Origin of the sequence: Variovorax sp. RCC_210, assembly GCF_041355175.1 — a bacterium.
Lineage (GTDB): Bacteria > Pseudomonadota > Gammaproteobacteria > Burkholderiales > Burkholderiaceae_C > Variovorax.
This window is the reverse complement of record NZ_JBFUPJ010000016.1, coordinates 55,424-167,105: the sequence shown is the minus strand read 5'-3', so window position 1 is coordinate 167,105 and position 111,682 is coordinate 55,424. Positions and strand designations below refer to the sequence as shown.

101 protein-coding genes, 1 tRNA gene and 1 riboswitch (2 of these 103 cut by a window edge) are annotated in these 111,682 nt (G+C 68.8%); of the genes, 50 read left to right on the top strand and 52 right to left on the bottom strand.

All coding sequences use genetic code 11. The features are described from left to right. On the top strand, nt 1-1,570 hold the 3' portion of the coding sequence (locus AB6807_RS32655; RefSeq protein WP_371087823.1) for an MFS transporter. Its footprint begins 125 nt before the window's first position; 1,570 of the gene's 1,695 nt are visible here — the last part of the coding sequence; its start codon lies off the left edge, out of view; its stop codon occupies nt 1,568-1,570. Nucleotides 1,571-1,705: 135 nt separating this feature from the next. Then, nucleotides 1,706-1,855 (top strand): hypothetical protein, encoded by a 150-nt coding sequence (locus AB6807_RS32650; protein ID WP_165840324.1) that lies wholly within the window; start codon nt 1,706-1,708, stop codon nt 1,853-1,855. A 315-nt stretch (nt 1,856-2,170) separates the two neighbouring features. On the opposite strand, the gene AB6807_RS32645 is transcribed toward AB6807_RS32650, so the two are convergent. Next, nucleotides 2,171-3,283, bottom strand: a complete 1,113-nt coding sequence (locus AB6807_RS32645) for an ABC transporter substrate-binding protein (RefSeq protein ID WP_371087822.1) — start codon at nt 3,281-3,283, stop codon at nt 2,171-2,173. 205 nt (nt 3,284-3,488) lie between these two features. Here AB6807_RS32645 and uvrA point away from each other — a divergent pair, with 205 nt between their 5' ends. The 4 genes from uvrA (at nt 3,489) to AB6807_RS32625 (ending at nt 12,839) form a co-directional block, all read left to right on the top strand. Next, the gene (gene uvrA / locus AB6807_RS32640) at nt 3,489-9,320 is read left to right on the top strand and encodes an excinuclease ABC subunit UvrA (RefSeq protein ID WP_371087821.1); all 5,832 of its coding nucleotides are present in this window, start codon (nt 3,489-3,491) and stop codon (nt 9,318-9,320) included. A gap of 245 nt (nt 9,321-9,565) precedes the next feature. Beyond that, complete coding sequence (locus AB6807_RS32635; RefSeq protein WP_116909553.1) at nt 9,566-10,615, top strand: ornithine cyclodeaminase; 1,050 nt, start codon at nt 9,566-9,568, stop codon at nt 10,613-10,615. A 43-nt stretch (nt 10,616-10,658) separates the two neighbouring features. Continuing rightward, nucleotides 10,659-11,699, top strand: coding sequence for a histone deacetylase family protein (locus AB6807_RS32630; RefSeq protein ID WP_371087820.1), 1,041 nt, complete (start codon nt 10,659-10,661; stop codon nt 11,697-11,699). 168 nt (nt 11,700-11,867) lie between these two features. Continuing rightward, nucleotides 11,868-12,839, top strand: coding sequence for a tripartite tricarboxylate transporter substrate binding protein (locus AB6807_RS32625; RefSeq protein ID WP_116909551.1), 972 nt, complete (start codon nt 11,868-11,870; stop codon nt 12,837-12,839). A 6-nt stretch (nt 12,840-12,845) separates the two neighbouring features. Here the strand turns inward: AB6807_RS32625 and AB6807_RS32620 are convergent, their stop codons facing one another. Next, nucleotides 12,846-13,916 carry a Fic family protein gene (locus AB6807_RS32620; protein WP_371087819.1) on the bottom strand — a complete coding sequence of 357 codons (1,071 nt, stop codon included), beginning with the start codon at nt 13,914-13,916 and terminating at the stop codon, nt 12,846-12,848. A gap of 107 nt (nt 13,917-14,023) precedes the next feature. Beyond that, the gene (locus AB6807_RS32615) at nt 14,024-14,644 is read right to left on the bottom strand and encodes a TetR/AcrR family transcriptional regulator (RefSeq protein ID WP_371087818.1); all 621 of its coding nucleotides are present in this window, start codon (nt 14,642-14,644) and stop codon (nt 14,024-14,026) included. A gap of 89 nt (nt 14,645-14,733) precedes the next feature. On the opposite strand from AB6807_RS32615, the gene AB6807_RS32610 reads away from it, so the two are divergent. Both AB6807_RS32610 and AB6807_RS32605 read left to right on the top strand, forming a co-directional pair. Further along, nucleotides 14,734-15,999 carry an MFS transporter gene (locus AB6807_RS32610; RefSeq protein ID WP_371087817.1) on the top strand — a complete coding sequence of 422 codons (1,266 nt, stop codon included), beginning with the start codon at nt 14,734-14,736 and terminating at the stop codon, nt 15,997-15,999. Nucleotides 16,000-16,201: 202 nt separating this feature from the next. Beyond that, on the top strand, nt 16,202-17,410 hold the full coding sequence (locus AB6807_RS32605) for a porin (RefSeq protein ID WP_371087816.1): 1,209 nt from the start codon (nt 16,202-16,204) through the stop codon (nt 17,408-17,410). A 148-nt stretch (nt 17,411-17,558) separates the two neighbouring features. Here the strand turns inward: AB6807_RS32605 and AB6807_RS32600 are convergent, their stop codons facing one another. Beyond that, entirely contained in the window at nt 17,559-18,404 is an 846-nt protein-coding gene (locus AB6807_RS32600) for an HAD-IIB family hydrolase (protein WP_371087815.1), read from the bottom strand. Between the two features lie 111 nt (nt 18,405-18,515). Between AB6807_RS32600 and AB6807_RS32595 the strand changes: the two genes are divergently transcribed. From AB6807_RS32595 to AB6807_RS32585, 3 genes are read left to right on the top strand one after another with little or no spacing between them, the layout of a single operon-like run. After that, nucleotides 18,516-19,511, top strand: coding sequence for an ATP-binding cassette domain-containing protein (locus AB6807_RS32595; protein ID WP_371087814.1), 996 nt, complete (start codon nt 18,516-18,518; stop codon nt 19,509-19,511). Between the two features lie 56 nt (nt 19,512-19,567). After that, nucleotides 19,568-20,350 carry an ABC transporter permease gene (locus tag AB6807_RS32590; protein ID WP_371087867.1) on the top strand — a complete coding sequence of 261 codons (783 nt, stop codon included), beginning with the start codon at nt 19,568-19,570 and terminating at the stop codon, nt 20,348-20,350. A gap of 1 nt (nt 20,351) precedes the next feature. After that, nucleotides 20,352-21,155 carry an ABC transporter permease gene (locus AB6807_RS32585; RefSeq protein ID WP_371087813.1) on the top strand — a complete coding sequence of 268 codons (804 nt, stop codon included), beginning with the start codon at nt 20,352-20,354 and terminating at the stop codon, nt 21,153-21,155. 16 nt (nt 21,156-21,171) lie between these two features. On the opposite strand, the gene AB6807_RS32580 is transcribed toward AB6807_RS32585, so the two are convergent. The 4 genes from AB6807_RS32580 to AB6807_RS32565 form a co-directional block, all read right to left on the bottom strand. Continuing rightward, entirely contained in the window at nt 21,172-22,800 is a 1,629-nt protein-coding gene (locus AB6807_RS32580) for a peptide chain release factor 3 (protein WP_371087812.1), read from the bottom strand. 136 nt (nt 22,801-22,936) lie between these two features. Then, nucleotides 22,937-23,857 carry an alpha/beta fold hydrolase gene (locus AB6807_RS32575; protein ID WP_116909542.1) on the bottom strand — a complete coding sequence of 307 codons (921 nt, stop codon included), beginning with the start codon at nt 23,855-23,857 and terminating at the stop codon, nt 22,937-22,939. A gap of 32 nt (nt 23,858-23,889) precedes the next feature. Next, nucleotides 23,890-24,387 (bottom strand): TIGR01841 family phasin, encoded by a 498-nt coding sequence (gene phaP / locus AB6807_RS32570; RefSeq protein ID WP_116909541.1) that lies wholly within the window; start codon nt 24,385-24,387, stop codon nt 23,890-23,892. Nucleotides 24,388-24,627: 240 nt separating this feature from the next. Further along, entirely contained in the window at nt 24,628-25,269 is a 642-nt protein-coding gene (locus AB6807_RS32565) for a hypothetical protein (protein WP_116909540.1), read from the bottom strand. 156 nt (nt 25,270-25,425) lie between these two features. After that, a riboswitch (S-adenosyl-L-homocysteine riboswitch) is annotated at nt 25,426-25,494 on the top strand. Between the two features lie 74 nt (nt 25,495-25,568). Here AB6807_RS32565 and ahcY point away from each other — a divergent pair. From ahcY to AB6807_RS32545, 4 genes are all read left to right on the top strand, one after another. Further along, the gene (gene ahcY / locus AB6807_RS32560; RefSeq protein WP_116909539.1) at nt 25,569-27,008 is read left to right on the top strand and encodes an adenosylhomocysteinase; all 1,440 of its coding nucleotides are present in this window, start codon (nt 25,569-25,571) and stop codon (nt 27,006-27,008) included. 7 nt (nt 27,009-27,015) lie between these two features. Then, complete coding sequence (locus AB6807_RS32555) at nt 27,016-27,882, top strand: TlyA family RNA methyltransferase (protein ID WP_371087811.1); 867 nt, start codon at nt 27,016-27,018, stop codon at nt 27,880-27,882. 10 nt (nt 27,883-27,892) lie between these two features. Next, the gene (gene metF, locus AB6807_RS32550) at nt 27,893-28,717 is read left to right on the top strand and encodes a methylenetetrahydrofolate reductase [NAD(P)H] (protein ID WP_116909537.1); all 825 of its coding nucleotides are present in this window, start codon (nt 27,893-27,895) and stop codon (nt 28,715-28,717) included. 89 nt (nt 28,718-28,806) lie between these two features. Then, nucleotides 28,807-29,418: a septal ring lytic transglycosylase RlpA family protein gene (locus tag AB6807_RS32545; protein ID WP_371087810.1), complete on the top strand. Its 612-nt coding sequence runs from the start codon at nt 28,807-28,809 to the stop codon at nt 29,416-29,418. 16 nt (nt 29,419-29,434) lie between these two features. Here the strand turns inward: AB6807_RS32545 and AB6807_RS32540 are convergent, their stop codons facing one another. Next, nucleotides 29,435-30,388 carry a 23S rRNA (adenine(2030)-N(6))-methyltransferase RlmJ gene (locus AB6807_RS32540; protein ID WP_116909535.1) on the bottom strand — a complete coding sequence of 318 codons (954 nt, stop codon included), beginning with the start codon at nt 30,386-30,388 and terminating at the stop codon, nt 29,435-29,437. 5 nt (nt 30,389-30,393) lie between these two features. Between AB6807_RS32540 and AB6807_RS32535 the strand changes: the two genes are divergently transcribed. The 6 genes from AB6807_RS32535 (at nt 30,394) to mdtD (ending at nt 35,622) form a co-directional block, all read left to right on the top strand. Beyond that, nucleotides 30,394-31,209, top strand: a complete 816-nt coding sequence (locus tag AB6807_RS32535) for a hypothetical protein (RefSeq protein WP_371087809.1) — start codon at nt 30,394-30,396, stop codon at nt 31,207-31,209. Further along, a complete protein-coding gene (locus tag AB6807_RS32530; RefSeq protein ID WP_371087808.1) occupies nt 31,206-32,474 on the top strand; it encodes a S1C family serine protease in 1,269 nt (422 codons plus the stop codon). Before AB6807_RS32535 ends, AB6807_RS32530 begins: the two co-directional genes overlap by 4 nt. Before the next feature lie 188 nt (nt 32,475-32,662). After that, nucleotides 32,663-33,094, top strand: coding sequence for a 50S ribosomal protein L13 (rplM, locus tag AB6807_RS32525; protein ID WP_013543664.1), 432 nt, complete (start codon nt 32,663-32,665; stop codon nt 33,092-33,094). A gap of 12 nt (nt 33,095-33,106) precedes the next feature. Then, on the top strand, nt 33,107-33,499 hold the full coding sequence (gene rpsI, locus AB6807_RS32520) for a 30S ribosomal protein S9 (RefSeq protein ID WP_007827948.1): 393 nt from the start codon (nt 33,107-33,109) through the stop codon (nt 33,497-33,499). A gap of 221 nt (nt 33,500-33,720) precedes the next feature. After that, complete coding sequence (erpA, locus tag AB6807_RS32515; RefSeq protein WP_007827949.1) at nt 33,721-34,086, top strand: iron-sulfur cluster insertion protein ErpA; 366 nt, start codon at nt 33,721-33,723, stop codon at nt 34,084-34,086. Between the two features lie 93 nt (nt 34,087-34,179). Next, on the top strand, nt 34,180-35,622 hold the full coding sequence (mdtD, locus tag AB6807_RS32510) for a multidrug transporter subunit MdtD (protein WP_371087807.1): 1,443 nt from the start codon (nt 34,180-34,182) through the stop codon (nt 35,620-35,622). Between the two features lie 18 nt (nt 35,623-35,640). Here the strand turns inward: mdtD and AB6807_RS32505 are convergent, their stop codons facing one another. Further along, nucleotides 35,641-36,765, bottom strand: coding sequence for an anhydro-N-acetylmuramic acid kinase (locus tag AB6807_RS32505; RefSeq protein ID WP_371087806.1), 1,125 nt, complete (start codon nt 36,763-36,765; stop codon nt 35,641-35,643). A 23-nt stretch (nt 36,766-36,788) separates the two neighbouring features. Then, nucleotides 36,789-38,135 carry a M23 family metallopeptidase gene (locus AB6807_RS32500; RefSeq protein WP_116909532.1) on the bottom strand — a complete coding sequence of 449 codons (1,347 nt, stop codon included), beginning with the start codon at nt 38,133-38,135 and terminating at the stop codon, nt 36,789-36,791. Nucleotides 38,136-38,294: 159 nt separating this feature from the next. Here AB6807_RS32500 and tyrS point away from each other — a divergent pair, with 159 nt between their 5' ends. Next, entirely contained in the window at nt 38,295-39,527 is a 1,233-nt protein-coding gene (gene tyrS, locus AB6807_RS32495; RefSeq protein WP_371087805.1) for a tyrosine--tRNA ligase, read from the top strand. A gap of 27 nt (nt 39,528-39,554) precedes the next feature. Here the strand turns inward: tyrS and AB6807_RS32490 are convergent, their stop codons facing one another. Together AB6807_RS32490 and AB6807_RS32485 are read right to left on the bottom strand one after the other, a co-directional pair. After that, nucleotides 39,555-40,184, bottom strand: coding sequence for an OmpA family protein (locus AB6807_RS32490; protein WP_371087804.1), 630 nt, complete (start codon nt 40,182-40,184; stop codon nt 39,555-39,557). Next, nucleotides 40,181-40,705, bottom strand: a complete 525-nt coding sequence (locus AB6807_RS32485) for a FecR domain-containing protein (RefSeq protein ID WP_371087803.1) — start codon at nt 40,703-40,705, stop codon at nt 40,181-40,183. Before AB6807_RS32485 ends, AB6807_RS32490 begins: the two co-directional genes overlap by 4 nt. Before the next feature lie 154 nt (nt 40,706-40,859). Between AB6807_RS32485 and AB6807_RS32480 the strand changes: the two genes are divergently transcribed. Together AB6807_RS32480 and dtd are read left to right on the top strand one after the other, a co-directional pair. Then, nucleotides 40,860-41,780, top strand: a complete 921-nt coding sequence (locus AB6807_RS32480; RefSeq protein WP_371087802.1) for a cation diffusion facilitator family transporter — start codon at nt 40,860-40,862, stop codon at nt 41,778-41,780. Nucleotides 41,781-41,799: 19 nt separating this feature from the next. Further along, on the top strand, nt 41,800-42,243 hold the full coding sequence (gene dtd / locus AB6807_RS32475; protein ID WP_116909527.1) for a D-aminoacyl-tRNA deacylase: 444 nt from the start codon (nt 41,800-41,802) through the stop codon (nt 42,241-42,243). A 27-nt stretch (nt 42,244-42,270) separates the two neighbouring features. Here dtd and ybeY read toward each other — a convergent pair whose 3' ends face one another. After that, nucleotides 42,271-42,738: an rRNA maturation RNase YbeY gene (gene ybeY / locus AB6807_RS32470; RefSeq protein ID WP_371087801.1), complete on the bottom strand. Its 468-nt coding sequence runs from the start codon at nt 42,736-42,738 to the stop codon at nt 42,271-42,273. Nucleotide 42,739: 1 nt separating this feature from the next. Then, complete coding sequence (locus AB6807_RS32465) at nt 42,740-43,696, bottom strand: PhoH family protein (protein WP_371087800.1); 957 nt, start codon at nt 43,694-43,696, stop codon at nt 42,740-42,742. A gap of 20 nt (nt 43,697-43,716) precedes the next feature. Here AB6807_RS32465 and ruvA point away from each other — a divergent pair, with 20 nt between their 5' ends. Beyond that, on the top strand, nt 43,717-44,289 hold the full coding sequence (ruvA, locus tag AB6807_RS32460; protein WP_116909525.1) for a Holliday junction branch migration protein RuvA: 573 nt from the start codon (nt 43,717-43,719) through the stop codon (nt 44,287-44,289). An 86-nt stretch (nt 44,290-44,375) separates the two neighbouring features. Next, nucleotides 44,376-45,242 carry a hypothetical protein gene (locus AB6807_RS32455; RefSeq protein ID WP_371087799.1) on the top strand — a complete coding sequence of 289 codons (867 nt, stop codon included), beginning with the start codon at nt 44,376-44,378 and terminating at the stop codon, nt 45,240-45,242. Nucleotides 45,243-45,276: 34 nt separating this feature from the next. On the opposite strand, the gene AB6807_RS32450 is transcribed toward AB6807_RS32455, so the two are convergent. The 7 genes from AB6807_RS32450 to AB6807_RS32420 all read right to left on the bottom strand — a co-directional run bounded on the left by AB6807_RS32450 (nt 45,277) and on the right by AB6807_RS32420 (nt 54,738). Then, on the bottom strand, nt 45,277-46,281 hold the full coding sequence (locus AB6807_RS32450; RefSeq protein WP_371087798.1) for a Bug family tripartite tricarboxylate transporter substrate binding protein: 1,005 nt from the start codon (nt 46,279-46,281) through the stop codon (nt 45,277-45,279). Nucleotides 46,282-46,306: 25 nt separating this feature from the next. Beyond that, on the bottom strand, nt 46,307-47,563 hold the full coding sequence (locus AB6807_RS32445) for an alkyl sulfatase dimerization domain-containing protein (RefSeq protein ID WP_371087797.1): 1,257 nt from the start codon (nt 47,561-47,563) through the stop codon (nt 46,307-46,309). Further along, the gene (locus AB6807_RS32440; RefSeq protein WP_371087866.1) at nt 47,560-48,873 is read right to left on the bottom strand and encodes a DUF1254 domain-containing protein; all 1,314 of its coding nucleotides are present in this window, start codon (nt 48,871-48,873) and stop codon (nt 47,560-47,562) included. The genes AB6807_RS32445 and AB6807_RS32440 overlap by 4 nt, the downstream gene beginning before the upstream one ends. A gap of 138 nt (nt 48,874-49,011) precedes the next feature. Then, entirely contained in the window at nt 49,012-50,412 is a 1,401-nt protein-coding gene (locus AB6807_RS32435) for a DUF1254 domain-containing protein (RefSeq protein WP_371087796.1), read from the bottom strand. A gap of 50 nt (nt 50,413-50,462) precedes the next feature. Then, nucleotides 50,463-51,404: a Bug family tripartite tricarboxylate transporter substrate binding protein gene (locus AB6807_RS32430; RefSeq protein ID WP_371087865.1), complete on the bottom strand. Its 942-nt coding sequence runs from the start codon at nt 51,402-51,404 to the stop codon at nt 50,463-50,465. A gap of 53 nt (nt 51,405-51,457) precedes the next feature. Continuing rightward, entirely contained in the window at nt 51,458-53,623 is a 2,166-nt protein-coding gene (locus tag AB6807_RS32425; RefSeq protein WP_371087795.1) for an acetate--CoA ligase family protein, read from the bottom strand. A 53-nt stretch (nt 53,624-53,676) separates the two neighbouring features. Next, complete coding sequence (locus AB6807_RS32420) at nt 53,677-54,738, bottom strand: porin (protein ID WP_371087794.1); 1,062 nt, start codon at nt 54,736-54,738, stop codon at nt 53,677-53,679. A gap of 294 nt (nt 54,739-55,032) precedes the next feature. Between AB6807_RS32420 and AB6807_RS32415 the strand changes: the two genes are divergently transcribed. Beyond that, nucleotides 55,033-55,707: a Crp/Fnr family transcriptional regulator gene (locus tag AB6807_RS32415; RefSeq protein WP_371087793.1), complete on the top strand. Its 675-nt coding sequence runs from the start codon at nt 55,033-55,035 to the stop codon at nt 55,705-55,707. A 31-nt stretch (nt 55,708-55,738) separates the two neighbouring features. Here the strand turns inward: AB6807_RS32415 and AB6807_RS32410 are convergent, their stop codons facing one another. The 7 genes from AB6807_RS32410 to AB6807_RS32380 all read right to left on the bottom strand — a co-directional run bounded on the left by AB6807_RS32410 (nt 55,739) and on the right by AB6807_RS32380 (nt 62,343). Continuing rightward, nucleotides 55,739-56,329, bottom strand: a complete 591-nt coding sequence (locus AB6807_RS32410) for a YdeI family protein (RefSeq protein WP_371087792.1) — start codon at nt 56,327-56,329, stop codon at nt 55,739-55,741. Continuing rightward, nucleotides 56,326-57,282 (bottom strand): phosphatidate cytidylyltransferase, encoded by a 957-nt coding sequence (locus AB6807_RS32405; protein ID WP_116909523.1) that lies wholly within the window; start codon nt 57,280-57,282, stop codon nt 56,326-56,328. The genes AB6807_RS32410 and AB6807_RS32405 overlap by 4 nt, the downstream gene beginning before the upstream one ends. After that, nucleotides 57,279-57,968 carry a lysophospholipid acyltransferase family protein gene (locus tag AB6807_RS32400; protein ID WP_371087864.1) on the bottom strand — a complete coding sequence of 230 codons (690 nt, stop codon included), beginning with the start codon at nt 57,966-57,968 and terminating at the stop codon, nt 57,279-57,281. The genes AB6807_RS32405 and AB6807_RS32400 overlap by 4 nt, the downstream gene beginning before the upstream one ends. 83 nt (nt 57,969-58,051) lie before the next feature. Continuing rightward, nucleotides 58,052-58,492 (bottom strand): hypothetical protein, encoded by a 441-nt coding sequence (locus AB6807_RS32395; protein ID WP_371087791.1) that lies wholly within the window; start codon nt 58,490-58,492, stop codon nt 58,052-58,054. Next, nucleotides 58,485-59,855 (bottom strand): phosphatase PAP2/dual specificity phosphatase family protein, encoded by a 1,371-nt coding sequence (locus AB6807_RS32390; protein WP_371087790.1) that lies wholly within the window; start codon nt 59,853-59,855, stop codon nt 58,485-58,487. Before AB6807_RS32390 ends, AB6807_RS32395 begins: the two co-directional genes overlap by 8 nt. A 31-nt stretch (nt 59,856-59,886) precedes the next feature. After that, nucleotides 59,887-61,653, bottom strand: coding sequence for a bifunctional alpha/beta hydrolase/class I SAM-dependent methyltransferase (locus tag AB6807_RS32385; RefSeq protein WP_116909520.1), 1,767 nt, complete (start codon nt 61,651-61,653; stop codon nt 59,887-59,889). A gap of 45 nt (nt 61,654-61,698) precedes the next feature. Continuing rightward, nucleotides 61,699-62,343: a CDP-alcohol phosphatidyltransferase family protein gene (locus AB6807_RS32380; protein WP_371087789.1), complete on the bottom strand. Its 645-nt coding sequence runs from the start codon at nt 62,341-62,343 to the stop codon at nt 61,699-61,701. A gap of 97 nt (nt 62,344-62,440) precedes the next feature. Here AB6807_RS32380 and ruvB point away from each other — a divergent pair, with 97 nt between their 5' ends. Both ruvB and AB6807_RS32370 read left to right on the top strand, forming a co-directional pair. Beyond that, complete coding sequence (gene ruvB, locus AB6807_RS32375) at nt 62,441-63,505, top strand: Holliday junction branch migration DNA helicase RuvB (RefSeq protein ID WP_116909518.1); 1,065 nt, start codon at nt 62,441-62,443, stop codon at nt 63,503-63,505. A 6-nt stretch (nt 63,506-63,511) separates the two neighbouring features. Then, the gene (locus AB6807_RS32370) at nt 63,512-63,652 is read left to right on the top strand and encodes a hypothetical protein (RefSeq protein ID WP_371087788.1); all 141 of its coding nucleotides are present in this window, start codon (nt 63,512-63,514) and stop codon (nt 63,650-63,652) included. Nucleotides 63,653-63,770: 118 nt separating this feature from the next. Here AB6807_RS32370 and AB6807_RS32365 read toward each other — a convergent pair whose 3' ends face one another. Further along, the gene (locus AB6807_RS32365) at nt 63,771-65,513 is read right to left on the bottom strand and encodes a lysoplasmalogenase family protein (RefSeq protein WP_371087787.1); all 1,743 of its coding nucleotides are present in this window, start codon (nt 65,511-65,513) and stop codon (nt 63,771-63,773) included. 94 nt (nt 65,514-65,607) lie between these two features. Here AB6807_RS32365 and AB6807_RS32360 point away from each other — a divergent pair, with 94 nt between their 5' ends. The 12 genes from AB6807_RS32360 to AB6807_RS32305 all read left to right on the top strand — a co-directional run bounded on the left by AB6807_RS32360 (nt 65,608) and on the right by AB6807_RS32305 (nt 82,204). Next, the gene (locus AB6807_RS32360; RefSeq protein WP_371087786.1) at nt 65,608-66,477 is read left to right on the top strand and encodes a UDP-2,3-diacylglucosamine diphosphatase; all 870 of its coding nucleotides are present in this window, start codon (nt 65,608-65,610) and stop codon (nt 66,475-66,477) included. Between the two features lie 238 nt (nt 66,478-66,715). Next, nucleotides 66,716-69,259 (top strand): type VI secretion system Vgr family protein, encoded by a 2,544-nt coding sequence (locus AB6807_RS32355; protein WP_371087785.1) that lies wholly within the window; start codon nt 66,716-66,718, stop codon nt 69,257-69,259. Then, complete coding sequence (locus tag AB6807_RS32350) at nt 69,256-70,311, top strand: DUF4123 domain-containing protein (RefSeq protein ID WP_371087784.1); 1,056 nt, start codon at nt 69,256-69,258, stop codon at nt 70,309-70,311. The genes AB6807_RS32355 and AB6807_RS32350 overlap by 4 nt, the downstream gene beginning before the upstream one ends. A 5-nt stretch (nt 70,312-70,316) precedes the next feature. Further along, a complete protein-coding gene (locus AB6807_RS32345) occupies nt 70,317-72,998 on the top strand; it encodes a T6SS effector BTH_I2691 family protein (RefSeq protein WP_371087783.1) in 2,682 nt (893 codons plus the stop codon). 10 nt (nt 72,999-73,008) lie between these two features. Continuing rightward, nucleotides 73,009-74,127, top strand: coding sequence for a hypothetical protein (locus AB6807_RS32340; RefSeq protein ID WP_371087782.1), 1,119 nt, complete (start codon nt 73,009-73,011; stop codon nt 74,125-74,127). A gap of 28 nt (nt 74,128-74,155) precedes the next feature. Then, nucleotides 74,156-74,926, top strand: a complete 771-nt coding sequence (gene icmH / locus AB6807_RS32335) for a type IVB secretion system protein IcmH/DotU (RefSeq protein ID WP_371087781.1) — start codon at nt 74,156-74,158, stop codon at nt 74,924-74,926. Beyond that, nucleotides 74,923-75,606, top strand: coding sequence for a pentapeptide repeat-containing protein (locus AB6807_RS32330; protein ID WP_371087780.1), 684 nt, complete (start codon nt 74,923-74,925; stop codon nt 75,604-75,606). The genes icmH and AB6807_RS32330 overlap by 4 nt, the downstream gene beginning before the upstream one ends. 171 nt (nt 75,607-75,777) lie before the next feature. Next, a complete protein-coding gene (locus tag AB6807_RS32325; RefSeq protein ID WP_371087779.1) occupies nt 75,778-76,992 on the top strand; it encodes an acyl-CoA dehydrogenase family protein in 1,215 nt (404 codons plus the stop codon). A 10-nt stretch (nt 76,993-77,002) separates the two neighbouring features. Continuing rightward, a complete protein-coding gene (locus AB6807_RS32320) occupies nt 77,003-78,142 on the top strand; it encodes an acyl-CoA dehydrogenase family protein (protein ID WP_371087778.1) in 1,140 nt (379 codons plus the stop codon). A 150-nt stretch (nt 78,143-78,292) separates the two neighbouring features. After that, complete coding sequence (locus tag AB6807_RS32315; RefSeq protein WP_371087777.1) at nt 78,293-79,405, top strand: CaiB/BaiF CoA transferase family protein; 1,113 nt, start codon at nt 78,293-78,295, stop codon at nt 79,403-79,405. Between the two features lie 40 nt (nt 79,406-79,445). Then, the gene (locus tag AB6807_RS32310) at nt 79,446-81,005 is read left to right on the top strand and encodes a long-chain-fatty-acid--CoA ligase (protein WP_371087776.1); all 1,560 of its coding nucleotides are present in this window, start codon (nt 79,446-79,448) and stop codon (nt 81,003-81,005) included. 50 nt (nt 81,006-81,055) lie between these two features. Next, nucleotides 81,056-82,204 carry an acyl-CoA dehydrogenase family protein gene (locus AB6807_RS32305; RefSeq protein WP_371087775.1) on the top strand — a complete coding sequence of 383 codons (1,149 nt, stop codon included), beginning with the start codon at nt 81,056-81,058 and terminating at the stop codon, nt 82,202-82,204. A gap of 21 nt (nt 82,205-82,225) precedes the next feature. Here the strand turns inward: AB6807_RS32305 and AB6807_RS32300 are convergent, their stop codons facing one another. From AB6807_RS32300 to AB6807_RS32285, 4 genes are all read right to left on the bottom strand, one after another. Continuing rightward, entirely contained in the window at nt 82,226-82,603 is a 378-nt protein-coding gene (locus AB6807_RS32300) for a hypothetical protein (protein ID WP_116909662.1), read from the bottom strand. 109 nt (nt 82,604-82,712) lie between these two features. Then, complete coding sequence (locus tag AB6807_RS32295; protein ID WP_371087774.1) at nt 82,713-83,513, bottom strand: AP2 domain-containing protein; 801 nt, start codon at nt 83,511-83,513, stop codon at nt 82,713-82,715. A gap of 236 nt (nt 83,514-83,749) precedes the next feature. Continuing rightward, on the bottom strand, nt 83,750-84,574 hold the full coding sequence (locus tag AB6807_RS32290; RefSeq protein WP_116909510.1) for an AP2 domain-containing protein: 825 nt from the start codon (nt 84,572-84,574) through the stop codon (nt 83,750-83,752). 268 nt (nt 84,575-84,842) lie between these two features. After that, on the bottom strand, nt 84,843-87,611 hold the full coding sequence (locus tag AB6807_RS32285) for a LuxR C-terminal-related transcriptional regulator (protein ID WP_371087773.1): 2,769 nt from the start codon (nt 87,609-87,611) through the stop codon (nt 84,843-84,845). A 128-nt stretch (nt 87,612-87,739) separates the two neighbouring features. Between AB6807_RS32285 and AB6807_RS32280 the strand changes: the two genes are divergently transcribed. The 3 genes from AB6807_RS32280 to AB6807_RS32270 all read left to right on the top strand — a co-directional run bounded on the left by AB6807_RS32280 (nt 87,740) and on the right by AB6807_RS32270 (nt 91,012). Then, a complete protein-coding gene (locus AB6807_RS32280; protein ID WP_371087772.1) occupies nt 87,740-88,522 on the top strand; it encodes an SDR family NAD(P)-dependent oxidoreductase in 783 nt (260 codons plus the stop codon). Between the two features lie 35 nt (nt 88,523-88,557). After that, the gene (locus AB6807_RS32275; protein ID WP_371087771.1) at nt 88,558-89,736 is read left to right on the top strand and encodes an acetyl-CoA C-acetyltransferase; all 1,179 of its coding nucleotides are present in this window, start codon (nt 88,558-88,560) and stop codon (nt 89,734-89,736) included. Between the two features lie 115 nt (nt 89,737-89,851). Then, nucleotides 89,852-91,012: a diguanylate cyclase gene (locus AB6807_RS32270; protein WP_371087770.1), complete on the top strand. Its 1,161-nt coding sequence runs from the start codon at nt 89,852-89,854 to the stop codon at nt 91,010-91,012. A 39-nt stretch (nt 91,013-91,051) separates the two neighbouring features. Here AB6807_RS32270 and AB6807_RS32265 read toward each other — a convergent pair whose 3' ends face one another. The 4 genes from AB6807_RS32265 to AB6807_RS32250 form a co-directional block, all read right to left on the bottom strand. Further along, entirely contained in the window at nt 91,052-91,402 is a 351-nt protein-coding gene (locus AB6807_RS32265) for a hypothetical protein (RefSeq protein ID WP_371087769.1), read from the bottom strand. 85 nt (nt 91,403-91,487) lie between these two features. Beyond that, nucleotides 91,488-92,390, bottom strand: coding sequence for a DMT family transporter (locus AB6807_RS32260; protein ID WP_371087768.1), 903 nt, complete (start codon nt 92,388-92,390; stop codon nt 91,488-91,490). Between the two features lie 36 nt (nt 92,391-92,426). Beyond that, complete coding sequence (locus tag AB6807_RS32255) at nt 92,427-93,230, bottom strand: helix-turn-helix domain-containing protein (RefSeq protein ID WP_371087767.1); 804 nt, start codon at nt 93,228-93,230, stop codon at nt 92,427-92,429. 92 nt (nt 93,231-93,322) lie between these two features. Further along, a complete protein-coding gene (locus AB6807_RS32250; RefSeq protein WP_371087766.1) occupies nt 93,323-94,117 on the bottom strand; it encodes a phosphodiesterase in 795 nt (264 codons plus the stop codon). Nucleotides 94,118-94,275: 158 nt separating this feature from the next. Between AB6807_RS32250 and AB6807_RS32245 the strand changes: the two genes are divergently transcribed. Together AB6807_RS32245 and AB6807_RS32240 are read left to right on the top strand one after the other, a co-directional pair. Next, nucleotides 94,276-95,916, top strand: coding sequence for a 3-(methylthio)propionyl-CoA ligase (locus AB6807_RS32245; protein WP_371087765.1), 1,641 nt, complete (start codon nt 94,276-94,278; stop codon nt 95,914-95,916). Between the two features lie 507 nt (nt 95,917-96,423). Continuing rightward, nucleotides 96,424-96,807 (top strand): hypothetical protein, encoded by a 384-nt coding sequence (locus tag AB6807_RS32240; RefSeq protein ID WP_371087764.1) that lies wholly within the window; start codon nt 96,424-96,426, stop codon nt 96,805-96,807. Nucleotides 96,808-96,813: 6 nt separating this feature from the next. On the opposite strand, the gene AB6807_RS32235 is transcribed toward AB6807_RS32240, so the two are convergent. The 6 genes from AB6807_RS32235 to AB6807_RS32210 all read right to left on the bottom strand — a co-directional run bounded on the left by AB6807_RS32235 (nt 96,814) and on the right by AB6807_RS32210 (nt 100,291). Beyond that, nucleotides 96,814-97,284, bottom strand: a complete 471-nt coding sequence (locus AB6807_RS32235) for a hypothetical protein (protein ID WP_371087763.1) — start codon at nt 97,282-97,284, stop codon at nt 96,814-96,816. A gap of 340 nt (nt 97,285-97,624) precedes the next feature. After that, nucleotides 97,625-98,107, bottom strand: a complete 483-nt coding sequence (locus AB6807_RS32230; RefSeq protein WP_371087762.1) for a copper chaperone PCu(A)C — start codon at nt 98,105-98,107, stop codon at nt 97,625-97,627. A gap of 46 nt (nt 98,108-98,153) precedes the next feature. Then, nucleotides 98,154-98,780, bottom strand: coding sequence for an SCO family protein (locus AB6807_RS32225; protein ID WP_371087761.1), 627 nt, complete (start codon nt 98,778-98,780; stop codon nt 98,154-98,156). 13 nt (nt 98,781-98,793) lie between these two features. Continuing rightward, a complete protein-coding gene (locus AB6807_RS32220; RefSeq protein WP_371087760.1) occupies nt 98,794-99,624 on the bottom strand; it encodes a DJ-1/PfpI family protein in 831 nt (276 codons plus the stop codon). Nucleotides 99,625-99,736: 112 nt separating this feature from the next. Continuing rightward, nucleotides 99,737-100,132 carry a DUF2946 family protein gene (locus AB6807_RS32215; protein ID WP_371087759.1) on the bottom strand — a complete coding sequence of 132 codons (396 nt, stop codon included), beginning with the start codon at nt 100,130-100,132 and terminating at the stop codon, nt 99,737-99,739. An 82-nt stretch (nt 100,133-100,214) separates the two neighbouring features. After that, nucleotides 100,215-100,291, bottom strand: a tRNA-Met gene (locus AB6807_RS32210). 257 nt (nt 100,292-100,548) lie between these two features. Between AB6807_RS32210 and AB6807_RS32205 the strand changes: the two genes are divergently transcribed. Next, nucleotides 100,549-101,214: a sigma-70 family RNA polymerase sigma factor gene (locus tag AB6807_RS32205; RefSeq protein WP_371087758.1), complete on the top strand. Its 666-nt coding sequence runs from the start codon at nt 100,549-100,551 to the stop codon at nt 101,212-101,214. Next, the gene (locus AB6807_RS32200) at nt 101,211-102,458 is read left to right on the top strand and encodes a hypothetical protein (protein WP_371087757.1); all 1,248 of its coding nucleotides are present in this window, start codon (nt 101,211-101,213) and stop codon (nt 102,456-102,458) included. The genes AB6807_RS32205 and AB6807_RS32200 overlap by 4 nt, the downstream gene beginning before the upstream one ends. A gap of 62 nt (nt 102,459-102,520) precedes the next feature. On the opposite strand, the gene AB6807_RS32195 is transcribed toward AB6807_RS32200, so the two are convergent. Then, nucleotides 102,521-103,300, bottom strand: a complete 780-nt coding sequence (locus AB6807_RS32195; protein ID WP_116909493.1) for an enoyl-CoA hydratase — start codon at nt 103,298-103,300, stop codon at nt 102,521-102,523. Nucleotides 103,301-103,429: 129 nt separating this feature from the next. On the opposite strand from AB6807_RS32195, the gene AB6807_RS32190 reads away from it, so the two are divergent. Then, nucleotides 103,430-104,029, top strand: a complete 600-nt coding sequence (locus AB6807_RS32190) for a DUF2325 domain-containing protein (RefSeq protein ID WP_116909659.1) — start codon at nt 103,430-103,432, stop codon at nt 104,027-104,029. A 27-nt stretch (nt 104,030-104,056) separates the two neighbouring features. Here AB6807_RS32190 and AB6807_RS32185 read toward each other — a convergent pair whose 3' ends face one another. The 3 genes from AB6807_RS32185 to AB6807_RS32175 are packed head-to-tail and all read right to left on the bottom strand — an operon-like array spanning nt 104,057 to nt 107,821. Continuing rightward, nucleotides 104,057-105,922, bottom strand: coding sequence for a M61 family metallopeptidase (locus AB6807_RS32185; protein WP_371087756.1), 1,866 nt, complete (start codon nt 105,920-105,922; stop codon nt 104,057-104,059). Next, entirely contained in the window at nt 105,922-106,644 is a 723-nt protein-coding gene (locus tag AB6807_RS32180; protein ID WP_371087755.1) for a DsbC family protein, read from the bottom strand. The genes AB6807_RS32185 and AB6807_RS32180 overlap by 1 nt, the downstream gene beginning before the upstream one ends. A gap of 40 nt (nt 106,645-106,684) precedes the next feature. After that, nucleotides 106,685-107,821: an FAD-dependent monooxygenase gene (locus AB6807_RS32175; RefSeq protein WP_371087754.1), complete on the bottom strand. Its 1,137-nt coding sequence runs from the start codon at nt 107,819-107,821 to the stop codon at nt 106,685-106,687. A 159-nt stretch (nt 107,822-107,980) separates the two neighbouring features. Between AB6807_RS32175 and AB6807_RS32170 the strand changes: the two genes are divergently transcribed. Beyond that, nucleotides 107,981-108,874, top strand: a complete 894-nt coding sequence (locus tag AB6807_RS32170) for an MOSC domain-containing protein (protein ID WP_371087753.1) — start codon at nt 107,981-107,983, stop codon at nt 108,872-108,874. Between the two features lie 59 nt (nt 108,875-108,933). Here AB6807_RS32170 and rbsD read toward each other — a convergent pair whose 3' ends face one another. The 4 genes in view from rbsD to AB6807_RS32150 are tightly spaced (at most 36 nt apart) and all read right to left on the bottom strand, a layout consistent with a single transcriptional unit that may run on beyond the window. Further along, nucleotides 108,934-109,326: a D-ribose pyranase gene (rbsD, locus tag AB6807_RS32165; protein ID WP_371087752.1), complete on the bottom strand. Its 393-nt coding sequence runs from the start codon at nt 109,324-109,326 to the stop codon at nt 108,934-108,936. Further along, nucleotides 109,323-110,288: a ribokinase gene (gene rbsK, locus AB6807_RS32160; protein WP_371087751.1), complete on the bottom strand. Its 966-nt coding sequence runs from the start codon at nt 110,286-110,288 to the stop codon at nt 109,323-109,325. Before rbsK ends, rbsD begins: the two co-directional genes overlap by 4 nt. Before the next feature lie 11 nt (nt 110,289-110,299). Beyond that, a complete protein-coding gene (locus tag AB6807_RS32155; protein WP_371087750.1) occupies nt 110,300-111,427 on the bottom strand; it encodes a LacI family DNA-binding transcriptional regulator in 1,128 nt (375 codons plus the stop codon). Between the two features lie 36 nt (nt 111,428-111,463). Then, on the bottom strand, nt 111,464-111,682 hold the 3' end of the coding sequence (locus AB6807_RS32150; protein WP_165840322.1) for an ABC transporter permease. It continues 804 nt past the right edge of the window; only the last 219 of its 1,023 coding nucleotides appear in the window; its start codon lies beyond the right edge, outside the window — the gene reads right to left on this strand; its stop codon occupies nt 111,464-111,466.

The following is a 111,682-nucleotide window of genomic DNA, read 5'->3' as shown; positions in this document are numbered from 1 at the left end:
CTACGGCTCGCTCGCCGCGATCATCGCGAAGCAGTTCTTCAGTGGCCTGGATGCGGGCGCGGCCTTCATCTTCGCGCTGCTGGCGTTCGCCGCGGGCTTCCTGGTGCGTCCGTTCGGCGCCATCGTGTTCGGCCGGCTGGGCGACATGATCGGGCGCAAGTACACCTTCCTGGTGACGATCCTGATCATGGGCCTGTCGACCTTCATCGTCGGCCTGCTGCCCAGCTACGCGACCATCGGCGTCGCGGCACCGGTCATTTTGATCGCGCTGCGCATGCTGCAGGGCCTGGCCCTCGGCGGCGAGTACGGCGGTGCCGCCACCTACGTGGCCGAGCATTCGCCGCACGGCAAGCGCGGCGCCTACACCTCGTGGATCCAGACCACCGCCACGCTCGGCCTGTTCCTGAGCCTGCTGGTGATCCTGGGCGTGCGCGAAGGCCTGGGCGAGGCGGTGTTCAACGACTGGGGCTGGCGCATTCCGTTCCTGGTGTCGATCCTGCTGCTGGGCATCTCGGTGTGGATCCGCCTGACGCTGTCGGAGTCGCCCGCCTTCCAGAAGATGAAGGCCGAGGGCAAGACCTCGAAGGCGCCGCTGGCCGAGTCCTTCGGCGAGTGGAAGAACCTGAAGATCGTCATTCTTGCGCTGGTCGGCCTCACGGCGGGCCAGGCGGTGGTGTGGTACTCGGGCCAGTTCTACGCGCTGTTCTTCCTGACGGCGCAACTGAAGGTCGATGCGACCACGGCCAACCTGATGATTGCCGCGGCGCTGCTGCTGGGCACGCCCTTCTTCGTGATCTTCGGCACGCTGTCGGACAAGATCGGCCGCAAGCCCATCATCATGGCCGGCTGCCTGCTGGCCGTGGTCACGTACTTTCCGGTCTTCAAGATGCTGACCGAAGCCGCCAACCCCGACCTGGCCCGCGCACAGGCCACGGCCGGCGTGACGGTCACCGCCGACCCCGCCACCTGCTCGTTCCAGGGCAACCCGGTGGCCCGCGAGATCGACTTCAAGAGCTCGTGCGACATCGCCAAGCGCTACCTCGTGCAGAACTCGGTGAGCTATGAGAACGTGGCCGGCGCGCCGGGCTCCAAGGCCGTGGTGAAGATCGGCGACAAGACGGTGGAAGCACCCATCGGCAATGTCGTGAACCTCAAGTTCGACGAAGGCTCCGCCAAGGAAATCGCCGCCTTCAAGAAGGGCGTGGCCGAAGACCTGAAGATCGCCGGCTACCCGAGCAAGGCCGACCCCGCCAAGATGAACAAGGTGATGACGGTGGTGCTGCTGTTCTGGCTGGTGCTGCTGGTGACCATGGTCTACGGCCCCATCGCGGCGATGCTGGTGGAAATGTTCCCCACGCGCATCCGCTACACCTCCATGAGCCTGCCGTACCACATCGGCAACGGCTGGTTCGGCGGTCTGCTGCCGACCACGGCCTTCGCCATCGTGGCGTCGACCGGCAACATGTACAACGGCCTGTGGTACCCGATCATCATCGCGGGCATCACGCTGGTGATCGGCACGCTGTTCATCCGCGAGACCAAGGACGTGGACATCTACGCCAACGACTGAGCGCGCGTTGAAGAGGAGGGCGCGGGCCCTCCGCTCCACAAAGAGGCTTCATGCCAATCGCATGAGGCCTTTTTCTTGAGCCTTTCAAATCGTTCGTCCGCCCCCTTCATTCATCTTCTTCAGGAGACAGTACCCATGTGGAAAATCGTCGTCGGCTTCGTCATCTTCGCCGCCATCGCGCTGTATGTGATCTCCAAGGCCGGTGACAAGGTCGACATGTCGGGCGAGAAGCACGGGGGAGATTCGGCGACGCACGAGCCGGCGCCTGCGGCGGCGCCGAAGTAGGCCCCGAGCCGTTCACATAGTGGCAACCTTCTATCGGTCGATGCCACGAAAAATGTCACGAAGGCAGCGGCTCGCCTCCAGGGCGAGCGGCGGATTTCAAAAGATCGGCGCCAATGATGCGGGCTCCCTGCCGCGCTACCTGGCTGCTCGACGGCAAGCGCGATTCAGCGCTTGCCGGTCGACACGCGTCGCGCGGGCCGTTCGACCTCGAAGCCGCACCTCATGCCCCATGCAACACCCCGCGATCCACGTGCCCGGATCGCCATCTTCTCCACCGCGCCGCGCCACGCCGCCGGTTCCATCTCAGCGCAGTGTTCAGCGCTTGAACCGCCCGTCGCTGATGATCGACAAGTCAGCGAAGTCGATGCCGCTGTGGTCCTGCGGCGAGTAGCTCACGTCGAGCCCGCCGCCCAGGTCGTAGCCCTTGATGCTTTCCAGCGCCGCGACCATCTTCGAGCGCGTGGGCTTGGGGCCGGCGCGGCGCAGCGCCTCGACCAGCACCTTGGCCGAGGCGAAGCCTTCCAGCGCGGCCGGCGACAGCTCCGCCTGCCCCTTGGCCTGCGCGAGCGCCAGGGCTTCCTTCACCATCGGCTGGCCGATGGCGCGCTCGCTGGGAAACACCTGCGTCACGATCACGCCCTTGCTCGCGTCGCCCAGCTGCTTGATGAAGCCCGACGAGGCGTTGTTCGACAGCGTGACCACCTGCGCCGCGGAACCCGCCGCGCGCAAGGCCTTGATGCCGTCGACCACCGCGACGCCCGAACCGATCCACACCACGGCCTGCGCGTTGGCGTCCTTGATGGCCGGCACGATGACCTTGTAGTCGGGCTTCTCGCGGTCGGCCGGAATGGCCACCGTCGGCTTGGCCTTGCCCTTGGTGAAGCCGGCCATGGCCCCTTCGAGCGCGTCGGCGCCGAACGAATCGGTGACGTACACCACCGCGATGCGCGTGAGGCCGATGGTGAGCAGGTGCTGCACCGCCTTCTCGGCCTCGCGCTGGTAGGTGGCGCGCACGTTGAAGACCTGCTTCTGCAGCGGCTTGTGCAGCACCATGGCGCCGGTCGAGGGGCCGATGAGCGCCACGTCGTACTTCTCGAGCCACGGAATGATGGCCTGCGAATGCGGCGTGCCGCGGCTCATGAACAGCGCGAGCACCTTCTTGTCCTCGATGAGCGCGCGGGCGTTGTCGCCGGCGCGCTTCACGTCGAAGGCGTCGTCCATGCGCACCACCTCGATCTTCTCGCCGTGGATGCCGCCTTGCGCGTTGACCGCATCGATCACCAGCTGCGCGCCGCCGATGGTCTCGTTCACGCTCGCGGCCACCGAACCGGTCATGCCGGCGGTCTGGCCGATCAGGATCTGGGCCGAGGCGCCCCAGGCCGCCAGTGCCAGCAGGGCAGCGGCGCAAAGCGTGCGCGTCTTCATCATGGAAATCTTTCGAAGGAGTGGAAGGGCTTGAAAAACGTTCAGGAAACAGTTGCGAATTCGACGCAAACAAACGTCGCATTTGTTTCTGAAAGTGTCTTTGACGCCATTCGGAGAAACCCCTGCGAAGTGGCCTGCCTTGTGACGCAATGCACAAACCCTTCACGGTCCGCTCCCTAGAATGTTTGCCCCACCCCTCAAGGCATTCATGACACAGGGCTCCATCCGGATTCGCGGCGCACGCCAGCACAATCTCCAGAACCTCGACCTCGACATCCGCACCGGCGAGATGACCGTGGTGACCGGGCCAAGCGGCTCGGGCAAGTCGAGCCTGGTGTTCGACACCCTCTACGCCGAAGGCCAGCGGCGCTACGTGGAAACCTTCTCCGCCTATGCGCGCCAGTTCCTGGACCGCATGGACAAGCCGGCCGTCGACAAGGTGGAGGGCGTGCCGCCCGCCATCGCCATCGACCAGACCAACCCGGTGCGCTCCTCGCGCTCCACGGTCGGCACCATGACCGAGCTGAACGACCACCTGAAGCTGCTGTTCGCACGCGCGGCCAACCTGTTCGACCGCGAAACCGCACTGCCGGTGCGGCACGACTCGCCCGACAGCATTTACGCGCAGATCGTCGAGCGCGCGGCGGCGGCGGGCGATCCGCGGCTGGTGGTCACATTTCCGGTCGAGCTGCCCGCGACCACCACGGCCGACGAAGTGACGCAATGGCTGTCGGCCAGCGGCTTCACGCGCGTGCAGTCCGAGCGCGAGGTGGCCACGCCCACCGGCCCGCGCAAGGTGCTCGACGTGGTGGCCGACCGCTTTCGCGCATCGAGCGCCGAGCGCGCGCGCGTGGTCGAGGCCATCGAGGTGGCGCTCAAGCGCGGCAGCGGGCGCGTCACCGTGCACGCCACGGGCGCCGACGAAGGCGCGCCGACGGACGTGTGGAAGTTCTCCACCGGCCTGCACTGCCCCGAGAGCGACATCCGCTACCCGGACCCGATCCCGTCGATGTTCTCGTTCAACTCGGCAGTGGGTGCCTGCGACAGCTGCCGCGGTTTCGGCCGCGTCATCGGCGTCGACCTGGGCCTGGTGATTCCGAACGACAAGCTCACGCTGCGCGCGGGCGCGATCAAGACCATCCAGACCCCGGCCTGGAAAGAGGCGCAGGACGACCTCATGCGCCACGCCGAGTCCGCGGGCATTCCGCGCGACACGCCGTGGAACAAGCTCACCGAGGAGCAGAAGCACTGGGTGATCGAGGGCACGCCCAACTACAAGGAAGGCAACTGGAACAAGCAGTGGTACGGCGTGCGGCGCTTCTTCGGCTACCTGGAGAGCAAGGCCTACAAGATGCACATCCGCGTGCTCTTGTCGAAGTACCGCAGCTACACGCCGTGCCCGACCTGCAGCGGCGCGCGCCTGAAGCTCGACAGCCTGATCTGGCGCATCGGCAGCAAGGAAGACGCGGACGCGGTGCTGCCGCCCGAAAAGCGCTTCATGCCGACCGGCGCGAAGTGGACGCGGGCGCAGCTGGAGGCCTTGCCGGGGCTGTGCCTGCATGACCTGATGCTGTTGCCTATCGAGCGGTTGAGGAAGTTCTTCGACCGGCAGCTGCCCTCACCCCAACCCTCTCCCGCAAGCGGTAGAGGGGGCAAGACAACGCAGTTGACCGAGGGCTCTGAATTGCTCCCTCTCCCGCTTGCGGGAGAGGGCAGGGGTGAGGGAGAAACCCAGGCCCTGAAGTTGCTCTTCGAAGAAATCACCACCCGCCTGCGCTACCTGCACGACGTCGGCATCGGGTACCTCACGCTCGACCGCCAGAGCCGCACGCTGAGCGGCGGCGAGGTGCAGCGCATCAACCTCACGACGGCGCTCGGCACTTCGCTGGTCAACACGCTGTTCGTGCTCGACGAGCCCAGCATCGGCCTGCATCCGCGCGACATGAACCGCATCACCGAGGCCATGCTGCGCCTGCGCGACGCGGGCAACACGCTGGTGGTGGTCGAGCACGACCCGGCCGTGATGCTCGCGGCCGACCGTGTGATCGACATGGGCCCCGGCCCCGGCATCCGCGGCGGGCAGATCGTGTTCGACGGCACCACCGACCAGCTGCGCGACGCCGACACCCTCACTGGCCAGTACCTCGGCGGGCGCAAGAAGATCGGCATGGGCTTCAAGCGGCTCGTGAGCGAGAACACGCACCGCCTCATCCTCGAAGGCGCGCGCGAGCACAACCTGAAGAACGTCACGGTCGAGTTCCCGCTGGCGCGGCTGGTGTGCGTGACCGGGGTCAGCGGCTCTGGCAAGTCGACGCTCATCCAGGACGTGCTGGCGCCCGCGCTCATGCGCCACTTCGGCAAGGCCACTGAAACCCCCGGCGCGCACGACCGCCTGCTGGGCGCAGACCACCTGGGCGACGTGGTGTTCGTCGACCAGTCGCCCATCGGCAAGACCGCGCGTTCCAACCCCGCGAGCTACGTGGGTGCGTGGGACGCGATTCGCGAGATCTTCGCCACCGCTGCGCTGTCGCGCCAGCGCGGCTACACCGCGAGCAAGTTCAGCTTCAACTCCGGCGACGGGCGCTGCCCGACCTGCGGCGGCTCGGGCTTCGAGCACGTGGAGATGCAGTTCCTGTCCGACGTGTACCTGCGCTGCCCCGACTGCGACGGCAAGCGCTACCGCCCCGAGATTCTCGAAGTGCGCGTGGAGCGCAAGGGCAAGACCTACAACGTGGCCGACGTGCTCGACCTGACGGTGGCCGAGGCCGCCACCGTGTTCGAGGGCGACCGCGACGTGCTGCGCGTGCTGCAGCCCATTTCCGACGTGGGCCTGGACTACGTGAAGCTGGGCCAGCCCGTGCCCACCCTCAGCGGCGGCGAGGCGCAGCGCCTGAAGCTCGCCGGCTTCCTGGCCGAGGCGGCGAAGAACGCCACGTCGAGCAAGCAACTGCTGGCGCGCAAGGGCACGCTCTTCCTGTTCGACGAGCCGACCACCGGGCTGCACTTCGACGACATCGCGCGCCTCATGCGCGCGCTGCGCAAGCTGCTGGACGCGGGGCATTCGCTGATCGTCATCGAGCACAACCTCGACGTCATTCGCGCCAGCGACTGGCTGATCGACCTCGGCCCCGAAGGCGGCGAGGGCGGCGGGCAGGTGGTGGCCGAGGGCACGCCCGAGCAGATGCGCGAGAACCGCGCCTCACTCACCGGCGCCGCGCTGGCCGACTACGAGCTGGCCATCGGCCCCGACGCCTACAAGGTGGCCGAGCGCGCCGCGCGCCGCTACATCGCCAACGCCAAGACGGCGCCGGGCGCCAACGCCATCGAGATCGTCAACGCGCGCGAGCACAACCTGAAGAACCTCAGCGTGGACATTCCGCGCGGCAAGTTCAGCGTGGTGACGGGCGTGAGCGGCTCGGGGAAGTCGACGCTGGCCTTCGACATCCTGTTCAACGAAGGGCAGCGGCGCTACCTCGAATCGCTCAACGCGTACGCGCGCAGCATCGTGCAGCCGGCGGGCCGGCCCGAGGTCGATGCGGTGTACGGCATTCCGCCGACCGTGGCCATCGAGCAGCGGCTGTCGCGCGGCGGCCGCAAGAGCACCGTGGGCACCACCACCGAGGTGTGGCACTTCCTGCGGCTGCTGTACGTGAAGCTGGGCATCCAGCACTGCATTCACGACGGCGCCGCCGTGCAGCCGCAGACGCCCGACAGCATCGCCGCGCAGCTGATGCGCAACTTCAAGGGCCAGCACATCGGCCTGCTCGCGCCGCTGGTCAGCAACCGCAAGGGCGTGTACACCGAGCTGGCCGACTGGGCGCGCCCGCGCGGCTTCACCCACCTGCGCGTGGACGGCGACTTCCTGCCGACCACCGGTTTTCCGCGCATCGACCGCTTCAAGGAGCACAGCATCGAGCTGCCCGTGGCCAGCCTCGACGTATTGCCCTCGAAGGAAACCGAGCTGCGCGCGGCGCTGACCAAGGCGCTGGAGCACGGCAAGGGCGTGGTGCATGTGCTGAGCGACCTCGACGGCCTGCGCGCGGCCATGATGGCCGGCGTGTCCGCCGTGGGCATCGGCCGCGTCAACGTGTTTTCCACGCTGCGCGCCTGCCCGGTGTGCAGCACCAGCTACGCCGAGCTCGACCCGCGCCTGTTCAGCTACAACAGCAAGCACGGCTGGTGCCCCGACTGCGTGGGCACGGGCGTGAAGCTCAGCAAGGACCAGCGCAAGGTGTTCGACGACTCCGTGCGCGACGACGACAACAAGGGCCGCGAACAGACCTTCGCCGAACCCGAGATCGAGGACCTGGCCGACACCGCCTGCCCGACCTGCCAGGGCACGCGCCTGAACGCCACGGCCCGCGCCGTGAGCTTCGGCGCATCGCCGGCCGACGGGCTGAGCGGCATCGGCATCACCGAGCTCGCGCGCATGAGCGTGACCGAGGTGCGCCAGTGGTTCGAAGGGCTGTCGCTGTCGGGCCGCGAGGCGGAGATCGCGCGCGACCTGGTGCCGGAAATCAAGAGCCGGCTCGAGTTCCTCGAAGAAGTGGGCCTGGGCTACCTCACGCTCGACCGCGGCGCGCCCACGCTCAGCGGCGGCGAGGCGCAGCGCATTCGCCTGGCGGCACAGCTCGGCAGCAACCTGCAGGGCGTGTGCTACGTGCTCGACGAGCCGACCATCGGCCTGCATGCGCGCGACAACCAGATCCTGTTGAACGCGCTGCACAAGCTCGGTGAAAAGGGCAACACGCTGGTGGTGGTGGAGCACGACGAAGACACGATCCGCCGCGCCGACCACATCATCGACATCGGCCCGAGCGCGGGCAAGCGCGGCGGCCGGCTGGTGGCCGAAGGCTCGGTGGCCGACATCCAGAATGCCGGCGATTCGCAGACCGGGCGCTACCTGCGCGATGCCATCAGGCATCCGCTGCAGGCGCGCCGGCTGGTGCCCTCGCCCGACCCCAAGGCCGAGGACAACGGCGAATGGCTGACCGTGCACGGCGCCAACCTGCACAACCTGCAGGACGTGACCGCCACGCTGCCGCTGCACCGCCTGGTGGTGGTCACCGGCGTGAGCGGCTCGGGCAAGTCGACGCTCGCGCGCGACGTGCTGCTGGCCAACGTGCAGGCCGTCGTCATCCAGCGCATGACCAAGGCGGGCCGCGACGCCGATGCCGCCGGCAAGCGCCCAGCCTGGGCCGGCTGCGGCAGTGTCGATGGCTACGAGGTGATCGACCGCGTGCTCGAGGTCGACCAGACCCCGATCGGCAAGACGCCGCGCAGCTGCCCGGCCACCTACATCGGGTTCTGGGACACCATCCGCAAGCTGTTCGCCGACACGCTGGAGGCCAAGGCGCGGGGCTACGGCCCGGCGCGCTTCAGCTTCAACACCGGCGAAGGCCGCTGCCCGGGCTGCGAAGGCGCGGGCGTGCGCACCATCGAGATGAGCTTCCTGCCCGACGTGAAGGTGCCTTGCGAGGTGTGCCACGGCGCGCGCTTCAACCCCGAGACGCTGGCCGTGAGCTGGCGCGGCAAGAGCATCGGCGACGTGCTGAAGATGGAGGTCGACGAGGCTGTCGAGTTCTTCGCGAGCATGCCCAACATCGCGCACCCGCTGCAGCTGCTGAAGGACGTGGGGCTCGGCTACCTCACGCTGGGGCAGCCGTCGCCCACGCTGTCGGGCGGCGAGGCGCAGCGCATCAAGCTGGTGACCGAGCTCAGCAAGGTGCGCGACGACATCACCCGCCGCGGCCAGAAGGCGCCGCACACGCTGTACGTGCTCGACGAGCCGACCGTGGGCCTGCACATGGCCGACGTCGAGAAGCTGATCCACGTGCTGCACCGGCTGGTGAACGGCGGCCACAGCGTGGTGGTGATCGAGCACGACCTCGATGTGATCGCCGAAGCCGACTGGGTGCTCGACCTCGGGCCCGAAGGCGGGAACGCCGGCGGGCGCATCGTGGCGGCGGCACCGCCGGAAGAGGTGGTTCGGCTGGGCACGCACACGGGCGTGGCGCTGGCGCCTGTGCTGGCGAGATAGAGCTCGCCCACAGGCTTCGCGCACTGCGTGTCGCTTCGCCAACCCCCTGCCGGGGGGCGACACCAGCGGCCCGGCAAAGCCGGTTCCGCGGTGTTCTGCGATGTTCTGCGAAGGGACTCGCCATGCGCTGCAAGCGGGCGCACAATGGCTCGAACCCTTGGCGCAGGCGCATCCTGACTCAGCCATGGTGGAGTGACATGTGAGGGGATGAAGCGCCGCGGCGGGGCTACGCAAGGAGCCATGTCATGACCCGCTTCATCGATGTCCACAGCCTGGTTCGCCTGGTCGACGAGACCGGCGTTCCCCAATTTCTCGAGGCGCTGGCCGACGCGCTGCGCGACGACTTCCTGCGATGGCGCGAGTTCGACAAGAAGGCGCGCGTGGCCAGCCACTCGCACCTGGGCGTGATCGAGCTGATGCCCGTGGCCGACGACGGCGCCTATGCCTTCAAGTACGTCAACGGCCATCCGCACAACACGCAGGTCGGGCTTCCCACCGTGATGGCCTTCGGCGTGCTGGCCGAGGTGGACACGGGCTACCCCGTGCTGCTGTCGGAGCTCACGCTCACCACCGCCTTGCGCACCGCCGCCACCTCGGCCATGGCCGCCAAGGCATTGGCGCGGCCCGATTCGCGCAGCCTCGCGTTGATCGGCAACGGCTCGCAAAGCGAGTTCCAGGCGCTGGCCTTTCACGCGCTGCTGGGCATCGAGGAAGTGCGCGTGTTCGACACCGACCCGCACGCCACCGACAAGCTGGTGCGCCACCTCTCGGCCTGCACGCCGCTGGACATCGTGCGCGCGCGCTCCGTGGCCGAGGCCGTGCGCGGCGCGGACATCGTCACCACCATCACCGCCTACCAGGGCCACGCCGCCGTGCTCACGCCCGGAATGATCGAGCCCGGCATGCACATCAACGCCGTGGGCGGCGACTCCCCCGGCAAGACCGAGCTGCACCCCGGCGTGCTGCCGCTGGCGCGCGTGTTCGTCGAGTACGAGCCGCAGACCCGCGTGGAGGGCGAGATCCAGCAGGCGGCGGCCGACTTTCCGGTGCACGAGCTGTGGCGCGTGCTGCTCGGTGAAGTGCCGGGGCGCGAGAGCGCGCAGCAGGTCACGCTGTTCGATTCGGTCGGCTTCGCGCTGGAGGACTACACGGCGCTGCGCTACATCCAGCGCGTGGCGACCGAGCGCGGCATCGGCCAGCAGATTGCGCTGGTGCCGGAGCTCGACGACCCCAAGGACCTGTTCGGCCTCACGGCCTCCGGCAGGCGCCGGGCGGTGCTGCGGCGTGCGGCATGATCGGCGGCTTCATCACCGCCTGCCGCCGCCGCCGCGTTGCCTCATGCTCACCATCTACAACGACCAGCACGTTCTTCACCAGGGCAAAGTCGAGATGTTCCGCGGCGAACTCGTGCCGTGCTTCGAGGTGCCGGCGCGCGTCGACCACGTGAAGCACGAGCTGGAGCGCCGAGCGCTCGGCCCGCTGCAATTGCCCGATGCCTTCGACGATGCGCTGCTGGCCAGGGTGCATGCGCCGCGCTACCTGGACTTCATCGCGCATGCCTGGGACGAGTGGGTGGCGCTGGACCCGGCCAACGCGACGCGCGACGCGCTGCCTTCGTACTGGCCCACGCGCGGCATGCGCACCGACGTGTTGCCGAAGAGCTTTCCGGCGCGCATGGGGTTGTTCTCTTTCGACGCGGGCACGCCGCTGATGGCCGGCAGCTGGGCGGCGGCGCGGCACGGCGCGGCCTGCGCATGGACGGCGGCGCAGCGCGTGGCTGGCGGCGAGCGCGCGGCCTTCGCGCTGACGCGCCCGCCGGGGCATCACGCCGGGGCCGACTTCTTCGGCGGCTACTGCTTCGTCAACAACGCGGCTGTCGCGGCGCAGGCGCTGCGCGACGCGGGCGTGGAGCGCGTGGCCGTGCTCGATGTGGACTACCACCACGGCAATGGCACGCAGGCCATCTTCTACGGGCGCGACGACGTTCACTTCGCCAGCCTGCACGGCGACCCGCTGACCGACTACCCGTACTACCTGGGCCACGCCGACGAGCGCGGCGAGGGCCGGGGCGAAGGCTTCAACCACAACCTGCCGCTGCCGCGCGGCACCGGCTTCGCCGCCTGGCGCGCGGCGCTGAAGACCGCGCTGGCGCGCATCGCCGAGGTGAAGGCTGGCGCGCTGGTGGTGTCGCTCGGCGTCGACACCTTCGAGGGCGACCCAATTTCCGGCTTCAAGTTGAAGAGCGACGACTACCTGCGCATGGGCGAAGACCTGGCGCGCGCCGGCTTGCCGACCGTGTTCGTGTTCGAGGGCGGCTATGCGGTGGCCGAGGTGGGGGTCAACGCGGTCAACGTGCTGGAAGGGTTTGCGCAGGCGTAGCTGGGTAGCTTGCCGACTGATGGCCGGGGCAGGCGGGCGAGTGACGCGCAGGCGACTCGGATCGCCGGAATGGCCTTGTTTCAGCCGGGCAATCAGGGCCGCCCCGATTGCCTTTGCCGACCCGGCAAGGCCCAATCGGCGCTTCTTTTAGTCAGGATCCAGTCAGCCATGCTGCGCCGCTCTTCTTTCCTCTGTGCCGCCACGCTTGCCGCGTGCGGTCTCGTTTCCCCGCTGGCGGCTTTCGCTCAAGCTTTTCCCGCCAAGCCCATCAAGCTGGTCATCGCCTTCCCGGCCGGCGGCCCGACCGACATCACCATGCGCCAGCTCGCGGACAACGCGAGCAAGATCCTCGGCCAGCCCGTGATCATCGACAACAAGCCCGGCGCCGGCGGCACGCTGCCCGCGCAGGCGCTGCAGACCTCGCAGCCCGACGGCTACACCGTCGCGCAGATCCCGCTGGGCGTGTTCCGCCTGGGCTACACCACCAAGATCAACTGGGACCCGCTGAAGGACATCACGTACGTGCTGAACGTCACCGGCTATGCCTTCGGCATCGTGGTGCCGGCCAACAGCCCCTTCAAGACCTGGGCCGACTTCGTCGCCTACGCCAAGGCCAACCCCGGCAAGCTGACCTACGGTTCCACCGGCAACCTCACCAGCCCGCACCTGACGACCGAGATCGTCGCGCAGAAGGCCGGCATCGAGCTGCAGCACGTGCCCTACAAGGGCAGCGCCGACCTGATGCTCGCGGTGGTCAGCGGCCAGCTGATGGCGGCCGCCGACAGCACCGGCTTCGCGCCGCAGGTCGAGGCCGGCAAGCTGCGCGTGCTGAACACCTGGGGCGAGAAGCGCCTGGCCAAGTTCCCTGACGCGCCGACGCTGAAGGAACTGGGCTACGACGTGGTGCAGAACTCGCCCTTCGGCATCGGCGCCCCCAAGGGCACGCCGCCCGAGGTGGTGAAGAAGCTGCACGACGCGTTCAAGCAGGCGATGGAAGAGCCGAGCTACGTGGCCTCGCTGGGGCGCTACGACATGCTGCCGAACTACATGAGCTCGGCGACGTACACCAAGTTCGCGCAGGACACGGTGGTGAAGGAGAAGGTGGTGATCGAGAAGCTGGGGTTGGCGAAGGAGAAGTGAGGCGGTTTACTTCGTCCCTTGCAGGATGGGCGCGAGCGCAACGTTGATGTAGTAGTTGCCGCGCCCGATCTTCTGCTTCTGCACGAAGCCGCCTTCGACCAGCGCATCGAGGTATTTGGTTGCTGTGATGCGCGAGACCTGCAGGTCTCGCTGCACGAATTCAATCTTCGTGTACGGGTGCATGAAGAGGTTGTTTATCAGGTCCTGGCTATAGAACCTGTAGCCTTCGCGAATGCGGTGCTTGTAGTCGAACAACGCCGACTTGATGGCGTTGATCGTTTCGATGGTCTGGCCCGCGGTCGTCTCCACGGCTTCGAGCAGGTACAGCACCCATTCCTCCCACGTGTCGTTGTCGCGCACCGATTGCAGCAGCCGGTAGTAGTCGGCCTTCGTCCGCACGATGTGACTGCTCAGGTAGAGCACCGGAATGTCGAGCAGCCGCTCTTTCACCAGGTAGAGCACATTGATGATCCGGCCGGTGCGGCCGTTGCCGTCGTAGAACGGATGGATGCTCTCGAATTGATGATGGATAAGCGCCATCTTGATCAGCGGGTCGACGGCAAACAGATCGGCCTCATTGGTGAAGCGTTCCAACGCACGCATCAGCGCCACGATCTCACCGGGATCTTGCGGGGGTGTGTAAACGGTGCGACCTGCGCCATCCCTGAGCGCAGTCCCGGGCAATTTCCGGAAGCCGGCGTTGTTTCTCTCCAGTTCGGACTGAATCCGAACGATGTGGTTGGACGTGATCAAGCCGCTGTCACGCACTTGATCGAAGCCCACGCGCAACGCTTGCCGATATCGCAGAACCTCCTTGGCTGCTGCGTTGGCAAAAGCCTCTGGCAGCACATCGTCCTTGAACAACTCGTCATGCGTTGTGACGATGTTCTCGATTTCGGAACTGTCCTTGGCTTCCTGGAGGCCCAGGGTGTTGATCAGGATCTCTTGATTCGGTATGGCTGCCGCAATCCCCTTGAGTTCCGCCAGCTGGCGGCTCGCGCTTGCAAGCTTCTTCAGAATTGCCGGCGTGTCGAAGCGGGCGGGGTCGAGCCGATCAAGCGGAGGAAGGGTGTGCATAGCAAATTAAAGATTTCTATACATGGTAGGGCTGACATGCATAGAAAACTCGAATTTCTATACACGTCCTCTTTGATATGTCTAGAAAGGCTTGAAAACTGCACAGGTCAGCGGCCCAACGCAGCAATCGCAAACAACTCCTCCACCAACCGCCCCGCCAACTCCCCCTTCACCGGCTCCCCCCCGAACACCAGCCGGAACACGATGGGCGCGATCAGGTGGTCGATCACCTGCTGCGCTTCCGGTGCCCGCTCCCCGCGGGCGCGCGCCTGTTCCACCATCGCCAGTGCTTCCTTGCGGCGGTTGCGCAGGCAATCGGTGTCCGCATCGCCGGTGGCCAGCGCGGCCGCGGCCTTCAGCAGCGAGGTGTTGCATGGCTTGGCCAGGTGTTCGATGAGTTCGCGCGCCCAGGCTTCCAGGTCCACGCGGAGCGCGCCGGTGTTCGGCAGCGGCCGGTTCGGGTCGAGTCGGTGCGTGGCGGTTTCCGCCAGCAGGCCCTGCAGGTCGCCCCAGCGCCGGTAGATGCTGGAGGCGCTCACGCCTGCGCGCTCGGCCACGGCCGGCACGGTGACCCGCTCGCGCCCCTGCTCGGCCACGAGTTCTTCCAGCGCGGTGCGCACCAGCGCCTGCACCTGCGCGCTGCGGCCGCCGGGGCGCTTGCTGGGGGCGCCCGGAAGGGGGGCGTTGGAAGTGACTGTGGAACCCGGAGAAATGACGACGTCGTTCATGTTTCGGACTTTAACGCAAAGATATTTGCTTTAGCTTCTTCTCAAGTCTAGAATCGCAAAAGCAAAAAAAGTTGCATTAAGGATCCGACATGCCCTCCACCTGCCCCGACCTCGCCGCCAGCACCGCCGCCCTGGCTGCTCGCGCCAAGCCAAGGCGCGTGCCTGCGAACGTGGCCTTCGTGTTGCTCGCGACGGTGCTGTTCGCCTTTTTCTTCGCGGCCAGCGCGCCGTCGCCGCTGTTCGTGGTGTTCCAGCACGCCTGGCATTTCTCGTCGTCGATGCTGACAGTGGCCTTCGCGATCTACGCGATTGCGTTGCTGCTGTCGCTCCTGGTCGCCGGCTCGCTGTCGGACCACATCGGGCGCCGCCCGGTGGTGCTGGCGGCGCTGGTGCTGCAGGCGGTGGCTATGGGCCTTTTCCTCTTGGCGAACGACATCGGCGGGCTGATCGTCGCGCGGGTGGTGCAGGGCGTGGCCACGGGCATCGCGAGCGGGGCGCTGAGCGCGGCGGTGGTCGAGGCGGCGCCGGCCTCGCGCAAGCGGCTGGGCGCGCTCATCACCAGCGTGTCGCCGCTGGCCGGCCTGGCGGTGGGGGCGCTGCTGACAGGCATCGCCGTGAAGTTCTCCGTGCAGCCGGTGCTGTGGGTGTTCGGCGGCCTGGCCCTGGTGTTCGCGGCGGGTGCGGTGGTGGTGCTGTGGATGCCCGAAACGGTCACGCCGCGCGCGGGCGCGCTGGCCTCGTTGGTGCCGCGCGTGTCCATTCCCGTGAAGGCGCGGGTCGAGTTCGTGCGCGGCCTGCCGGTGTTCATCGCGGTGTGGGCGCTGGGCGGGCTGTTCCTGTCGCTGGCGCCCTCGCTGATGCTGCATGTGTTCGGCGTCGACAACGGCGTGGTCAACGGGCTGACGGTGGCGGTGCTCTCGGGCATGGGCGCCATCGCGCCGACGCTGCTCGGCCGCTTCGCGGCGCCGCGCCCGGCCGTGTTCGGCATGGCGAGCATGGTGATCGGGCTGGCGCTGCTGCTGGCGTCGCTGGCCACGCGCTCGCTGGCGCTGTTCTTCGTGGGCACGGCGGTGGCGGGCATCGGCTTCGGCGGTGCGTTCTCTGCGCTGGTGCAAGCGCTGGCGCCGCTGGCGCAGTCGCACGAGCGCGGCGAGCTGTTTGCGGCGATCTTCGTGGTGAGCTACCTGGCGTTCAGCCTGCCCGCGATGCTCGCGGGCTTCCTGGTCGCGCCGCTGGGCTTGCTGAACACCGCCCAAGGCTATGCCGCGGTGCTGTTGCTGATCGCGGCCTTCGGCACCTGGCGGCAGGCCGCGGCGCTGGCCGGCAAGGGGCGCGCGTCGTCGGTCAGCGAGTAGTCAGCCTTGTGTGGTTAAGCGCCTGCCACAGAAACGCGCAGGCAGTCAAACCTAAGTCCCTTCGCGAAATTAGGTGTTAACCCTATGTAATTCGTACGTCTTCACTCGAAACAAGACTTGGGGCATCCCGAGGCAGCAAGGCCCGGGCTTTGACAGTCGCGCCGCAGGCCGGCGCGGCAATTCCCCTTTCTTGGAGTGACGAATGAAAAAATCCCTGCTTGTTCTGGCTGCCCTGGCGGCCTGCGGTGCCGCGTCGGCGCAATCGACCGTGACCCTGTTCGGCGTGGTCGATGCTGCCGTGCGCAACGTATCGAACAAGAGCGTGTCGACGAACGTGTTCGGCCCCGGCTACAGCGTGAAAGCCAGCCGCACCGAACTGGCCAACTCGGGCCTGAGCTCCAGCCGCCTCGGTTTCCGCGGCGTGGAAGACCTGGGCGGCGGCCTGTCGGCCAGCTTCTGGCTCGAAGCCCCGATCACCAACGACGACGGCGCCACCGGCATCTCCAGCTTCAGCCGCCGCTCCACCGTGAGCCTGGCCGGCAGTTTCGGCGAGATTCGCCTGGGCCGCGACAAGACGACCACGGTGCTGAACGAAGAGCAGTTCGACCCCTTCGCCGACACCGGCATCGGCGGCTCGCTGATCATCGACGCCAACGAGACCAGCGTCTCGGGCACCGGCTACGGCAGCAACAGCACCTACAAGCGCGCCGGCAACATGGTGCAGTACTACCTGCCGCGCAACCTGGGCGGCTTCTACGGCAACGTGGGCTACGCGCTGCACGAGAACACCCGCACCTCGGCCAGCTTCGCCACGGCCGCCTCCACCGACACCGGCCGCCACATCGGCGGGCGCATCGGCTACGCGGCCGGCCCGCTCGACGTGGCCGCCAGCTACGCGCAGAACGACACCAGCTTCACGACCGGCACCGGTGCCGCCGCCGTGGCGCGTCCGGGCAAGGTCAAGACCTTCAACCTCGGCGCGACCTACGACTTCGGCGTGGCCAAGCTGTTCGGCGAGTACTCGCGTTCGAAGGACCAGCGCGACCCGCTCAACCCCTTCACCGTGGTGCCCGACGTGGACCTCACCGGCTACCTGATCGGCGTGATGGTGCCGATCGGCCCGGGCCAGATCCGCGCTTCGTACTCGCAGGTCAAGTACGACTTCAACCGCGTGCCGACGCTGTTCGGCGTCAACCCCGCCGACCCCAAGGCGAACAAGCTGGCGGTGGGCTACGTGCACAACCTGTCGAAGCGCACGGCGCTCTACGCCACGGTGGCGCGCGTGAGCAACAAGAACGGCGCGGGCCTCACGATCGGCGCCGGCCCGTCGTTCAGCACCACGTTCAACGGCACGGCGCTGCAGGCCAAGTCGTCGATGGGCTACGAGTTCGGCATTCGCCACGCCTTCTAAGGCGCGGCCCGGTCTTCACTGTTTCTCCAAGGTCCTTCACCGGTCCTTTTCAGCCCGCCTCGTGCGGGCTTTTTTTTGCCTGCGTGTTGTTTCTTTGCCTCGGTGCATCACGCATTCAGCGGCAATTCAACGTCCGTTCGACGCCGGTTCAGGTCCGTTCGCGAACAGCCAGCACCGCGCGCGCCGCTTCAGCGAACCCGGTGCCGCGCTCGCCCTGCGTCACATAGCGCGGCAGGTGCTCCAGCTGCGGCACGAAGCGCGCCACGTTCGCCACGCCAATGCTGTGCGCGAAGCTGCGGAACATCAGCTGGTCGTTGGTGGAGTCGCCCACGTAGGCCCAGCGGTCCATCTCGTCGTCCAGCGCGCGGCCCCACAGCTCGCGCACGATCCAGCGCGCGCCCTCGAGCTTGTCGTTGTCGCCGTACCAGCCGTTGATGTGGATGCTGCTCACCGTGGCGTGCATGCCTTCGCCGCGCATCAGCGCCACCACCTGCGCGACGGTGGCGTCGCTCAGCTGCACGAACTCGCTGTGGTCGATGGCGATGTCGGTCTCGCGCCCCGGCGAGTCGGTGGCGCGCGCGGCGCCCGGAATCTCGCGCTCGATGCGCGCCAGCACGGCCTGCATGCGCGCGAAGTTGGTGGCGCGCGTGGCGGCGTCCTGCTGGTAGCGCTTCTCGACCTGGCCGTCGGCCGTGGGCAGCAGCGCCACAGCGCCGTTCTCCGCCACGATGGCATCGACCGGCCAGCTGTTGACGAAGGGCAGGCTCCAGCCCACCGGCCGCCCGGTGATCGCCACCACCGACAGCCCCGCGGCCTTGAGGTCGGCCAGCGCCTGCAACGCGTCGGGCGTGATCGCGCCTTCGTGCGTCAGCGTGTCGTCGATGTCGGTGAACACGCCGACGAGCGCGCCGCGCGCGGCGGCCTCCCATCGGGCCAGCGGCAGCAGGTGGTGGGGGGAGGAGGGCAGCGAAGAAGACAAGGGCGAAGCTGGCATGGCAAGGAATCCGTGGGGAGCCGCGAATCGTACCGGCGCATTCGTGTAGCATCCCGCCCCCCGTCACCCACCCCGCGCCACAGGGGGCCGGTGCGGCGCCTGACTGATTCCATGCCACACATCCTCGTCGACCAACTCCTCAAGACCTACCGCATCTCCGAGCGCGACCCCGGCGTGATGGGCGCGCTGCGCGGGCTCGTGCAGCGCCGCCATCGCACGGTGGAGGCGCTGTCGGGCGTGTCGTTTTCGCTGGAGCGCGGCGAGCTGCTGGGCTTCATCGGGCCGAACGGCGCGGGCAAGTCGACCACCATCAAGATCCTCGCGGGCATCCTGCGGCCCGACGGCGGGCGCGTGGAAGTCGACGGGCGCGACCCCTTCGCCGACCGCGAGCGCCACGTGGCGCGCATCGGCGTGGTCTTCGGCCAGCGCACGCAGCTGTGGTGGGACCTGCCGGTGGGCGACGGCTTCGACCTGCTGCGCGACATCTACCGGGTGGACCCGGTGCGCTACGGCCGCACGCGCGACGAGCTGGTCGCGCTGCTGCACCTGGAGCGCGTGCTCGACCAGCCGGTGCGCCAGCTGTCGCTGGGCCAGCGCATGCGCGCGGAGATCGCGGCGGCGCTGCTGCACGAGCCCGACATCGTGTTCCTCGACGAGCCGACCATCGGCCTGGATGCGCCCTCGAAACTGGCCGTGCGCGACTTCGTGCGCCGCGCCAACCGCGAGCGCGGCACCACCGTGCTGCTGACCACGCACGACATGCACGACATCGAGGCGCTGGCGCGGCGCGTGATCATCATCGGCCACGGCCGCGTGCTGGCCGACAGCCCGGTCGAGGCGCTGCGCGCGCAGGTGATGGCCGAGCGCAGGCTGGTGGTCGACTTTGCACCGCACGCGCAACTGCCCCTGCAGGTGGACGGCGCCCGCGTGCACTCGCGCGACGGCCAGACGCTGGTGCTCGACTTCGACCCGGCCGTGACCGCCGCGCCCGCGCTCATCGCGCGCATCGCGGGCGCGCACGCGGTGGAAGACATCCGCCTGGAAGGCCTGGCGATCGAGGCCGTCATCGCGCGCTTCTATGCCATGCACGGAGCCGGCGAAGCGTGACGCCGCACGACCTCGCCCGCCCTTACGTCGCGGCCTTCGCGTCGCGCTTCCTGCAGATGCTGCAGTACCGCACCGCCGCGCTCGCGGGCTTTGCCACGCAGTGCTGGTGGGGCGGCATCAAGGTGATGGTGTTCGCGGCCTTCTACGGCGGCACGGCCATCGCGGGCGCGAGCGCGTCGATGTCGCTCCCGCAGGCCATCACCTACACCTGGCTCGCCCAGGGGCTGCTCGTGCTGTTGCCCTGGCTGGGCGACCCGGAAGTGGCGCAGGCCGTGCGCACCGGCTCCGTGGCGTACGACCGGCTGCGCCCGGTGGACGCCTACGCGCTGTGGTTCGCACGCAGCGCCGGCTGGATCGCCGCGCGCGTGCTGCCCCGCGTGGCGCTGATGGCGGCTTTCGCCGCGGTCGCGTTGCCGCTGGCGGGCTTGAACGAATGGGCGTGGCAGCTCCCGGCGAATGCCGCCGCGGGGCTCGCCTTCGTGCTGTCGACGCTGCTCGCGCTGCTGTTGTCGGCCTCGATGGTGATGCTGCTCAATGTGGCGGCCACGGCGGCGCTGAACGAGCGCGGCATCAGCGCGGTGGCGACGCCGGTGGTCATCGTGTTCTCGGGCAACCTGCTGCCGCTCGCCCTGCTGCCGGACGGCTGGCAGACCGCGTTGCTGCTGCAGCCGCTGGCCGGGCTGATGGACATTCCGGCGCGGCTGTATTTCGGCCAGCTGAGCGGCTGGCACGCGGTGGGCGGGCTGGGCCTGCAGTGCTTCTGGACCGTGGTGCTGGTCGCGGCGGGGCGTTTCGCGATGGGTCGCACGATGCGCAGTCTTCAGATCCAGGGGGGCTGACATGGGCACCCTCCCTCTCTTCTTCCGGCTGGTCAGGGCCTCCCTTGGCGCCCAGGCCCGCTACCCCGCTTCGGCGCTGATGCTGACGGTCGGCCAGTTCCTGGGCACCGGCATCGAGGTGGTCGCCGTGTGGGCGCTGTTCCATCGCTTCGGCGAGGTGCAGGGCTGGCGCATCGGCGAGGTCGCGCTGTTCTATGGCCTGGTGAACTGCATGTTCGCGCTGGCCGACGCCATGGGCCGCGGCTTCGACGTGCTGGGCACCGAGTTTTTGCGCACCGGCGCCTTCGACCGCCTGCTGCTGCGCCCGCGCCCGCTCGCGCTGCAGTTGATGGGCAACGACTTCCGCATCAGCCGCGCGGGACGGCTGCTGCAGGGCGTGGCGGTGATGGCGTTCGGCACGGTGCAGGCGGGCGTGGCGTGGACGCCGGGCGCCGTGACCGTCGCGCTGTTCGCGCTGGCGGGCGGCGTAGCGCTGTTCCTGGGCATTCTGGTGCTGCAGGGCACGCTGTCGTTCTGGACCGTCGAAAGCCTGGAGGTCGCGAACGTGCTGACCTACGGCGGCGTGCAGGCGGCGCAGTACCCGCTGGCGCTCTATGCGCGGTGGTTTCGCCGCGTGCTGACCTTCGTGGTGCCGCTGGCCTGCGTGGCCTATTACCCGGTGCTGGCGATCCTGGAAAAGGCCGACCCGCTGGGGGCGCCCGCATGGGTGGGCTGGGTGTCGCCGCTCGCGGGCTTCGTGTTTCTCGCGGCGGCGTTCGGGGCGTGGCGCTTCGGGCTGCGCCACTACGCATCGACGGGGAGCTGAGCCCCGCCGGCCTGCGTCAGCCTGCGTTCTGCAGCGCCAGCCCCGCGTGCTCGCGCAGCGGGTGGAAGTGGATCTTCGGGAACCGCTCCTGCGCCAGCCGCACGTCGTACGGCGAGGTGCACAGGAAGGCCAGCGTGTCGGCCGCGTCCTTGGCCATGCGCACCGGGTAGGCGTTGACGAACTCGCGCAGCTCGGCCGGGGTGTCGGCCGTGATCCAGCGCGCGCCGGTGTACTGGCAGCCTTCGAGCCGCACGTCGGCGTCGTACTCGGCCTTCAGGCGGTGCTGCACCACTTCGAACTGCAGCTGGCCGACCGCGCCCAGCAGCATCGGCCCGCCGACCTCGGGGCGGAACACCTGGATGGCACCTTCCTCGCCCAGCTGGGCCAGGCCCTGCTGCAGCTGCTTGGTGCGCAGCGGGTTCTTCAGGATCACCGTCATGAACAGCTCCGGCGCGAAGAAGGGCAGGCCGGTGAACTGCAGGCTCGCGCCGTCGGTGATGGTGTCGCCGAGCTGCACGCCACCGTGCGTGGTGAAGCCCACGATGTCGCCCGCGTAGGCCTCTTCCACCGCCTCGCGGCGCTGGCTCATGAAGGTCACCACGCTGGTGGGGTGCAGCTCCTTCGAGGTGCGCTGCACCTTCAGCTTCATGCCCGGCGTGTACTTGCCCGAGGCCATGCGCACGAAGGCGATGCGGTCGCGGTGGTTGGCGTCCATGTTGGCCTGCACCTTGAAGACCACGCCCGCGAAGTCCTTGTCCTCGGGCTGGATCTCCTTCACCACCGGCTGGCGGTTGACCACCGTGGTGCTGGTGCGCGACTGCGGCGAGGGCGCCAGGTCGACCAGCGCGTCGAGCACTTCCATCACGCCGAAGTTGTTCACGCCCGAGCCGAAGAACACCGGCGTCTGCTTGCCCGCCAGGAAGGCCTCGCGGTCCCAGGTGGGCGAGGCGCCGGTGGCCAGTTCCATGCTGTCCATGGCGCTGTCGAAGTCGGCGCCGAAGCGCTTGGTGAGCGTTTCGCGCTCGCTCAGCGGAATGGTCTCGAAGTCGTGCGGCAGCCGCTCGCTGCCCGACTCGAACACCGTCATGGCCTGCGTGCGCAGGTTCATGATCCCGCGGAAGCTCTTGCCCTGGCCCACGGGCCAGGTCATGGGCACGCAGGGCATGCCGAGCTCGCGCTCCACTTCGTCCAGGATGTCCAGCGGCTCGCGCACTTCGCGGTCCATCTTGTTCACGAAGGTGATGATGGGCGTGTCGCGCTGGCGGCAGACCTCGATGAGCCGGCGCGTCTGCGCTTCCACGCCGTTGGCCGCGTCGATCACCATCAGGGCCGAGTCGACGGCGGTGAGCACGCGGTAGGTGTCCTCGGAGAAGTCCTTGTGGCCGGGCGTGTCGAGCAGGTTGATGACGTGGTCGCGGTACAGCATCTGCATGACCGACGAGGCCACCGAGATGCCGCGCTGCTTTTCGATTTCCATCCAGTCGGAGGTGGCGTGACGCGAGGCCTTGCGCGCCTTCACCGAGCCGGCGATCTGGATCGCGCCGGAGAAAAGCAGCAGCTTCTCGGTCAGCGTGGTCTTGCCGGCGTCAGGGTGGGAAATGATCGCGAAGGTGCGACGGCGGCGGGTTTCGGCGAGAAAAGACAAGGTGGGCAATCTGCGGGGGGAATGCCGCGATTTTAGGAGGGCGCGAATTTCCGCCTGCCGCGGCGAGGCAAAGCGGCCTGTTCATGTCGACGTCATGTCCGCCGTGGCCTCAGGCGGTTCCTGCGGTTCCGGCGGGTCAGCTGTCCAGGTGAGGCGCGGTGTGCGCCGCGATGGCATCGACGATCTGCGGCCACATGGCCACCGGCAGCGCATGCCCCATGCGCGGAATGCGCAGCAGCTTCGCCCCCGCGATCGCGTCGGCCACGTCCACCCCGCAGGCCACCGGCACCAGCGGGTCGGCCTCGCCGTGGATCACCAGCGTGGGCACCTGCACGCCGCGCAGCGCGGGTTTGCGGTTGCCCGAGGCCAGGATGGCCGCGAGCTGGCGCGCCACGCCGGGCGGGTTGAGCCCGCGCAGGAACACGAGCTGCGCGCGCTCGGTGTCGCGCGCCTCGTCCAGCGGAAAGGCCGAAGGCCCGCGCAGCACGCGCCACACCTTGGCGTAGTGCGGCAGGTACGCCTCGAAGGTGGTCGGGGAGGGCGAGAACAGCACCGCCATCGCCTCGGGCGTGGGCGGCGGCAGGGTCGGGTCGCCGGTGGTCGACATGATGCTGGTGAACGACAGCATCCGGTGCGCATGGTGAATGCACATCTCCTGCCCGATGGCGCCCCCCATCGACGCGCCCACGATGTGCGCGCGCGCGATGCCCAGCGCGTCGAGCAGGCCGACGCAGTCGCCGGCCATGTCGCGCAGCGTGTAGGGCGCGTGCAGCATGCGCCCCGCCATGGCCTGCTGCATCAGCAGCTGGATGTCGGGCACGCCGAGCTCGGTCAGGTAGCTCGAGTGGCCGATGTCGCGGTTGTCGAAGCGGATCACGCGGTGGCCGCCGGCTTCGGCGAGCAGGGCGCAGAAGTCGTCGTCCCACGCGACCATCTGCGCGCCCAGGCCCATCACCAGCAGCAGCGGCGACGCATCGGGGTCGCCGAAGCTGTCCCAGGCAAGCTCGATGCCGTGCACGCGCGTGCGCTGCTCGACGCGGGGCGGGGCTGCGGCCATGGCGTGTCCTCGGTGGGTGTCTGCGGTGCGCCTTACTTGCGCTGCAGCAGCTTGGTCACTTCGTCCACGTTCGACTGGATGCGCTGGCGCACCACGTCGAAGGCGTCGGCCTGCGACTTGGCCGCGAGGTTGGCCAGCTCCTTGATGTCGTCGATGGCGCGCTGGAACGACTGGCGGCCGAGCTCGTCGAGCTTGGCGAGGTTTTCCTTCGGGTCCTTGCCGGGCATGCCCTTGGCGGCGCTCTGCCATTCGGTGATGGCGTGCTTGATCATCTCGGTCTGCCGCTGCACCACGGTCTGCAGGCCCTGGTAGGACTTTTCGTTGGCTTCCATCAGCGCCTGCAGGTCCTTGCGGCCGCTGTCCAGCAGCTTGCCGGCACCGCCCGTCAGGTTGAGGTTCTGCAGCCGGTCGGCCATGCCCTTCAGCGGATTGAGCATGTCCGCGGCGTTCGGCATCGCCTGCTTTGCACCGGCGGTGCTGTCGCTGCTGGAGGTGGTCTTCTTGGCGGCGGCTTTCTTGGCAGTGGCCATGGTGCGAAATCTCCTGTTTGGACGGATGAACGGACTGGACGGATAGGACGGATAAAACGGATGGATGGCGCGGGCCCGGCCCGCAGGCCGAAGTCCCTCGCCACAAGTCCCTCGCCACGATACGCCGCGCAGGCACGCCGCACGTTGCCGCCGCGGCAAAAATGCGTGCGGGATTTCCCTTGGGTGTCCGGGTCCTCGAGGCGTTGGTCGGCGGGCCCTGCTTGCGGCCCGCCCGCCCGCTCACATCGGCGGTGCGAAGCCGTTGCGACCGGCCGTGACGCGCAGCGCCGTGGGCGTGCCGTTCTTTTCCTGCGCGTTGACCATGACCTTGGCGCCGGGCACCAGCAGGGCCTCGGTGCCGGGGCGGAAGGTGACCACCGGCGCGTCGGGCGGCACGATGACGGTCTTTTCGCCGCCCTTGTACGTCAGGCGCAGCTGCTGGCCGCCATGCACGGACTTGGGGGCGGCCGCCAGGTCGGCGACGGTGGCGTTGGTCATGGTGCTGTCGGGCAGCAGGTCCCAGGGGCGGTGGCCTTCGCCGGTGCCGCGCGCGGCCTCGGGGAACACCACCACCTCGATGGCCTTCTGCGTGCCGTCGGCCTGCGGCATGGCGGCGGTGCCGATGAAGCTGCCGCGCTTGATGTCGGACAGCTTGATGCGATAGACCTCCGACACCGGCATGTCGGCCGGCCGCGCGAGGCTGACCACCTCGCCGCCGCGGTCCTGCACCACGAGCGTCTTGGCATCGACGCGCACGATGGTGCCGCGGATGCGGACCTGCTCGGCGTTCTGGGCCGAGGCGAGAACCGGCGCGCCGAGAGCGGCGACGAGCGCGGCGGAGGCCAGCAGGGCCGAGGGGAGTCTGGAGAGCGTGAGCGACATGGGGCGGGGCTTTCTTGGGGTGGGTGCGAGGGGCGGGGAAGGTGGGGGTGAGAGGGCGGGGTGCGGGCCAATGTACGCCTGTGCGCGAGAACGCGCTTTCCGTGATGTGGGATACCCGAGCGATTGGCGCGCCCCGGCGCCGCGTCTACAATCCGCCGTTCCGAGGAGCGTTGCAGCGCCATCAGGCGTGAGGCTCGGACCACATCGCAACCACGCTCACCCGCTGTTCTCGCGGTGAGTCAATTTTCCGTAAGACCCCCGTACGCAGTGGCATCTTTCAAACCAGTTTTGGAGTTCTCATGAGCGCTGTTCTCAAGCCCCACCCCGTTTCGACCGCCGACCAGGCGATTGCCGACCTGTCCCTCGCTGCCTGGGGCCGCAAGGAAATCCGCATCGCGGAAACCGAAATGCCCGGCCTGATGGCCATCCGTGAAGAGTTCTCGAAGGGCCAGGCGCTCAAGGGCGCGCGCATCACGGGCTCGCTGCACATGACGATCCAGACGGCCGTGCTGATCGAGACGCTGCAAGCCCTGGGCGCCGAAGTGCGCTGGGCCTCCTGCAACATCTTCTCCACGCAGGACCACGCCGCCGCCGCCATCGCCGAAAAGGGCACGCCGGTGTTCGCCATCAAGGGCGAGTCGCTGAAGGACTACTGGGACTACACCCACGCCATCTTCGACTTCGGCCCCAAGGGTTCGAAGGGCGAAGGCCCGAACATGATCCTGGACGACGGCGGCGACGCCACGCTGCTGATGCACCTGGGCCAGCGCGCCGAGAAGGACCTGGGCGTGCTCGCCAACCCGACGAGCGAAGAAGAACGCATCCTGTACGCCGCCATCAAGGCCAAGCTGGCCGTGGACAGCACCTGGTACACCCGCAAGTCGGCGGAGATCATCGGCGTGACCGAGGAAACGACCACCGGCGTGCACCGCCTGAACGAAATGTCGGCCAAGGGCACGCTGCTGTTCCGCGCCATCAACGTGAACGACTCGGTCACCAAGAGCAAGTTCGACAACCTGTACGGCTGCCGCGAGTCGCTGGTGGACGGCATCAAGCGCGCGACCGACGTGATGATCGCCGGCAAGGTGGCCTGCGTGGCCGGCTACGGCGACGTGGGCAAGGGCTCGGCCCAGGCCCTGCGCGCGCTGTCGGCGCAGGTGTGGGTCACTGAAATCGACCCCATCAACGCCCTGCAGGCCGCCATGGAAGGCTACAAGGTCGTGACCATGGAGTACGCCGCCGACAAGGCCGACATCTTCGTGACCACCACCGGCAACAAGGACGTCATCACGCACGACACCATGGCCAAGATGAAGGACCAGGCCATCGTCTGCAACATCGGCCACTTCGACAACGAGATCGACGTCGCGTCGATCGAGAAGTACGAGTGGGAAGAAATCAAGCCGCAGGTCGACCACATCACCTTCCCGGACGGCAAGAAGATCATCCTGCTGGCCAAGGGCCGCCTGGTGAACCTGGGCTGCGGCACGGGCCACCCGAGCTTCGTGATGTCGTCGTCGTTCGCCAACCAGACCATCGCCCAGATCGAGCTGTTCACCAAGCCCGACGCCTACCAGGCCGGCAAGGTCTACGTGCTGCCCAAGCACCTGGACGAGAAGGTCGCGCGCCTGCACCTGAAGAAGGTCGGCGCCATGCTCACCGAGCTGACCGACACGCAGGCCGCCTACATCGGCGTGGACAAGAACGGCCCTTACAAGCCCGACTCGTACCGCTACTGATCAGCGCATGCGCGCCGATCAACTGTTGGTGGAGCGCGGCATGGCCGCCTCCCGTTCGCAAGCCGTGCGGCTCATTGCCGGCGGCTTGCGCTGGCGCGACGCGGGCACGAGCGACGCGTGGCGCTCGGTCGTGAAGAACAAGGACGACGTGCCCGAGTCGGCCGAGCTCGAGCTGGCAGACGCGGCCGAGGCCCGGTACGTGTCGCGCGGCGGGCTCAAGCTCGAGGGCGCGCTGGGCGTCACCGGGCTCGATGTCGCGGGCAAGCTGTGCCTCGACGTGGGCCAGTCCACCGGCGGCTTCACCGACTGCCTGCTGCAGCGCGGTGCCGCGAAGGTGGTGGGCGTCGATGTCGGCCACGGGCAGCTGCATGCGCGACTGCGCGAGGACGAGCGCGTGGTGGCCATTGAGGGGGTCAATGCGCGCGCGCTGTCGGCTGACGATCTGCGGGAAGACGCAGCCGAGGACGCCGAGCAGGAGGGCGAGGCGCCCGAAACAGCTGAAGCAGGCGAAGCAGCTGAAGCAGCTGAAGATGGGGAACCTTCGGCCCCGCGCTTCGACCTCATCGTGGGCGACCTGTCGTTCATCTCGCTCACGCTGGTGCTGCCGGCGGTGGTCCAGTTCCTGGCCGACGACGGCCAGCTGCTGATGCTGGTCAAGCCGCAGTTCGAGCTGCAGCCCGGCCAGGTCGGCAAGGGCGGCATCGTGCGCGACGAGTCGATGTACGCCGTGGTCGAGAAGCGGCTGCACGACGCCTGCGCGGCGCTCGAGCTGCGCGTGCTGCGCTGGTTCGACAGCCCGATCGCCGGGGGCGACGGCAACCGCGAGTTTTTCATTCACGCCGTCCGTGTTGCCAAGGCGAGCGACGGTTCCTAAGGAGACGCAGGTGCGCCTTCCGCTGAGTTTCGAATTCTTCCCGACCAAGACGCCCGAAGGCGCGGTCAAGCTGCGCGCCGCGCGCCAGCAGCTGTATGTGCGCAAGCCGCAGTTCTGCTCGGTCACCTACGGCGCGGGCGGCTCCACGCACCAGGGCACCTTCGGTGCGGTGCAGGAGATATTGGCCGAGGGTGTCGATGCGGCAAGCCATTTTTCGTGCATTGGCGCCACCCGCGCCACGGTGCGCGAGCAGCTCGCCGAGCTCAAGGGCATGGGCGTGAAGCGCCTGGTGGCCCTGCGCGGCGACCTGCCGAGCGGCTACGGCATTGGCGGGGAGTTCCAGTACGCGAGCGATCTCGTGGCCTTCATCCGTGAGGAGACCGGCCGCGACTTCCACATCGAGGTGGCCTGCTACCCCGAGATCCATCCGCAGGCGCGTTCGCCCGAAGCCGACCTGCAGGCCTTTGCCGCCAAGGTGAAGGCCGGCGCCGATTCGGCGATCACGCAGTACTTCTTCACGCCCGAGGCCTACTTTCGCTTTGTCGACGAGGCGCGCAAGCTGGGCATAGACACCCCGATCGTGCCAGGCATCATGCCGATCACGAGTTCGACGCAGCTCATGCGCTTCTCCGACGCCTGCGGCGCCGAGATTCCGCGCTGGGTGCGCCTGCGGCTGCAGGCCTTCGGCGACGACATCGCGTCGATCAAGGCCTTCGGCCTGGACGTGGTGACCGAGCTGTGCGCGCGGCTGCGCGACGGCGGTGCCCCGGCGCTGCACTTCTACACGATGAACCAGTCGGCGGCCACGCTGGCTGTGCTGGAGCGCCTGGATTGAGAGGGCGCGCGGCAGGCGCGACATGGTCGCTGCGCGGGGCGCTGCATTTTGTCGCCGTCGCGGCGAGTTGCGCCCTGGTCGGCTGCGCCATGCCGCCGGCCACGGACGCCGAGGGCGGCAGCCTGCGGCCGCTGCCGCGGGCCATCGCGGTGCCGCCGGGTGCCGCGCCGCGCTCCAGCGTGCCGTCGGTGCGCTATGACCTCGCGGTGTCGGGTGCCGCCGAACTGACGCCGGACGACGGCGTGCCCGGCGACGACGGGCCGCGCGACATCTTCGAGCGCGGCGGGGCGTCGTGGTACGGCATCCAGTTTCACCAGCGCAAGACCGCCAGCGGCGAGCGCTTCGACATGACCGCCATGACGGCGGCCCACAAGACCCTGCCCTTCAACACGCGCGTGTGCGTGCGCAGCCTGGTCAACGGCAGCGAGGTGCTGGTGCGCATCAACGACCGCGGTCCCTACGCGCTGGGCCGCGTGATCGACCTGAGCCGCGCGGCGGCCGATCGCATCGGGCTGACCGGCCTGGGCATCAAGCAGGTGGCGCTGACCGTGGTGGACCACGACGGCATGCGCTGCGGCGGCTTGCCGGTGGAGGCGGGTGACGCCCAGGCGCCGGTGGCGGCGGCCGAGCCACAGCAGCGCGCGCGGGTGCAGGTTCCGGCGCGGCGCAAGGTGATCGTGCCGCCGCGCCGTCGCAAGTAAGGGAAAAACTGCCGGCTCAGCCGCCCGATTCGAGCGAGAAGGCGGCGTTGCGGTCCTGCCCCAGGCGTTCCACCAGCTGCGGTAGTGCTTCGGCGAGCAGCGGCTTCAGCGTGTAGGGCGGGTTGATCAGGAACATGCCGCTGGCCGGCAGGCCCGGGCGCTGCGTTTCGCCCGAGGCGGCGTCCTTCGTGATCTTGCTCGACTTGACCGTGAGCGTGGCGTGCAGCCACGACTTGCCGGCCTTGGTCGCCATCGTCTTCAGGCGGCGCGGCAGGTCGTGCGCCTCGGGGCGCGGAATGATCGGATACCAGACGGCGTAGGTGCCCGTGGCGAAGCGCTTGAGCGCCTCGGCCGCGAAGTCGAGCACGCGGCCGTAGTCGGTCTTCATCTCGTAGCTCGGGTCCATCAGCACCAGCGCGCGGCGCGAGGGCGGCGGCAGGAACTTGGTGGCGCTGCCGAACCCGTCTTCGTTGAGCACGGCGATCTGCCGGCCCGCCTCGAGCTGGGCGATGTTGGCGCCGAGCGTGCGCGAATCGGTCGGGTGCAGCTCGAACAGCTTGAGCTTGTCGTGGTCGCGCAGCAGGTGCTGCACGATGAAGGGCGAGCCGGGGTAGACGCGGGCGCCGCCGTTGGGGTTGAAGTCCTTGATCACGCCCAGGTAGCGGGCGATGGCTTCGGCGACGGGTGCTTCTTCGGTGGGCGCTACCTTCTTGGCCGCGGACTTCGCGGCCGGGGCTGGCGTTGCGGGCTCTTTCTTGTTCGAAAGAAGGCGCAGGATGCCTTCGGCAGCCTCGCCGCTGGTGCCTGCGTAGTCGCCGTCCAGGCGGTACAGGCCGGCGCCGGCGTGGGTGTCGACGACCGTCAGGGCTGCCTCTTTTTCAAGCAGGTGATCGAGCGTGGCAATCAGCACCGTGTGCTTGAGCACGTCGGCGTGGTTGCCGGCATGGAAGGCGTGGCGGTAACTGAACATGAGGAATGGGCCTGAAGAAGGGGATGGACGGCGCTAGACTCTCGCGCCGAAACATCGATTTACAAAAAAAGAGGGCGCTGATGCGAGGAGCTGGATGGCGATTTTGGGGCCTGTGCATCGGCGCGGGTGTTCTGTCTATTTTGACCGGGTGCGCGTCGGTCACGCACGGCACCACGCAAAGCGTGAAGATCGAGACCCTCACGCCCGAAGGAAAGACGATCAACGGCGCCAGGTGCGCGGTGACCAACGACCGCAATGACGCGGCCGTGCGCTCGGGCGACAGTTTTCCTGTTCGCCGCTCGGGCGCCAACCTCATGATCGAGTGCACCCAGCCCGGCCAGCTGCCGGCCACCGGCCAGGCCTTTTCGCGCGTCAACGCGGGCATGGTCGGAAACATCATGATCGGCGGGGCGCTCGGCGCGGTGATCGATTCCAGCACCGGCGCAGGCTTCAACTACCCGAGCTGGATGCGGCTGGTTTTCGGCGAGGTGCGCAATTTCGACCGCAGCGCCCAGAACGGCGACGAGCCGACGGACGGCGTGCGGATCGGCAAGACGGAGGTCGCGACTGTGGCGCCTTCCGCGCCCTCGGCGCCCTCCGCGCCGCCGGCGCCGAAGGCCGTGGCGGCGAAGCGGGCCGAAGAGGCGCCGGCCCAGGCTCCTGTTCCCGCGCCCGTGGCCGCACCTGCCCTTGTCCCTTTGCCGGCCCCGGTTGCGGTCCCCGCGCCGCCGCCCGTCGCCAGGGCCGAGCCGCCGCAGCCCCGGTCCGACGCGCGCGTGTCGATGGACGACCTGCGCGGCTTGCTGCCGGCCAAGCCGTGACGCGACTGATGAACGCGTCGTCGCTGCGCGCGGCCCTGGTGTTCCTGGCGGCGTCGGCCGCCGCAGGCGCGGCATCCGCGCTGGAGCCCGATGTGCTGTTTCGTAGGGTGGCGGGCAGCGTCTGGACCATTCGCACCTTCGACGCCCAGGAGCGCCCCTTGCGCGCGGGCAGCGCGGTGGTCATCGCGCCGGGCCGCCTGGTCACCAACTGCCATGTGCTGGCCAAGGCCAGTGGCTTCGTGGTCAGGCAGGACAACGTGACCTACGGCGCCACGCTCGAGTTTCCGGACCCTGCGCGCGACCTGTGCCAGATCAAGGTGGCCAACTTCAACGCCGCGCCGGTGGCGCTGGCGCCCGCCGGCAGCGCGCGCGTGGGGCAGCGGGTGTATGCCATCGGCAATCCGCGCGGGCTGGAGAACACCCTCAGCGAAGGCATCCTGTCGGGCCTGCGCGGCGGAGACGGCGAGGCCCGGCTGCTGCAGACCACGACGGCCATCTCGGCCGGCTCCAGCGGCGGCGGCCTGTTCGATGAGGAAGGGCGCTTGCTCGGCATCACGAGTTTTGCCGCGCGCGACGGCGGCAACCTGAATTTCGCGGTGCCGGCCGAGTTCCTTTCCGAACTGCCGGCGCGGGCCCAGTCCGCGCTCGAAGCCCGCGCACGGGAGCCCGCAGGCAACGACGGTAGGGCGGCAAATGTGGGCAACGCCGGCGGCGCCCTGACCGAGCCCTTGCGCGCCGGCGACACGCTCGAATACCTGCGCACCGACAAGCTCACGGGCGGCCGCTCAACGGTGATCTACCGCGTGGACCGCGTCGTGGGCGACGAGGTCACCTTCAACGGCGGCGGCAAGGTCGAGCGGCTCGATGGACAGGTGGTTTCCGTCACTGCGCCGGCCGGCGGCCTGTTCGATCTGGCCTCGCCGCCCGGCGGCTGGGCGCGTGCCAACCTGCTGCCCGGCATGCGCTGGCAGGCCGACTACACGCCGGCCTTCGGCGAACGGCAGCGGCACGAGCTGATCGCGACCGTGGGGCAGGAGCAGTCGATGCGGGTGGACGGCACCGAGCTTCAGGTGCTGCGCATCGGGTACGAGGGGTGGATCTACGCCTCCAGCGCGAGCGCGCCACTGTCCGGCGCCACCTCGCGCTTCCAGGCCGCCGCCTGGTACAGCCCCGAACTGCACCGCGTGGTGCGCTTCGAGGGGGCGTACCAGCGGGGAATGTCCTCGACCAACGAGAGCCTCGAGCTGGTCCGCATCCTGCGTTGAAACGCGGGACATTGGCCAATCGGCCGATTCTTCATATAATCGCGGGCTTCGCAGCGTTTTTGTAGCCCCGCGGCGAAGTCTCCCGATCCGTCCTGCGGCACGGGGGTCACCCACCTAAGAGATTCCCACCAGAGGAACGCCGACCGTGGAAAAGGGCTCGCCAAACCCTCTTTTCAAGAGAAAAACTCATGACCAAAACGTTCAGCGCCAAGCCCGCTGACGTGACGCACGAGTGGTTTGTGATTGACGCGACCGACAAGGTCCTCGGACGAGTAGCCAGCGAAGTTGCTCTCCGTTTGCGCGGCAAACACAAGGCCATTTACACGCCTCACGTCGATACCGGTGACTTCATCGTCATCATCAACGCCGCGCAACTGCGCGTCACCGGCGCCAAGTCGATCGACAAGGTGTACTACCGTCACTCGGGCTACCCGGGCGGCATCAGTGCCACCAACTTCCGCGACATGCAATCCAAGTTCCCGGGCCGTGCCCTGGAAAAGGCCGTCAAGGGCATGCTGCCCAAGGGTCCGCTTGGCTACGCGATGATCAAGAAACTCAAGGTCTACGGTGGCGCAGAGCACCCGCATACCGCCCAACAGCCCAAAGTGCTGGAACTGTAAGGAGCCTTGAGAATGATTGGTGAATGGAACAATGGCACCGGCCGTCGCAAATCCAGCGTCGCCCGTGTGTTTCTGAAAAAAGGCACCGGCAAGATCACGGTCAACGGCAAGGACATCCAAGAGTTCTTCGGCCGTGAGACCTCGATCATGATCGCCAAGCAACCCCTCGCGCTGACCAACAACCTCGAAGCTTTCGACGTGATGGTCAACGTGAACGGCGGTGGCGAATCGGGTCAAGCCGGCGCCACGCGCCACGGCATCACCCGTGCGCTGATCGACTACGACGCCACGCTCAAGCCCGTGCTGAGCCAAGCCGGCTTCGTGACGCGCGATGCGCGTGAAGTCGAACGTAAGAAGGTCGGTCTGCACTCCGCCCGTCGTCGCAAGCAGTTCAGCAAGCGCTGATCTGTTCACTGCGAACAAGAAGCCGCCTTCGGGCGGCTTTTTCGTTGCAGAAGCATCGAAAACATCCCTCACGCCGGCTTTTTGCCGGCGGAGTCTTGGGCTCGGTGCATCCAACCCCACTTGCGTTGGGGTGCACGCCACACCCGACTGCCGAAATTGCGGCATTGCAGTAGCATTGGTTCCATTGGCCGCTTGTTCGGCCTCCAAGGAGTGATTCCCCCATGAGCGCCGTAGCCGAAAACATCCAGACCCAGATGCCAGAGCCCATTGTCTTCACCGACAGTGCGGCAGCCAAGGTGGCCGACCTGATCGCCGAAGAAGGCAACCCCGACCTCAAGCTGCGCGTGTTCGTGCAGGGTGGCGGCTGCTCCGGCTTCCAGTACGGCTTCACCTTCGACGAAATCACGAACGAAGACGACACCACCATGACCAAGAACGGTGTGTCGCTGTTGATCGATGCCATGAGCTACCAGTACCTGGTCGGCGCCGAGATCGACTACAAGGAAGACCTGCAAGGCGCCCAGTTCGTCATCAAGAACCCCAACGCCACCAGCACCTGCGGCTGCGGATCGAGCTTCTCGGCCTGATGCCCGGATGCTGCTGACCCAGCTTCCCCAGAAAGCCGCCTTCGGGCGGCTTTTTCGTTCCCGTTTCCGTTCTTGCTTCCGTCCCGCATGCCCATGACCTCCCAGGCCGACGACGCCAACCGTTCCGTTGCCCCCGTCCGCAAGAGCCTGCTGTGGCTCGTCGCCGTCGGCTTCTTCATGCAGACGCTGGACGCCACCATCATCAACACGGCGCTGCCGGCGATGGCCGCGAGCCTGGGCGAAAGCCCGCTGCGCATGCAGTCGGTGGTGGTGGCCTACGCGCTCACCATGGCGATGCTGATCCCCGCCTCGGGCTGGATCGCCGACCGCTTCGGCACCCGGCGCATCTTCTTCTGCGCCATCGTGCTGTTCGCCGCCGGCTCGGTGCTGTGCGCGCTGTCGCACGGGCTGGGGCAACTGGTGGCCGCGCGGGTGGTGCAGGGGCTGGGCGGCGCGCTGCTGCTGCCGGTGGGGCGCCTGGCGCTGCTGCGCACGGTGCCGCGCGGGGAGTTCCTGCAGGCGATGAGCTTCGTGGCCATTCCCGGTCTCATCGGCCCCCTGCTGGGCCCTACGCTGGGCGGCTGGCTGGTGCAGTACGCCTCGTGGCACTGGATCTTCCTGATCAACGTGCCCGTCGGCCTGCTCGGCTGCCTGGCCACGCTCAAGTACATGCCCGACCTGCGCGGCGTGACGCAGAAGCGGTTCGACAGCGTCGGCTACGCCATGCTGGCCTTCGGCATGGTGGCGATCTCGCTGGCGCTGGACGGCGTCTCGGAACTGGGCCTGCGCCAGGGTGGCGTGATGGTCGTGCTGATCTTCGGTTTCGCCAGCATCGTCGCCTACTGGCTGCGCGCCTCGCGCACGCCCGAGCCGCTGTTCGCACCCTCGCTCTTCCATGTGCAGACGCTCAGCATCGGGCTCATCGGCAACCTGTTTTCGCGGCTGGGCAGCAGCTGCATGCCGTTCCTGGTGCCGCTCCTGCTGCAGGTGTCGATGGGCTACTCGCCGGTGCGCGCCGGACTGATGATGCTGCCCATCGCGCTGGCCGGCATGGCCATGAAGCGCTTCGCCACGCCGCTCATCACGCGCCATGGCTACCGCCGCGTGCTGGTGGTCAACACGATCCTCGTGGGCTGCACGATGGCCAGCTTCGGCCTCACGGCGCCGGGCCAGCCGATGGCGCTGCACGTGCTGCAGCTGCTGGCCTTCGGCGCGGTGAATTCGCTGCAGTTCACCGCCATGAACACCATCACGCTGAAGGACCTGGACGGCAGCATGGCCAGCAGCGGCAACAGCCTGCTGTCGATGGTGCAGATGCTGGCCATGAGCCTGGGCGTGGCCGCAGCGGGCGCCGTGCTGGCGGGCTACAACGGCATCTTCGGCACCGACTCGCCGGCGCACACGCTGGACGCGTTCCAGGCGACCTTCGCCAGCATGGGGCTCATCACGGTAGCTTCGGCGCTGATCTTCTGGCACCTGCCGTCGCAGGCGCGGGCGGCGCACCCGGCGCAGCCGGAAGTCTCCGGCCAGGGCTGATCCGGCCGCGGTGCGGGCTCAGGCGGGGTAGATCGCGCCCAGCACCCGCGCGCCGCGCGCGCCGGTCACGCTGGCGAGGTTGCCCGCCTCGCGCCGCACCGTGGCGCGCGCCAGCCATGCAAAAGCAGCGGCTTCGACCTGCTGGGGCGGCAGGCCGTGCTCGGTCGACGCCACCACTTCCACGCCCGGCAGCAGCGCGCGCAGGCGGCCGAGCAGGTGGTCGTTCAGCGCGCCGCCGCCGCAGACGATCAGCAGCCTGCTGTCTTTTCCGTGGCTGCGCACGTCGGCGGCGCAGGCGCGCGCGGTCAGCTCGGTCAGCGTCGCCTGCACGTCCGCGGGGTCCATCGCCGTGGTGCCGAGCTGGGCGGCGAGCCAGGTCGGGTTGAACAGGTCGCGCCCGGTGCTCTTGGGTGGCGCCTTGGCGAAGTACGCGTCGGCCAGCAGCAGGTCGAGCAGTTCGGGCAGCACGCGGCCGGTGGCGGCCCATTGGCCGCCGCGGTCGAAGGGCTGGCCCTGGTAGGTCTGGCACCAGTGGTCCATCAGCGCGTTGCCGGGGCCGCAATCGAAGCCGAGCACCAGGGCGCCCTCGGGCGCGTTGGTGGGCGGCAGCAGGCTCAGGTTCGAAATGCCGCCGATGTTCAGCACCGCGACGGTTTCGTCCGCGCGGGCGAACAGCGCGCGGTGAAAGGCCGGCACCAGCGGCGCGCCCTGGCCGCCGGCGGCGAGGTCGCGGCTGCGAAAGTCGCCGACCACGTCGATGCCGGTCAGTTCCGCCAGAAGGGAGGGGTTGTTGAGCTGCAGCGTGTAGCCGACCTCGTCGAACTCCAGCGGCCGGTGGCGCACCGTCTGGCCGTGCGCGCCAATGGCGGCGATGGCCCCGGCGGCGATGCCGCTGTCCGCCAGCAGCTGGTGCACGACGCCGGCATAGGCCCGGGCCAGCCCGTTGCCGGCGAGGGCCGCGCGGTGCAGTTCGTTGTCGCCGGGGGTGTTCAGCGCCATGAGTTCCGCGCGCAGTGCCACGGGAAACTCGGCCGTGGCGTAGGCCTGCACCGCGATGCGTCCGCCGGAGAAGTCGGCAAGCACGCCGTCCACGCCGTCGAGCGAGGTGCCCGACATCAGGCCGATGAAAAGGTCGGCGGCCATCCGTGGATCGGTGCCGAAAAAGCTCAGTCGGCGCTGGCCTGGACGACGGAGAAGGCCGCCGCCAGTTCGGTGCGCGCGCCCACGGCGATGCGCTCGAACGCCGGGCGCAGGGCCGCGGTGATCGGGGCGCCGCCTTCTTGCGCGATGGACGCCGGGTCCTGGTAGACGCCGGCCACGCGGAATTCGAAGTGCAGGTGCGGGCCGGTGGCCCAGCCGGTCGAACCCACCGCGCCGATGGCCTGGCCCTGGCTGATGCTCTGGCCGGCCTTGACGTCGATGCGGCTCAAGTGCGCATACGCCGTCTGCTGGTTGTTGCGGTGGTTGATGATGACGATGTTGCCGTAGCCGTTCTGCGTGCCGGCGAAGTCGACCGTGCCGTCGCCCACCGAACGCACCGAGGTGCCCGTGGGCGCCGCGTAGTCGATGCCGTTGTGCTGGCGCCAGCTGTTCAGGATCGGGTGCATGCGCATCGCGAAGCCGCTGGACACGCGCGAGAACTCGACCGGCGTCGCCAGGTAGGCCTTGCGCAGGCTGTCGCCGTTCGGGCGGTAGTAGCTGCCCTTCTGGTTGGCGCCCGGGGGCTGGAACCAGACGGCCTGGTGCAGCTTGCCGTTGTTCTCGAACTCGGCCGACAGCACGCGGCCGCTGCGCAGCGACTGGCCGTCGGCTTCGAAGGTCTCGTACACCACGGCGAAGCGGTCGCCCTTGCGCAGGGCGCGCACGTCGACGTCGCCCGCGAAGATGTCGGCCAGCTGGCTCGCCACGGCGTCGGGAATGCGCGAATCGTCGGTGGCCGCGAACAGCGAGGTGCGGATGGTGCCGCTTGCCAGGCGGGTGCCGGGGGTGAGGGCGTCGCGCTCGGTCACGCCGGCGAAGCCGGTGGGCGTGCGCTCGATCACGAAGCGCTTGAAGTTGCCGTCGCCGTCGGGAATCCAGCGGGCGCTGAGCTTCTTGAGCTGGTTTTCCTGGGTGGCCTCGGCCGTCACGGTGCGACCGGCGCGCGAGAACAGGGCGTTGCGGGCTTCGGCGTTGCCGCGCACGTAGGCGGTGGCGGCAGGGTCGGAAATGCCCAGGCGCTTCAGCAGGGCCTCGGCCGTGTCGCTGGAACGCGTGACGTCGGTGCGGAACAGCGTGAAGCTGAAGTTTTCCAGGGACGCGCTCTGCTCGGCGAACGACACGGGTGCCGTGGCTTCGAGAATCTGCTTCACCGGGAGGTCGGACGCGTCCGGACCGAGCGAGGCCACCGCCAGGGTGCCGGCGCTCAGCAGGGCCGCCGCGATGATCGCGGTGATCTGCTTGGGGTACGTCCGGAATGTATAGGCCACGCGAGAAGCAAGAAGCTCCTCGGCGGCAAGAATGCCGTTGATCAAACTTTGAATTCCAGCTCAGGTTCTGCAAATCCGTGCTGCAAGGCCCAGTACGTTCAGGGCGGCAGCAGACGGTGCGGAAGAAGCGCCGCTTAGAATTCGGCGCTTGAAAAGTCGGGCTGAGTATAGCTTCGGCACCCCCAAAGTCAGCTAAAAAAGCCCATGAACGCCGAATCTGTTACATCCAAGACCCTCTCAAATAGTGTAGGACGCGCGCTCGAAATATCCCTCCGGGGCGCTGACGAACTGCTGCCGCAGGACGAGTGGGTGCGCAAGCTGCAGCGCTCGGAAGCCACCGGAACGCCGCTGCGCATCAAGCTGGGCCTGGATCCGACGGCACCCGACATCCACATCGGCCATACGGTGGTGCTCAACAAGATGCGCCAGTTGCAAGACCTGGGCCACCGGGTGATCTTCCTGATCGGCGACTTCACCACCACCATCGGCGACCCCTCCGGCCGCAACAGCACCCGCCCGCCGCTCACGCGTGAGCAGATCGAGGCCAACGCCCAGACTTACTACAAGCAGGCCAGCCTGGTGCTGGATCCCGAGAAGACCGAGATTCGCTACAACTCCGAGTGGAGCGACCCGCTGGGCGCCCGCGGCATGATCCAGCTGGCCGCCAAGTACACGGTGGCCCGCATGATGGAGCGCGACGACTTCAACAAGCGTTTCAAGGCCGGCCAGTCGATTTCGGTGCACGAGTTCCTGTACCCGCTGATGCAGGGTTACGACTCGGTGGCGCTCAAGAGCGACCTGGAACTGGGCGGTACCGACCAGAAGTTCAACCTGCTGGTCGGTCGCCACCTCCAGCAGGAATACGGCCAGGAACCGCAGTGCATCCTCACCATGCCGCTGCTGGAAGGGCTCGACGGCGTCGAGAAGATGTCCAAGAGCAAGAACAACTACATCGGCATCAGCGAAGACGCCAACACCATGTTCGCCAAGGTGCTGTCGATTTCCGACGACCTGATGTGGCGCTGGTACACGCTGCTGAGCTTCCAGTCGATGGAGCAGATCGCGGCGCTGAAGGCCGAGATCGAGGGCGGCCGCAACCCGAAGGACGCGAAGGTCGCGCTGGCCAAGGAAATCACCGCCCGCTTCCACAGCGCGGCGGCCGCCGAAACGGCGGAGCAGGACTTCATCAACCGCAGCAAGGGTGGCGTGCCGGACGAGATTCCCGAGGTGTCGCTGTCGGGCGCGCCACTGGGCATCGGCCAGCTGCTGAAGCAGGCCAACCTGGCGTCGTCGTCGGGCGAGGGCAATCGGCTGATCGACGGCGGCGGCGTGCGGGTCGACTCGGCGGTCGTCAGCGACAAGGGCCTGAAGTTGCCCGCCGGCACCTATGTCGTGCAGGTCGGCAAGCGCAAGTTCGCGCGCGTGACCCTTAGCTGAGCTGAGCTGATCGGCACGGCCGACCGGTCAGCGCACCTCGATGGTGACGCGCCGGTTGCGGGGCTCGTCCACCTCGTCGGCGGTCGGCACGGCGAGCTCGCGTTCGCCGCGGCCCACGGCCTCGATGCGCTTGGCCGGGAACTGCCGCTCGATAAAGAGCTGCGCCACTTCCTGCGCCCGGCGGCGCGACAGCACGTCGTTCTGCTCGCCGTTGCCCTTGGTGTCGGTGTGGCCTGTCACCACGATGTCGCTGCCGCTGCGCGCCAGCGCCGCGGCCATCGCTTCGCTCATGATCTGTTGCGAGGCCGCCGTCAGCGTGGTGCCGCCGAGCTCGAAATACACCGTGTAGCGCTGCGGCGGGGGCGGGCGCATGTCGAACAGCGCCTTGTTCTCGGCCTGCACCTTGGCTGCATCGGCCTGGTCGACCACCGGCGCGCCGCTGGCGCCGACCGCCGCCGTGGCGCGCTGGTAGGGCTTGGAAAGCAGCTCTTCGCCGTCCTTGGAACGCACGACCACGGCGGAGGCCGTGCCGTCGGCCTGGGGCAGTAGCACCACCCGGGTGCCGGGCGTGGAGCAGGCCGCGAGCAGCGTGGCCACCAGGGCGGCCGTGAGCAGGGAGGCGTGGCGAGTCAGCGTCTTGTTGGTTGCCTTCTTCATGGCTGGGCGTCCGCCTGCACGATGAAGTCGGTGCCCCGGATGCCGATGGTGGCCGTTTGCGTCTCGACCCGCACCGCGTCGGGGTTCGACTTGCCGATCAGGCCCGTGATCATGCGCATCGAGCCGCGCAGCAGCGACAGCAGCATGCCGCCTTCGTGCGTGGTGCCGTCGAAGTGGAATTCCTTCAGGTCCAGCCGCGACGAGGGGCCGACCACCAGCGTGGTGTCGTCGCGCAGCACCACGGAGGCGGAAGAGTCGGGGCCGGTCACGATGCGGTCGACCGCGCCGAGCGCATCGCCCGGGCTGGCGGCGCGCGTGTCGCCGGAACCGCTGAGCAGTTGCACGCTGCCGCGCACGGACTTCACGAAGCCTGCCTGCAGGTCGGCCTTGGCGGCCGGCGGGGTGGCGGCGGCTGCGGACATGGGGGCGGCGGGTGTGGCCGGTGGTGTCTGCGCCTGGGCCAGGCCGGCCGCGCCCACAATGGCAAGGCCGCACAGGGCGCTCACGAGGTTTTTCATCATCTGGATCTGGTTCTCTGCGAAGAATGTTTCGCAATCGTCAGAAATATTAAGGCGAACGCGTTACATATGGTCACCGCGCCGATAATTCAGCGGGTTCTTGCGGCCTTTTACCGCTTTTGGCGTTGCCGTTTGCCCTATTTATCACGGAATTCGCATGACGTTTACCCCTAAGGCGCTGCTTCGTGTTTCGGTAGCGGTGGCGTTGCTAACAATTCTGCTCAAGGGCTACGCGGGCTACATCACCAACTCGATGGGCCTGATCTCGGACGCCATGGAGTCCTTCGTGAACCTGGCGAGCGCCATGTTCGCGCTCGCCATGGTGACCATTGCCGAGCGCCCCGCCGACGACGACCACCCCTACGGTCACCACAAGGCCGAGTATTTTTCCTCGGGGTTCGAAGGCATCCTGATCGTGGGCGCCGCCATCGCGATCCTGTGGGTGTCCGTGCAGCGCCTGCTGTCGCCGCAGCCGCTCGAGCAGGTGGGCTGGGGCCTGGCGCTGTCGGTGGTGAGCTCGGGCTTCAACGCCGCGCTGGCCGTCGTGCTGTTCCGCGCGGCCCGCGTGCACCGCTCGATCGCGCTGGAGGCCGACGGCCGCCATCTCATGACCGACGTCTGGACCTCCGCCGCGGTGGTCGTCGGGATCGTCGGCGTGCAGCTCAGCGGCTGGTTGTGGCTCGACCCGCTGCTGGCCATCGGCGTGGCGCTGAACATCGTGCGCGAGGGCGTGAAGCTGGTGTGGCGCTCGTCGCAGGGCCTGATGGACGAGGCCCTCGACCCCGAAACGCTGGCCACCGTGCGCGCCACGATCGACACCTTCGTCGCCCGCCGGCCCGACGTCGGTCCGCGGCTGCGCTTCGACGACATGGTGACCCGCAGCGCCGGCCAGCGCCGCTTCGCCGACCTGCACATGCACGTGCCCGGCGACTGGACCCTGCAGCGCGCCGCCGACCTGCGCAACCAACTCGAGCAGGCGCTGATGGACGCCGTGCCCGGCCTGCGCGTCACCATCCAGCTGCTGCCCCTGACCATGGAAGCCCGCGCCACCCAGGCCGGCGAGCACAACCCTCTTTGAAGAACAAATTGAAGAACGAATGAAAGCCGTACTCCAACGCGTCGCCAACGCGCGCGTCGACATTGCCGGGCGCACCGTGGGCGCCATCGACGCCGGCCTGCTCGTGCTGCTGTGCGCCGAGCGCGGCGACACCGATGCGCTGGCCGACCGCATGCTCGCCAAGCTGCTCAAGCTGCGCATCTTTTCCGACGAGGCCGGCAAGATGAACCGCAGCGTGCAGGACATCGGCGGCGGCCTGCTGGTGGTGAGCCAGTTCACATTGGCTGCCGACGTGAGCGGCGGCAACCGCCCCAGCTTCACCCAGGCCGCGCCGCCCGACGAAGGGCGCCGGCTCTATGACTACTTCGTGGCGCAGGCGCGCGCCGCGCACCCGGTGGTGGCCACGGGCGAGTTCGGTGCCGACATGCAGGTGCACCTGCTGAACGACGGGCCCGTCACCATTCCGCTGCAGATGACGGCGTAGCCGCCGGCGCGTGCGTCCGCCCGCGAGCTATGCGCCGTACGGGCTGCGAATGCCCATCTCCGCGAGGATCTCGACCTCGTAGGCTTCCATCTCGTCGGCGTCGGCCTCGCTGGTCTCGTGGTCCCAGCCCTGCGCATGCAGCGTGCCGTGCACCAGCAGGTGCGCGTAGTGGTGGGCCAGGGTCTTGCGGTTTTCCTTCGCCTCGCGCGCGACCACGGGCGCGCACAGCACCAGGTCGGCCATCACGAGCGGGCTCTGCGCGTAGTCGAAGGTGAGCACGTTGGTGGCGTAGTCCTTGCCGCGAAATTCGCGGTTCAGGCGCTGGCCTTCTTCGGCATCGACGATGCGCACGGTGATCTCGCCGTCGATGTCCAGCGCATGGCGAATCCAGCGCGTCACGCTGTGGCGCGGCAGCGCGATGCGGTGCCGCTCCACGCCCTTGAAACGGCCGAACTGCAGCGACAGCGACAGCGCCGGGAGCTTGGAGGCCGCCATCTCAGTGCCCTCCGGCCCGCTTGCGCTGCCCGTCGTAGGCATCGACGATCTTCGCCACCAGCGGGTGGCGCACCACGTCGGCGCTGGTGAAGTGCGTCATGGCAATGCCGGGCACGCGCTTGAGCACGCGTTCGGCGTCGATGAGGCCGCTCAGCTGCTGCTTGGGCAGGTCGATCTGGCTCACGTCGCCCGTCACCACCGCGCGCGCGCCGAAGCCGATGCGCGTGAGGAACATCTTCATCTGCTCGGGCGTGGTGTTCTGCGCTTCGTCGAGGATCACGAAGGCGTTGTTCAGCGTGCGCCCGCGCATGAAGGCCAGCGGCGCGATTTCGAGCGCGTTGCGCTCGAAGGCCTTCTGCACCTTCTCGTAGCCCATCAGGTCGTACAGCGCGTCGTACAGCGGGCGCAGGTAGGGGTCGACCTTCTGCGTGAGGTCGCCGGGCAAGAAGCCCAGCCGCTCGCCCGCTTCCACCGCCGGGCGCGTCAGCACGATGCGCTGCACCGCCGCGCGCTCCAGCGCATCGACCGCGCAGGCCACCGCGAGGTACGTCTTGCCGGTGCCCGCCGGGCCGATGCCGAAGGTGATGTCGTGCTTGGCGATGTTGTCCAGGTAGGTCGCCTGCGTGGGCGTGCGCGCGCGCAGGTCGGCGCGGCGCGTGACCAGCATGGCCGCGTCTTCGTCGCCTTCGACCATGGAGCCGTCGCCGGCCAGCGTGAGCTGCACCACGGCCGGGTCGATGGGGCGCTGGGCGATCTCGTAGAGCGCCTGCAGCACGTCCATGGCGCGCTGCGCCGTGGCCTTGGGGCCGTCGACCTTGAACTGTTCGTGGCGGTGGGCGATCTTCACGCCCAGGGCTTCCTCGATGCGGCGCAGGTGCGCGTCCAGCGGGCCGCACAGGTGGCCCAGGCGCGAGTTGTTCAGGGGGGTAAAGGTGTGTCGCAGAATCACGCCGGACATTTCAAGGAAAAAGGGCACCCATGATAGGCAAACTGACCGGCACCCTCGCCGAACGCAACCCACCGCAGGTGGTGGTCGACTGCAACGGGGTCGGCTACGAGGTCGACGTGCCCATGAGCACGTTCTACAACCTGCCCAACGTCGGCGCGAAGGTGTCGCTGCTCACGCACTTCGTCGTGCGCGAGGACGCGCAGATTCTTTATGGCTTCGGCAGCGCCGAGGAGCGCGCGGCCTTCCGCCAGCTCATCAAGATCACCGGCGTGGGCCCGCGCACCGCGCTGGGCTTGCTGTCGGGCATGAGCGTGGGCGAGCTGTCGCAGGCCATCACCACGCAGGAGCTGGGCCGGCTGGTGAAGATTCCCGGCATCGGCAAGAAGACCGCGGAGCGGCTGCTGCTGGAGCTCAAGGGCAAGCTGGGCGCCGACATCGGCCTGCCCACGCACGCCGCCTCCGACGCGCAGGCCGACATCCTGCAGGCGCTGATCGCGCTGGGCTACAGCGACAAGGAAGCCGCGCTCGCGCTGAAGGCGCTGCCGAAGGACGCGAGCGTGAGCGACGGCATCAAGATGGCGTTGAAGTCGCTGGCGAAGTGAGCCAGCGAAGCGGATCGAGGGTGCCGCGGGTGTCACGGGTGCCACGGGCATCTCGGGCATCTCGGGCATCTCGGGCGTGGTCGCGCGTGCAGGCGCTGCGCCACGAGTCGGTGCGCAGCGACGAGCTGCTGCTGGGCGCCGCCCTGGCCGGCTGCGTGCCGATCCTGCTGGTGTACGGGTGCGCCGGCCTCGTCTACGGCAACCTGCCGATGTTCACGCCCGTCGGCCTCGTCGACATGCCCGGCGCCTGCGCATGGCTCACGTCGGCGTTGGCCTTCGCGCTGGCGATCCTCACCACCGACTGGCTGGTGCGCGGCGAGCTGTCCCTGGCGCCGCCGAAGGTCGCGGTCACGGTGGTGAAGCAGGTGTGGCGCCCGGGAACCTTTCCGTCGCCATCGCTGCCGCCGCCCGTCATCGCGCAACCCCGCTCGTCGGCGCTGCGCATCGGCTGCCTGCTGGTGGCGGCCGTGGCCTGTGCCTCCGCGCTGGTGGGCCGCGCCACGCTCGCGCTGGGCTGGCAGGCATTCGCGCGGCCCGGCGGCCTCGCGCCGCAGGCCGAGTGGCCGCTCTTTCCGCTGCAATGGGCCTGGCCCTGGCTGTTGCCGCTGGCCCGCCGCCCGGTCGTGCTCGGGCTGCTCGGCGCGGGCGCGGTGCTGCTGGTGGCCGCCTACCTGATGAACTGGCGCAAGGTGCGCGGCGCGTGGTTTCCGTTCCTCACCGTGCTGCCGATGTTGATGGCGCTGAACTTTCTGGGTGACGCGGGCTTCGATTTCGCCGCCGCGCGGGGCCTGGGCGGCCTGAACGAGCCCGAACTGGCCAGCGCGCTGGCGCAGCAGCCGGGCCGCTACAACGTCTTCAACTTTCTCAGCCTCTGGGGGGCCATCGGCTTCGGCACGGTCGGGCTGATCCTGGGCTTCTGGTTCGGTCGCTCGCGCGTCATGGACGAAGACTGAGGGCTAGTTCGGGCCTGCTCGGGCCTGTTCGGACTTACTCCGGCGTGAGCCCGATGTCCTTCACCAGCGCCCCCCAGTCATGCAGGTCCTTGCGGATCGTCTCGCCGAACTGCTCGGGCGTGTTCTGCGGCAGGTCGGTGAAGTTCAGCTCGCGCAGGCGCTGCACCACCGCCGGATCCTTCAGCGCCTGGTTCACCGCTTCGTTGAGTTTCCTCACGACGGCCGGCGGCGTCTTCGTGGGCGCCAGCAGGCCGTACCAGGCGTAGGTGGTGAAGGGGTAGCCGACCTCGGTCATGGTCGGCACGTCGGGCAGCATCGGAATGCGCGAAGGGCCGCTGTTGGCCAGCGCCTTCAGGCGCCCTGCGCGCACGATCTCCACCGTGGAGGACATGTCGGCGAAGGCCGCGTCCACCTGGCCGCCCAGCAGGTCCTGCACGCAGGGGCCGCTGCCCTTGTAGGGCACGTGCGTCATCACCAGGCCGGCCTGCTTCTTCAGGCTTTCCATCGCCAGGTGCCCGCCCGATCCGTTGCCCCAGGAGCAGTAGCTCAGCTTGTCGGGCCGCGCCTTGGCGTAGGCGACGAACTCCTTCAGTGTCTTCACCGGCAGGTCGTTGCGCACCAGCAGCAGGTTGCCGCCGCGCCCGATCTGCGCCACCGGCGCAAAGTCCTTCACCGGGTCGTAGGGCAGCTTCCTGTACAGGCTCGGGTTCACCACCATGGCGGCGGCGTAGGTGAACAGCAGCCGGTAGCCGTCGGGCGTGCCGCGTGCCACCAGGTCGGTGCCGAGGATGCCGTTGGCGCCCGGCCGGTTGTCGACGATGAAGGTCTGCTTCAGCCGCTTGCCGAGCGCGTCGGCGATCAGCCGCGCGATGGTGTCGGTACCGCCCGCGGCGGCCGTGGGCACCACCAGCGTCACCGGCTTGTCGGGCCAGGCGTCAGGCCCCTGTGCGTGGCCCGCGGTGGCCGCCAGCGCAACCAGGGCGCCGCAGGCCAGCGTGCGCAGCCGGGGCACGGGGTGCGGGAGAAATCGGGTTGTCATGGTCTTGTGTCTCCTGCGAATCGAATCATTGAATACCGAAGCGCGACTGCGTGCCCTGCTCGATCATGTCCGCGCTCACGCGGTACAGGTTGCGCGACACGTAGCTGGGCACCTGCAGCGCGCGCTGGCGCAGCCACTCGGCCTTGAGCGAACGCGCCTCCGCGATCTCCGTGGCTTCCCCGCTCGCTGTGGCCAGCAGGTCGATCACGTGCAGCGCCAGCTGCCAGTGGCCGTCCCGCGCCAGCGCGCGGGCCTGCGCGATCACGCCGCGCTTGTCGGTGATGGCGTCGGCCACGGCGCGGCCGATGTCCTCGGGCGGCGCGGGGTGCAGCGAGGTCGGGTTGCGGTCCCACCAGCCGTTCTCCGAGCGGTAGATGTCGCGCACGATGTAGCCCGGGTCGCCGTAGGTGGGCTTCATCCATTCGACGCCGAACAGTTCATCGGGAAAGCGGATGCGCGCCAGCGTCTCGCGCTCGTTGAACCCCTCGTTCATGAGCCGCACGACTTCGGCGCGCAGCCAGCGCAGCGCGCGGGCGGTGTGCATGAGCACGTGCCGCACCTGCTCCTCGCCTTCGAGCGTGGCACCGAACTCGCGCACCGCCTTGCGCGCGCCGAGCGCCGCGAGGGCCTCGAGCGTGTCGGCCCAGCGCACCGTGTCGCGCATCGTGCGAAAGGGCGTGCCGATGTTGGGAATCGAGTCGATCAGCGCCGCGCCGCCGTAGAGCACGCGCTGCGCCGGGCTCCACAGCGCGAGGGCGTCGTCGGTTTCCGAAGGTGCCCAGCGCAACTCGATGCGGCGCTCGCCGTGGCCGATCTGCAGCCGGTCGTCGAAGGTCTCGGTCGGCGCGTGCATGGCGAGCCGGCGGTCGAAGAAGCCCGCGGGCCGGTTGAACTGGATCTCGGCCATGCGGTGCTGCAGCGCCTCGGTCTCGCGATAGCGGGCATAGCGCCGCGGCACGTTGCGGTGCGCGATGACGCGCGGCGGCGCATCGCCGCGCTGCGCCGCATGCGCGAGCCACATCGGCACGCCGGCGTTGTAGCCCACATGGCCGTGGCTGTAGCACAGCGCATGCAGGGGCGCGTCGCTGAGCGCGCGCACCGCCTCGATCATTCCCTGCGTCACCGGGCCGCCCGGGCCGGCATCGACGACCACGAGCCCGACGTCCGTCTCGGCCACGAAGGACTGGCCCTGCCCGCGCAGGATGTGCAGGCCCGGCGCGACCGTCTCGGTGCCGCTGCCCACGATGAGGAAGGGCTTCTCCTGTTCCGCGGCGGTGTTCATGCAGCCTCCCCGGCGCGCACCAAAGCCGGCAGCATGTAGCGGCCGTCCAGCATCTCGGCGCGCGGCAAGTAGGCGCGCAGGCAAAGATAGAAATCGCCTTCGGGCGCGGGCAGCCAGTTCGCCTGCGCGGCCTCGCTCTCGTTCTCGGGTCGCGCGTGCTGGATGTGCAGCGTGAGCCCACCGTCGGCGTCGTGCTTCAGCCCCGGCGTGCGGTCGCCGATGGCGTAGCGGTCGATGGGGTTGCCGACCAGCATGTAGTCGCGGCTGTCGTACATCGTGAGCGACCAGAAGGCGTCGACCGGCGGCAGGGCGCCGGGTGCGAAGCGCAGCGTGTAGCGGTGGCTGCCGTGCAGCGCGCGGCCCGCCGCGTCGCGCCACGCCAGCGGATAGGTCGCCTCGCGGCTTTCGAGCATGCCGATGTACTTGAGCGCCACCAGCGCGCGCGCCAGGTGGTCGTCGCCGAAGCTGCCCTCCACCAGCGGCATCTGCACCCAGCCGCTGGCGGTGGTGGCGCCCGACTGCGCGTTGCGAAGCCGCGGCAGCACGGCGTCGAGCGCGTGTTGCAGCCGGGCGCGTTGCGTGTCGTCCAGCGCGTCGGCATCCGACCCGAGCCCGAGCGCCGCGAAGCGCGCGAGCAGGTCGGCGTCGCGCGCGGGCGGCGGGTTCTCGCGCAGCGCGCGGTTCACCTGCGCTGCGAAATGGTCCGCCGTCAGCGGGGCCTTCGCGTCGCTGGCCAAGTCGAAGCCTGGGTCGAATTGCTTCGGTGCCGACGGCCTGCCGGCCTGCGAGTCGCCCAGCGTGCGAACCCGGAAGCCCTCTTGCAGCGCGTTCACCGCCGGCACGTCCAGCGGCCCGTCGACCAGGATGCGCCCGATCACCCACAGCCAGCGCGTGGGCGCCACGATGTGCGCGCCGGCCTCGTCGAAGGCGGCCGGCAACGTGCCCCGCCAGCCCGGCGGCGTGACGATGAAAGAGCGCGCGGCCGTGCCCGTGAGCCGCTGGCCGATGTGCGCGAAGGGGTTCGTATAGAAGTCGAGCAGGCCCAGCACGTAGTAGCGGCCGGCCGTGTCGGGCACGTCGATCACCAGCGGGCCGTCGCCCAGGTCGAGCCAGGCGTTGGTGTAGAGCGTGTCGTTGTTCGGGGTCACGACGCGGCTCTTGCCGGCGCCCAGCAGCTGGCGCGCGTGCGTGAACACGTTGCACCAGCGCAGGGGACTGGGTGCCTCGACGGCGGTGTTGTCCGTGGCGGCGCGGGCAGCGGCGCCGCCGACGATGCGCTTCGGCGAGGTGGCCGCGCGCATGCGGGCCATCTCGTAGAGGGGGTAGGCGTAGAGCACGGCCTGTTCGGCCAGCTCGGCGCCGATATCAGCGCTGGTATCAGCGCTGGTATCGGCGATGGTATTGGCGATGGTATTGGCGACGGTGGTCTCGATCGTTGCCTGCATGGCTCAGCGCTCCTCGACCTGCAGCGCAGGAACGCGCCAGCTCTGCACGCCTTCGCGCGGGTGGTACATGCGCAGGATCAGGTAGAAGCGACCGGCCGGCGCGGGCAGCCAGTTGGCGGCATCCACCGGCCTGGCGTGGCCCAGCACCAGCTCCAGGCTGCCGTCGGCGCCGCGCTTCAGGCCAGGCGTGCGGTCGCCGATGGCATGGCGGCGCAGCGCGTTGGGGTACAGGAAGCGGTCGCTGTCGTACAGCGTCACCGACCAGAAGGCGTCGGCCGGCGGCATGTCGTCGGCCTCGAAGCGCATCGTGTAGCGGTGCTGGCCGTCCAGCGGTTCCTGGCGGGCGTCGTGGTGCGCCGCGGCGTACACCGCCTCGCTGGTGGCCAGCGCGCCCAGGCCCAGGTAGGCGGTGCGCGCGCGGCCCAGGAACTCGCTGCCGTAGCGTCCGGTGGCGGGCGCCATCGACCAGGGCCTGGGCCGGCGGTTGCGTCCCACGGCGCCTACCAACTGCACGCCTTCGGCAAAGCCTTCGACCAGGCCTTCGCGCACAGGCTCGTCCAGTGCATCCCACGAGAACGCGGCGTCCGGCCGCAGCCCGGCCTGTCCGAACCAGGCCACCAGGCCGCGGTCTTCCACGCGGCCCGGCGCCTCGGCGAGTGCACGGCACATGTTGGTGAAGAAGCGCGGCGCCACCTGCGCGGCCGGCTCGCCGTGCTCGAAGGCCGCCGCCATGGCGTCCACGGGCGGACCGGCCCAGTGTTCGACGGCACCGGGGCGTCCGTGCAACGCGGTGCCCGGCGCGGGCGCCAGCTTGATCTCGGACTGCAGCGCGCGCGCGGCCGGCCAGTCGCCTTCGTCGCCGACCAGGATGCGCCCGATGAGCCACACCAGGTCGGTCGGGCAGCGCACCACGCGGTGGCCCGCGAGCGGCTCCGGCACCGTGCCGCCGGGGCCCACGAGCACCACCGTCTCGCCTTCGGGGTTGCAGTTGCGCGGCCCCAGGTTCTCGAAGTTCTCGGTGTAGGCGTCGTACAGCGGCAGCACGAAGTAGCGGCCCGGGTGCCGCGTCGCCGCGGGCACCGTCAGCAGCATCGGCCCGGCCGCCAGGTGAACCCAGGCGATGGTGTAGAGCAGGTCGTTGGCGGGCGTTACCACGTCGCGGTCTTCGTCGGTGGAGGGGCGCGGCGCGTGGTGCAGCGTGTTCAACGGCGCGCGCACGTCCGAGCCGTGCGAGGCGCCGGCGCGGCGCTCGGCTTGCGGCGCGGTCTGCAGGGCGCAGGTGCGATAAGTCTCGGTGAGTGGGTAGCCGTAGACGAAGGCGGCCAGGCCGATCGACCGGGCGAGCGACTTGCGCGCGCGCGCGACGGGGTCGGCGATGGCGGGACGGGATTCGGGAGCGTTCATTGCAGAAAAACCTCTTGGCTGGAATGCATGGAAAAAGCGGATGCGGGCGCTCAATCGAGCTTCACGCCCGTGGCCTGCGTGAGCCGCAGCGTCACGGGAAGGAAGGCCTTGTAGGCCGCGGTGGCCTCGGCCGGCAGGTTGCCGAGCGGCTCGGCGCCCAGTTCCTCGATGCGCCGGGTGACCTCGGGTTGATGGATCACCGCGCTCACCTCGCGACCGAGCCGCTCGACCACCACGTCGGGTGTCTTCGCCGGCGCCATCAGCGAGGTCGGCCCGGTGAGCGCGTACACCTCGTCGGTGTAGCCCTGCTCGGCGAAGGTCGGCACGTCGGGCAGCGCCTTGGCGCGACGCGGGCCGGCGACCGCAAGCGCGCGCAGCTTGCCGGCCGCGATGTACGGCTGCAGCGTGGTGACGGAGCCCACGGTCATGTGAATGACGCCGCCGATCAGGTCCACCGCCATCGGGCTCTCGCCCTTGTAGGGCACGTGCAGCGTGCGCAGGCCGTAGCTGCGGTCCATGTACACCTGCACCTGGTGCGGCTGCGTGCCCGGCCCCCACGAGCCCATCGCGTAGGTGCCGGGCGCGGCCTTCACGGCGGCGATCAGGCCCTTGAAGTCCTTGGCCGGCACCGAGGGGTGCACCGCGAGCACGGTGCGCGTGGTGGCGATGTCCGACACCATGCGCAGGTCGGTGCGCGGGTCGTACGGCAGCTTGCTGTAGAGCACCATGTTCGCCGTCACGGGGCCGGGCACCGTCAGCAGCAGCGTGTAGCCGTCGGGCGCGCTCTTGGCGACGTAGTCGGTGCCGATGATGCCGCCCGCGCCGCTGCGGTTCTCCACCACCACCGGCTGGCCCAGGCGCTTCGACAGCCCCTCGGCCACGATGCGCGCGAGGATGTCGGTGGAGCCGCCCGCCTGGTACTGCACGACGATGCGCAGCGGCTTCGACGGAAAGGGCGCCTGCGCCCAGGCACCGCCGGCCGTGAAGGCCATGGCGCTGACCACCGCGCCGGCCAGCCCGAGCTTGCGAAGCTGTGTCGATGCCGTCATGCGGTGGTCCCCCGTGGGTCGTTCATGGCGCGCCCGACCACCAGCGCGTCGACCGCCACGCAGCCGCCGTCGACCTTCGGCCGCGCGATCAGCGGATTGATCTCGGCGCTGTCCAGCGAATCGCCGGCGCGCAGCGCGAAATCGGCGAGCGCGCACAAGGCATCGGCAATCGATTCGAGGTCGACCGGCGCACGGCCGCGCGCCCCTTCGAGGATCGCGAACGCGCGCAGCCCGCGCACCATGGCCAGCGCGTCGTCGCGCGCAATGGGCAGCGCGCGCAGCGACACGTCGCGCAGCGTCTCCACGTGGATGCCGCCCAGGCCGAACATCAGCACGGGCCCGAACACCGGGTCGCGGTGCACGCCCGCGATGCACTCGACGCCGCCGGACAGCATGCGCGCCACCAGCGCCCCGCCGAGCCGCGCATCGGGCCGCGCGGTGAGCGCGTGGTCGCGCGTGCGCTCGAAGGCCGCGCGCGCCTGCGCCGCGCCGCGCAGCCCGAGCGCGACGCCGCCGACGTCCGATTTGTGCGGAATGTCCGCGCTCACGATCTTCACCACCACCGCGTCGCCGAGGGCTTCGGCGGCGGCCGCGGCCTCGTCGGCGCTGTGCACCACGCGGTGCGCGACCACGGGCACGCCCGCCTCGGCAAGCAGCGCGAGCGCATCGGGCTCGGACATCGTGCCGGGCGGGAGCGTCAGCTGGTCCGATGATCGGTTCGACGGTGGGTTCGGCGGTGGCGTGGAGCCGGTCGAACCCGCCGTGCCATGTTTCAGCCCCGCCAACGCGGCGATCGTGCGGATGCCGTCCGACGGATCGGCGAACACCAGGCAACGCATGGCCTCGAGCTCGGCGCGGCGCTCCGGCGCCAGCAGCGTGCTGATCGCCAGCAGCGTGTCGGGGTAGGCCGCGCGCAGCGAACTCACGAGCCCGCGCAGCACGGGCCAGAACGCGTCCGACGCGCCCGCCGCCGCCAGGAAGCTCATCCACGAACCGAAGCCGCGGTCGTCGAGCATCACGCGGGCGCTGCGCTCCAGCAGGCTCAGGTCGTTGGTGACCTGGCCGGTGATGTCCACCGGGTTGCGCGGCGCCGCGAAGGGCACCCAGCCGCGCAGCGTGGCCTGCGCGGCCTCGCTCAACGGCTGCACATCCAGGCCCTGCGCGGAGGCCTCGTCGGCCATCAGCGCGCCCACGCCGCCCGAGAGCGTGAAGAGGCCGATGGAGCGGTCGCGCGGGCGGCCCGGGCCTGCCACGGCCGCGCTGTGCGCGAGGTCGAAGAACTCGGTGAGGTTGCGCGCGCGCAGCACGCCGTGCTGCCGGAACACCGCGTCGTACACCGCGTCGTCGCCTGCCAGCGCGGCCGTGTGCGAGGCGGCGGCTTCGGCGCCCAGCGCCGTGCGGCCGACCTTGACCATCACCACCGGCTTGCCATTGGCCTGCGCCAGCGCCAGGGCCGCGCGCAGGCGCGGGCCGTCGCGGCAGCCTTCCATGTAGCCCATGATCACGTCGGTGGCCGGGTCTTGCGCGAGCCAGGCCAGGCAGTCCGAGAACTGCACGTCGGCCTCGTTGCCGGTGGTGGCCCACAGCGACAGGCCGACGCCGCGCGCGCGTGCCATCGAGTACGCATACGCGCCGAACGCACCCGACTGGCTCACCAGCCCGATGCGCCCCGCCGCCACGCGGCCCACGCCGGGCGCGGGCGAGAAGGTGGCGTACACGTTGCGCGCGATGTTCATGAAGCCCAGGCAGTTGGGGCCCACCAGTCGCACCCCGGCCGCGCGCGCCTTGTCGCCGAGCCGCGCTTGCGCGGCAACGCCTTCGGCGCCGATTTCCGCGAAGCCCGAAGAGAACAGCACCACGCCCTTCACCCGCGCGGCGATGGCGTCGTCCAGCGCGCTGTCGACCAGCGCCGCGGGCACCGCGAGGATGGCCAGGTCCACCGGCTCGCCGATGGCGCGCAGGCTGGGCCAGGCCGGCAGGTCCTGGATGCGGTCGGCGTTGGGGTTGACCGGGTAGAGCGCGCCGTCGAAGCCGAAGCGGCGCTGGTAGTCGACCGGAATGCCGCCGATCTTCTGCGGGCTGGAAGAAGCGCCGACCACCGCGATGGAACGCGGCGCGAACAGGGCCGAGAGCGATTCGGCCTGGGAGGTGAAGAAGTCCATGGGGCGTGATGAAGCTGGATGAAGCTGGATGAAATGGAATGGAGCAGGGGAGGTCAGAAGTTGTGGCGAATGCCGGCCGCCATGACGCGCACGCCGTTGCCGCTGTCGGGCACGACCGCCACGGTTGCGAGCGTGGCCGAGGCGCCGTGCCGGTTGAGCAGGCGCAGCCAGCGCGCGTACAGCACGGTGCGCTTGCTCAGGTAGTAGTCGTAGCCCAGCGTCCAGCCGAGCTGCGAACGCCCGGTGTCGTCCACCTTGCGCTGCGTGGCCTCGAACATCAGGTTCGACACCGGCGTCACGTTGTAGGTCAGGCCCAGGCTCGCGAGCTTCGCCGCGGGCACCTTGGGCAGGCTCGAGGTGTTGCGCACGTAGTTGGCATAGAGCTGCAGCCCGATGCCCGGCAGCTCGTACGCGCCGCTCAGCGACTGGTAGGTGCTGGTGGCGGGCTCGGCCACGGGCGCGGCGGCCGAGCCGGAGCGCGCGCGCTGGAACGCATAGGCCACGTAGTAGGGCTTGCGCGCCCAGCCCACGCTGCCGCCCAGGAAGTTGCCGCTCTGGTGGCTGGGCGCGCTGGCTTCGCCCGGCGCGTAGGCGATGTCCGCGAAGAAGTCGCTGCTGGCCGGCGTGCGGTAGCGCACCATGTTGCTGGCGCGGGCCGCGAAGGGCGTGAGCCCCGGCTGCGCGTCGGTGGCGGCCACCAGGTTGATCGGCGAGAACACCGAGTTGATGCCGTACGGGTCGGCCTTGAACAGCGCGTAGAACATGGGCGTGTACATGCGGCCCGCGTCGATCTGCCCCCACGGCCCCGAGAGGCCGACGAAGGACTGCCGGCTGAACGACATGGCCGGCCCGGGCAGCGTGCCGTTGCCGGTGTCGGGCGCGAAGCCGCTCTCTAGCGTGAAGTGCGCGCCGAGCCCGCCGCCGAGGTCTTCCGCGCCGCGAAAGCCCAGGCGCGAGGCGGTCTGCCCGCCGTCTTCGAGCCGCCTGGACGAGGCGCCGCCCGACTTGACAAATGCCATGTACAGGTCGACGGTGCCGTAGATGGTCACGCTGCTCTGCGCCAACGCGATCGAGGAGGCCGCCAGCGCAAGGCCGGCGGCGGCTGTCTTCTTCATGTCGTCTTGTCTCCGGTGGGGCTTGCCGCGTGCGGGTGCATGCGGTTGCCGCTTGTGTGCCTCGCGTGCTTGTCGAGGTCCGGTCCTTACGATAGAAACGACGGCCCCCCGAATCTGTCAACGCATTGACAGATTCACGATCACCACGGCAGGGAGAACCCGCTGACCCGACCACCGCCCAAGTCCACCTCCTCCATCGGCAGGGATGCCGAGGAGAACGCCGCGCTGCTCGAGCGCGCGCTGCGCTGGAACGAGCTGTTCTCGCGCTGGCCCGACGCGCGCCGCACGGAGCTCATGAAGTCCGCGCGCCTGGAGCGCTACGGCCGGCGCACGCAGGTGCTGGCGCACGACCGCCACCGGCGCGAGCTGCTGGTGGTGGTGTCGGGGTGCCTGGAGATCAGCAGCATGAGCTCGGGCGGGCGCAAGTACGTCAACGCCCTGCTGGGGCCGGGGCAGGTGGCGCCGCTGGTGCGCCTGCTGGAAGAGGTGCCGCTGGCCTACGACTACCACGCGCATGAAGACTCGGTGATCGTCCACCTGCCCTGCGACGCCGTGATCGCGGTGCTGGACGCCGAGCCCGTGCTGTGGCGCGACGTGGCCAAGCTCGGCCTGCAGCGCCAGCGGCTGAGCATCGTGCTGCTGCAGAACCAGATGCTCAACTCGGTCCACGGGCGCGTGGCCGCCACGCTGATGAGCCTGGTGCACTTCTATGGGGGGCAGGGCCAGGGCCCTGACAGCGCCACGAGCGCCACAAACGCCACAAACGCCTTAAGGCCGGAAGAGGGCGAGGCCATCGGCCCGCTGGTGCGCCTGTCGCAGACCGACCTGGCGGCCATGCTCGGGCTGTCGCGCCAGACCATCAACAAGGAACTCGGGCGCCTGGTGGAAGAGGGCGCCATCGACATGCGCTACAAGCGCATCCGCATCGTCGATGCCGAGCGGCTGGCGCGCATTGCCGCGGGGACCTGAAGCAGCCCGGGGGCTCGGGCGCCCGGATCGCTCAGGAGTAGATCTTTTCGCCCCTGGCCAGCATCTCGACGAACTTCTCGATGCGCCGCGCGCGGGTCTCGGGCTTCTTCGCGCCCTGCGTGCGGAACAGCACGGCGTAGCGGTTCTGCGCGTTCAGCGTGGCGAAGAACCTGGCGGCCGGCGGGTTGGCGTCCAGCGCGGCCTGCAAATCCGCCGGCACGGTGGCCACGCGGGCGCCTTCGTAGGCCGCGTCCCAGCGGCCGTCGGCCTTGGCGCGCTCCACCTCCGCCAGGCCGGCCGGCTGCATGCGGCCTTCGTCGATGAGCCGGAGCGCCTTGTCGCGGTTGATCTGCGACCAGGTGCTGCGCGCGGTGCGCGGTGTGAAGCGCTGGAGAAAGTAGGTGTCGTCGTCGCTCTTGCGCTGCCCGTCGATCCAGCCGTGGCACAGCGCCTCTTCCAGCGCCTGCGGGTGGTCGATGGAGGCCACGCCGGAGCCCTTCTTCGCCATGCGCAGCCACACGCCTGCGGCGCTGGCGTGGTGCTTCTTCAGCCAGCGCTTCCACGCGGCGGCGTTGCCGCACTCGACGGGCTCGTCGTGCACCACGCGCGCCGCCTGGGTCACGGCACCCACCAATAGCGCAGCGCGTGGAAGTAGATGGGCGCCGCGAAGATCACCGAGTCGAGCCGGTCGAGCATGCCGCCGTGGCCTTCGATCATCGAACCCCAGTCCTTCACGCCGCGGTCGCGCTTGATGGCCGACATCACCAGGCCGCCGAAGAAGCCCATGAGGCAGATGGTGAGCGCCATCAGCGCGGCCTGCCACGGGTTGAAAGGCGTGGCCCAGTACAGCGCGGCGCCCAGCGCGGTGGCGCTCGCCACGCCGCCGACCAGGCCTTCCCAGGTCTTGGAAGGGGACAGCTCGGGTGCCACCTTGCGCTTGCCGAAGAGCTTGCCCCACACGTACTGCAGCACGTCGCTGCCCTGCACCACGATCACCAGGAACGCGATGAGCAGCAGGTTGCGGCCCTCGAAGCCCGGAATCTGCAGCGTGAGCAGCGCCGGCACGTGGCTGATGCAGAACACGCACACCATCAGCCCCCACTGGATCTTGGAGGTGCGCTCCAGAAAGCGCTGCGTGTCGCCGCCCACGGCCGCCAGAATCGGAAGGATGAGAAAGGCGTACACCGGGATGTAGATCGAATACAGCCCGTACCAGTCGATCCAGATCAGGAAGTACTGGCCCGGCAGCGCCACGAAGAACGCCAGCGCGATGGCCCCGTGGTCGCCGCGCCGCGTGTAGGCCAGGCTGATGAACTCGCGCAGCGCGTAGAACGAGATCAAATAGAACAGCACGATCACGCCGCCCTTGCCGAAGGCGAAGGCCAGCCCGATGACCGCCACCATCACCCACCACGCGTTCACGCGCGCGTTGAGGTTGTCGATGACCGAGTGCGGCTGGCCGTGCGCCACGCGCCACTTCAGCACCGCGCCGATGGCCGAGGCCAGCACCAGCACGCCGAAGACGCCGCCGAAGAGCTTGAAGGTGGTCCAGGCGAAGGGAGAGAGCTCGATCACGATGCCGCTCCGGGGTTGCTGCCGCTGGCGTGGTTGCCGTTCTGCTCGATGCGGTCGTACTCCGGCCGCAGGTCGAGCATGGCCTGGCGCGCGCGCGCCAGGAACGACACCTTGTCTTCCTCGGCCGCCAGCACGATCGGCGTGCCGAAGCGCACCGTGCAGGCCAGCGGAATCGGCACCAGCACGCCCTTGGGCAGCACGCGCTTCAGGTTCTCGATCCACACCGGCACCAGCCGCACGTGCGGGCAGGCGCGCGCCAGGTGGAACAGGCCGCTCTTCAGCGGCAGCAGGATGTCGTCGCCGGTGTTACGCGTGCCCTCGGGGAACATGATGAGCGAGTCGCCGCCCTCCAGCGCCTCCTTCATCTGGTCGACAGGGTTGCCGCCCTGGCCGGAGCCGTCGCGGCGGATCATGAGCGCGTTGAACACGTCCTTGCCGATGAAGTTGCGCAGCTTGGAGGCCTCCCAGTAGTCCTGCCCCGCGACCGGCCGCGTGAGCGCACGCAGGTCGGGCGGCAGCGTGGCCCACAGCAGCACGAAGTCGCCGTGGCTGGTGTGGTTGGCGAAGTACAGCGTCTGCTCGGCCTTGGGACTGGTGCCCGACCAGATGGCGCGCACGCCGGTCAGCAGCCCGGCCGCGCCGATGATGAGCTTGCCCGCCACGATGGCGAGGCCGCGCCGCAGCACGGTGCTGCCGGGTTGGCCGGCCGCACCGCTGCTCGAGTGGCTGTTCGCGTGGCCGTTCTCGTCGTTGTTCTTGTTGTCGTTGGTCAAGAGAGGTCCTGTGTCATCAATGCAAGGAGAAACATGGCGCTCTGGCAGGCGACCACGATGGCGTGGCGCTGCAGCAGTTGGCGGGTGCCCTGCACGCGGTCGGCGAGCGGTCGGCTGGCAGGCTGCGCGTCGGCGGGGCGCAGCCCGAGGGCCGACAGCGCCTGGTCGAGCGCGCCCAGCGAGGCGACCGTGTTGCGCGCGAGGCCGTCGAACAGCGCCTCGTCGAAGCGCAGGCGAAACGCGAAGTAGCGCTCCAGCGCGCCGAGGATCACGACCGCGCCGAAGCCCATGGCCGCGGTGCTGGAGAGCGAGCGCAGCGTCAGCGCGAGCACCAGCGCGGCGATGCAGGTAAGCGCGAAGCCCCACAGGGCCAGCAGCGCGGCGGCGCGCAGCAGGCCGGCCAGCGCGACGCAGGTGGCGCGGTCGTTGTCAGTCATGGCGCGGGACCTCCGAAACATGCGAACGAGGCGAATGAGGCTTCAACGGTTCCAGCGACGCGCGCCATGCGCCGCGCAGCACGATCTGCGGGCGCGCTTGCCGCACCGCCGCTTCGGCCTGCGCCACGCCGCCGGCCGTGCCGTAGCGGCCCAGCCAGGCGATGGTCGCCGCCGCGCTGCGCGAGAAGCCGAGCGCGCAGCAGACCCACACCGGCGCGCCTTGCGCACCGCGGCGCTGGCCTTCGATGACGGCCGCGGCGCGCTGCAGCCGCACGGTGGGCGGCACCGTCAGGTCGAGCAGCGGCACGCAGCGCGCATGCGGCACGCCGGGCAGCTGCAGTTCGGCGCACAGGCTGACGAGCCGGGGCTGGCCGGCGGCCCGCCATTCGGCGTGCGTCGGCCGGCGGCCCAGCCGCAGGCCGGGCACCACCTCGACCGAGGCCGGCAGCTTGCGCGTCCACAGCCAGGCGTTGACGGCCGCGCCGAGCCGGTAGGGCGCGAACAGCCAGCGCGCGGCCCAGCCCATGCGGCCGTGGCCGTTCATCTGGAAACCGCGCGCGCCGAAGCCCGCGTAGTTGAGCGCCACCAGCGCGAGCGAGGCCGCCGGCCAGCACAGCCACAGCGCGACGCCGCCGCCAAGCAGCGCGGCGGCAAGCAACAGCAGCGCACCGAGCGCGTAGAACCCCGCCAGCTTCCAGCGCTGTGCGTCATGCGTGCGCTGCCACGCGCGCGGCATCGACACCACGCGCTCCAGCGGCCACAGCCACACGCAGAAGATGCCGAGCAGCGCGCCGGTCGGAATGTCGATGAAGTGGTGCTGCCACGTCGTCAGCACCGACGCGCAGATCGCGAAGGCCCACACATGCAGCACCAGCCGCGCCCAGAGCAGCTTCGGCCCCTGCAGGAACTGCCGGTACCAGTCCCACAGGATCACCGCCAGCGCGATGTGCAGCGACGGCGCCTGGTTGAAGGGCTGGTCGAAACCGCGCAGCGCGTTGAACAGGAAGGCCGGCGCGCCTTCGACAGGCGGCTGCCCGAAGCTGAAGTGCAGCGGCCACGCGATGAAGCAGCTGCACGCGATCAGCGTGGCCGTCACCAGCCGCAGCGCGTGCCGGTCGAGCGTGTGCTCGCTGCGCGCCAGGAACAGCGAGAGCGCGTAGAAGACGTTGATGGTCCAGTACGGAAAGATGGTCCACGGCCAGAACGGCACATGGCGCTCCCAGCCGAAGGCCATCGACGGCACGTTCGCGCGCGTGGTGGCCCACCAGTTGGCGAAGCCGTAGGTCGAATAGAACAGCGGCCCGAGCAGCACCAGCCACAGGGCGGCGCGCTTCCACGGTCGGCGTGCCAGCCACGCGGTCATTGCAAGGCCCCGGTGGTGGCCGCGGCGGCGCTCATTGCCCGGTGCGCACCGCCAGCGACACCGTGAAGATGCCCCACTCGTCGACCCGCTGGTCGATCTTGCGGAAGCCCGCTTCTTCCACCAGCTGGTCCATCTCGTACTGGGTGCGGCGGCGCATCACCCAGGCCTCGCCCTGGCGGTGGCTGGTGAGGGCGCGCGCGATCATTTCCAGCTGCGGGTGCCACGGCTGCCCGGTGTAGACGAGGTAGCCGCGGTCTTCCACCGCGTCGCCTACGCCCGCGAGCGAGCGGCGCACCATCTCGTTGTCGGGAAACAGCTCGTACAGGCCCGACACCACGGCCAGCGTGGGCCGCGGCGTGACGCTGGCCAGGCTGATGCGGTCGAAGGCGTCGGCCTGTACGAACTGCGCGACGTCTTCCAGGCCCTTTTCTGCGATGAGCGCGCGGCCGTCGCGCACGTTGATGTCGCTGTAGTCGCGCAGCAGGATGGAGCTGGCCTTCACCGGGCTGGCCTGCACCGCGTCGAGCACGTAGCGGCCGTGGCCGGCGGCGATGTCCATCACGCGCACCTCGCGGTGCATTTCCGCGAGCCGCTCCATGGCGATGCGCAGCAGTTCTTCCACATGGATCTTGCGCTGCCGAATGCCGCGCCAGCCGATGGAGTTCAGGTAGGTGTTGTCGATGGAGCGGCCCAGCGCCGAGCTGCCCTTGGGCTGGTTGCGGTACACGTAGTCGAGCGTGCTGCCGGAGTCGAAGCCGGTGTCGTGGCCCAGCTTGATGCCCTCGGACATGGTGCCGCCCAGCTTCAGGCTGGCCCGGGTGACGGCCCAGTACGCGCCGCGCGGCGACAGGGGCGACAGCGGCTCGGCCAGCGCGCGCGACTCGTCGGCCGTGTCGCCGCTCAGGTGCGCCTCGCGGCGGTCGACCGGCACGGCCGGCTCGTCGAAGCGCTGCAGGATGAACTCGCGGATCTGCGCGACGGCTGGCGCGCGGTCTTTCTCGCCGAGCGTGTCGTGGAAGAAGCCCGGCAGCTCGGTCTTGGTCTTCACCGCGCTGCCCAGGCGCTCGAAGAAGCGGTGCTGCGGCTTGTGGTGCACCACCCAGTCGGCGCCCGAGATGAGCAGCTGCACCGGCAGCGTGATCGCGTTGGCGTCGGCCACCACGCGGTCGGCGGCCTCGTACAGACCCAGCAGGATGTTGACCGCGATGGGCCGCGAGATGAGCGGATCGCTCTCGTAGCTGGCGATGCGCGCCGGGTCGTGCGTGAGGAACTTGGCCTTCACGTAGCTGTTGACGAAGAACAGGCCGCGCAGCTTGTGCATCAGCCCCAGCCCGGCGCGCGCGAACGGCACGTACAGCTTCACCTTGAAGGCCGGCGAGGCCAGCGTGAGGCCGCGCACCTTGGGCGCGTAGTCGTGCGCCCAGGTGGCGATCAGCACGGCGCCCACGCTCTGCGCGACCACGTGCATGTCCTGCTCGGGCACGCCGTGCGCGGCGGTGATGTGCTGCACGAAGGTCTGCACGTCGCGCACCGAGGTGCCGAAGCTCGGGCTGTAGCCGCGCTGGCCGGGCGAGCGGCCGTGGCCGCGGGCGTCCCAGGCGTAGAAGTCGAAGTCGGGCAGGTCCAGCTCGTCGACCAGGTGCGCCATGCGCGCACCGTGTTCGTGGCCGCGGTGGAACAGCAGGATGGCGCCGCGCCGTTGCGCACCCGTGGCCGGCCAGCGGCGGTAGAACAGCGATTCGCCGTCGTGCGTCTGGAACTGCAGTTCTTCGGGAACGCGTTGCGTGATGTCTGTCATTGAATCCCTGTGAGTCTTTTATTGGTGTGTTCGAAAGTCGTCGGCTCAGCGCGGCGGGGCGGACGCGAGGGGCGCGGCCTCGGTCTTTGCGTCAGCCTCCTCGAGCGCGCGGCGAATGCGGTTGACCGTGGTCCAGGCCACCAGCACGGCCAGCAGCGGCATCAGCCAGGCCGTCCAGCCCGGCAGCGGCCAGCCCAGCGCCACGTACAGCCCGAGCGCGCCGAACACGAAGGCCCGGTCGCTCTTGCCCAGCGGGCCGTCGTAGCGGCGCGAGGCGCCCACCGTCGGGCCCAGCGCGCCGGCAAACTCGCTCAGGCCCGCCAGCACGATCACCGTGCCGACCCAGAAGCCGCTGAACGGCGTCACCAGCGCAAAGGGCAGGTACAGCGCCGCGTCGGAGACCACGTCGGTCAGTTCGTTGAGGAAGGCGCCCAGCCTGCTCTGCTGGTGGTGCTCGCGTGCCAGCATGCCGTCGATGGCGTTGAAGGCCATGCGCAGGAACATCCACAGCGGGACCAGCGCGAAGGCCGCCAGCGAGGGGGCCGAGAAGAAAAGCCAGAGCCCGAGGGCGACCGAGACCACGCAGGCCGCCAGCGTCACCTGGTTGGCGGTGACGCCCATGCCATGCAGGCGGACCACCAGCGGGCGCAGCAGGCCCTGGAAACGCGGCTTCAGTTCGTAGATCGACACGTGCTGGCTTCCCCTCGTTTGTTATATGGCCACATGCATGGCCGAAGCATTCTGCCAGTGTGGCAGGCACTAAACTCGTAGTCGAAACACCCCTTCCATGACCATCCAGACCGACGATTTCGCGCCCGCCCCCCAACGCGTGGTGTCCGCCGCCCCCGCTTCGCCCAACGAAGAGGCGATCGAGCGGGCCCTTCGCCCCAAGCTGCTCGACGAGTACGTCGGCCAGGCCAAGGTGCGCGAACAGCTCGAGATCTTCATCGGCGCCGCGCGCAAGCGCAAGGAAGCCCTGGACCACGTGCTGCTTTTCGGGCCGCCCGGCCTGGGCAAGACCACGCTGTCGCACATCATCGCGGCCGAGCTGGGCGTCAACCTGCGCCAGACCTCGGGCCCGGTGCTCGAGAAGCCGAAGGACCTGGCGGCGCTCTTGACCAACCTGGAGCCCAACGACGTGCTCTTCATCGACGAGATCCACCGGCTGAGCCCGGTCGTCGAAGAAATCCTGTACCCCGCGCTGGAGGACTACCAGATCGACATCATGATCGGCGAGGGCCCCGCGGCGCGCAGCATCAAGCTCGACCTGCAGCCCTTCACGCTGGTGGGCGCCACCACCCGCGCCGGCATGCTGACCAACCCGCTGCGCGACCGCTTCGGCATCGTGGCGCGGCTGGAGTTCTACACGCCCGAAGAGCTGGCGCTCATCGTCACCCGCAGCGCGCGCCTGCTGAAGGTGGAAACCGACGAGACCGGCGGCTTCGAAATCGCCCGCCGCTCGCGCGGCACGCCCCGCATCGCCAACCGCCTGCTGCGCCGCGTGCGCGACTACGCCGAGGTGAAGGGCAACGGCCGCATCACCGAAGACATCGCGCACAAGGCGCTGGCCATGCTCGACGTCGACCCGCAGGGCTTCGACCTGATGGACCGCAAGCTGCTCGAGGCCGTCATCCACCGCTTCGACGGCGGCCCGGTGGGGCTGGACAACGTGGCCGCCAGCATCGGCGAAGAGCGCGACACCATCGAGGACGTGATCGAGCCCTATCTCATCCAGCAGGGCTACCTGCAGCGCACGCCCCGCGGGCGCATCGCCACGCTGGCGGCCTACCGCCACCTGGGCGTGGTGCCGCCTTCCGGCCGCGCCGAGGGGCCGGACCTTTTCGGCGCCTGAGCCCCGATGCACGCCCATGAGCTGGGTGCCTGGAAGCACGACCACCAGTTCGGCGCCGACACCGCGTCCGCCGAGCGCAGCACGCGCCTGGTGATGTGGATCACCGCCGTGATGAGGGTGGTGGAAACGCAGCGCTGCGTCGACTAGGGCATTGCTCCTTCCCCCTCTGGGGGAAGGCTGGGATGGGGGCAGGCAGAGCGCCCGATGGATAAGCCGCTTGCCCCCACCCCGGCCCTCCCCCAGCAGGGGAGGGAGAAATCCGGACTCAACCCGCCTTGCGCGCGTGCCGCACGATCAATACCTGCGCCGCGTAGTACGTCCCCAGCACCCACAGCGACGCCAGCGGCAGCGGCGACACGAACCGGTTCGTCGCCAGCAGCGCGTCGCTCAGCATGAAGAAGCACGCGCCCACCGCCACCCACGCGGCCCCCGCGTCCCTGCCGCGCAGCACCGCGGCCCGCCCGATGGCCTGCGCCGCCATGCACGCGATCACGAGCACATACACCCCGACCGGAATCCGCAAGGCCACGGGCAACCCGCCGTGCCAGAGAAACGCGTACATCCCCACGCCGATCAGCAGCGTCGTCGCCAGCGCCCCGCGCCGCGGAAACAGCCCCACGCCGATGCGGAACAGCGCGATGTACGCCAGGTGCGCCAGCAGAAAGCACACCAGCCCCGGCACGAACAGCTTCGCCGAACCCATCAGCAGCACGTCGCCGGCGAGCGAGGCCACCAGCCCGGTCAGCAGCAACCCGTCGAAGGCATGCACACCACCGTGCGCCACCGCGCGCCGCGCGGCGAAGAAGATGGCGATGAGCAACGCCAGCGGCTTGCACACGTGGTGCAGCTCCGCAAGGCCCAGCGCCGCGCTCGCCGTGGCCAGCGCCGCCGCCTCGACCAGCAGCACCTCGGTGACCGACAGCCGCCCTTGCAGCACGCCGCCGATGGCCCACAGCGACGCCGTCAGCGCGGCCAGCCACACGGCCGCCTGCGCAAGCGGCACTGTGTCGGAGAACCACAGGAACACCGCCACGCCCGCAAGCAGCAGCACGAACTGCACGCCCGCGAACCACTGCACGCCGGCGGACACCGCGGGCTCGTAGCGCGTGACCCGTGCGATGTCGAAGGCCGGCTTCGGAAAGCGCGCCGCCACGTCCGCCGGCCGCCAGCCCGGCGGCTTGAACCACACGCGCAGCTTGTCGGCCCAGCTGCGCGCGTGCCATGAATCTTTCGCCAGCGCCCAGTACACCTCGGCGTTGGCCCACAGCGGGTCCCAGCTGCGCAGCTCGCCGCGCGTGCCGTACACGCAGCGCTCGTCCTCTTCGCGGAAGGTGCCGAAGAGACGGTCCCACACGATCAGCACGCCGCCGTAGTTGCGGTCCAGGTAGCGGTCGTTCACCGCGTGGTGCACCCGGTGGTTCGACGGCGAGCAGAACCAGCGGTCGAACCAGCCCAGCTTGCCCACCTGCTCGGTGTGCACCCAGAACTGGTAGAGCAGGTCGATGAGCGCCACCACGCCGAACACCAGCGGCGGCACGCCCGCCACCGCCATCGGCAGGTAGAAGAGCCAGCCGAACAGCGCGCCGCTCGACGTTTGCCGCAGCGCCGTCGACAGGTTGTAGTGCTGGCTCTGGTGGTGCACCACGTGCGCCGCCCACAGCACCGCCGACTCGTGCCCCATGCGGTGCAGCCAGTAGTAGCAGAAGTCGTAGAACACCAGCGCCAGCAGCCAGCCGTACCACGTGGTCCAGAACTCGCGCGCGGCCTCCTGCGGAAAGAGCGCCACCGCCGAATACACCGCCGTGTAGATGCCGATGCGCAGCAGCCCCGTGAGCACCGCGCTGATCTGGCTCAGCATGCCCAGGCCGATGCTGTTCACCGCGTCGGCCAGCCGGTAGGTGTCTTGCCCGGTGCCGCGGCGCGCCCGCACGCGGCCCACCGCGAACTCGATCGCTATCAGAAGAAAGAACACAGGGGTCGCAAGAACGATGATCTGGCCAGGGCGCATCGCGGGATTGTGGCGTTGCCCGCCGGCCACGCGTCACCGGGATGTCACGGGTATGCCATCGCGCGGTCATGCGGCAGTGGGAGCCTACCCGTCCATGCAACGCGACGACGCTTTCCTTCGCGCATGGCGCGACACCGCGACCCGGGCCCTGGAGCCGGACGACGAAGACCGCGTGCGCGAGCCGCTGCGCTTTCGCACCCTGTGGATCTCCGACCTGCACCTGGGCACGCCCGGCTGCCAGGCGCGGGCGCTGCTCGACTTCCTGAAGCACACCGAGTGCGAGACGCTGTTTTTGGTCGGCGACATCATCGACGGCTGGCAGCTCAAGCGGCACTGGTACTGGCCGCAGGCGCACAACGACGTGATCCAGAAGCTGCTGCGCAAGGCGCGCAAGGGCACGCGCGTGATCTTCATTCCGGGCAACCACGACGAGTTCGCGCGCAAGTACCTGCACCACAACTTCGGCGGCATCGACGTGGCCGAGGAATGGATCCACGAGACCGCCGACGGGCGCAAGCTGTGGATCATTCACGGCGACCTGTTCGACGGCGTGATCCAGTGCGCCAAGTGGTTGGCCTACGTGGGCGATTCGCTCTACGAATTCACGCTCAAGCTCAACCGCCATCTGAACTCGCTGCGCGCGCGCATGGGCTTGCCGTACTGGTCGCTGTCGAAGTACCTGAAGGGCAAGGTCAAGCGCGCCGTGAGCTACGTGGGCGACTTCGAGGCCGCCGTGGCCCGCGAGGCACGCAACCGCGGCGCGCAGGGCGTGGTGTGCGGGCACATCCACCACGCGGAGATGCGCGACATCGACGGCATTCTGTACTGCAACGACGGCGACTGGGTGGAAAGCCTGACGGCGCTGGCCGAGCATGCGGACGGCACGCTGGAGATCATCGACTGGGCGCAGCACATGCCGGTGCCGGCGAAGACGGCGGCGCAGCGCGAGGCTGTCGCGGTCTGAGGGCGGGAAGAGCTGGGGGACTTGGGAGCGCTGGGAGAGCCGCGAGACGCGGCGGCTGGACAGCCCGACGCCGCCCAACACGACGCCGCGTGGGGGAGCATCTGCAACGCTCCTCGTGAATTTTTCGCACTCGTCCGGACCGATTCCTGGTCGGCGTGTCGCTTGACCATTGTTTGCAAATGTCCGCACCCCCCGTGCGTGAGACTGCGCCGATTGCCATTCAACAGGTCTATCGCGCGTGCCCCAAACCCTCACTGTCAGCAGCACAGCCATTCCCACGATCCTGGGGCGCCCCGCACTCGAACCGGTGCGTTTGTCTGGCCGGGAGGGCTTGAACGGCCTGTTCGAATACGAGCTCGTTCTCAAGACCCCCGACGCGCTGAACCTCGGTGCGAGCGACGCTGCTGATTTCGACCTCGACGCATTCGTCGGCCAGGAGCTCACCTGCACGATCGAGCTGGACGGTGCCGGGCAGCTCGTGGAAGGTATCCAAGGCCCGGTGCACAGCGGCATCGGCGCAGGCGAGCGACAAATCAGCGGCATCGTCGCCGAAGCCGTCATGGAAGGCGAAGCGGGGCGCCACGTTGTCTACCGTCTCGTCGTGCGGCCCTGGCTGCACCTGGCAACGCTCAATTGCGACTGCAAGGTCTACCAGGACCAGACCGTTGTCGACACGCTCGATCAGTTGCTGGCCAACTACTCTTTTCCCGTGGAAAAGCGGCTGTACGACGCCTATCCGATTCGTGACTACGGCGTGCAGTGGAACGAAAGCGACTTCGAGTTCTTCGAGCGGCTGTGCCAGGAGTACGGCATCAGCTACCACTTCGAGCACAGCGACGGCGCGCACCGGTTGGTACTGTCGGACGCGATGGCGGCCTATCGGGCATGCCCCAGCGCCGCATACGCGAACGTCGAATTCCATACGCCCGGCTACAAGACCGATGCCGAGTACATCCATCGATTCAGCGTTCACAACCAGCTCACCAGCGGCGCGTACGTCACCCGGGACTACGACTACACGCGCAGCAAAGCGCAGTTGATCGGCAAGCACAGCGCGCCGCGTCCCACGAACCAGGCCCAGGGTGAGGTCTACCAGTACCACGCGAGCGTGGGCGGCAGCCATTTCGTGCAGCCCGAGGCGGGAACCACCGGCGCCAACGACCCGTCGACCGAGGCTCGCGCCTTCGCCCGGCTGCGCATGCAACAGCTGCGCACCCACGGTGCCCGCGCACAGGGTGCGGGCCACCTGCGAGGGATGGTGCCGGGTTGCACCTTCCGCCTGCAACGGCATCCGCGTGAGGCTGCGAATGGCGAATACCTGATCCTGCACACCGCCTTCGTCATCGAAAACGCCGGGCAAGACAGCCAGTCGAAGAATGCGGGCCCCGGCCGTTCGCAGAACTGGAAGGTGACCGTGGATTTCATCGCGCATCCGATCAATGAAGAATTGCGCCCCGCGCTCACTCGGCCCAAGCCCAAGACCGGCGGCCCGCAGAACGCGGTGGTGGTCGGCCCCGCCGACCAGAACATCTGGACCGACGAATACGGCCGCATCAAGGTCCAGTTCCCCTGGGATCGGAACGGGCAGCTCAACCAGAACAGCTCCTGCAAGGTGCGTGTGAGCGCGGCGTGGGCCGGCAACCAGCTGGGCGCGATGCATGTCCCGCGCATCGGCCAGGAGGTCGTCATCGAGTTCTTCGGCGGCGACCCCGATCTGCCGATTTGCACGGGTCGTGTGTACAACCAGATGAACCTGCCGCCGTTCAAGCTGCCCGAGCAGGCCGCGCTCTCGGGCTTTCGTTCGCGCGAACTCGTCGGCGGCGGCGGCAACAGCGCCGCGGGGCGCAGCAACCAGCTGGTTCTGGACGACACGGCTGGAAAAATCCAGGCCCAACTCAAGAGCGATCACCAGTGCAGTTCGTTGAGCCTGGGTGCCATCGCCCGTGTCGAAGACAACGCCGGACGCAAGGACTCGCGCGGCCAGGGCTACGAGCTGCGCACCGATGGCCACGGCGTCATGCGCGCAGCGGACGGCATGCTCATCACCACCGAGGCGCGCATGGATGCCGCGGGGCACGCCAAGGACCTGGGCGACGCACTGCCGCGCCTCACGCTGGCCCGCGACCTGATCGAGGGGCAATCGGACGCGGCCCGCACCAGCAAGGCCCAGACCAAGGACGACCAGGCCGCGGTGGCCAAGGCCCTGAAGAAGCAGAACGACGCCATCAAAGGCAGCGGCGGCAATCCGCAGGAAGGCCGGTTTCCGGAGCTGGCGGACCCGCACCTGGTGCTCGCCAGCCCGAGCGGCATCGCCCTTACCTCGGGCGGCGCCACGCACATTGCCAGCGTGGCGCACACACAGATCACCAGCTCCGCGCACACCAGCATCAACAGCGGCGGCAGCCTGATCGCGGTCGCGCTGGAGGCGTTCAAGGTCTATACCATGCAAAGCGGCATGGAAGTGATCGCGGCCCAGGCCGACATCGAGATCAAGGCGCTCCAGAACTCCATCCGGATGCTCGCCAAAGACAAGATCGAACTGACCGCTGACATCATCAACATCACGGCCAAGACCCGGCTGACCATCAACGGCGGCGGCAGCTACGGCGTGTACAGCGCCGGCAGCATCACCAAGGGCACCACCGGCAAGTACACCAACCACGCGGTGGTCCACAGCCATGTGCCTGCGGATTCCAGAGCCCCCGAGAAGGTGAGCGGTGATGGTTGCGGCACCAAGGAAAAGGCGGCCGACAACGGCGGCAACTCGGTACCGCGCCGATGAACGACGACATCGCCGAAGCAGGGAGCGCGGCCAACAGCGAAGAACTGGTCGACGCGTTGATCCGGTCCTGGCGCGCATTGAATGCGCCCACATCCATTGGACTCGACGAACCGGCTCCCCAGCGTCAACGTGCCTATCTGCTCTTCAACCGCTGGCAAGACAACCCGCTGGCGCAAGAGCTGAACCAGCAGTTTGCCCAATGGGCGCGTGATCGCGTCAGCGTGCCCGACAGCTACTTCGAGCATCGAGAAGACGGCGCGCCCTTCTTGCTGGAGTTGCCAGAGGAACTGGCCGTGCCCACTTCCGGCTCCAGGAACGGGGACCTGCTTGCATGGTTGGCGCATTGTGTGAGGTTCGCAGCAGGGCAGATGGAAGAGCGGCTCACGACGCAGGACTTCTGCGGTGTGGTCATCAGCGCCACATCGGAGCGGGCCATCGCACGGCATTGGGTCGGCCTCGGCCATCAGCAGGCGCCTTTCACGGAAGACAGCCTGCTGTTTCGCTATCAGGACCCGCGCGTCATGCAGCGCGTATGGCCCACCCTGAGCCCGGCACAGCAGAGCCGGTGGCTCGGCCCCGTGGGGCAGTGGTGGTCGTTGGCACAGCCATGGGGCCCGTTCAGCGACTTGCACCCACCTGCGCAGTGGTTTTGCGCCAAGGTCCCCGTGCTGTCGCACGGCGCCGTATCAGGCGGTTCTCCGCGCAACCTGTTCGAGCCGGATCAGTGGTTCGTCTCGGGCATCTCGCCGCAGGCCAACCAGATCTGGCGCAGCTACGCCGAGCACCACATTCCGCGCGCGGCCCAGCCTGACCCCGACAGCCTGCTGCAAATGCTGGCCGACGCCGAACGCATGAAGCTCGACGACCTCGACCTTGAAGACTATGTCTGGATCACCTGGATGCATGCACCCAAGGACGGCCCCGCGCGCGCCATCGACTGGCGCCTGCCGCACCTTGCACCGACCTTGAGCTGGATCCAGGACCAACGGCAGGATCAACCCCATGCCCGCTTCTCCAGTCTGTTTGCCAAAGCCACCCAACCTCCACGCTGAACCCGATGGCCCATACAACCCGCTGCCCGCAGTGCTCCCAGACCGGGCTGCCGATTCTCTTCACGCGCTATGCCGCTGCGTACAGCTCGACGACTGCCGGCATGGCTGCACTGGACTCGTTGAAGCTCTCTGCACCGTTGCAGGCGACACCCGGCAACGTGCGCATGCAGACCGCCAAATACAACCTTCGCATGTTGCGCGCGGGCTATTTGTACATTCGGCTGGAGTCGCTGTGCAGGCTGCCCGAATGGCTGGGATTCGTCGTGCATCCGCACGGCTACCTCACCCGGATCGATATCCACCACCCGGAGAAGACCACTGCCGAACCTGCGTGCAGGCCGAACGAATGGGGCGCCAACAGGAGCCTGGTGTGGATCAAGGATGCGGTCAACGTCAGCGGGCTGCAGTTCATGTTCCATCCCGATCCGATAGACCACGCGCACCTCAAGGGCGTGATCGACAAGGACCCGGGCAAATACATGCAGAGCTTCGACGTGGCCAGCTGGTTCAAGGGCGTGAAAGCAGGGCCGGACACCGTCGTACCCGGTGCGGACATGAGCAGCTGGAACGTGGCCGAGTTCAAGGCGCTGAAGGAAGAGACATTGCGCAATGCGCTGGAGCCGCAGTTGTACGGCCTGATGGGCAGCAACGCCATGGAGCGCGGGTGGGGCGACTATGAGAGCAAGCGGTTCGTGGAGACGGACCACTACCTCGTCACAGGTGAACACGCCGAAAAAATCACGGTCGAGGAGATCTCGGCGGTGAAGCAACTCGACTACGCAGGTGCGCATGGCAAGCGGCTGGAAGGCATCGCGGAATTGCTGGCCGGCAATGGCGGCGCCATCGTTGCTTGTGAAGATGCGATCGGCATTGCGCAGGAGCTCGGGCATCTGCAGGCGGAGGCGCAAACCATCTACGCCCACTGGCAGGCATCCAGCGCGAACGGGCATCACAAGGACGTAAGCAACGAATGGGTGTTCCAGGCGGCCATTGGTGCGCGGAGCGTGATGGCACTCGCGCAACAAGGTGCCATCGCGCGAGTTGAGCGGGGCTTCGCGCAATCCGCACGCGTTCATCCACCGTTGCCGCAAGACCCTGCGGAAGCAGCCAAAGAGCGTGCGCGCCGCGCTGCCGCGCGCGCGGCTAACCACCAGCGCGAACTGAACAACGCGCACTCCGCCGTGCAGGCGGCTTGCAAGCAACTGCTTGATCAAGTGGCGACGCGTGACATCCTGCAGGAGCAGACGGCGTGGCAAGGGACGGCAGAAGAACAGGTGGCCGCGCTGGGGGGCGATCAGAGCCACTGGCTGTCCAGTGATGTATTGCTAACGGCCCTGGGCCGCTTCAGCAAGCAGGATGCCAAGATCAACAAGCCCGGGGGCGGCACCGCGTTGAGCCTACATCTTGCCCAATGCATGGCGGGCATGGAAACCCATGACGCAGGGCGCAAGGCATTGCAGTCCATGAAGCCCTGGGAGAACAACCTGTTGTCGCGCCTGATATGTTTCAACAGCGCCACCCTTCAGGCGACCTACAAGGATCTTGAAGCCGTCAAGCCTCCCGCAGCGAGAGCGCCCGAAGCCGAGCCGGAGGCGTCGATGGCCGACGCGTTGGCGACGAATCTCAAATTGTTTGCCGGGCGCCTGGTCTTGGGCGACAAGGCGCTGAGCTTCATCGAACAAGCGAGCAAGGCTGACGCGCCCGCCATGCTGCGCAAGTCGGCCTGGGCCGGCCATGTGTTCTCGCTGCTGTCCGCTCGCGCAATGACCGGTATCAACGGCTTGCCCGCATCGCAACAGGAGGCTCGGATGGTCCAGCACCTGGCCTTGGCCGGCATGAGCACTCTGGGGAGCACTGTGGAAAAAGCAGTGGCACAACTCCAGACCGATGTTGCGGACAACACCAAGCGCATTGCGCTGCGGGCCAAGAAGCTGGAATCCATCGCCAACCCGGTAACGCGCGCCGGCAAGGCGGAGGCACTGGAACGCGCACGCAACGCCGCTCCCGGTACACGCGCCGCGATGCTGGGTGCATTGATGGACCTGGGCAGCGCAGTTATCAAGGGCAGCCAGTTCGGCACCAAGCTCGACAAGCGCAGCGCCTTCGATCTCACTGGCCAGCTGCTGCAAGGTATCGGCAGCCTGTATGACTGGCGTGCCAAGGTGTACGAAGAAACCCTCTTCAAGGGCGTGAGGGGCTATGACGTCTACACCTACCCGGCCCTGGTCGAAGGGCTGGACGGCGTCAACGCGCTTCAACTCAGGAGGCTGCGGCTGGCGGCGTTCAAGTTCATGGGCCCGGCGGCGGCATTTTCTGTGGTGTTGGATGCGATTGATGCCGTGAAATCGAGAGACAGGGGCCAAACATGGCTATCACGAGCCCAGGCTGCATCCGTCATTGGAACCATTTTCACTATCGCAAGCACCGGTGCAGGCGTCATTGCTGTAGGCATGGGGGCCGGTGCAGCGCTGTGGTGCAGCGTGGCCGTTATTTTGGGCCTGCTGGGTGCCGTGCTGGCGGTCGGGAGCGCGATCTTCGTATTGCTCCTGAGCGAGGACAAGTGGCTCACTTGGCTGCGCGACATTCCTCTTAACAAGCAGCGGAAAGGCCGGAAACCAGTACACGAAAACTTGCAAGACACGCTGCAAGAATTGGCCAATGCCAAGAGTGAACTGCGACTCGCTTGAGGAAGTATCCATGTTTATCCGCGAAGAGGGTTATGCCCGCCTGCACAGATCGGCTGCGGCCAAGAGTCGTGCGCACATCAATCTGGATGGGCAAAAACAGTGGCCGACCGATCGCTCAGGTGCAAGTGGAGTCACTATGCCCAACGGCAGCGCCTTTGCGCAGAACGAGGCGTATCTGGAGCTGTGCAATCCGGGATGGAGTTTGCAATGGCGCGCTGGCATTGGGAATCTTTATGTGATCTTGCCGGCGTTGTTTGTCATTTGGTTTTGGTATGGGATGACCATCCATCCGGTTCTATTTGGACGGTTGATTTTCTTTTGGCATCCCTTTTCCGATTTTGATGTCGGCGATCTGATTTTCGGATGGGTTCTAGGTTTTCCTCTGGCCTTAGCTTCCACCCTCCTGATTTACATGTGGCTTTTCAGGATGGGCATGCGCACCTGCTTCTTCACCTTCGCGCGAGGTCGCATTCGCTTCAACCGACTTACGCGCAAGGTCTACGTGCTGCGCCCCGGGTACTGCGGTGGCAACGTGGTTCTCGAGTGGGAGCGACTGGTCGCACTGTTCGACCCGCAAAGCACCAACCGCTGGGACAAGCAGGACGTGGCGATGCTCGCGCTGTACCACTCCCCTTTCGACGCAACCGACCCCACGGCCAAAGGCGAGGACTGCCTGTTCGTAGGCTCCGCCGTCACCGGCCCACAAGGCGCGGCTCACTTGTGGGAATACATCCGCCAGTACATGGAAACAGGCCCGACCATCGACCGCATTCCTCCCGATGCGCCAGCCAACTTCAAGGGCGTCGCGCGCTATCTGCATCCGGACTACACCACCTATTGCGGTCTGCCCAGCAGTCACCAGTACAGGCAGGAGTGCCGACCCGGTTTCATGGAGACCTTCTTTCACATGAGCAGCCAGATGACTTGCAGCTGGCCGCGCTTTCCGAAGGAATGGCAGAGCGACAGCGGCATGGGTGAACCCGACGACAGGCCAGTGCAAACAGGTGCCGTGATGACAGCCTTGGTCTATCGCGCCCAGGGTCGACTGAGCAAGGCCGACGAGGTGGAATTGATGGAGCGCTACGGCACTGCCGAAGCTTTGGCTGAAGCGCGTGCGCGGACGAATTGAGTTTTCACTGCGGACGACAAAGATTGCCATGCCCCTTCGCGAAGATTTCACCCTCGCCGCTCACAACCACTTCGAGCAACTCGCCCAGCGCCTGGTCGCTGCAGCCAATCCCGAGGCTCGGCCCCAGCCTCTGCTCGCAAGCCAGCAACCCCTGGCGCGCTTGTCTCCTCAGCCCGACCGTTTGGTTGCCGTCCGGGCTTCCCGCGTCCTTTTGATCGAAGCGGCCCGGCCGCTGTTGCTGGCCTTGGTCCGCCTGCCTGAACGGCGAGGCGCTGCGCAAGCCGATGCTGTGCACAGCGACCTGGCGGATCAGGTCCCGGCCTTCCAATCCGTGTGTACGGATGCCCTTGTTCGGCAGGAGTACATCACTGGTGCCAGCTATGTGCTTTGCACTGCCCTGGACGAAAAAACAGCGGGCTTGCCACCCTATGTCACTGGTCGTGCAGAAGAGCCGGGCATCCGGGGTCAACGGCAACTTGCAGTGCGATTCCATGGTGACGGGAGAGGCGGCCAGAACGTTTTTCTTTTCATGGCCAGTCTGCTCAAGAATCCACCCGAGCACATCGACTTGCTCGAATTGCTGCTGATCGTCGTCGCACTCGGTTTCGAAGGCATGTACCGCAATGCCAGCAACGGCAAACGCGCGCTCGATGAAATTCGCCATGCCGTCTTCGAGGCCGTGCGTTCTTGCCGGGGCGAGGCAGTGCCCGCGGCGCATTGGAGCCTGATCGAAAACCTGCTGTGGGGACGCGTCAAACCCGGTGAACTTGCCGACGCACAAGAGGAGATGTTTCGATGAGCGCCAACCAGATCATCAAGGACCACGACAAGTGGCGCAAAGGCGCGGGCGGCGCAAAGGCCGGTCTGTCGGGCGAGAGCGATGGCGACAGCTACGCCGGTCTTGATCTCGACCTGATCACCATCGCGTCGAGCCGCTTCGACGGCAGCAGCTTCTCGTCCGTCACCTTCAAGAACGCGAACTGGTCATCGAGCCATTTCGCCGGGGTGCGCTTCACCGGCTGTGACATGGCGAAGCTGAGCATCACCGGCTGCACCTTCACCAACTGCACGTTCAGCCATTGCGACATGCAAGGCTTGACGATGACGAAGTGCAAGCTCGAAGGAAGCAACTACGACAACTGCACCATGAACGACTCGCACATGTCCGATTGCACCGGCGGCGGTGGCGGCGGCATGAGCGACTGCGACATGAGCGGGGCCACCATGTCGGGCTGCACCTTCACCGGTGCAACCCTGGCCGGCGCCGTGTATGCCGGTGCGCAATGGACCGACTGCAAGTTCCTGGGCTGCACCTGGAAGAACCTGGGCTTCGACAACTGCCAGTGGACCGGGCTCGACATCCTCGACTGCCACTGCGACGGCATCAAGGGCAACGGCGTCAAGGGCGAGAAAGTGACTTACCACGGCAGCTTCTTCGAGAACTCGGAATTCCGGGACAGCGCCATCAACGCTGGGTAGGCCGCGAGCCGCCAAGAACACAAGACCCACGCCCAGGCAAAGATCGCGCCCCTTCAAGCCGGGCACCCGCAAACCCTGTCGCACCCGCGACCCCATTCGTCCGATCCGACGATGCCGCCGCGCCCCGGCGGCATCACACTCGCCCGGTGTATTCCTCAGCGAGACAACACCATGGCCTGGGCACTCACGGCGGCGGAGACCGCATTCCGCGACGAGGTTCGCGACTTCCTGGCGCGTGAGCTGACGCCCGAGCTGCGCGCCGCGGGCCGGCGCTGCTCGGGCATCTTCAGCGACCACGAGCACGGCAACCGCTGGCACCGCATCCTTGCCGCGCGCGGCTGGAGCGTGCCCCAATGGCCGGCCGAGCACGGCGGCACCGGCTGGACGCCGATGCAGCACTACCTGTTCGCCAGCGAGCTCGCCGCCGCCGACGCACCCCCGCGCGCGCCCATGGGCCCGGGCATGGTCGCGCCAGTGATCATCGCCTTCGGCACCGAGGCGCAGAAGCGCGCCTGGCTGCCCGGCATCCGCTCGGGGGAGGACTACTGGTGCCAGGGCTACTCGGAGCCGCAGTCGGGCTCCGACCTGGCCTCGCTGCAATGCAGGGCGGTGCGCGACGGCGACAGCTACGTGCTCAACGGCACCAAGATCTGGACCACCCACGCGCAGTACGCCAACAAGATGTTCTGCCTGGTGCGCACCACCTCGGGCGGCAAGCCGCAGCAGGGCATCAGCTTCCTGTGCTTCGACCTGCCGGCGCCGGGCGTCACCATCCGCCCGATCATCAGCATCTCGGGCGACCACGAGCTCAACCAGGTGTTCTTCGACGACGTGCGCGTGCCCGCCGACGGGCTCATCGGCGAAGAGAACCAGGGCTGGACCATCGCCAAGTACCTGCTGCAGCACGAGCGCGGCGGCGCCTGGGCACCGATGCTGCGCGCGCGGCTGCGCAGGTTGCAGGCGGCGGCCGATGCCGCTTTCGCCGCGGCGGCGTCCGACGTGCACGACGCGCACTACGCTCATGAAGCCGATGACATGGCGCTGCGCCTGGCCGATGCCGAATGCGCCATCGACGCCATCGAGGCGACCGAGCTGCAATCGCTGCGCGCCCAGGCCCGCGGCGAGCCGCCGGGCATGCGCCCCTCGATGGGCAAGGTGCTGGGCTCCGAGCTGCGCCAGCGGCTGACCGAGCTGGGCGTGGAAATCGCCGCGCACTACGCCGCCGCCGACCTGCCGCTGGACGACGGGCTGCAGGGCGAGCTGGCGATTCCCGAAGAGGCCGTGTTCTCCATGTCGGCCTACCTGAACGACCGCGCCGCCTCCATCTACGCGGGCTCCAACGAAGTGCAGCGCAACATCATCGCCAGCAGCCTGCTGGCGAACTGAGGTCCCCGCCATGAGCCTCCTCACCGAACAAGACGACACCCTCGCGATGCTGCGCGACAGCCTGGCGCGCTACCTCGACGACCGCCACGGCTTCGAGCAGCGGCTGCATGCGCTGCGCCATGCCGACGACGCACCGCCACCCTTCTGGCAGGGCCTGGCGAGCGAACTCGACCTGCTGGGCGCGGCCTTGCCCGAGGCGCAGGGCGGCCTCGGCGGCGGCATGCCGGCGCACCTGGCGCTGATGGAAACGCTGGGCGGCGCACTGGCGGCCGAGCCCTACCTGACGACGATGATCATCGGCGCGGGCCTGCTGCAGCGCCACCCCGGCGCGCAGGCCGATGCGCTGCTCGCGCAAGTCGTCGCCGGCCGGGCCGTGCTGGCCTTCGCGCACACCGAGCCGCAGAGCCGGCACGACCGCGCCGACGTGCAGGCCGAACTCGTGCGCGAAGGCAAAGGCGAAGGTGAAGGCTTCGTGCTGAGCGGTCGCAAATCGGTCGTGTACGCCGCACCGTGGGCCAGCCACCTGGTCGTGAGCGCGCGCAGCCCTGCCGGCCTGTCGCTGCTCGTGGTGCCGAAGGACACGCCCGGCGTGCGCCTGCGCGCCTACGCCACGCGCGACGGCGGCCGCGCCGCCGACATCGCCTTCGACCACGTACGCCTGCCCGCCGAGGCCCTGCTGGGCGCGGAAGGCGGCGCGCTGCCGCAGATCGAGCAGGCGCACGACGAAGCCACGCTCGCCATTTGCGCCGAGGCCGTCGGTGTCATGCGCCGTCTGATGCGCGACACGCTGGACTACGTGCGCCAGCGCAAGCAGTTCGGCGTGCCGATCTCCAGCTTCCAGGTGCTGCAGCATCGCCTGGCCGACATGCACATGGCGCTGGAGCTGGCCGCCGCGCTCACCGCCAGCGTGGGCGAAGGCATCGATACCGCATCGCCCCGCGAGCGCGCACGCGCCGTGTCGTCGGCCAAGGTGGCGGTCGCCAAGGCCTGCCGGGCGGTGGGGCAGGGCGCGGTGCAACTGCACGGCGGCATGGGCATGACCGAGGAGCTGGCGGTGGGCCACTACGTGCGCCGCGCCACGCTCATCGAGGGGCAGTTCGGCTCTGCGGCGTGGCACCTGCGGCGGGTGGCGCGGCTTCGGGCGGACTGACGAGCGAACGCCTGGGTCGCTGCATTCGTCGCATTCTTCGCATTCTTCGCATTCTTCGCATTCGTCGCTTCCGACGATGCACCCCCGGCGCCCCCGCGCCAAGATGACTCCCCACGGTGGCCGCCCGTTGCGGCGCCCAAGGAGACACACATGCCAGGTCCGTTGCAGGGGTTGCGGGTGATCGAGATGGCGGGCATCGGCCCCGGGCCGTTCTGCGCGATGCTGTTCGCCGACATGGGCGCGGAGGTGGTCCGCATCGAGCGCCCCGGCACGCGCACCGCGCCGCACGACATCCTGGCGCGCGGGCGCAGCACGCTGCAGGTCGACCTGCGCGCCGCCGGCGCCGCGCAGTCGGTGCTCGACGCCGTCGCGCGCGCCGACGTGCTCATCGAAGGCTTTCGCCCCGGCGTCATGGAGCGCCTGGGCCTGGGCCCGGCCGAATGCCACGCGCGCAACCCGCGCCTGGTGTACGGCCGCATGACGGGCTGGGGCCAGCACGGCCCGCTCGCGCACGCGGCGGGCCATGACATCAACTACATCGCCATCAGCGGCGCGCTGCATGCCATCGGCCGCGCGGGCGAGCCGCCGGTGCCGCCGCTGAACTACGTGGGCGACTTCGGCGGCGGCGCCATGCTGCTGGCCTTCGGCATCCTCGCGGCGCTGCACGAGGCGAAGCAGTCGGGCCAGGGGCAGGTGGTCGATGCGGCCATGACCGACGGCGCGGCGCTGCTGTCTTCCATGATGTACGGCTTCAAGTCGGCGGGCCAGTGGAGCAACCAGCGCGGCGAGAACATGCTCGACGGCGGCGCGCACTTCTACGACACCTACGCCTGTGCAGACGGCAAGTACGTGGCCGTGGGCGCCATCGAGCCGCAGTTCTACGCGCTCATGCGCGAGCGCTGCGGCATTGCCGACGACACCGCCTTCGATGCGCAGATGGACGCCGACCGCTGGCCGCTGCTGAAGCTGCGCATGGCCGACGTGTTCCGCACCCGCACGCGCGACGAATGGTGCGTGCTGCTGGAAGGCAGTGACGCCTGCTTCGCGCCCGTGCTCGACTGGGACGAAGCCCCCGAGCACCCGCACAACGTGGCGCGCGGCACCTTCGCCACCGTGGGCGGCGTGGTGCAGCCCGCGCCCGCGCCACGCTTCAGCCGCACCGCGCCCGTGGTGCCGCCGGCCACGGCGCGCGACGACGCGGCGACCGTGCTGCAGCGCTGGGGCGTGGCGGCGCCCGCCGTGGCGCCGCAAGGCGCGGCCTGAGCGCAACACCTCGACAAAAAAAAGACGGAGACCCCACCCCATGTTCCTCACCCAAGCCCTGCACAAGGGCCGCCGCGAAAAGGCCCGCGCCACCGCCATCGTCTGCGGCGACACGCGGCTCGACTACCGCGCCTTCACCGAGCGCGTGGCGCGCCTGGGCGCCGCGCTGAAGCAGCTCGGCATGGCGCGCGGAGACCGGGTCGGCATGTTGAGCCTCAACTCGCACCGCTTCGCCGAGTACTTCTTCGGCACCTGGTGGGGCGGCGGCGTCATCAACCCCGTGAACATCCGCTGGAACCCGAAGGAGGTCGCGTACTCGCTGGACGACTGCGACACCCGCATCCTGCTGGTGGACGACCTGTTCGCGCCCATGGTGCCGGCGCTGCGCGGGTTGTCGAAGTCGCTGCGCACGGTGGTGTATTGCGGCAACGGCCCGGTGCCCGAGGGCATGGCCGGCTACGAGGCCTTGCTGGCCGCCACCGACCCCATCGACGACGCGGAGCACAGTGGCGACGAGCTCGCCGCCATCATGTACACGGGCGGCACCACCGGCCAGCCCAAGGGCGTGATGCTCACGCACGGCAGCCTGTGCATCAACGCGCTGGGCACGGTGGCCGCGCTGCCGCGCGACACGCAGGACGCCGTGGCCATCGTCGCCGCACCCATGTTCCATGTGGCCGGCTGCGGCATCGCTCTGCAGAGCGTGCTGCGGCTGGTGCCCATGCACGTGCTTCCCATGTTCGACGAGCTGGCGGTGCTGCAAACGTTGCAGTCGGCCCGCGTGACCGAGATGTTCCTGGTGCCCACCATGATCAAGCGCGTGGTCGAGCACCCGCGCTTCGCGGAGTTCGACCTGTCGGCGCTGCGGCTGCTGTCCTACGGCGCGGCGCCCATCGACGCGGCGCTGCTCGACCAGGCCATGCGCGCCTTTCCCGGCACCGCTTTCGCGCAGGTGTACGGCATGACGGAGCTGTCGCCCGTGGTCACCGCGCTGCCGCCGCACTGCCATCTGCCCGGCCCCGACCGCGAGCGCCTGCTGCGCTCGGCCGGCACGCCCATCGCCATTGCCGAGGTGCGCATCGTCGACGGCGAGGACAACGAGCTGCCACCCGGCCAGGTCGGCGAGATCGTCGCGCGCGGCCCGATGGTCATGAAGGGCTACTGGAACAAGCCGCAGGAAACCGAGGCCGCGCTGCGCGGCGGCTGGATGCACACCGGCGACGGCGGCCGCATGGACGAGGACGGCTTCGTCTACGTGGTCGACCGCATGAAGGACATGATCGTCAGCGGCGGAGAGAACGTGTACTCGGCCGAGGTCGAGAACGCCATCGCGCAATTGCCGCAGGTGCTGATGTCCGCGGTGATCGGCGTGCCCGACGACACGTGGGGCGAGCGCGTGCATGCGGTGATCGTGCGGCGCGAGGGCATGGCGCTGGAGGCGGAGCAGGTCATTGCGCACTGTCGCGACTTCATCGCCAGCTACAAGTGCCCGCGCAGCGTGGAGTTTCGCGATGCGCTGCCGCTGTCGGCCGCGGGCAAGCTGCAGAAGTTCCAGCTGCGCGAGCCCTTCTGGGCGGGCCGCGAGCGCCGCGTGGGCTGAGCCGCCTTCATCGAATTTCTTTTTCCGAAAATACAAGCAAGGACGACAACATGGCCCTCGATTTCCGCCGCTCCTGGAGCGACGAAGACCTCGATCTGTACCGCGACAACGTGGTGCGCTTCATCGAGACCGAGATGGTTCCCACCGACGAGGCGGCACGCAAGCGCGGCCATGTGGGCCACGAGATCTGGCGCAAGGCCGGCTCGCTCGGCCTGCTGTGCGCCGACATCCCCGAAGAGTTCGGCGGCGGTGGCGGCGACTTTCGCCACGAGGCCGTGTTCTACGAAGAGGCCGCGCGCCGCGGGCTGAACGGCATGAGCACCTCGGTGCATTCCATCGTGGCGCACTACTTTCTCAACCACGGCACCGACGCGCAGAAGCGCCGCTACCTGCCGCTGCTGGCGCGCGGCGACATGGTCGGCGCCATTGCCATGACCGAGCCCGGCGCGGGCTCCGACCTGCAGGGCGTGCGCACCCGCGCCGAGAAGGCCGAAGGGGGCTACCGCATCAACGGCTCCAAGACCTTCATCACCAACGGCTTCCTGGCCGGCGTGGTGCTGGTGGTGTGCAAGACCGACCCGGCGCAGGGCGCCAAGGGCACGTCCATCCTCATCGTGGAGACCGAGGGCTGCCAGGGCTTTCGGGTGGGCCGCGTGCTCGACAAGATCGGCATGAAGGCGCAGGACACCTCCGAGCTGTTCTTCGACGACGTGCGCGTGGGCGAAGACGCGCTGCTCGGCGGCATCGAGGGCCAGGGCTTCTTCCAGCTCATGAGCGACCTGCCCTACGAGCGCACCATCATCGGCCTGAGCGCGGTGGCCACCATGGAAGGCGCCTACGCGGCCACGCTCGACTACGTGCGCGACCGCAAGGCCTTCGGCAAGCCGGTGGCCGACTTCCAGAACACCAAGTTCAAGCTGGCCGAGATCGCCACGCAGATCAAGGTGGGCCGCGCCTTCATCGACCGCTGCGTCGAAGACCTGGTGGCCGGCAAGCTCGACACCGCCACCGCGTCGATGGCCAAGCTGTGGGGCTCGGAAACGCAGGGCCGCGTGCTGGACGAGTGCCTGCAGCTGTTCGGCGGCTACGGCTTCATGAGCGAGTACATGGTGGCGCGCATGTACGCCGACGCGCGGGTGCAGCGCATCTACGGCGGCACCAACGAGATCATGAAAGAGGTGATTTCGCGGGCGCTGTGACCTTGTTGGGGGCGGCGCGTGTCAGGACAGCCGGCGGATCGCCGCGCGCGCAATCTCCCGGTGCGGGTACGAGGGCGACAGGCCGATGAACTGCGTGTACTTCTCGCGCGCGGCCTCGGTGTGGCCCGCGTCTTCCAGCGCCAGTGCCTCGATGGTGAACTGCGTGAACAGCCGGTTGGCCTCGTTCTCGCGCGCCGAGCCGGCGAGCGACTTGGGCTGGAGCTCGGGCGCCTCGACAAAGATCTGGCGCTGCACCTCGATCACCTCGATCAGCGCGCGGCCGATGCGCTGGATGTTGTCGTCCACCGGGTCGAGGTCGACCGTGCGGACTTCCGTCGCGGCCTGGTCGAGCAGGTGGGAGGCCACGCGCAGCAATTGATGAAGGGATTTGTAGGTCATGCAGAAGCTGTCGCCGTAGGGCGGGCGGAGAAATGAAATCTTGCGGACCATGGCGGCTGCCACCGGGCTTCGCTGTTTCGGCAAAGCCGCGGTGGGGGCATGGCCATGGTCAGTGGCCGCGCGAGGCGGTTCGGGGTTTGCGCGGGGTGCGCAGTTCGTGCGCTTCGTGGGAGGTGTGCGAGTTATGCGATTCGGGTTGTTTGCGCGCCTTGCCCGGCTTGCCCGATCCTGAAGCATCGGCCCCGTCGGCTTTGGCCTTCTCGGCCAGCTGCCGCTGCCGCTCGGCAATGGCCATGTCCTTGGCCAGGTCGTGGCCGTGGTCCTTCACCGAAAACGCCTTGCTCACGCTGCCCCGGGCCGTGCTGTACGTGATGGCCAGCCAGTAGCCCGGGTGCCGCGGGTTGGGCGCCTTGAAGTGCACGCCGCTCACGCCGCTGGTGTTGTTGCGCCGGGTGATCTCCGACTTCGATCGCTTGGCCTCGCGCTGGCCCGGCGCATGCGCCGACAGCCCCATGCGGATCGCCTCTTCGGCCGGGTGCGGCCGCGCCAGCCCCGTCATGCGCTCGAGCTGCTGCGCGCGCTCGCGCAGGGCCAGCGTTCGCGCCGCCTTGCCCAGCCCTTCGACCGGAAAGTCGGCGCGCAGGATCTCGTCCTTGCCGATGTAGGTCTTGGCCAGCCAGCCGCGCACCCGGCCGCCGGGCGCCAGGCGGTGGAACACCCCCGGCACGCCGGTGCTGTTGGTGCTGTTCGCGCGGGGCTTCTCGGCCCGTGCGCGCCGGCTGACCGGCGGCTTGCTGCGCACGATGTGGTCGCGCCAGTCTTGCGCCTGCAGCAGGGCTTGCTCTTCGCCGCCGTAGCTGGCCTTGCCGAACTGCTTGTAGTGGCGCTCGCCGTTGCGCACCAGGGACACTTCGAAACCCCACGGCCTCGTGCAGATGCCATACATGGCTGCGGAATTTGGAACACCTTTGGGCATGTTCGACGTGCTGCGTTTGTGTCCGGCGGCGCTGCCGCCGGATGCAATGGGCTCCCCATTTCGCTCGAGGCTCATGGGCACCCGTTTCTCGCAGCCATTTTGGCCCAAGACGCGTGTCGTTCCTGCCGCTGCCACCGTCATTGCCACTGTCGCGCCGTGGCCCGCCACTCTCACTGCGTCTGCCTTGCTCCGGTGGCGGCGGCCGCGCCGTGCAGGCGGTGTTCCTTGTCCTTGCGGAAGGGAATGGTCAGCGCGTCGCCGGTGGCGCGGGTGTACAGCAGCTTCTGCTCGAGCTGGCGCTCGCGCTCCTCGATGGCCAGCTGCTTGGCCTGCTCGGGGCCGTGGTCCTTGATGGAGAAGGCCTTGCTCACGCTGCCCTTGCCGGCCGTGTAGGTAATGGCCAGCCAGTAGCCCGGGTGCCCGACGTTGGGCGCCTTGAAGTGCACGCCGCTCACGCCGCTGGAGTTGGTGCTGCGCTTGATCTCCGACTTGGAGCGCTTGGGCGACAGCTCGGCGTCGTGCGACACCGCGGGCGCGGTGCGGATCATTTCTTCGGCCGGGTGCAGCTTGGCCAGCCCCGCCATGCGTTCGAGCTGGCGCTGGCGCTCCTCGATGGCCAGCGCCTGCGCGGCGTCGCCCACCGTGTTCACCGGAAAGTCGGTGCGCAGTATTTCTTCCTGCCCCAGGTAGGTCTTGGCGACCCAGGCGCGCACCTTGCCGCTGGACGCGACCTGCGCGAACACGCCCGACACGCCCGTGGTGTTGTTGACGCGAAGCTTCTCGGCCCGCGTGCGCCGCGGCACCGGCGGCACGCTGCGCACGACGCCGTCGCGCCAGTCCTGCGCCTGCAGCAGGGCCTGCTCCTCGCTGCCGTAGCTGGCACGGCCGAACTGCTTGAAGTAGCGGTTGCCGTTGCGCACGATGGACACCTCGAACCCCCACGAGCGGGGGTAGATGCCATACATCGCGGCCGGGTTGGGGATTCCTTTGGGCATGCTGGCTTCCGCTCGACGGCGCTCTCTGTTTTTCAGTTGGCTCCCTGCCCGGTTCGTCTGTGCTCGCACCGGGCGCATCGCTCTTCCGGCGCCGTGTGCCCGAGGGCTATCGCGGCTGTTGGAAGTCTCTGATCTCTTGGGGAGATGCTAGGGATTGCGGGGGGTGGGCGGTATCACCGGAATCCGTAGTCATGACAGGTCGGTGGTGTGCTGCACTGCGGCATGGCGCGAGGGATCGCGCGCGAAATTTGTGCTGCGAAGCCGGCGTCTAGCGAATGACCCCGAGCTTGCGCGCGATGGCCACCGCTTGCGTCCTGCTCTTCGCATCCAGCTTCATGTTGATGTTGCGCAGGTGCGTGCGCACCGTGCTGTCCGACACGAACAGCTTCTCGGCCATCGCGCTGTTCGAGTAGCCCTCGGCCAGCAGCTGCAGCACGCGGATTTCCTTGCGCGTGAGCGGCTCCTGCATCGCGTCGCCCGCCGGTGCATCGACCTCGCCGGCCGACGCGGGCATCGGCCCCACGGCCTGCAGCAGGCGCTGCAGGTAGTCCGCCAGTATCGGATCGCTGGTGCCACCTGTGGCGCCACGTGAACCGTCGTGCTGCGCCGCCGCATACCGGTGCACCAGCGTGGCCACCGCGGCCCCCTCGTCCACGATCAGCCGCATGAACCCTTCCTGGCTCGCGGTCTGCAGCACCTCGCCGATCTCGTCGAGCGCCGCGGGCGCATCGCCGATGCGCTGCAGCGCCAGCGCACGCAGCACCTTCAGCGACAGCGCGCGCCGGTTGCGCGCGGAGGCCAGGGCGGCGTGCAGCTCGGCGTCGACCGTGGCCAGCGCGGCGCGCGCGTCGCCGAAGGCGATGTCCCAGCGCGCCCTGGCCAGCGCGAGGTAGTCGAGGTCGTGCGCCGGCAGGCGCTGGCGCCGCTCGCGTTCCCACAGCGCCGGGTCTTCGGCGCGCAGCAGCTCGTCGTGCGACGCGGGGCCGTTGCCCTGCAGCAGCAGCATGCGCGAGCGCTCCAGCTTGGCGCCGGCCACCACGCGCGGCAGCTGGCGATGGTGGCCCAGGTATTCGAGCTCGGTCAGGGCCTGGAAGGCGGCGTCGATGTCGCCCGCGTGGAAGGCCAGGCGCGAGCGCATCGTGTGGCTCAGGATCATGTGGTCGGGCAGCCCCACGTCGCGCGCCAGCGGCAGGTACACGTTGAGCAGGTGCTCGGCCTGCACGAGCTGGTTGGTCTCGTACACCGCGCCCGCGTACAGCACGCCGGCCCAGGCGTTGCCGTGGCTGTGGTTGTACGAGACGCCGTGCGTCGAATCGACTGCCATGCGCAGCCGCGCGGTGGCCTGCCGCAGCCGGCCTTCCTGCAGGTCGAACAGGCCCGCCAGCGACTCGGTGTACATGCGGTTGAAGGCGCTGTTGCCCTGCTCGCGCCGCGCCACCTCGAGCATGCGGCGCGCCTCGTGCGGGTCGCCGCGCACTGCCAGGATGTGGGCCATGGCGTTGAGCAGCACGCTGTCGGCAAAGGCCAGCCCGGTGGGCAGCCGCGCCAGGCTCAGGCGGCCGGCCTCGTAGGCCTCGTCGTGCCGGTCCTGCATGGCCAGCAGCAGCGGCACCAGCGTGTGGGCGCTGGCGCGCACCTCGGCGATGGGGCTGTCGAGGCAGCCCGACGCGTCGAGCTGGCGCATGGCGTCCCACGGCCCGTGCGTGAAGCAGGTGGCCCACAGCGCGATGGGCTGCAGGAACGGGTGCGCGCGCAGCTGGTGCTCCGGAATGGCCGAGAACCAGCGCGCCAGCATGCGCATGCGGCCCTGTTCGAGGAACTGCGCCGCGTAGCTGTCGAGCAGCGTCAGCGCATAGGGATGGTCGCCGCCTTCGATGGCATGGTCGATGGCGGGCACCGGCCGACCGTGCGACTCGTACCAGCCCGAGGCCGCCAGGTGCAACCGCTCGATTTCGCCGGGCTGCTCGCGCGCGAGCTGCGCGCGCAGGAAGTCGGCGAACAGGCTGTGGTAGCGCCAGGCATCGCTGTCGGCATTGCTGGCATTGCCGGAACTGCTGGCACTGTTGGCATCCGTGCCGCCCACGCGCGTGACGAACAGGTTCGACGCCGCCAGCCGCTCCAGGATGGCCGCGCAGTCCACGCGCGGGCACAGCGCCTGGCACACCGACGCATCGAGCTGGCGAAGGATGCTGGTGCGCAGCAGAAACTCGCGAATCTCCGGCGGCTGGTGCGCGAGCACGTCTTCGGCCAGGTAGTCGGCCACGGCGCGGTCGGAGCCCGAGAAGCGTTCGACAAAACCGGTCTCGGTGCCGTGCCGCTCCAGCGCCATCGACGCGAGCCAGATGGCCGCCACCCAGCCCTCGGTCTTGCGGTGCAGCTGCGCGAGCATGTCCAGCGGCAACGCGCCTTCGGCGTGGGGCCGGCGCAGGCTGAAGAAGGCGCTGGTTTCTTCCAGGCTGAAGCGCAGCCGGTCGGTGTCTATTTCCAGTAGCTGGCCGCGCGCGCGCAGGCGCCCCAGGCCCAGGTCCGGCAGGCTGCGCGAGCCGATCACGATCTGCCCGCCACGCGGCAGGTGCTCGACCATCTCGCGCACCAGGCCCAGCACCGCCGGCTCCTGCACGCGCTCGAAGTCGTCGAGGAACAGCGTGAAGGGCGAGTCGTGCGCGGCCAGCGCGGCCACCGCATCGAAGGGGCCGTGGGGACCGTGATGGCCGCGGTGGCCGTCGTCACCCTCCACGCCCAGCCGCTGCACCGCCTCCGCCAGGCAGGCCAGGAAGCGCGACACGTCGTTGTCGGCCAGGTCGAGCGTGAGCCACGCGGTGGCAACGCCCTGCGCCTCCCTGCGCTCGCGCATCTGCGCCATCGCGGTGGTCTTGCCGAACCCGGCCGGCGCGCGCACCAGCACCAGCTTCACGGCCGCGGCGGCCATGCCGTCGCCGATGGCGGTGCGCGGCACCTGCGTGGCAACGAAAGCGGGCGGGTTGAGCTTGGTCTCGAGGATGCGGGGAACGGCGGGGGAGGGTGTGGCTTGCTGCATGCGGGGCGGCTGAAATCCCGTCGTTTCCGACGATGCGGGCGACCGATTCTGCTTCCTAAACTGGCCCCGGACAAATCGCCCCGGACACCTCCCGGACGCCTCCAGGACAACTCAAGGACACCCTCCACATGCAACTCGATTCCAGCATTGCCGCCGTCGTCACCGGCGGTGCCTCCGGCCTGGGCGCCGCCACGGCGCGCCGGCTCGCCAGCCACGGCGTGAAGGTCGCGCTGTTCGACCTGAATTCGGAGCAGGGCGAGGCCCTGGCCAGGGAGCTGGGCGGCGTGTTCTGCAAGGTCGACGTCACGTCCGACGAGCAGGTGGATGCCGCTTTCGCCAAGGCGCGCGCCGCCCACGGGCAGGAGCGCGTGCTGGTCAACTGCGCGGGCACCGGCAACGCGGTGAAGACCGCGAGCCGCGACAAGGCCACGGGCGAGATCAAGCACTTTCCGCTCGCCAACTTCGACCGCATCATCCAGATCAACCTGGTGGGCACCTTTCGCTGCATCGCCAAGTCGGCCGCCGGCATGCTCACGCTCGACATGCTGCAGGACGGCGAGCGCGGCGCCATCGTCAACACCGCGTCCGTCGCCGCGCAGGACGGGCAGATGGGCCAGGCCGCCTACACCGCGTCGAAGGCCGGCATCGTCGGCATGACGCTGCCCATTGCGCGCGACCTCATGGCCGAAGGCATTCGCGTGAACACCATCCTGCCGGGCATCTTCGACACGCCGCTGCTGCAGGGCGCGCCCGACAACGTGAAGGCCGCGCTGGCCGCGTCTGTGCCCTTTCCCAAGCGGCTGGGCAACCCGGCTGAGTACGCGACGCTGGCGGAGCTGATGATCACCAACGGCTACTTCAACGGCGAGAGCGTGCGGCTCGACGGGGCCATTCGCATGGCGCCGCGCTGAGCCGTTTCCTCGAATCCGCATACCAAGGAGAACCCATGCCCGAAGCATTCATCGTCGCCGCCGCGCGCACCGCCGGCGGCCGCCGCAACGGCCGCCTTGCCGGCTGGCACCCGGCCGACCTTGCCGCGCAGGTGCTCGACGCGCTGGTGCAGCGCGCCGACGCCGACCCCGCGCTCATCGAAGACGTCATCATGGGCTGCGTCGGCCAGGCCGGCGAGCAGGCGTCGAACATCGCGCGCAACGCGGTGCTGGCGTCGAGGCTGCCCGAGTCGGTGCCGGCCACTTCGGTCGACCGGCAGTGCGGCTCGTCGCAGCAGGCGCTGCACTTCGCGGCGCAGGCCGTGATGTCGGGCAGCATGGACATCGTGATCGCCGCCGGCGTGGAAAGCATGACGCGCGTGCCCATGGGCACGCCCACCACGCTGGCGCTGAAGAACGGCCTGGGCTTCTACGTGAGCCCGCAGATCGCGCGCCGCTACCCCGACGTGCAGTTCAGCCAGTTCACCGGCGCGGAGATGATCGCGAAGAACTACGGCATCGAGAAAGAAGCCCTCGACCGCTACGCGCTCGAAAGCCACCGGCGCGCCATCGCCGCCACGCAGGCCGGCCTGTTCGAACGCGAGATCGTGCCGGTGCAGGTGCGCATGGCCGACGGCACCGAGCCCGGCGAGCTGCACACCGCCGACGAAGGCATCCGCTACGACGCCACGCTGGAGAGCATCGCGGGCGTGAAGCTCATCGCCGAAGGCGGTCGCTGCACCGCCGCCACGGCCAGCCAGATCTGCGACGGCGCCAGCGGCGTGCTGGTGGTGAACGAGCGCGGCCTGAAGGCGCTGGGCGTGAAGCCGCTCGCGCGCATCCACCACATGAGCGTGATGGGGCACGACCCGGTCATCATGCTGGAGGCGCCGCTGCCCGCCACGCAACGCGCGCTGAAGAAGGCCGGCATGAACATTGCCGACATCGACCTGTACGAAGTGAACGAGGCCTTCGCGCCCGTGCCCATCGCGTGGCTGCAGGCGCTGGACGCCGACCCGGCGCGGCTCAACGTGAACGGCGGCGCCATCGCGCTGGGCCATCCGCTGGGGGCCTCGGGCACCAAGCTGATGACCACGCTGGTCCACGCGCTCGGCCAGCGCGGCAAGCGCTACGGCCTGCAGACCATGTGCGAAGGCGGCGGCATGGCCAACGTGACCATCGTCGAAAGGCTCTGAGGGCCAGCAGGTTCAGGGGCCAGGGGGCGAGGGGGCTCGGGGGCCGGTGCCACGGCCGGCCACTGAAACCGGGGTTGCGCGATCCGGATTGGCAAAGCCAACATAATCAGCCCCCATGGGCGCCTTGCCATCCATTCTCGATCCCCGCTCCATCATCGTGCTGGCCGGCATCATGGGCCTGATGATGGCCCTCGTGGTGTTCTTCATGCGCCGCAGCTACCCGCCCAGCATTCGCGGGCTCGGCGAGTGGGCGCTGGCGCCGCTGGTGGCCTTCGTGAGCACCATGCTCTTCGCGGGGCGCGACTTCGCCCCCGACTTCATCACGATAGTTGTCGCCAACTTCGTGCTGTTCCAGGCCTGCATCCTCTACTACGCGGGCAGCCAGAAGTTCTTGCTCGGGCGCAGCGACACGCGCGGCTGGACGGTGCTCAACGGCTTCCTGGCGCTGGCCATGTTCTGGTTCAGCGCCATCAAGCCCGACTTCCAGGCGCGGCTGCTGCTGGTCACGCTGGCGGTGTCGGCGCTGTTCTTCTTTCATGCGCTGCTGTACATGCGCCACAAGGGCCTGGTGTTCGGCCAGCGGCTCATGACCGGCCTGCTGCTCGTGCAGTCGCTGGTGGCCGCGCTGCGCTTCGTGTCGGCGGTGGCGGGCATGGCCGGCAGCACGCTCATGGACGCCAGCTGGATCCAGTCGCTGTACATCAGCATGTACTCGTTCACCGTGCTGCTGCTGTCCATCTCCGTCATCCTGATGGCGACAGACCGCGTGCACACCGAGTTCGAGTACCTCGCCTCGCGCGACCCGCTCACCGGCGCGCTCAACCGCCGCGCGCTGCTCGACGCGTGCAGCGACGCCTTCGCCTCGGGGCGCCGGCGCGTGGCCTTGCTGATGCTCGACCTGGACCACTTCAAGCAGGTGAACGACCGCTTCGGCCACCTGATGGGCGACGCCGTGCTGCGCGAGGCCGTGGGCCGCATGCAGCGCGCGCTGGGCGATGCGGGCGTGCTCGGGCGCTACGGCGGCGAGGAGTTCGTGGTGCTGCTGCCCGACGCCAACAAGGCCGAGGCCATGGCGGTGGCGGCGCGCATCAAGCAGGCCATCGACGAGCCCTTCGCGGCCGATTCGCCGATGGCCGTGGTCGGCTCCATGGCGGTGAGCATCGGCGTGGCCGCCAACGAGGACGGCAGGCGCGTGGACGACGTGCTGGCCCGCGCCGACGCCGCGCTGTACCGCGCGAAGGCGATGGGGCGCGACCAGGTGATGGCGGCCGCCTGAGCCGCGCAAGCGTGTGCTGCCGGCGCGGCGATCGCGGCCTCAGCCGAGGTCGGTCCAGTCGCAGCGCAGCCGGCGTTGCGCGCCGGCATGGGTCAGCGTGCCCCGCGTCTTCGACACATTCAGCGTGAGCTTGCGCGCCGGGCTTTCCAGCGAAGTGGCCGTGATGCGCATGAGCTGGCGCCTGGGGTCGACGAAGCGGTGGCGCAAGGCGAAGCGCTCGGACGCGGGTTGTGCGCCGTCGGTGCGCGCGATGACCAGCTCGGTCAGCTCGCCGGTGGACAGGCGGAACTGCACCTCGGCTGAATAAGGGCGGCCTTCGCATTGCATGCTGCCGTTGGCGAGGGCGGGCAAGGTGATGAGCGCGGCTGCGAATACAAACAGCTTCTTCATGGGCCAGTGTCTCCGTGGCGATGCGCCGCATTCTGCCCGCGCAACCGAAGCGCTAGCCGATGCCGCAGTTGCCGCGCCGTTCAGCTCAGCTCGAACTCAACACCCGCCTGGCATTCACGCGCACCACACCGCTCGCCAGCACGATCCCCGGAACGACCAGTGCCAGTGCGAGCAGCACCGCGCCGGTGACCGGCTCGTTCATCCAGCAGGCCGCGCCCAGCGTCGTCAGCACGGGCACCGCCGCCGCCGACAGCGATGCGCGCGCCGCGCCCAGCCGCGCGACCGCGACCATGTAGACGACCAGCCCCAGCAGGCCCGCGACCACGCCTTGCGCCGTGGCCTGCAGCGCCACGTCGGCCCACGGCGCGGTGAGCAGGCGCGGCGCGCCGGTGAACGCGAGCACCGGCAACAGCAGCAGCGCCGACCACCCGTTCACGAAGGCCGCGCCCTGCCACGGCGTGAGCGCGCAATGCGCGAACGCGAGCGAGTGCACGGCCCACAGCATGGCCGCGGCCAGAAAGAGCAGGTCGCCGCGCCAGTCGAGCGAGCCGCCGCGAAAGCTGCTCGCCGCGAACAGCGCCATGCCGAGCGCGATGCAGCACAGGCCCGCCAGGCGCAGGCCGTTCACCTTCTGCCCCTTGTGGAGCCACGCGCCGATGGCCGTGAACAGCGGCAGGCTGCCGGCCATGAAGATGCCCATGTGGCTCGCGGGCGCCCATTGCGCGCCGGCCAGCACCAGCAGCCCGAAGGGCAGGCCGCCGCCGGCGACCAGCAGCACGCGCGCGAGGCGCGAGGCGCCCGGTGCGATGCGTCGCTTGCCGAACCACAGGGGCGCCAGCAGCAGCGCGGGGATGCCGTAGCGCATCAACGCCAGCTCCATGGGCCCGAGCGTGGTGGTGACGCCGTGGCGGGAAACGAGTTGCCAGGCGCTGCCGACGAGCGCGGCGGCGGCCGCGGCGAGCAGGCCGGTGCAGAGGTTGCGGTGCATGGCGGCGAGTCTGGCGACCGCGCCGCGTGGCGGCTATCAAATTCGTGCGGCCGGCGTACCGAGTGCGTGGCGTGCCTCGCCCAGCGTGACGCCCGTTTCGCGCCGGAACACCGCGCCCAGGTGGCTCTGGCTGCAGTAGCCGAGGTCGTGCGCGATGCCCGCGAGGTCGGCGTCGCCCTCGGCCAGCCGCTCCATGGCCGCGGCGAGCCGCAGGTGCTGGCGGTACTGGTGCAGGCTGAGCCCGGTCTGCTCGCGGAAGCTGCGCGCCAGGTGGAAGGGCGAGCGCGAGACGGCATCGGCCACTTCGTGCAACGACAGTCGCGCCTCGCGGTCGGCGGTCTCCGCGAGCAGCCGCTTCGCGCGCGCGACGGCGCCTTTCAGCGGTGCCTGTGGGCGCGACGTGCCGAGCTGCGCGACCAGCGAGGCGATGGTGGCTGCATCGCTCCCCTTGTTTTCTTCGCTCGTGTCGCCCGCGCGAAGCCGCCGCTGCGCCACGTGCACGCGGTACAGCGCGCGCGGCGACAGCAGGCAGAACAGGGGCGCCGCGTCTGCGCGGGGCACCGCGTGTCGGCTGACCACCATGCTGTGGCGCACGCCGCGCGCGGCCAGGCGCAGCTGGTAGACCATGGCCTCGCCGAAGTGCATGGCGGTGAGCCCGTCGACCAGCCAGGTGCTGTCGCCCGAACGCACGTCGAGCAGCGCGCGCCCGGTCGGAAAGACGATGCGGCGCGTCGCCAGGGTGTAGGGCGCGCTCCAGTCGGCGCCCGTGTGCGCATGGGCGCGCACGTGCTCCACGGTGAACTCGTGGCCGGCGTAGAGGAGGGTGCGTTCCTGCGGCATGGGGGCATGTGGCGTGGGGCGTGGGGCGGTGGGGGCCTTCGGCCGCATTCTGCGCGCGACGGTGCCGTCAGGCCAGCGGGCTTGTCCCCCGCTCAGGCAAACGGAAACGGCCCCTCCATCGCCCCGATGTGGCTCACATGGCTCACCATGCCCTGTGCCTCGCTCCACAGATGCAGCATGCACCCCGGGCGGCCCATGTACGACGCGGGTGCGGCATCGGCTGCCAGCCGCAGCGCGATCTCGGTCGTGCTGCTGGGGCAGGCGCACACCACCGTGCCCGCCCAGCGCCGCAGCATCGTGCGGTGCACGTGGCCGCACAGCACCAGCTCGATGTTGTCGAACGCGCCCAGCACGGCCGCGAGCGGCGCCGGGTCGAGGTAGCGGTACGCGTCCATGTACGGAATGCCGCTGGCAAAAGGCGGGTGGTGCAGCATCAGCAGCGTGGGCTTGGCGCGGTCGGCCTCCAGCGTGCGGCGCAGCCACGCGAGCCCTTGTGCGTCGACATCGCCGTGGTGGCGGCCCGGCACGCACGAGTCGAGCGCGACGATGCGCACCGGGTGCGCGTTCACGCAGTAGTGCAGCGCGCCTTCGGCCGGCAGGTACGCATGGTCCGCGAAGGCCGCGCGAAAGTTTTCGCGGTGGTCGTGGTTGCCCGGAATCACCAGGTACGGCATGCGCAGCTTCGCGAGCAGGCGCCGCGCCTGCGCGTATTCGTCGGGCCGACCTTCGTCGACCAGGTCGCCGGTGAGCAGCAGCAGGTCGGGCCGGCGGTCGAGCGCGTGCAGGTGGTCGATGGCGTCTTCGAACAGGCGGTTCGAGTCGGCCACGCCCTGGTAGAGCCGGCCGGCGGGGCGGATGTGCGGGTCGGAGATGTGGGCGATGAGCATGGCGGGCCTGGAGGTTGCGGTGCGGCAAGCAGGTTTCGTTCCCCGTGTGTTCCCTATGTGTTTGGGAGCGCTCAACTCGTCCGTTCCGACGATGCGGCCTGCGGCGCACGCTGCCTACCATGCAGCGCGTTTCGCCCCCAAAAAACAGGAGACAGGCCATGTTCGGATTGATGCAAGACCGCCCGCTGCTGATCTCGTCGCTCATCGACCATGCGGCCACCTTTCATCCGCACGCGGAAATCGTCGGGCGGACGGTCGAAGGGCCGGTGCACCGCACCAACTACGCCGACATCCAGCGCCGCGCCAAGCAGGTGGCCAATGCGCTGGCGGCGCTCGGCATCCAGCCCGGTGACCGCGTGGGCACGCTGGCGTGGAACACATGGCGCCACCTGGCGCTGTACTTCGGCGTGTCCGGCGCGGGCGCGGTGCTGCACACGGTGAACCCGCGGCTCTTTGCGGAGCAGATCGACTACATCGTCAACCACGCGGAAGACAAGGTGCTGTTCTTCGACACCAACCTGGCGCCGCTGGTCGAAAAACTGGCGCCGCAACTGAAGACGGTGCGCGCCTTCATCGCCATGACCGACCGCGCGCACATGCCCGCCATCGACGTGCGCAACCTGCTGTGCTACGACGAGCTGGTCGGCTCGCAGAGCGATGTGTATGCGTGGCCCGAGTTCGACGAGCGCACGGCCTCCTCGCTTTGCTACACCTCGGGCACCACCGGCAACCCGAAGGGCGTGCTGTATTCGCACCGCTCCACCGTGCTGCACTCGCTGATGGAGTGCGCGCCCGACACCTTCGGCGTCAACTCGCAGATGACGCTGCTGCTGGCCGTGCCCATGTTCCACGCCAACGCATGGGGCATGCCGTATGCGGCTGCCATGGCCGGCGCCAAGCTGGTCATGCCCGGCCCGCACATGGACGGCCAGAGCCTGTACGAGCTGATGCGCGACGAGAAGGTCGGGTTCTCGCAGGCGGTGCCCACCATCTGGCTGATGCTGTTCCAGTACTTCGACGCGCACCCCGAGATCGACACGCGCGCCATCGGCCTGAAGCGCATCGGCGTGGGCGGCGCGGCCACGCCGCGCAGCATGATCGAGCGCTTCGAGCGCGACTTCGGCGCCGACTTCGTGCAGGGCTGGGGCATGACCGAGACCAGCCCCATCGGCGTGATCGGCAACCTGCTGCCCAAGCACCTCTCGATGCCCAAGGACGAGCAGCTGCGCGTGAAGATGCGCCAGGGCCGCGGCGTGTGGGGCGTGGAGCTGAAGATCGTCGGCGAAGACGGCCAGCGCCTGCCGCACGACGGCAAGGCCTTCGGCCACCTGCACGTGCGCGGGCCGTGGATTGCGAGCGGCTACTTCAAGAGCGAGGGCGGGCCGGTGCTCGATGCCGAAGGCTTCTTTCCGACGGGCGACGTCGCCAACATCGACGAAGACGGCTATGTGCAACTGGTCGACCGCGCGAAGGACGTCATCAAGTCGGGCGGCGAATGGATTTCTTCCATCGACCTGGAGAACGCCGCAAGCGCGCACCCCGCGGTGGCCGAGGCGGCGGTGATCGGCATTGCGCACCCCAAGTGGCAGGAGCGGCCCCTGCTCATCGTGGTGAAGCGCGCGGGCAGCGAAGTGACGCGCGAGGAACTGCTCACTTTTCTCGCGCAGCGCGTGGTCAAGTGGTGGCTGCCGGACGACGTAACCTTTGTGGAGAGCCTGCCGCACACGGCCACCGGAAAATTGTTGAAGACAAAGTTGCGCGAACAATTCAAGGGTTACGTGGCTGCGACGTCTGCATGACGGTTCAATGACTTGTTCGATTTTTCTGTGGACAACTCTGTGGGTTGTGCGGGGAGGCGACCCGGCGAAGCTACGGCTGGCGTGGCTTTCCACCACGTTGCCTGTTCAATAGGCAGTACCGCGGCAAGGGTTGAAAAGACGCTGATCGCGGGGTGAGGAATGCAAAAAAGCGTGGTAGTGCTCGGTGGCCTGTGCGATCGTTGGCACGCCATTTTTTAGCTGCCTGCGTCGGTTGACTGCGGCGATGCGCGCCGCTACATTCCAGTCCGCCTCGCGACGAGTGGGGCCGGGTTTGACAGCCTGAAAGAACCGCGGTGAAAGCCGCAGACCGCCATGGTGTTGCGGCTTTTCTGTTCCAGCTTCCTTTAGGCGGCTCGGATGGGAGGGCTCGCGCCCTGCCGGTTTCGCCTAGCGGTTCCCGGTCTGTCAACCTGTTCGAGCCGCCGCCTTCGTTTGACAGCGAGGGCGACGGTTGTAGCAAAGCTGAACCGACAGGGAGTGCCACACATGGCCGAATCAACCAACGCCGCAGCGCAAGCGCAAGCGCAGACACCGCCGCAAGCTCGCGCGCAATTCAAACCCTTTGCATGGAACCCGCTCGACGGCCTCGTCGGCGACCCGCTGCAACGCGCCTTGTTCCTCAACCACGCGCGCGATGTCGTCGATGGCGCGCACACGCTGCTGCAATTGCTGGTGTGGGACGACGACCAGCGCGAAGGTTGGACGCCCGGCTGCGACGACGGGCCGCTGCCGTTGTTCGATGCCGGGCACCGCGCGTCGCTGCAGCGGTTCGTGGTGGCGTCGCTCGGCAAGTTGCATGCGGACATCGAAGACCAATGCGAGGCACTTGGTACGGCCACTTGTACGGTCGCTGGTGCGGCGAGCGCGTAGCCGCCGCTACTTCTTGCGCCCCAGCTGCGCGCGCCCCAGCGGCGTGATGCGCCGCACCACCGCCAGCTCCTGCGGCGTGCCGCTGCCCTTCCAGATCAACGGCGCGCTGATGGACGCATCGACGTAGCCGGCCTGCTTGAGCGCCTCGACGCAGTTGATCTCCTCGTGGTCTTCCACGCGAAGCGGAAAGGTGGCGCCGCGAATGCTGCGCAGGTACGCGAGCGGGTCGGGGCCGCGCTCGCTCGCGGTCTGCTCCGGCGCCTGCGCGTCGGTGCCGCGCCCGCGGATGCGCTCGATTTCGCTGAGGCCTTCTTCGGTGATGCACACGATCATCGCGGCCTGCGCCAGGCGGTAGTTGCCGCCCGGATCGAACGCGGGATCGATGGCCGCTTCGATGAGGCCGGTGGCCTTGAGCACGGACACGCGCCGCACGTCTTGCGCGTCGGTCACGTGCAGCGGCAGGCGGACATGTTCCAAACGGAGAAGGTAAGTAAGCGGCACCCGAACACCCCTGTCTACGCCTCCACTCTTCCGTCGGTTCCGCTCTGCGTCGCCCAGCCGGAGCCAGGGCCGTCGAAGCCGCTCGCTCCCCTCACAGACAACCCATGCGCCCAGACCGAATGCCCTGACAGGGGCTGCGGCCGAGTAGGCTCAAATTGTTAGTACTTGTTATCTTTTGCGCATTTTGTAGGCAAATGGGGGGAGTGCTATCACCCGGATTGGGTATTTCGCGGGCTTTTTACACGGAACGATGTTTCAACTGCGCAGGGGTGCCAAGGCGTTGTTCCGGTCCTCAGGCCAAGGCACCCCCACGCGCTCAGTGCTTGTGCTCGCCGTGCGCTGCCGCCGGCTGCGCCGACGCATTCAGCGCACGCACCGGCGCCTTCACCTCGACGGTTTCGCGCTTGCCGTCCTTGCCTTCGAACACCAGCGTGAGCGGCACGGTGTCGCCTTCCTTCACCTGTTGCTTCAGGTCGAGCAGCATCACGTGGTAGCCGCCGGGCTTGAGCTCGACCGACTTGCCCGCGGGCACGTCGAGCGAGGGAACCTGGCGCATGCGCATCACGTTGTCCTGCATGGCCATCTCGTGCACCTCGACCAGCGGCGTGACGCTGGAACTGGCCGACACCAGCCGGGTGTCCTTCGCGGCGCTGAGCTGCATGAAGGCGCCGGTGGCCTTCTGCTGCGGCACGGTGGCGCGCACCCATGCGTCCTTGACGGTGACCTGGGCGTGGGCGGTGGCGGCGAAGAGGGCGGCGGTGGCGATGGCGATGTGTGCGATGCGGCTGTTGCGTTTCATGAGATGAAGCTCCTTGTGTTTGAAAGCGAAGGTCATGCGGATTGCGTCATGCAGACGTGGTCTTGAGGATCTGGCGAAGGTCTTGCGCGCATTCGTCCGCGCTCTGTTCGTGGCGCAGCACGAGACGGATTTTTCCCTTCGGGTCGAACACGTAGCTGAAGGCCGAGTGGTCCATGGTGTACGACGAGCCGGTGGGCACCTTCTTGTAGAACACCTTGAAGGCCTTGGCGGTTTCGCTGGTGCGCTTCAGGTCGCCGTACAGGCCGATGAAGCTCGCGTCGAAGGCCTGCGTGTAGGCCTTGAGCACCACGGGCAGGTCGCGCTCGGGGTCGACGGTGACGAAGATCACCTGCAGCCTGTCGCCGTCGGCGCCGAGCATGCGCTTGATTTCCGCGGCGCGAACGAGGGCGGTGGGGCACACGTCGGGGCACTGCGTGAAGCCGAAGAACATCATCACGGCCTTGCCCTTGAAGTCGGCCAGCGTGCGCTCGTGGCCGTCGGGGTCGGTGAGGCGAAAGTCCTGCGCGTAGTTGGCGCCGGTGATGTCGATGCCGTTGTAGCTGGCGGGCAAGACCTTGTCGCAGCCCGCGAGGGCCAGGGTCGCGACGCTTGCGATGGTGCTCCCGGTGGCCAGCAGCAGGCGGCGGCGGGAGAGCGTGGCGTGTCGTGTCATGTCGCTTGCTCCTTCAGGCGGTCCAGCGGTCGCGGGCTTTTTGCGCGGCCTGGCGCGCCGCCTCGATGGCGGGGCCGCGCCGCTCACGCACCGTCGCCGTCAGCGCCTGTCCGGCCAGCTCGGGCGTGCCCGATGCGAAGGGCGGTTGCGGCGCGTACTCGAAGAGCAGCGTCTGCAGCCGCGCGTGCGCCTCGCCGCGCAGCAGCGCGGACAGCGTGAGCGCCATGTCGATGCCCGCGGTAACGCCGCCTCCGGTCACACGGTTGCGGTCGACGACCACGCGCTGCGCGACGGGCGCGGCATCGAAGATGGGCAGCAGCTCGCGCACGTACCAGTGCGCGGTGGCGCGGTGCCCGCGCAGCAGGCTGGCCGCGCCGAGCAGCAGCACGCCGGTGCACACGCCGGTCACCCAGCGCGCGGCGGCGCCCCGCTCGCGCAGGAAGCGCAACGTGTCTTCGTCCTGCAGCAGCGCGGTCGTGCCCTTGAGGCCGCCGGGCACGAAGAGGATGTCGGGCGCCGCGGGCGCGTCGGCGAAGGTGGTGCTGGGCAGGATCTTCAGGCCGCTGTCGGTGGTGACGGGCAACAGGTCTTTCCAGACCAGGTGCGTGTCGGCGTCGCCCAGCGTGGCGAAGACGAGCTGGGGCGCGACCAGGTCGAGGGCGGTCATGTCGGGGTGCACGAGCATCGCGATCTGCAGCCGGGGGCGCGGGGTGGTGGGGAGCGGCGGGGTCTGGGCATTGGCATCTGTCGTCGCGCTGGCGCCGAGCGCGGCGAGTGCGGAAAACGAAGAAAGTGCGGGAAGTGCACTGAGGGCAGACAGGGCCTGGCGTCGGTTGGTGTTCATGGATTGAAAGGCTCTCTGGCGCCCGAAGGCGGGCGCCGACTCGTTGCGGAAACGCGCAACGCGAAGCGCGCCTGAAGGCGGCATCACGCGCGGACGAACTGGAGAAGAAGCGTCAGGAGAGCGAAGGAGGCCCGCGCGCCGGCATGGGCGCCGCGGTGGCCGCGGCGATGTGCGCGGCGGCAATGGGCCTCACCGCATGCGCGAGCGGCATGAGCACGGGGAGCTCGAGGGTCGGCGTCGCGGGCGGCGCGCTGGCGAGCATGCACAGCGGGCAGTCCAGGTGGCCGGTGCCCAGCTCTTGCGCGCCGTCGTCGGTGTGCACGATGGCCTTGACCGAGCCGGAGGCCGAGCACACCAGCTCCATCGCCTGCGGGTGCACGACCGGCGAGGCGATGGCGACGCCGAGGGACAAGGCGAACCACAGCAGCACCCAGCGGATCAGGCCGGTGGCCGGACGCCGCAGGCCAGCGCGTGGCGCTGGCGTGGGTCGGGCGGGGTGGCGGCTCATGGGCGCGGATTATCGGCCAGTGCCGTTCCGGCCAAGAAAAAAGCCTTGCAAGTCGTTGACTTGCAAGGCTTTTTCGTTTTGTTGGTGGCTCTTCACGGATTCGAACCGCGGACCTGTGGATTATGATTCCATCGCTCTAACCGACTGAGCTAAAGAGCCGTTCAGTGCTGTGCAGCACCAAGCCCAAGATTATAGCCCAGCATTCGGGCTGTTTTCAACCACTCCCGGGCAACTTCCCCAAATCTTCGAAAACCGCGAGCGCGACGGGCTTCGGCCATCGGCTGCACCGAGCGTTTACCGACGCAGATGCGGCCCGCTTGCCGGCGGCGTTCGACGGGTTCGTCGCAGCTTCTTTTTTGCCCCGCCGAACCTCGAAGCCCTTCGTCGCCCGTACAAGCTCGGGTGAGAATCCTTCGATGTCCGCGCTGCCCCGCGATCCTTCCGCCCACGACGCCTCCGAGCGCCAGGCCATGGCCGACGACCAGTTGATGCTGGCCTACGCGCAAGGCGACGCCGCCGCGTTCGACGTGCTCTACGCGCGCCACGAAGGCGGGCTGTTCCGCTTCGTGAAGCGGCTGCTGGGAGCGCGGCTGGTGGCGCAGGCCGACGAGGTGTTCCAGGACACCTGGGTACGCATCATCTCGGCGCGCGAGAGCTTCTCGCCACAAGGCGCCACCTGGCGCACCTGGGCCTTCACCATCGCGCACAACCTGGCCATGGACCGCCTGCGCACGAGCGGGCGCGAAGTGACGCTCGACGCCCATGCCGACGACGACACCGCCCCCGTGCCCACGCTGGAACGCGGTGTGCGCGGCGCGCTCGACGCGGCCGCGCATCCGTCGGCGGAAGAGCTCGCGTTCTGGCGCGCCGCGGGCCGCCGCCTGCTGGCCTGCCTGGACGAGCTGCCGGCCGACCAGCGCGCGGCTTTCCTGCTGCACCACGAAGACGGGTTGACGGTCGAGGCACTCGCCGCGAGCCTGCAGATCGGCTTCGAGACCGTGCGCAGCCGGCTGCGCTACGGGCTGCAGAAACTGCGCGGCTGCATGGCGCGCTACCTGTCGGTGCTGGAGCAGCGGGCATGAACGGAAGCCGCACCGGCGTGGACGACTTCGACGGCGACGACCTGCGCGACCCGGCGTTGCGCCGCGCACTCGACCACGCGCCCGACCGCGACGCATTGCCCGCGGCGCACACGCGAGACGCGATCCTGAAGATGGCGCACAACCTGGCCGCGCAGCCGGCAGTGGCATCTGCGTCGGCGGCGAGTGCCGCCAACAACGCCAGCGCGCTGCCCTGGTGGCGTCGCCTGTTCGGCGGTGGCGGCGAGCCGCGTTCGCGCATGCCGTGGAACGCGGCTTTCGCCACGGTGCTCGTGGCCGCGTTCGTCACTGTGCTGTGGCGCAGCGAGCCCGTGCCCGAGGCGCGGCTCGACGGTGAGGCGCGTGTCGGTGGCGCCGCCGCGCCTGCGGCCGAAGCTCCGCCGGCACCGGCGACCGCAACTGCGCCCGAGGCGGCGCGCGATGCCACACCACCCCCGTCGGTCGCTGCGGAGCAAGCGCCCGCAGGTGCTGCTCCGCAGCCGGCTTCTCCCGCGCCTTCCGCTGCACCGGCACCGGCACCGCAGGCTGCAGCGCCCGCGGCCGACCAGCGCGCCAAGGTGCTGCGCGAGTCTTCGTCCGCCAAGGAAAGCGCTCGCGCCCAGGCGTTGCAGAAGCAGGCAGCACCAGCTCAAGCCGCACCGCCGCCACCAGCCGTGGCCGGGCAGTCAGAGCCCGCGCCCGCGCAGGACGAACGACGCGAAGAGCGCGCCGAAAGCGAACGCCGTCGCGCCTATGCGTCCGGGGCACCAGCGGCCCCCCCCGCACCGGCCTTGCGATCCGTACCGCTCGCCCGCCAGTCGCCGGACGCTGCCGCGCTCGCCAGCCGCGGTGACGCGCAGGCAGACGTCTCCGGCGCGTTGCGCGAAGCCTCGCCAAGCGCGCGCGCCAAGACGGCGGCGCCGCAGGCAACTGCGCCTTCCTTCTCCGCGCTGGAGCGCTGGACGTCGTTCAGCGCAAGTGCAGCCGATGCGCGGCGCGCGCGTAGCGATGTCGAAGGGCTCCCCGCTTTGCTGGGCGCCGTGGCGCGTTCAGCCACCGTCGCCGATGCCGCGCTGGATGCACCCGTCGAAGCACGCCTGGCGCTCTACCGAGGCAATGTGCTCGTCGCGGTGCTGGAAATCGCCGGCAACCAAATTCGCTGGACGCCGCAGCCCGGCGGCACGGCGTGGGTCGGTACGCCGCCGGCGCAGGCGCTCGATGCGCTGCGCTCGGCACTGGCGCGTTGAACGCGTTGAATCAAGCACGTCGAATCAGCCGCCCCGAACCGGGCGCCTGACCCGCGCGCCACTCAGGCGTTCTTGAAATCCGGTGCGCGCTTGTTCAGGAACGCGTCCATGCCTTCCTTCTGGTCGACCGTGGCGAACAGCGCGTGGAACAGCCGGCGCTCGAACATCACGCCGTCGCTCAGGCCGCTCTCGAAGGCGCGGTTGACCGATTCCTTGGCCGCCATCACCGAGATCTGCGAGAAGCCGCAGATGACCAGCGCCGCGCCCAGGGCCTCGTCGGCGAGCTTCTCGAAGGGCACCACGCGGCTCACGAGGCCGGCGCGTTCGGCTTCGGCGGCGTCCATCATGCGGGCGGTGAGCACCATGTCCATGGCCTTGCTCTTGCCCACCGCGCGCGGCAGGCGCTGCGTGCCGCCGGCGCCGGGGATCACGCCGATCTTGATCTCGGGCTGGCCGAACTTGGCGTTGTCGGCGGCGATGATGAAGTCGCACATCATCGCCAGCTCGCAGCCGCCGCCCAGCGCAAAGCCGGCCACCGCGCCGATCACCGGCTTGCGGATGGAGCGGATGCTTTCCCAGTTGCGCGTGATGTAGTCGCCCTTGTACGTGTCGATGAAGCTGTACTTGGCCATGGCGGCGATGTCGGCGCCCGCCGCGAAGGCGCGCTCGCTGCCCGTGAGGATGATGCAGCCGATGGCCTCGTCGGCATCGAAGGCCTTCAGCGCCTGGCCCAGCTCGGTCATGAGCGCATCGTTCAGCGCGTTCAGGGCCTTGGGGCGGTTGAGGGTGATGATGCCGACCTTGCCAGCTTCGGTGCGCACTTCGATGTTTTCGTAGCTCATGGTGTCTCCGGGAGAGGTGGTGAAAATTCGCTCGGGCCACTATACCGAGCAAGGCTTCTTGCCTGCTGACACCTCAAGGCCTTCAGTTGAGAATTGTTCTCATCTAGAATGCCCGCCATGGAGTTGCCGATGCAAGAACATGCCGTGTTGCTGCGGGCCTATGCCCGCGTGCAGGAGCGTTGCTCGCGCCTGCTGTTGGAGCAGGCCGCGCGGGTCGAAAGGCTCGAGGCGCAGATCGTCCGGTTGCGTGGCGCGCTGGTGGCGCGCGACTCGGCCATTGCCATCGTGCGCGAGGAACTGGCCGCGCGCGCCGCCGTGGGCGGGGCGCTGCCCAAGCGGCTGAACACCTTGCTGTCGCCGGGCAGCCGGCGGCATCTGAAGGCGCCGCCGACCCCCGTGACGCAGGTGCCGGCCGACCTGCGCGAAAAGGCCGTGCTGTGCGTGGGCCAGGAAGACGAAGCCGAAGCGCCCTCGCTGGCCCGCCAGCTGGTCGAGATTGCCGGCGGCCGCTACCTGCACCACGACGGCGGCGACCACGCGGACGACCCCGCGCTCGAGGCCAGCCTGCGCGCGGCCGACCTGGTGATCTGCCAGACCGGCTGCGTGAGCCACGGCGCCTACTGGCGCGTGCAGGACCACTGCCGGCGCACCGGCAAGCCCTGCGTGCTGGTCGGCGAGCCGCAGCCGATGCTGTTCGTGCGGCATCCCGCGGCGGCTGAAAGCGCCTGAAAGGCCTCTGGAGCGCCTAAAAGGCGCCTAGCGCGCCAGCCAGTTCGCCACCTTCGCGGCGTCGTGCGCGAACAGGCGCCACGTGGTCACCCCGGTCGGCAGCACCAGCGGCAGCTTGATGAGCTTGCGGTCGCGCGCCACGATGGCGGTGAACTTCGTCGCATCGCCCAGGTACAGCGCCAGGTCGTCGAGCTTGGCGATGCGCCAAGCCTGTGCCGGGCGTTGCTGGCCGCGCCTGGCGACGGCCGGCAGCTCGATGCCGATCCACTCGTCGTTCGCGCTGAAGCCTGCCTTCTCGGCCGCGCCGCCGCGCAGCACCACCTTCACCTGCACGCTGCCGTTGGCCTCGGCCACGCGCACGCCCAGCACCTGGGCCTGTTGCGACGGGTCTTCCAGCGTGGCCACGCCGTGCACGCGCAGCAGTTGCGCGAGCGGCAGCTCCTCGGTCGAATGCACCCAGCGCGCGAGTTCGGCCGCATACGAGCGGCCGCTCACCGCTTCGAGCGCGGCGGCAATGTCGGCCTCGCTGATCGGCCCGCCGTTGCCGCTGTGCGTCCACAGGTGGCGCATGACGTCGTCGAGCGTGCCCTTGCCTTCGTGGCGCAGTGTGAGGTCGAAGCACAGCGCCACCAGCGCGCCCTTGGTGTAGTAGCTCACCGTGCTGTTGGGCGTCTGTTCGTCCTGGCGGTAGTACTTGACCCACGCGTCGAAGCTGGCGTCGGCCACCGGCTGCACGAGCCGGCCCGGCGTCTGCATGACCTGGTTGAGCGTCTTGTTCAGCAGGCGCAGGTAGGCACCGTCGTCGATGCGTCCGGCGCGGCGCAGCAGCAGGTCGTCGTAGTAGCTGGTGAAGCCCTCGAAGAACCACAGCAGCTGCGTGTAGTTCTCGCGGCTGTAGTCGTAGCGCGCGAACTCGGCGGGCCGCAGGCGCTTCACGTTCCAGGTGTGGAAGTACTCGTGGCTGATGAGGCCCATGAGCGTGGTGTAGCCCTCGGGCTGCTTCTTCTTCTCGCCGCGCTGCGGCAGGTCGCGGCGGTTGCAGATGAGCGCGGTCGAGTGCCGGTGCTCCAGCCCGCCGTAGCCGTCGTCCACCGCATTCAGCATGAACACGTAGCGGTCGATCGGCGGCTTCGGACCGCCGCGCTTGCCCACCTTGTCGCCGTGCCAGAAGCGCATTTCGGCTTCGCAGATGGCCTGGGTGTCGGCGATGAGCCGTTCGCCGTCGAACGAGGCCGCGGCGCCGGCGACCACGAAGCGGTGCGGCACGCCGCAGGCGTCGAACTCCGCGCTCCAGAAGGCGCCCAGCTCGACCGGGCTGTCGGCCAGCTCGTCGTAGCCCGAGGCCAGGTAACTGCCGAAGCCGTGCTTGTCGGCCTTGGTCGGCACGAGGGCGGTGGCGCAAGACCAGGGGGCGGCGTCGGCGGCCAGCGCGGGCGCGACGATGTCGATGGCGTGCGGCGCGTCGGTCTGGCCTTCCACGCGCAGGCACACGCTGGTGCCGTTGAAGAAGCCGCGCTCGGCGTCCAGCCAGGCGGTGCGCACCGAGTTGTCGTAGGCGCAGACCTGGTAGTTCAGCACCAGCGGCTGGCCGGGCGTGCACTCGACCAGCCAACTGCATTTGTCGAGCTGCGTGAGCGCCGGCTTGCGGCGGCCCTGGGTGGCGCGCAGGCCTTGCAGGTTCTTGGCGAACTCGCGCACCAGGTAGCTGCCCGGAATCCACACCGGCAGCGTCAGGCGCTGCTGGGCGGCGGGCGCGTCGACGGTGAGGGTCACGCTGAACAGGTGCGCATGCAGGTCGGCGCACGCCACCCGGTAGTGCACGCCGGCCGTGGGCGGCACGCCTGCCCCGCGCGCTACAACGGCCGCGCGCCGCGATGCTGTCTTCGCCGCCATCAGCTGGACGACGCGGCGAGTTGCTTCTCGACCTGCTCCGCGGGAATGGCACCGGGGGTGCGGGTGCCGTCGCTGAAGATCAGCGTGGGCGTGCCGGTGATGTTGTACTTGCGGCCGAACTCGACGTTGCGCTGCAGCGCGGTCACGTCGCAGCTGCCCGGCGCGGTGACCGGCTTGGCGCTGGCTTCCATCCAGTCGCCCCAGGCCTTGCCCTTGTCCTTGCTGCACCAGATGTCACGCGACTTGACGGTCGAGTCCGGGCCCAGCACCGGGTACAGGAACAGGTACACGGTGACGTTGTCGACCGTCTTCATGTCCTTCTCGAAGCGCTTGCAGTAGCCGCAGTTCGGGTCTTCGAACACCGCCAGCTTGCGCTTGCCGTTGCCGCGCACGATCTTGATGGAGTCCTTCAGCGGGAGCTGGTCGAAGGCCACGGCGCTGAGCTTCTCGATGCGCTCCTCGGTCAGGTTCTTGCGCGACTTGACGTCGATCAGGTTGCCCTGGATGAGGTAGTTGCCCTGCTCGTCGGTGTAGAAGATCTGCGAGCCGTTCACGCGCACTTCGTACAGGCCCGGGACCGGCGACTTGCTCACCTCGTCGATGGCCGGAAACTGCGGAATGCGCGTGGGCAGGTTTTTGCGGATCTCGGTTTCGCCGGCGGTGGCGGCCACGACCGCACCCAGCGTGCAGGCGGCGAGAAGAAGGTTGCGTGCGAGTGTCATCGGGAGATCCGTTGGTTGGATTCGAAAAAGAAGAGGGTCTTCAGGCCTTCAGGCCCATGGCCTGCGCCGTGATCCAGTGCTTGACCAGGCGCGTGCGGTCGAAACCGCGCATGCCCCAGTTGCGCAATGCAGGGAGTGGACCCAGGTTGTGCGAGAAAAGTTGCTGCAACCCGTCGGTGGCCAGGCTCATCTGCAAGACGTCGGCGCGGCGCTCGCGCTCGTAGCGGCGCAGCAGGCGGGCGTCGCCCACGCTGCGCCAGTAGTCGCGGTTCCTGATCACCTCGGCCAGCGCGGCCGCATCGGCCAGGCCCAGGTTCAGGCCCTGGCCGGCCAGCGGGTGCACGGTGTGGGCGGCGTCGCCGGCCAGCGCCCAGGAGCGCATGGGCTGGCCGGGCATGGCGCCGGTCCAGCGGTCGGCGATGGCGCGGGCCAGCGGCCAGGCGCCGCGCTCGCTCGCCAGCTTGAGCGGGCCGAGCGCGTTGTGGCTGGCCTCGGTGACGGCGGCGTCGAATTCTTCGTCGCCCTGTGCCAGCAGGGCCGGCGCGCGCAGCTGGTCGACCGACCACACCAGCGCCACGGTCTTGCCGTGCGTGCCGCCCAGCGGCAGCAGCGCCAGCACCTCGCCCTTGTCGTTGAACCACTGGCGCGCGATGCCGTCGTGCGACTGTTCGGCCTCCATGCGCGCGGCGATGGCGTGCTGCGGGTAGCGCGTGACCTCGTAGCTCACGCCCAGCGCCTCGCGCGTGGCGCTGGCCTTGCCTTCGCACACCACGGTGAGCGGCGCGGCCACGGGCTCGCTCACCACCTCGATCTGGGGCTGGAAGCGCACGGCGTCGGCCAGTTGCTGCTCGAGCGCGGGCACGTCGACGATCCACGCCAGCGCATCGACCTTCTGGCGCGCGGCGCTGAACTGCACCCGGCCGCCTTCGTCGCCATGCACGAGCATTTCGCGCACCGCGGTGGCGTGGGCCGCGTCGGGCCAGGCGCGCAGCGATTCGAGCAGGCTGCGCGAGGCGGTGTTGAGCGCGTAGGCGCGAATGTCGGGCCTGGCTTGCGGGTCTTGCGTGGCCGGGGGCACGACCAGCGCGACGCGCACGCGCTCGCGCGCAAGCAGCAGGGCCAGCGTGCGGCCGACGATGCCGGCGCCACGAATACAAACTTCTGGGGGGAGGGCCATCAAACAATTGTAAGAACATGGGCCGCCCCCAGGCTTCGCGCACTGCGTGTCGCTGTGCCAACCCCTCGCGGGGGCGATGCCTGCGGCCCGGCACAGCCGGTTCCGCAGCGGTTTTGCGGCTGCGGGACAATCGCGGCCGAATTTCAAGGAAACCCCACCGTGTCCCAGCCCGCTCTTCAGTCCGCTTTCGACCTCGAAGCCACCATCGCGCGCCTGCTCATCTACCCGGTCAAGTCGTGCGCGGGCGTCGAACTGCCTGAAATGCTGCTGACCGAGACCGGCCTGGAGTTCGACCGGGCCTGGATGGTGGTCGACGCCCAGGGCGAATTCGTCACCCAGCGCCAGCTGCCGCGCATGGCGCTGGTCCGCCCGCAGATGAAGCACACGGAAGTGGTGCTGCGCGCCCCCGGCATGCTGGCGCTGCACCTGGCCTTCGACCGGGTCGAGAAGCCGGTGCGCGTGCGCGTGTGGAAGGACGAAGTGGCCGCCTACGACATGGGCAACATCGCCGCCCAGTGGTTCAGCGACTTTCTCTCCGAGCCCGGCAAGCCGCAGGTGCTGCGCCTGGTGCGCTTCGACCCCGAGCACAAGCGCCTGTCCAGCCTGAAGTGGACCGGCGGCGTCGAGGCGGAGAACCAGTTCGCCGACGGCTACCCGGTGCTGGTGGCCAGCGAAGGCTCGCTGGCCGACCTGAACGAGCGGCTCGCGGCCGCCGGGCACGATGCGGTGGGCATCGAGCGCTTTCGCCCGAACATCGTGCTGGCGGGCGTGGAGTCGCACGACGAGGACCGGGTGGACGCGCTGCACATCGCCACCGGCGAAGGCGAGGCCGAGCTGCGCCCCGTCAAGCCCTGCACCCGCTGCCCGATTCCGGACATCGACCCCGCCACGGCGCTGAGCAGCCCCGAGGTCGGCGACATGCTGCGCACCTACCGGAAAGACCCGCGCGTGGACGGCGGCATCACCTTCGGCATGAACTGCATCGTGATCCAGGGCGTGGAATACACGCTCAAGGTGGGCCAGCCGGTGGGCGCGAACTACCGGTTCGAATGACCCGGTTCGAATGACCCGGCGCGGCGGGCCGGCTTGAGCGATCCGGCCCGGCCGGCCCTTCAGAAGCTCACGCCGGCAACGAGGATGATGTTCGCGTAAGGCGTGCACTCGCCCGTGCGCACCATGGCGCGGGCCGTGGCGGTGCGGCGCTTGAACTCTTCGTGCGACACGGTCTGCGGCGCAATGCCGAGCGACTGCGGGTACCAGCCGGGCAACCGCTTGTCGTCGCCCAGCGCCTCGCCGGCGATCACGATGCCTTCCACCTGCATCTCCGACAGCACGGCCTCCAGCACGTCGGCCAGCCGCGGCACGCCACGCGCCACGGCCAGGTCGATGCGGCGCGGGCCGTCGGGAATCGGCAGGCCGGCGTCGCCCAGCACGAGCATGTCGCCGTGGCCGAGCGAGGCGATCACCTGGGACAGTTCGGCGTGCAGCAGGGCGGTACGTTTCACAGCGCGGTCCAGTCGGGGGGCAGGGGGCTTTGCAGCACGGCGTCGCGCCGCGGAATCGAAGGCTGGGCGCCGGGCTGCTGGATGCACAGCGCCGCGGCGCGAATGCCCAGGCGCACGGCCTCGTCGAACGGCTGGCCCTCGCCCAGCGCGACGGCCAGCGCGCCCAGGAAGGTGTCGCCGGCGGCCGTGGTGTCCACCGCCTGCACCTTCGGCGCGGGATGGTGGCGCGCGCCATCGGCATCGACCGCCACCGCGCCGCGCGCGCCCAGCGTGACCACCACGCGCGCGATGCCCTTGGCACGCAGCGCCTGGCCGGCGCTGGCGGCTTCTTGCGGGCTGTCGGCGGGCTGGCCGCACAGCGTTCGCGCCTCGATCTCGTTGACCACCAGCGTGTCGATGCGCGGCCACAGGGCCTCGGCAATCGCCTGCACCGGCGACGGGTTCAGCAGCACCTTGCAGCCCGCGGCGTGCGCCACCTCGATGGCGCGCGCGACCTGCTGAAGCGGTGTCTCGAACTGCGTCACCAGGAAGGCGGCGCCCTGCAGCTGCCGCGCCAGCGCGGCTTCGTCGAGCTCGACCCGGGCGTTGGCGCCGGGCACGATCACGATGCGGTTCTGGCCGCTGTCCTCCACCAGGATCAGCGCGGTGCCGGTCGGCTCGCCCTGCACGGTGCGCAGCGCGGCGGTGTCGATGCCGTCGGCCTGCAGCGCGTGGCGCAGCGCGCTGCCGTGCGCGTCGTCGCCCACGCAGCCGATCATCTGCACCTGTGCGCCTTCGCGCGCGCAGCTCACGGCCTGGTTGGCGCCCTTGCCGCCGGGAATGGTGTCGATCGAATGGCCCTGCAGGGTCTCGCCCGCGGCCGGGGCGTGCGGCACGCGCAGCACCAGGTCCATGTTGAGGCTGCCGAGCACCACGATGCGTGGCGCTTGCGAGGCGCCGTCAGGGCCGGAAGAAGAAGGCATCGGGCTCGGGCTCACGGGGTGCGGGACTTTCGGGTTGGCGTGGAAGCTGTGGTCGTGCCGGTTGCGGCAGGCGTGGTGCTGGCCGCTGGCACGGTGGCCTCGCGAAAGCTCGCGTGCCGCGCCGTGGTGGCGCGCACGCGCAGCTCGGGCTGCAGCACCACCTTGCGCGCGTCGCGGCGCTTGCCGCCCACGCGCTCGAGCAGCATGTCGACCGCCATGGCGCCGATGCGCTCCTTGGGCTGCGCCACGGTGGTCAGCGGCGGGCTCATGTACGCCGACAGCTCGATGTCGTCGAAGCCGACGATGGACAGCTCGTCGGGCACGCGCACGCCGCTTTCATGCGCCGCGCGCAGCGCGCCGATGGCCATCAGGTCGTTGCAGACGAACACGGCCGAGGGCTTGTGCTCGGTGCGAAGAATGGCGTGCATGGCCTCGTAGCCGCCTTGGCTGGTGAAGCCGCCGCGCCACAGCAGGGCGTCGGCCTGGGCGATGTCGGGCGTGGCGCCGGCTTCGGCCAGCGCCATGCGCCAGCCCTCCACGCGCTGCTCGCTGGGCATCACGCCCGCCGGCCCGCCGATGCAGGCGATGCGCCTGTGGCCCAGCGACAGCAGGTGCCGCACCGCCAGCAGGCCGCCCTGCATGTGCGCGGTTTCCACCAGGTCGCAGCTCGGGTCGTCGATTTCGCGGTCGACCAGCACGGTCGGCACGCGCAGGCCGTGCAGCTGCTTGGCGAGCGAGTCGCCCTCGTCGGTGCCGCTGCCCGCGCCTGTGGACACCACGATCAGCCCGTCGATGCGGCGCTCGGCCAGCACCTGCAGGTACACGCTCTGGCGGTGGGGCTCGTCGTCGGTGTTGCACAGCACCAGCGTGTAGCCCGCGCCGAAGCAGCGGTCTTCCACGATGCGCACGATCTCGGCGAAGTAGGGGTTGGAGCTGTTCGGAATCAGCATGCCCAGCGTCGAGGTGGTGTTGCTCTTCAGGCTGCGCGCCATGGCGTTGGGCACGTAGCCCAGCTCGCGAATGGCAAGTTCCACGCGCTCGCGCACCTTGGGGCTCACGTGGCGGGTGTCGTTGACCACGTGCGACACGGTGGTGACGGAGACTTCCGCCTTCAGTGCGACGTCCTTGATGGTGGCCATGGCTGGGTTCCTGTTGCTCGGTGGGTGGGGGCGTGCTCAGGCCAGGCGGCGGTCGGCCCGGCGCTGGCGCAAGGTGTCGATGATGACCGCCACCACGATCACCGCGCCCGTGATGATGCGTTTGCTCGGCTCGCTCGCGCCCACCTGCGCCAGCCCGGCCTCCAGCACCGCGATGATCAGCACGCCGAAGAAGGTGTTCACCACCGAGCCGCGCCCGCCCATGAGGCTGGTGCCGCCGATGACCACGGCCGCGAT

What these genes read in the sequence shown, in the direction of transcription:
- AB6807_RS32630 (WP_371087820.1), top strand. Translation starts at nt 10,659, where the DNA reads ATGCTCACCATCTACAACGACCAGCACGTTCTTCACCAGGGCAAAGTC.
- rbsK (WP_371087751.1), bottom strand. Translation starts at nt 110,288, where the DNA reads ATGCCTTCTTCTTCCGGCCCTGACGGCGCCTCGCAAGCGCCACGCATC.
- tyrS (WP_371087805.1), top strand. Translation starts at nt 38,295, where the DNA reads ATGAACGCCGAATCTGTTACATCCAAGACCCTCTCAAATAGTGTAGGA.
- AB6807_RS32565 (WP_116909540.1), bottom strand. Translation starts at nt 25,269, where the DNA reads ATGTCGCTCACGCTCTCCAGACTCCCCTCGGCCCTGCTGGCCTCCGCC.
- rpsI (WP_007827948.1), top strand. Translation starts at nt 33,107, where the DNA reads ATGATTGGTGAATGGAACAATGGCACCGGCCGTCGCAAATCCAGCGTC.
- AB6807_RS32155 (WP_371087750.1), bottom strand. Translation starts at nt 111,427, where the DNA reads ATGGCCACCATCAAGGACGTCGCACTGAAGGCGGAAGTCTCCGTCACC.
- AB6807_RS32465 (WP_371087800.1), bottom strand. Translation starts at nt 43,696, where the DNA reads ATGTCCGGCGTGATTCTGCGACACACCTTTACCCCCCTGAACAACTCG.
- AB6807_RS32415 (WP_371087793.1), top strand. Translation starts at nt 55,033, where the DNA reads ATGAAGTCCGCGCGCCTGGAGCGCTACGGCCGGCGCACGCAGGTGCTG.
- AB6807_RS32555 (WP_371087811.1), top strand. Translation starts at nt 27,016, where the DNA reads ATGCGCGCCGATCAACTGTTGGTGGAGCGCGGCATGGCCGCCTCCCGT.
- AB6807_RS32350 (WP_371087784.1), top strand. Translation starts at nt 69,256, where the DNA reads ATGAACGACGACATCGCCGAAGCAGGGAGCGCGGCCAACAGCGAAGAA.
- AB6807_RS32535 (WP_371087809.1), top strand. Translation starts at nt 30,394, where the DNA reads ATGGGCCTGAAGAAGGGGATGGACGGCGCTAGACTCTCGCGCCGAAAC.
- AB6807_RS32285 (WP_371087773.1), bottom strand. Translation starts at nt 87,611, where the DNA reads ATGCAGCAAGCCACACCCTCCCCCGCCGTTCCCCGCATCCTCGAGACC.
- AB6807_RS32320 (WP_371087778.1), top strand. Translation starts at nt 77,003, where the DNA reads ATGAGCCTCCTCACCGAACAAGACGACACCCTCGCGATGCTGCGCGAC.
- AB6807_RS32240 (WP_371087764.1), top strand. Translation starts at nt 96,424, where the DNA reads ATGGCCGAATCAACCAACGCCGCAGCGCAAGCGCAAGCGCAGACACCG.
- AB6807_RS32325 (WP_371087779.1), top strand. Translation starts at nt 75,778, where the DNA reads ATGGCCTGGGCACTCACGGCGGCGGAGACCGCATTCCGCGACGAGGTT.
- AB6807_RS32345 (WP_371087783.1), top strand. Translation starts at nt 70,317, where the DNA reads ATGGCCCATACAACCCGCTGCCCGCAGTGCTCCCAGACCGGGCTGCCG.
- AB6807_RS32385 (WP_116909520.1), bottom strand. Translation starts at nt 61,653, where the DNA reads ATGACAGACATCACGCAACGCGTTCCCGAAGAACTGCAGTTCCAGACG.
- AB6807_RS32480 (WP_371087802.1), top strand. Translation starts at nt 40,860, where the DNA reads ATGACGTTTACCCCTAAGGCGCTGCTTCGTGTTTCGGTAGCGGTGGCG.
- AB6807_RS32425 (WP_371087795.1), bottom strand. Translation starts at nt 53,623, where the DNA reads ATGGACTTCTTCACCTCCCAGGCCGAATCGCTCTCGGCCCTGTTCGCG.
- AB6807_RS32260 (WP_371087768.1), bottom strand. Translation starts at nt 92,390, where the DNA reads ATGCACCGCAACCTCTGCACCGGCCTGCTCGCCGCGGCCGCCGCCGCG.
- AB6807_RS32505 (WP_371087806.1), bottom strand. Translation starts at nt 36,765, where the DNA reads ATGGCCGCCGACCTTTTCATCGGCCTGATGTCGGGCACCTCGCTCGAC.
- AB6807_RS32300 (WP_116909662.1), bottom strand. Translation starts at nt 82,603, where the DNA reads ATGACCTACAAATCCCTTCATCAATTGCTGCGCGTGGCCTCCCACCTG.
- AB6807_RS32450 (WP_371087798.1), bottom strand. Translation starts at nt 46,281, where the DNA reads ATGACAACCCGATTTCTCCCGCACCCCGTGCCCCGGCTGCGCACGCTG.
- AB6807_RS32310 (WP_371087776.1), top strand. Translation starts at nt 79,446, where the DNA reads ATGTTCCTCACCCAAGCCCTGCACAAGGGCCGCCGCGAAAAGGCCCGC.
- AB6807_RS32620 (WP_371087819.1), bottom strand. Translation starts at nt 13,916, where the DNA reads ATGCACACCCTTCCTCCGCTTGATCGGCTCGACCCCGCCCGCTTCGAC.
- AB6807_RS32220 (WP_371087760.1), bottom strand. Translation starts at nt 99,624, where the DNA reads ATGAACACCAACCGACGCCAGGCCCTGTCTGCCCTCAGTGCACTTCCC.
- mdtD (WP_371087807.1), top strand. Translation starts at nt 34,180, where the DNA reads ATGACCTCCCAGGCCGACGACGCCAACCGTTCCGTTGCCCCCGTCCGC.
- uvrA (WP_371087821.1), top strand. Translation starts at nt 3,489, where the DNA reads ATGACACAGGGCTCCATCCGGATTCGCGGCGCACGCCAGCACAATCTC.
- AB6807_RS32195 (WP_116909493.1), bottom strand. Translation starts at nt 103,300, where the DNA reads ATGAGCTACGAAAACATCGAAGTGCGCACCGAAGCTGGCAAGGTCGGC.
- AB6807_RS32255 (WP_371087767.1), bottom strand. Translation starts at nt 93,230, where the DNA reads ATGCCGCAGGAACGCACCCTCCTCTACGCCGGCCACGAGTTCACCGTG.
- AB6807_RS32205 (WP_371087758.1), top strand. Translation starts at nt 100,549, where the DNA reads ATGTCCGCGCTGCCCCGCGATCCTTCCGCCCACGACGCCTCCGAGCGC.
- icmH (WP_371087781.1), top strand. Translation starts at nt 74,156, where the DNA reads ATGCCCCTTCGCGAAGATTTCACCCTCGCCGCTCACAACCACTTCGAG.
- AB6807_RS32650 (WP_165840324.1), top strand. Translation starts at nt 1,706, where the DNA reads ATGTGGAAAATCGTCGTCGGCTTCGTCATCTTCGCCGCCATCGCGCTG.
- AB6807_RS32635 (WP_116909553.1), top strand. Translation starts at nt 9,566, where the DNA reads ATGACCCGCTTCATCGATGTCCACAGCCTGGTTCGCCTGGTCGACGAG.
- AB6807_RS32280 (WP_371087772.1), top strand. Translation starts at nt 87,740, where the DNA reads ATGCAACTCGATTCCAGCATTGCCGCCGTCGTCACCGGCGGTGCCTCC.
- AB6807_RS32545 (WP_371087810.1), top strand. Translation starts at nt 28,807, where the DNA reads ATGCCGCCGGCCACGGACGCCGAGGGCGGCAGCCTGCGGCCGCTGCCG.
- AB6807_RS32330 (WP_371087780.1), top strand. Translation starts at nt 74,923, where the DNA reads ATGAGCGCCAACCAGATCATCAAGGACCACGACAAGTGGCGCAAAGGC.
- AB6807_RS32605 (WP_371087816.1), top strand. Translation starts at nt 16,202, where the DNA reads ATGAAAAAATCCCTGCTTGTTCTGGCTGCCCTGGCGGCCTGCGGTGCC.
- AB6807_RS32575 (WP_116909542.1), bottom strand. Translation starts at nt 23,857, where the DNA reads ATGGCCGCAGCCCCGCCCCGCGTCGAGCAGCGCACGCGCGTGCACGGC.
- AB6807_RS32600 (WP_371087815.1), bottom strand. Translation starts at nt 18,404, where the DNA reads ATGCCAGCTTCGCCCTTGTCTTCTTCGCTGCCCTCCTCCCCCCACCAC.
- AB6807_RS32200 (WP_371087757.1), top strand. Translation starts at nt 101,211, where the DNA reads ATGAACGGAAGCCGCACCGGCGTGGACGACTTCGACGGCGACGACCTG.
- AB6807_RS32420 (WP_371087794.1), bottom strand. Translation starts at nt 54,738, where the DNA reads ATGAAGAAGACAGCCGCCGCCGGCCTTGCGCTGGCGGCCTCCTCGATC.
- AB6807_RS32440 (WP_371087866.1), bottom strand. Translation starts at nt 48,873, where the DNA reads ATGGCCCGCATGCGCGCGGCCACCTCGCCGAAGCGCATCGTCGGCGGC.
- AB6807_RS32340 (WP_371087782.1), top strand. Translation starts at nt 73,009, where the DNA reads ATGTTTATCCGCGAAGAGGGTTATGCCCGCCTGCACAGATCGGCTGCG.
- AB6807_RS32175 (WP_371087754.1), bottom strand. Translation starts at nt 107,821, where the DNA reads ATGGCCCTCCCCCCAGAAGTTTGTATTCGTGGCGCCGGCATCGTCGGC.
- AB6807_RS32215 (WP_371087759.1), bottom strand. Translation starts at nt 100,132, where the DNA reads ATGAGCCGCCACCCCGCCCGACCCACGCCAGCGCCACGCGCTGGCCTG.
- AB6807_RS32265 (WP_371087769.1), bottom strand. Translation starts at nt 91,402, where the DNA reads ATGAAGAAGCTGTTTGTATTCGCAGCCGCGCTCATCACCTTGCCCGCC.
- AB6807_RS32270 (WP_371087770.1), top strand. Translation starts at nt 89,852, where the DNA reads ATGGGCGCCTTGCCATCCATTCTCGATCCCCGCTCCATCATCGTGCTG.
- phaP (WP_116909541.1), bottom strand. Translation starts at nt 24,387, where the DNA reads ATGGCCACTGCCAAGAAAGCCGCCGCCAAGAAGACCACCTCCAGCAGC.
- AB6807_RS32225 (WP_371087761.1), bottom strand. Translation starts at nt 98,780, where the DNA reads ATGACACGACACGCCACGCTCTCCCGCCGCCGCCTGCTGCTGGCCACC.
- AB6807_RS32595 (WP_371087814.1), top strand. Translation starts at nt 18,516, where the DNA reads ATGCCACACATCCTCGTCGACCAACTCCTCAAGACCTACCGCATCTCC.
- AB6807_RS32435 (WP_371087796.1), bottom strand. Translation starts at nt 50,412, where the DNA reads ATGAACGCTCCCGAATCCCGTCCCGCCATCGCCGACCCCGTCGCGCGC.
- AB6807_RS32290 (WP_116909510.1), bottom strand. Translation starts at nt 84,574, where the DNA reads ATGCCCAAAGGAATCCCCAACCCGGCCGCGATGTATGGCATCTACCCC.
- AB6807_RS32245 (WP_371087765.1), top strand. Translation starts at nt 94,276, where the DNA reads ATGTTCGGATTGATGCAAGACCGCCCGCTGCTGATCTCGTCGCTCATC.
- dtd (WP_116909527.1), top strand. Translation starts at nt 41,800, where the DNA reads ATGAAAGCCGTACTCCAACGCGTCGCCAACGCGCGCGTCGACATTGCC.
- AB6807_RS32445 (WP_371087797.1), bottom strand. Translation starts at nt 47,563, where the DNA reads ATGAACACCGCCGCGGAACAGGAGAAGCCCTTCCTCATCGTGGGCAGC.
- AB6807_RS32250 (WP_371087766.1), bottom strand. Translation starts at nt 94,117, where the DNA reads ATGCTCATCGCCCACATCTCCGACCCGCACATCCGCCCCGCCGGCCGG.
- AB6807_RS32360 (WP_371087786.1), top strand. Translation starts at nt 65,608, where the DNA reads ATGCAACGCGACGACGCTTTCCTTCGCGCATGGCGCGACACCGCGACC.
- ybeY (WP_371087801.1), bottom strand. Translation starts at nt 42,738, where the DNA reads ATGGCGGCCTCCAAGCTCCCGGCGCTGTCGCTGTCGCTGCAGTTCGGC.
- AB6807_RS32190 (WP_116909659.1), top strand. Translation starts at nt 103,430, where the DNA reads ATGCAAGAACATGCCGTGTTGCTGCGGGCCTATGCCCGCGTGCAGGAG.
- AB6807_RS32180 (WP_371087755.1), bottom strand. Translation starts at nt 106,644, where the DNA reads ATGACACTCGCACGCAACCTTCTTCTCGCCGCCTGCACGCTGGGTGCG.
- ahcY (WP_116909539.1), top strand. Translation starts at nt 25,569, where the DNA reads ATGAGCGCTGTTCTCAAGCCCCACCCCGTTTCGACCGCCGACCAGGCG.
- AB6807_RS32540 (WP_116909535.1), bottom strand. Translation starts at nt 30,388, where the DNA reads ATGTTCAGTTACCGCCACGCCTTCCATGCCGGCAACCACGCCGACGTG.
- AB6807_RS32490 (WP_371087804.1), bottom strand. Translation starts at nt 40,184, where the DNA reads ATGAAGAAGGCAACCAACAAGACGCTGACTCGCCACGCCTCCCTGCTC.
- AB6807_RS32485 (WP_371087803.1), bottom strand. Translation starts at nt 40,705, where the DNA reads ATGATGAAAAACCTCGTGAGCGCCCTGTGCGGCCTTGCCATTGTGGGC.
- rplM (WP_013543664.1), top strand. Translation starts at nt 32,663, where the DNA reads ATGACCAAAACGTTCAGCGCCAAGCCCGCTGACGTGACGCACGAGTGG.
- AB6807_RS32275 (WP_371087771.1), top strand. Translation starts at nt 88,558, where the DNA reads ATGCCCGAAGCATTCATCGTCGCCGCCGCGCGCACCGCCGGCGGCCGC.
- AB6807_RS32315 (WP_371087777.1), top strand. Translation starts at nt 78,293, where the DNA reads ATGCCAGGTCCGTTGCAGGGGTTGCGGGTGATCGAGATGGCGGGCATC.
- AB6807_RS32230 (WP_371087762.1), bottom strand. Translation starts at nt 98,107, where the DNA reads ATGAAACGCAACAGCCGCATCGCACACATCGCCATCGCCACCGCCGCC.
- ruvB (WP_116909518.1), top strand. Translation starts at nt 62,441, where the DNA reads ATGACCATCCAGACCGACGATTTCGCGCCCGCCCCCCAACGCGTGGTG.
- AB6807_RS32395 (WP_371087791.1), bottom strand. Translation starts at nt 58,492, where the DNA reads ATGACTGACAACGACCGCGCCACCTGCGTCGCGCTGGCCGGCCTGCTG.
- ruvA (WP_116909525.1), top strand. Translation starts at nt 43,717, where the DNA reads ATGATAGGCAAACTGACCGGCACCCTCGCCGAACGCAACCCACCGCAG.
- AB6807_RS32590 (WP_371087867.1), top strand. Translation starts at nt 19,568, where the DNA reads ATGCTGCAGTACCGCACCGCCGCGCTCGCGGGCTTTGCCACGCAGTGC.
- AB6807_RS32370 (WP_371087788.1), top strand. Translation starts at nt 63,512, where the DNA reads ATGCACGCCCATGAGCTGGGTGCCTGGAAGCACGACCACCAGTTCGGC.
- AB6807_RS32610 (WP_371087817.1), top strand. Translation starts at nt 14,734, where the DNA reads ATGCCCTCCACCTGCCCCGACCTCGCCGCCAGCACCGCCGCCCTGGCT.
- AB6807_RS32365 (WP_371087787.1), bottom strand. Translation starts at nt 65,513, where the DNA reads ATGCGCCCTGGCCAGATCATCGTTCTTGCGACCCCTGTGTTCTTTCTT.
- AB6807_RS32430 (WP_371087865.1), bottom strand. Translation starts at nt 51,404, where the DNA reads ATGGCCTTCACGGCCGGCGGTGCCTGGGCGCAGGCGCCCTTTCCGTCG.
- AB6807_RS32185 (WP_371087756.1), bottom strand. Translation starts at nt 105,922, where the DNA reads ATGGCGGCGAAGACAGCATCGCGGCGCGCGGCCGTTGTAGCGCGCGGG.
- AB6807_RS32390 (WP_371087790.1), bottom strand. Translation starts at nt 59,855, where the DNA reads ATGACCGCGTGGCTGGCACGCCGACCGTGGAAGCGCGCCGCCCTGTGG.
- erpA (WP_007827949.1), top strand. Translation starts at nt 33,721, where the DNA reads ATGAGCGCCGTAGCCGAAAACATCCAGACCCAGATGCCAGAGCCCATT.
- AB6807_RS32615 (WP_371087818.1), bottom strand. Translation starts at nt 14,644, where the DNA reads ATGAACGACGTCGTCATTTCTCCGGGTTCCACAGTCACTTCCAACGCC.
- AB6807_RS32625 (WP_116909551.1), top strand. Translation starts at nt 11,868, where the DNA reads ATGCTGCGCCGCTCTTCTTTCCTCTGTGCCGCCACGCTTGCCGCGTGC.
- AB6807_RS32585 (WP_371087813.1), top strand. Translation starts at nt 20,352, where the DNA reads ATGGGCACCCTCCCTCTCTTCTTCCGGCTGGTCAGGGCCTCCCTTGGC.
- AB6807_RS32305 (WP_371087775.1), top strand. Translation starts at nt 81,056, where the DNA reads ATGGCCCTCGATTTCCGCCGCTCCTGGAGCGACGAAGACCTCGATCTG.
- AB6807_RS32645 (WP_371087822.1), bottom strand. Translation starts at nt 3,283, where the DNA reads ATGATGAAGACGCGCACGCTTTGCGCCGCTGCCCTGCTGGCACTGGCG.